The 115,343-nt window shown below is 47.0% G+C and carries 101 protein-coding genes (2 of these 101 only partly in view); 54 read left to right on the top strand and 47 right to left on the bottom strand.

Features of this window, described 5'->3' with window-relative positions; translation table 11 throughout:
- Together L4D79_RS10130 and malI are read right to left on the bottom strand one after the other, a co-directional pair.
- Positions 1 to 442, bottom strand: partial view of a MarR family winged helix-turn-helix transcriptional regulator gene (locus L4D79_RS10130; RefSeq protein ID WP_428650807.1) — the 5' portion only. The gene continues 14 nt to the left of window position 1, outside the view; 442 of the gene's 456 nt are visible here — the first part of the coding sequence; the start codon lies at positions 440 to 442; its stop codon lies off the left edge, out of view.
- Positions 443 to 878: 436 nt separating this feature from the next.
- Positions 879 to 1,901 (bottom strand): Mal regulon transcriptional regulator MalI, encoded by a 1,023-nt coding sequence (gene malI, locus L4D79_RS10125; RefSeq protein ID WP_428650805.1) that lies wholly within the window; start codon positions 1,899 to 1,901, stop codon positions 879 to 881.
- 298 nt (positions 1,902 to 2,199) lie between these two features.
- Here malI and malX point away from each other — a divergent pair, with 298 nt between their 5' ends.
- The 3 genes from malX (at position 2,200) to L4D79_RS10110 (ending at position 5,610) form a co-directional block, all read left to right on the top strand.
- Positions 2,200 to 3,771: a maltose/glucose-specific PTS transporter subunit IIBC gene (gene malX / locus L4D79_RS10120; protein ID WP_428650803.1), complete on the top strand. Its 1,572-nt coding sequence runs from the start codon at positions 2,200 to 2,202 to the stop codon at positions 3,769 to 3,771.
- Between the two features lie 98 nt (positions 3,772 to 3,869).
- Positions 3,870 to 5,042 carry a MalY/PatB family protein gene (locus tag L4D79_RS10115; RefSeq protein ID WP_428650800.1) on the top strand — a complete coding sequence of 391 codons (1,173 nt, stop codon included), beginning with the start codon at positions 3,870 to 3,872 and terminating at the stop codon, positions 5,040 to 5,042.
- A 166-nt stretch (positions 5,043 to 5,208) separates the two neighbouring features.
- Complete coding sequence (locus L4D79_RS10110; RefSeq protein ID WP_428650797.1) at positions 5,209 to 5,610, top strand: hypothetical protein; 402 nt, start codon at positions 5,209 to 5,211, stop codon at positions 5,608 to 5,610.
- On the opposite strand, the gene L4D79_RS10105 is transcribed toward L4D79_RS10110, so the two are convergent.
- A complete protein-coding gene (locus L4D79_RS10105) occupies positions 5,592 to 6,920 on the bottom strand; it encodes a 6-phospho-beta-glucosidase (RefSeq protein ID WP_428651759.1) in 1,329 nt (442 codons plus the stop codon). The genes L4D79_RS10110 and L4D79_RS10105 overlap by 19 nt on opposite strands.
- Before the next feature lie 111 nt (positions 6,921 to 7,031).
- On the opposite strand from L4D79_RS10105, the gene L4D79_RS10100 reads away from it, so the two are divergent.
- The 9 genes from L4D79_RS10100 to L4D79_RS10060 all read left to right on the top strand — a co-directional run bounded on the left by L4D79_RS10100 (position 7,032) and on the right by L4D79_RS10060 (position 17,585).
- Positions 7,032 to 7,955: a LysR substrate-binding domain-containing protein gene (locus L4D79_RS10100; protein ID WP_428650795.1), complete on the top strand. Its 924-nt coding sequence runs from the start codon at positions 7,032 to 7,034 to the stop codon at positions 7,953 to 7,955.
- A 403-nt stretch (positions 7,956 to 8,358) separates the two neighbouring features.
- Entirely contained in the window at positions 8,359 to 8,907 is a 549-nt protein-coding gene (locus L4D79_RS10095; RefSeq protein ID WP_428650792.1) for an outer membrane beta-barrel protein, read from the top strand.
- 611 nt (positions 8,908 to 9,518) lie between these two features.
- The gene (locus L4D79_RS10090; protein ID WP_428650789.1) at positions 9,519 to 11,519 is read left to right on the top strand and encodes an alkyl/aryl-sulfatase; all 2,001 of its coding nucleotides are present in this window, start codon (positions 9,519 to 9,521) and stop codon (positions 11,517 to 11,519) included.
- Positions 11,520 to 11,706: 187 nt separating this feature from the next.
- Complete coding sequence (locus tag L4D79_RS10085) at positions 11,707 to 12,561, top strand: hypothetical protein (RefSeq protein WP_428650786.1); 855 nt, start codon at positions 11,707 to 11,709, stop codon at positions 12,559 to 12,561.
- Positions 12,562 to 12,593: 32 nt separating this feature from the next.
- Positions 12,594 to 12,851, top strand: a complete 258-nt coding sequence (locus tag L4D79_RS10080) for a KH domain-containing protein (RefSeq protein ID WP_428650784.1) — start codon at positions 12,594 to 12,596, stop codon at positions 12,849 to 12,851.
- A gap of 63 nt (positions 12,852 to 12,914) precedes the next feature.
- Positions 12,915 to 14,123 carry an amidohydrolase gene (locus tag L4D79_RS10075; RefSeq protein WP_428650781.1) on the top strand — a complete coding sequence of 403 codons (1,209 nt, stop codon included), beginning with the start codon at positions 12,915 to 12,917 and terminating at the stop codon, positions 14,121 to 14,123.
- A gap of 164 nt (positions 14,124 to 14,287) precedes the next feature.
- Positions 14,288 to 15,580, top strand: a complete 1,293-nt coding sequence (locus tag L4D79_RS10070; protein WP_428651757.1) for an MATE family efflux transporter — start codon at positions 14,288 to 14,290, stop codon at positions 15,578 to 15,580.
- A 209-nt stretch (positions 15,581 to 15,789) separates the two neighbouring features.
- Complete coding sequence (locus tag L4D79_RS10065; protein WP_107301496.1) at positions 15,790 to 16,671, top strand: NAD(P)-dependent oxidoreductase; 882 nt, start codon at positions 15,790 to 15,792, stop codon at positions 16,669 to 16,671.
- 212 nt (positions 16,672 to 16,883) lie between these two features.
- Positions 16,884 to 17,585 carry a hypothetical protein gene (locus L4D79_RS10060; RefSeq protein ID WP_428650777.1) on the top strand — a complete coding sequence of 234 codons (702 nt, stop codon included), beginning with the start codon at positions 16,884 to 16,886 and terminating at the stop codon, positions 17,583 to 17,585.
- 87 nt (positions 17,586 to 17,672) lie between these two features.
- On the opposite strand, the gene L4D79_RS10055 is transcribed toward L4D79_RS10060, so the two are convergent.
- Both L4D79_RS10055 and nadS read right to left on the bottom strand, forming a co-directional pair.
- Entirely contained in the window at positions 17,673 to 19,163 is a 1,491-nt protein-coding gene (locus tag L4D79_RS10055) for a SulP family inorganic anion transporter (RefSeq protein WP_428650774.1), read from the bottom strand.
- A 337-nt stretch (positions 19,164 to 19,500) separates the two neighbouring features.
- A complete protein-coding gene (gene nadS, locus L4D79_RS10050; protein ID WP_428650772.1) occupies positions 19,501 to 19,716 on the bottom strand; it encodes a NadS family protein in 216 nt (71 codons plus the stop codon).
- A 387-nt stretch (positions 19,717 to 20,103) separates the two neighbouring features.
- Here nadS and L4D79_RS10045 point away from each other — a divergent pair, with 387 nt between their 5' ends.
- Positions 20,104 to 20,385 (top strand): helix-turn-helix domain-containing protein, encoded by a 282-nt coding sequence (locus L4D79_RS10045; protein WP_428650769.1) that lies wholly within the window; start codon positions 20,104 to 20,106, stop codon positions 20,383 to 20,385.
- A gap of 154 nt (positions 20,386 to 20,539) precedes the next feature.
- Here L4D79_RS10045 and L4D79_RS10040 read toward each other — a convergent pair whose 3' ends face one another.
- Positions 20,540 to 21,487, bottom strand: a complete 948-nt coding sequence (locus tag L4D79_RS10040) for a LysR family transcriptional regulator (protein WP_428650767.1) — start codon at positions 21,485 to 21,487, stop codon at positions 20,540 to 20,542.
- 135 nt (positions 21,488 to 21,622) lie between these two features.
- On the opposite strand from L4D79_RS10040, the gene L4D79_RS10035 reads away from it, so the two are divergent.
- The gene (locus tag L4D79_RS10035; RefSeq protein WP_428650764.1) at positions 21,623 to 22,435 is read left to right on the top strand and encodes an enoyl-CoA hydratase/isomerase family protein; all 813 of its coding nucleotides are present in this window, start codon (positions 21,623 to 21,625) and stop codon (positions 22,433 to 22,435) included.
- A gap of 67 nt (positions 22,436 to 22,502) precedes the next feature.
- Here L4D79_RS10035 and L4D79_RS10030 read toward each other — a convergent pair whose 3' ends face one another.
- The 9 genes from L4D79_RS10030 to L4D79_RS09990 all read right to left on the bottom strand — a co-directional run bounded on the left by L4D79_RS10030 (position 22,503) and on the right by L4D79_RS09990 (position 30,286).
- Complete coding sequence (locus L4D79_RS10030; protein ID WP_428650761.1) at positions 22,503 to 22,889, bottom strand: hypothetical protein; 387 nt, start codon at positions 22,887 to 22,889, stop codon at positions 22,503 to 22,505.
- Positions 22,890 to 23,052: 163 nt separating this feature from the next.
- The gene (locus L4D79_RS10025) at positions 23,053 to 23,337 is read right to left on the bottom strand and encodes a hypothetical protein (protein WP_428650759.1); all 285 of its coding nucleotides are present in this window, start codon (positions 23,335 to 23,337) and stop codon (positions 23,053 to 23,055) included.
- 314 nt (positions 23,338 to 23,651) lie between these two features.
- Complete coding sequence (locus tag L4D79_RS10020; RefSeq protein ID WP_428650756.1) at positions 23,652 to 23,996, bottom strand: hypothetical protein; 345 nt, start codon at positions 23,994 to 23,996, stop codon at positions 23,652 to 23,654.
- A gap of 226 nt (positions 23,997 to 24,222) precedes the next feature.
- Complete coding sequence (locus L4D79_RS10015; RefSeq protein WP_428650753.1) at positions 24,223 to 25,350, bottom strand: anhydro-N-acetylmuramic acid kinase; 1,128 nt, start codon at positions 25,348 to 25,350, stop codon at positions 24,223 to 24,225.
- 57 nt (positions 25,351 to 25,407) lie between these two features.
- A complete protein-coding gene (locus L4D79_RS10010; protein ID WP_428650750.1) occupies positions 25,408 to 26,400 on the bottom strand; it encodes a M23 family metallopeptidase in 993 nt (330 codons plus the stop codon).
- 9 nt (positions 26,401 to 26,409) lie between these two features.
- Positions 26,410 to 26,793: a PilZ domain-containing protein gene (locus tag L4D79_RS10005; protein WP_428650747.1), complete on the bottom strand. Its 384-nt coding sequence runs from the start codon at positions 26,791 to 26,793 to the stop codon at positions 26,410 to 26,412.
- A 268-nt stretch (positions 26,794 to 27,061) separates the two neighbouring features.
- Positions 27,062 to 28,273 carry an enoyl-ACP reductase FabV gene (fabV, locus tag L4D79_RS10000; RefSeq protein ID WP_428650745.1) on the bottom strand — a complete coding sequence of 404 codons (1,212 nt, stop codon included), beginning with the start codon at positions 28,271 to 28,273 and terminating at the stop codon, positions 27,062 to 27,064.
- A 133-nt stretch (positions 28,274 to 28,406) separates the two neighbouring features.
- Complete coding sequence (locus L4D79_RS09995; protein ID WP_428650742.1) at positions 28,407 to 28,868, bottom strand: methylated-DNA--[protein]-cysteine S-methyltransferase; 462 nt, start codon at positions 28,866 to 28,868, stop codon at positions 28,407 to 28,409.
- Positions 28,865 to 30,286 carry a DNA-3-methyladenine glycosylase 2 family protein gene (locus L4D79_RS09990; RefSeq protein WP_428650739.1) on the bottom strand — a complete coding sequence of 474 codons (1,422 nt, stop codon included), beginning with the start codon at positions 30,284 to 30,286 and terminating at the stop codon, positions 28,865 to 28,867. The genes L4D79_RS09995 and L4D79_RS09990 overlap by 4 nt, the downstream gene beginning before the upstream one ends.
- A gap of 333 nt (positions 30,287 to 30,619) precedes the next feature.
- Here L4D79_RS09990 and L4D79_RS09985 point away from each other — a divergent pair, with 333 nt between their 5' ends.
- A complete protein-coding gene (locus L4D79_RS09985) occupies positions 30,620 to 31,231 on the top strand; it encodes a LysE family translocator (RefSeq protein WP_428650736.1) in 612 nt (203 codons plus the stop codon).
- A gap of 68 nt (positions 31,232 to 31,299) precedes the next feature.
- Here L4D79_RS09985 and L4D79_RS09980 read toward each other — a convergent pair whose 3' ends face one another.
- Together L4D79_RS09980 and L4D79_RS09975 are read right to left on the bottom strand one after the other, a co-directional pair.
- On the bottom strand, positions 31,300 to 31,614 hold the full coding sequence (locus L4D79_RS09980) for a heavy metal-binding domain-containing protein (RefSeq protein ID WP_428650733.1): 315 nt from the start codon (positions 31,612 to 31,614) through the stop codon (positions 31,300 to 31,302).
- A gap of 76 nt (positions 31,615 to 31,690) precedes the next feature.
- A complete protein-coding gene (locus tag L4D79_RS09975; RefSeq protein WP_428650730.1) occupies positions 31,691 to 32,434 on the bottom strand; it encodes a dienelactone hydrolase family protein in 744 nt (247 codons plus the stop codon).
- A gap of 142 nt (positions 32,435 to 32,576) precedes the next feature.
- Between L4D79_RS09975 and L4D79_RS09970 the strand changes: the two genes are divergently transcribed.
- Together L4D79_RS09970 and L4D79_RS09965 are read left to right on the top strand one after the other, a co-directional pair.
- Entirely contained in the window at positions 32,577 to 33,578 is a 1,002-nt protein-coding gene (locus L4D79_RS09970) for a glycosyl transferase family protein (protein ID WP_428651755.1), read from the top strand.
- An 87-nt stretch (positions 33,579 to 33,665) separates the two neighbouring features.
- Positions 33,666 to 34,034, top strand: coding sequence for a hypothetical protein (locus tag L4D79_RS09965; protein WP_428650727.1), 369 nt, complete (start codon positions 33,666 to 33,668; stop codon positions 34,032 to 34,034).
- Between the two features lie 47 nt (positions 34,035 to 34,081).
- On the opposite strand, the gene L4D79_RS09960 is transcribed toward L4D79_RS09965, so the two are convergent.
- On the bottom strand, positions 34,082 to 36,088 hold the full coding sequence (locus L4D79_RS09960) for a methyl-accepting chemotaxis protein (protein ID WP_428650724.1): 2,007 nt from the start codon (positions 36,086 to 36,088) through the stop codon (positions 34,082 to 34,084).
- Positions 36,089 to 36,633: 545 nt separating this feature from the next.
- Between L4D79_RS09960 and L4D79_RS09955 the strand changes: the two genes are divergently transcribed.
- The 3 genes from L4D79_RS09955 to L4D79_RS09945 all read left to right on the top strand — a co-directional run bounded on the left by L4D79_RS09955 (position 36,634) and on the right by L4D79_RS09945 (position 41,470).
- A complete protein-coding gene (locus L4D79_RS09955) occupies positions 36,634 to 39,222 on the top strand; it encodes a beta-N-acetylhexosaminidase (protein WP_428650721.1) in 2,589 nt (862 codons plus the stop codon).
- Positions 39,223 to 39,913: 691 nt separating this feature from the next.
- A complete protein-coding gene (locus L4D79_RS09950) occupies positions 39,914 to 40,879 on the top strand; it encodes a TDT family transporter (protein ID WP_428650718.1) in 966 nt (321 codons plus the stop codon).
- Positions 40,880 to 41,083: 204 nt separating this feature from the next.
- Complete coding sequence (locus L4D79_RS09945) at positions 41,084 to 41,470, top strand: DUF2799 domain-containing protein (protein ID WP_428650716.1); 387 nt, start codon at positions 41,084 to 41,086, stop codon at positions 41,468 to 41,470.
- A gap of 92 nt (positions 41,471 to 41,562) precedes the next feature.
- On the opposite strand, the gene L4D79_RS09940 is transcribed toward L4D79_RS09945, so the two are convergent.
- Positions 41,563 to 43,185: a di-heme oxidoredictase family protein gene (locus L4D79_RS09940; RefSeq protein WP_428650713.1), complete on the bottom strand. Its 1,623-nt coding sequence runs from the start codon at positions 43,183 to 43,185 to the stop codon at positions 41,563 to 41,565.
- 761 nt (positions 43,186 to 43,946) lie between these two features.
- Here L4D79_RS09940 and L4D79_RS09935 point away from each other — a divergent pair.
- Positions 43,947 to 44,126 (top strand): hypothetical protein, encoded by a 180-nt coding sequence (locus L4D79_RS09935; RefSeq protein ID WP_428650710.1) that lies wholly within the window; start codon positions 43,947 to 43,949, stop codon positions 44,124 to 44,126.
- A 563-nt stretch (positions 44,127 to 44,689) separates the two neighbouring features.
- Here the strand turns inward: L4D79_RS09935 and L4D79_RS09930 are convergent.
- Positions 44,690 to 45,859 (bottom strand): p-hydroxyphenylacetate 3-hydroxylase oxygenase component, encoded by a 1,170-nt coding sequence (locus L4D79_RS09930; RefSeq protein WP_428650708.1) that lies wholly within the window; start codon positions 45,857 to 45,859, stop codon positions 44,690 to 44,692.
- Positions 45,860 to 46,042: 183 nt separating this feature from the next.
- On the opposite strand from L4D79_RS09930, the gene hpaA reads away from it, so the two are divergent.
- Positions 46,043 to 46,915, top strand: coding sequence for a 4-hydroxyphenylacetate catabolism regulatory protein HpaA (gene hpaA, locus L4D79_RS09925; RefSeq protein WP_428650705.1), 873 nt, complete (start codon positions 46,043 to 46,045; stop codon positions 46,913 to 46,915).
- A 73-nt stretch (positions 46,916 to 46,988) separates the two neighbouring features.
- Here hpaA and L4D79_RS09920 read toward each other — a convergent pair whose 3' ends face one another.
- Positions 46,989 to 47,939, bottom strand: coding sequence for a PI-PLC domain-containing protein (locus tag L4D79_RS09920; RefSeq protein WP_428650702.1), 951 nt, complete (start codon positions 47,937 to 47,939; stop codon positions 46,989 to 46,991).
- Between the two features lie 416 nt (positions 47,940 to 48,355).
- Complete coding sequence (locus L4D79_RS09915; protein ID WP_428650699.1) at positions 48,356 to 50,371, bottom strand: heparinase II/III domain-containing protein; 2,016 nt, start codon at positions 50,369 to 50,371, stop codon at positions 48,356 to 48,358.
- Positions 50,372 to 50,731: 360 nt separating this feature from the next.
- Between L4D79_RS09915 and L4D79_RS09910 the strand changes: the two genes are divergently transcribed.
- Positions 50,732 to 52,507: a sodium:solute symporter family protein gene (locus L4D79_RS09910; RefSeq protein WP_428650696.1), complete on the top strand. Its 1,776-nt coding sequence runs from the start codon at positions 50,732 to 50,734 to the stop codon at positions 52,505 to 52,507.
- Between the two features lie 106 nt (positions 52,508 to 52,613).
- A complete protein-coding gene (uxaC, locus tag L4D79_RS09905) occupies positions 52,614 to 54,020 on the top strand; it encodes a glucuronate isomerase (protein WP_428650693.1) in 1,407 nt (468 codons plus the stop codon).
- A 102-nt stretch (positions 54,021 to 54,122) separates the two neighbouring features.
- Here the strand turns inward: uxaC and L4D79_RS09900 are convergent, their stop codons facing one another.
- Together L4D79_RS09900 and L4D79_RS09895 are read right to left on the bottom strand one after the other, a co-directional pair.
- Complete coding sequence (locus tag L4D79_RS09900) at positions 54,123 to 56,384, bottom strand: right-handed parallel beta-helix repeat-containing protein (protein WP_428650690.1); 2,262 nt, start codon at positions 56,382 to 56,384, stop codon at positions 54,123 to 54,125.
- Positions 56,385 to 56,782: 398 nt separating this feature from the next.
- On the bottom strand, positions 56,783 to 57,949 hold the full coding sequence (locus tag L4D79_RS09895) for an oligogalacturonate lyase family protein (RefSeq protein ID WP_428650687.1): 1,167 nt from the start codon (positions 57,947 to 57,949) through the stop codon (positions 56,783 to 56,785).
- Between the two features lie 380 nt (positions 57,950 to 58,329).
- Between L4D79_RS09895 and kduD (L4D79_RS09890) the strand changes: the two genes are divergently transcribed.
- Complete coding sequence (kduD, locus tag L4D79_RS09890) at positions 58,330 to 59,091, top strand: 2-dehydro-3-deoxy-D-gluconate 5-dehydrogenase KduD (RefSeq protein ID WP_428650684.1); 762 nt, start codon at positions 58,330 to 58,332, stop codon at positions 59,089 to 59,091.
- A 96-nt stretch (positions 59,092 to 59,187) separates the two neighbouring features.
- Here kduD (L4D79_RS09890) and L4D79_RS09885 read toward each other — a convergent pair whose 3' ends face one another.
- Complete coding sequence (locus L4D79_RS09885) at positions 59,188 to 59,514, bottom strand: cupin domain-containing protein (protein ID WP_107349286.1); 327 nt, start codon at positions 59,512 to 59,514, stop codon at positions 59,188 to 59,190.
- A gap of 422 nt (positions 59,515 to 59,936) precedes the next feature.
- Here L4D79_RS09885 and L4D79_RS09880 point away from each other — a divergent pair, with 422 nt between their 5' ends.
- Positions 59,937 to 60,575, top strand: coding sequence for an RpiB/LacA/LacB family sugar-phosphate isomerase (locus tag L4D79_RS09880; protein ID WP_428650680.1), 639 nt, complete (start codon positions 59,937 to 59,939; stop codon positions 60,573 to 60,575).
- A 298-nt stretch (positions 60,576 to 60,873) separates the two neighbouring features.
- Entirely contained in the window at positions 60,874 to 61,284 is a 411-nt protein-coding gene (locus L4D79_RS09875) for a VF530 family protein (RefSeq protein ID WP_428651754.1), read from the top strand.
- A 167-nt stretch (positions 61,285 to 61,451) separates the two neighbouring features.
- Here L4D79_RS09875 and L4D79_RS09870 read toward each other — a convergent pair whose 3' ends face one another.
- The 4 genes from L4D79_RS09870 to kduD (L4D79_RS09855) all read right to left on the bottom strand — a co-directional run bounded on the left by L4D79_RS09870 (position 61,452) and on the right by kduD (L4D79_RS09855) (position 65,776).
- Positions 61,452 to 62,162, bottom strand: coding sequence for an HAD family hydrolase (locus L4D79_RS09870; protein ID WP_428650677.1), 711 nt, complete (start codon positions 62,160 to 62,162; stop codon positions 61,452 to 61,454).
- A 281-nt stretch (positions 62,163 to 62,443) separates the two neighbouring features.
- Positions 62,444 to 64,213, bottom strand: a complete 1,770-nt coding sequence (locus tag L4D79_RS09865) for a sodium:solute symporter family protein (protein WP_428650674.1) — start codon at positions 64,211 to 64,213, stop codon at positions 62,444 to 62,446.
- A gap of 149 nt (positions 64,214 to 64,362) precedes the next feature.
- Complete coding sequence (locus L4D79_RS09860; RefSeq protein ID WP_428650672.1) at positions 64,363 to 64,881, bottom strand: YgjV family protein; 519 nt, start codon at positions 64,879 to 64,881, stop codon at positions 64,363 to 64,365.
- A gap of 133 nt (positions 64,882 to 65,014) precedes the next feature.
- Positions 65,015 to 65,776, bottom strand: a complete 762-nt coding sequence (gene kduD / locus L4D79_RS09855; protein WP_428650670.1) for a 2-dehydro-3-deoxy-D-gluconate 5-dehydrogenase KduD — start codon at positions 65,774 to 65,776, stop codon at positions 65,015 to 65,017.
- Between the two features lie 275 nt (positions 65,777 to 66,051).
- Here kduD (L4D79_RS09855) and kdgR point away from each other — a divergent pair, with 275 nt between their 5' ends.
- The 8 genes from kdgR to L4D79_RS09815 all read left to right on the top strand — a co-directional run bounded on the left by kdgR (position 66,052) and on the right by L4D79_RS09815 (position 74,145).
- Positions 66,052 to 66,834: a DNA-binding transcriptional regulator KdgR gene (kdgR, locus tag L4D79_RS09850; RefSeq protein WP_428650667.1), complete on the top strand. Its 783-nt coding sequence runs from the start codon at positions 66,052 to 66,054 to the stop codon at positions 66,832 to 66,834.
- Positions 66,835 to 66,917: 83 nt separating this feature from the next.
- The gene (kdgK, locus tag L4D79_RS09845) at positions 66,918 to 67,856 is read left to right on the top strand and encodes a 2-dehydro-3-deoxygluconokinase (protein ID WP_428650664.1); all 939 of its coding nucleotides are present in this window, start codon (positions 66,918 to 66,920) and stop codon (positions 67,854 to 67,856) included.
- 10 nt (positions 67,857 to 67,866) lie between these two features.
- A complete protein-coding gene (locus tag L4D79_RS09840) occupies positions 67,867 to 68,490 on the top strand; it encodes a bifunctional 4-hydroxy-2-oxoglutarate aldolase/2-dehydro-3-deoxy-phosphogluconate aldolase (protein ID WP_428650662.1) in 624 nt (207 codons plus the stop codon).
- A gap of 168 nt (positions 68,491 to 68,658) precedes the next feature.
- On the top strand, positions 68,659 to 69,456 hold the full coding sequence (locus tag L4D79_RS09835; RefSeq protein WP_428650659.1) for a substrate-binding periplasmic protein: 798 nt from the start codon (positions 68,659 to 68,661) through the stop codon (positions 69,454 to 69,456).
- Positions 69,457 to 69,872: 416 nt separating this feature from the next.
- The gene (locus tag L4D79_RS09830; RefSeq protein WP_428650656.1) at positions 69,873 to 71,087 is read left to right on the top strand and encodes a ribokinase; all 1,215 of its coding nucleotides are present in this window, start codon (positions 69,873 to 69,875) and stop codon (positions 71,085 to 71,087) included.
- On the top strand, positions 71,087 to 72,058 hold the full coding sequence (locus L4D79_RS09825; RefSeq protein ID WP_428650654.1) for a nucleoside hydrolase: 972 nt from the start codon (positions 71,087 to 71,089) through the stop codon (positions 72,056 to 72,058). The genes L4D79_RS09830 and L4D79_RS09825 overlap by 1 nt, the downstream gene beginning before the upstream one ends.
- A gap of 8 nt (positions 72,059 to 72,066) precedes the next feature.
- The gene (locus L4D79_RS09820; RefSeq protein WP_428650650.1) at positions 72,067 to 73,287 is read left to right on the top strand and encodes a NupC/NupG family nucleoside CNT transporter; all 1,221 of its coding nucleotides are present in this window, start codon (positions 72,067 to 72,069) and stop codon (positions 73,285 to 73,287) included.
- A 117-nt stretch (positions 73,288 to 73,404) separates the two neighbouring features.
- Positions 73,405 to 74,145 (top strand): outer membrane protein OmpK, encoded by a 741-nt coding sequence (locus tag L4D79_RS09815; protein WP_428650647.1) that lies wholly within the window; start codon positions 73,405 to 73,407, stop codon positions 74,143 to 74,145.
- Between the two features lie 194 nt (positions 74,146 to 74,339).
- Here L4D79_RS09815 and L4D79_RS09810 read toward each other — a convergent pair whose 3' ends face one another.
- From L4D79_RS09810 to hpaH, 9 genes are all read right to left on the bottom strand, one after another.
- Positions 74,340 to 75,791, bottom strand: a complete 1,452-nt coding sequence (locus L4D79_RS09810; RefSeq protein WP_428650645.1) for an NAD-dependent succinate-semialdehyde dehydrogenase — start codon at positions 75,789 to 75,791, stop codon at positions 74,340 to 74,342.
- An 11-nt stretch (positions 75,792 to 75,802) separates the two neighbouring features.
- Positions 75,803 to 76,660 (bottom strand): 3,4-dihydroxyphenylacetate 2,3-dioxygenase, encoded by an 858-nt coding sequence (gene hpaD, locus L4D79_RS09805; protein WP_428650643.1) that lies wholly within the window; start codon positions 76,658 to 76,660, stop codon positions 75,803 to 75,805.
- A gap of 106 nt (positions 76,661 to 76,766) precedes the next feature.
- Positions 76,767 to 77,729 carry an AEC family transporter gene (locus tag L4D79_RS09800; RefSeq protein WP_428650641.1) on the bottom strand — a complete coding sequence of 321 codons (963 nt, stop codon included), beginning with the start codon at positions 77,727 to 77,729 and terminating at the stop codon, positions 76,767 to 76,769.
- A gap of 5 nt (positions 77,730 to 77,734) precedes the next feature.
- Positions 77,735 to 78,124, bottom strand: a complete 390-nt coding sequence (locus L4D79_RS09795; protein WP_428650638.1) for a 5-carboxymethyl-2-hydroxymuconate Delta-isomerase — start codon at positions 78,122 to 78,124, stop codon at positions 77,735 to 77,737.
- Positions 78,124 to 79,653 (bottom strand): 5-carboxymethyl-2-hydroxymuconate semialdehyde dehydrogenase, encoded by a 1,530-nt coding sequence (hpaE, locus tag L4D79_RS09790; protein WP_428650635.1) that lies wholly within the window; start codon positions 79,651 to 79,653, stop codon positions 78,124 to 78,126. The genes L4D79_RS09795 and hpaE overlap by 1 nt, the downstream gene beginning before the upstream one ends.
- 41 nt (positions 79,654 to 79,694) lie before the next feature.
- Complete coding sequence (locus L4D79_RS09785; protein ID WP_428650632.1) at positions 79,695 to 80,468, bottom strand: fumarylacetoacetate hydrolase family protein; 774 nt, start codon at positions 80,466 to 80,468, stop codon at positions 79,695 to 79,697.
- Positions 80,465 to 81,133, bottom strand: a complete 669-nt coding sequence (locus L4D79_RS09780) for a fumarylacetoacetate hydrolase family protein (protein WP_428650629.1) — start codon at positions 81,131 to 81,133, stop codon at positions 80,465 to 80,467. The genes L4D79_RS09785 and L4D79_RS09780 overlap by 4 nt, the downstream gene beginning before the upstream one ends.
- A gap of 26 nt (positions 81,134 to 81,159) precedes the next feature.
- Positions 81,160 to 81,987, bottom strand: coding sequence for a 4-hydroxy-2-oxoheptanedioate aldolase (hpaI, locus tag L4D79_RS09775; RefSeq protein WP_428650627.1), 828 nt, complete (start codon positions 81,985 to 81,987; stop codon positions 81,160 to 81,162).
- 10 nt (positions 81,988 to 81,997) lie between these two features.
- Positions 81,998 to 82,801: a 2-oxo-hept-4-ene-1,7-dioate hydratase gene (hpaH, locus tag L4D79_RS09770; RefSeq protein WP_428650624.1), complete on the bottom strand. Its 804-nt coding sequence runs from the start codon at positions 82,799 to 82,801 to the stop codon at positions 81,998 to 82,000.
- Between the two features lie 467 nt (positions 82,802 to 83,268).
- On the opposite strand from hpaH, the gene L4D79_RS09765 reads away from it, so the two are divergent.
- The 5 genes from L4D79_RS09765 to L4D79_RS09745 all read left to right on the top strand — a co-directional run bounded on the left by L4D79_RS09765 (position 83,269) and on the right by L4D79_RS09745 (position 87,610).
- Entirely contained in the window at positions 83,269 to 84,294 is a 1,026-nt protein-coding gene (locus tag L4D79_RS09765) for a TRAP transporter substrate-binding protein (RefSeq protein ID WP_428650621.1), read from the top strand.
- Positions 84,295 to 84,297: 3 nt separating this feature from the next.
- The gene (locus tag L4D79_RS09760) at positions 84,298 to 84,825 is read left to right on the top strand and encodes a TRAP transporter small permease (RefSeq protein WP_428650617.1); all 528 of its coding nucleotides are present in this window, start codon (positions 84,298 to 84,300) and stop codon (positions 84,823 to 84,825) included.
- Positions 84,826 to 86,127 carry a TRAP transporter large permease gene (locus L4D79_RS09755; protein ID WP_428650614.1) on the top strand — a complete coding sequence of 434 codons (1,302 nt, stop codon included), beginning with the start codon at positions 84,826 to 84,828 and terminating at the stop codon, positions 86,125 to 86,127.
- A 211-nt stretch (positions 86,128 to 86,338) separates the two neighbouring features.
- Entirely contained in the window at positions 86,339 to 86,764 is a 426-nt protein-coding gene (gene hpaR / locus L4D79_RS09750) for a homoprotocatechuate degradation operon regulator HpaR (RefSeq protein ID WP_428650611.1), read from the top strand.
- 282 nt (positions 86,765 to 87,046) lie between these two features.
- On the top strand, positions 87,047 to 87,610 hold the full coding sequence (locus L4D79_RS09745) for an outer membrane beta-barrel protein (RefSeq protein ID WP_428650608.1): 564 nt from the start codon (positions 87,047 to 87,049) through the stop codon (positions 87,608 to 87,610).
- Between the two features lie 143 nt (positions 87,611 to 87,753).
- Here the strand turns inward: L4D79_RS09745 and hpaC are convergent, their stop codons facing one another.
- The 3 genes from hpaC to L4D79_RS09730 form a co-directional block, all read right to left on the bottom strand.
- Complete coding sequence (gene hpaC, locus L4D79_RS09740; protein ID WP_428650606.1) at positions 87,754 to 88,260, bottom strand: 4-hydroxyphenylacetate 3-monooxygenase, reductase component; 507 nt, start codon at positions 88,258 to 88,260, stop codon at positions 87,754 to 87,756.
- 268 nt (positions 88,261 to 88,528) lie between these two features.
- Positions 88,529 to 90,166, bottom strand: a complete 1,638-nt coding sequence (locus L4D79_RS09735) for a polysaccharide lyase 6 family protein (RefSeq protein ID WP_428650603.1) — start codon at positions 90,164 to 90,166, stop codon at positions 88,529 to 88,531.
- A gap of 95 nt (positions 90,167 to 90,261) precedes the next feature.
- Positions 90,262 to 92,040, bottom strand: a complete 1,779-nt coding sequence (locus tag L4D79_RS09730) for a sodium:solute symporter family protein (protein ID WP_428650600.1) — start codon at positions 92,038 to 92,040, stop codon at positions 90,262 to 90,264.
- Between the two features lie 436 nt (positions 92,041 to 92,476).
- On the opposite strand from L4D79_RS09730, the gene L4D79_RS09725 reads away from it, so the two are divergent.
- The 8 genes from L4D79_RS09725 (at position 92,477) to ribD (ending at position 98,267) form a co-directional block, all read left to right on the top strand.
- Positions 92,477 to 93,169 carry an oligogalacturonate-specific porin KdgM family protein gene (locus L4D79_RS09725; RefSeq protein WP_428650597.1) on the top strand — a complete coding sequence of 231 codons (693 nt, stop codon included), beginning with the start codon at positions 92,477 to 92,479 and terminating at the stop codon, positions 93,167 to 93,169.
- Between the two features lie 297 nt (positions 93,170 to 93,466).
- Entirely contained in the window at positions 93,467 to 94,183 is a 717-nt protein-coding gene (locus tag L4D79_RS09720) for a FadR/GntR family transcriptional regulator (protein WP_428650594.1), read from the top strand.
- A 161-nt stretch (positions 94,184 to 94,344) separates the two neighbouring features.
- Positions 94,345 to 94,752 carry a GNAT family N-acetyltransferase gene (locus tag L4D79_RS09715; RefSeq protein WP_428650592.1) on the top strand — a complete coding sequence of 136 codons (408 nt, stop codon included), beginning with the start codon at positions 94,345 to 94,347 and terminating at the stop codon, positions 94,750 to 94,752.
- A gap of 165 nt (positions 94,753 to 94,917) precedes the next feature.
- The gene (fabG, locus tag L4D79_RS09710; RefSeq protein ID WP_428650589.1) at positions 94,918 to 95,697 is read left to right on the top strand and encodes a 3-oxoacyl-ACP reductase FabG; all 780 of its coding nucleotides are present in this window, start codon (positions 94,918 to 94,920) and stop codon (positions 95,695 to 95,697) included.
- 347 nt (positions 95,698 to 96,044) lie between these two features.
- Complete coding sequence (locus L4D79_RS09705) at positions 96,045 to 96,452, top strand: DUF1330 domain-containing protein (RefSeq protein ID WP_428650587.1); 408 nt, start codon at positions 96,045 to 96,047, stop codon at positions 96,450 to 96,452.
- Positions 96,453 to 96,469: 17 nt separating this feature from the next.
- Positions 96,470 to 97,081: a LysE family translocator gene (locus L4D79_RS09700; RefSeq protein ID WP_428650585.1), complete on the top strand. Its 612-nt coding sequence runs from the start codon at positions 96,470 to 96,472 to the stop codon at positions 97,079 to 97,081.
- A 23-nt stretch (positions 97,082 to 97,104) separates the two neighbouring features.
- Positions 97,105 to 97,743 (top strand): glutathione S-transferase family protein, encoded by a 639-nt coding sequence (locus L4D79_RS09695; RefSeq protein WP_428650582.1) that lies wholly within the window; start codon positions 97,105 to 97,107, stop codon positions 97,741 to 97,743.
- A gap of 98 nt (positions 97,744 to 97,841) precedes the next feature.
- The gene (ribD, locus tag L4D79_RS09690) at positions 97,842 to 98,267 is read left to right on the top strand and encodes a bifunctional diaminohydroxyphosphoribosylaminopyrimidine deaminase/5-amino-6-(5-phosphoribosylamino)uracil reductase RibD (RefSeq protein ID WP_428650580.1); all 426 of its coding nucleotides are present in this window, start codon (positions 97,842 to 97,844) and stop codon (positions 98,265 to 98,267) included.
- Positions 98,268 to 98,276: 9 nt separating this feature from the next.
- On the opposite strand, the gene L4D79_RS09685 is transcribed toward ribD, so the two are convergent.
- Complete coding sequence (locus L4D79_RS09685; protein WP_428650577.1) at positions 98,277 to 99,215, bottom strand: glycyl-radical enzyme activating protein; 939 nt, start codon at positions 99,213 to 99,215, stop codon at positions 98,277 to 98,279.
- Positions 99,216 to 99,281: 66 nt separating this feature from the next.
- On the bottom strand, positions 99,282 to 101,573 hold the full coding sequence (locus L4D79_RS09680) for a pyruvate formate lyase family protein (RefSeq protein ID WP_428650574.1): 2,292 nt from the start codon (positions 101,571 to 101,573) through the stop codon (positions 99,282 to 99,284).
- 260 nt (positions 101,574 to 101,833) lie between these two features.
- Here L4D79_RS09680 and L4D79_RS09675 point away from each other — a divergent pair, with 260 nt between their 5' ends.
- The gene (locus tag L4D79_RS09675) at positions 101,834 to 102,520 is read left to right on the top strand and encodes a GntR family transcriptional regulator (RefSeq protein WP_428650571.1); all 687 of its coding nucleotides are present in this window, start codon (positions 101,834 to 101,836) and stop codon (positions 102,518 to 102,520) included.
- 65 nt (positions 102,521 to 102,585) lie between these two features.
- On the opposite strand, the gene L4D79_RS09670 is transcribed toward L4D79_RS09675, so the two are convergent.
- Complete coding sequence (locus L4D79_RS09670) at positions 102,586 to 103,371, bottom strand: phytanoyl-CoA dioxygenase family protein (RefSeq protein ID WP_428650568.1); 786 nt, start codon at positions 103,369 to 103,371, stop codon at positions 102,586 to 102,588.
- Positions 103,372 to 103,554: 183 nt separating this feature from the next.
- Between L4D79_RS09670 and L4D79_RS09665 the strand changes: the two genes are divergently transcribed.
- Both L4D79_RS09665 and L4D79_RS09660 read left to right on the top strand, forming a co-directional pair.
- Positions 103,555 to 104,586 (top strand): NHL repeat-containing protein, encoded by a 1,032-nt coding sequence (locus L4D79_RS09665; RefSeq protein ID WP_428650566.1) that lies wholly within the window; start codon positions 103,555 to 103,557, stop codon positions 104,584 to 104,586.
- A 209-nt stretch (positions 104,587 to 104,795) separates the two neighbouring features.
- Positions 104,796 to 106,727, top strand: a complete 1,932-nt coding sequence (locus L4D79_RS09660; RefSeq protein ID WP_428650563.1) for a PTS fructose transporter subunit IIABC — start codon at positions 104,796 to 104,798, stop codon at positions 106,725 to 106,727.
- A gap of 171 nt (positions 106,728 to 106,898) precedes the next feature.
- Here the strand turns inward: L4D79_RS09660 and L4D79_RS09655 are convergent, their stop codons facing one another.
- From L4D79_RS09655 to L4D79_RS09645, 3 genes are all read right to left on the bottom strand, one after another.
- On the bottom strand, positions 106,899 to 107,396 hold the full coding sequence (locus L4D79_RS09655; RefSeq protein WP_428650560.1) for a hypothetical protein: 498 nt from the start codon (positions 107,394 to 107,396) through the stop codon (positions 106,899 to 106,901).
- Positions 107,397 to 107,795: 399 nt separating this feature from the next.
- Positions 107,796 to 109,946, bottom strand: coding sequence for a heparinase II/III domain-containing protein (locus L4D79_RS09650; protein ID WP_428650558.1), 2,151 nt, complete (start codon positions 109,944 to 109,946; stop codon positions 107,796 to 107,798).
- Positions 109,946 to 112,087, bottom strand: a complete 2,142-nt coding sequence (locus tag L4D79_RS09645) for a heparinase II/III domain-containing protein (RefSeq protein ID WP_428650555.1) — start codon at positions 112,085 to 112,087, stop codon at positions 109,946 to 109,948. The genes L4D79_RS09650 and L4D79_RS09645 overlap by 1 nt, the downstream gene beginning before the upstream one ends.
- A 310-nt stretch (positions 112,088 to 112,397) precedes the next feature.
- Between L4D79_RS09645 and L4D79_RS09640 the strand changes: the two genes are divergently transcribed.
- The 3 genes from L4D79_RS09640 to kdgK (L4D79_RS09630) all read left to right on the top strand — a co-directional run.
- Positions 112,398 to 114,164 carry a sodium:solute symporter family protein gene (locus tag L4D79_RS09640; RefSeq protein WP_428650552.1) on the top strand — a complete coding sequence of 589 codons (1,767 nt, stop codon included), beginning with the start codon at positions 112,398 to 112,400 and terminating at the stop codon, positions 114,162 to 114,164.
- A gap of 85 nt (positions 114,165 to 114,249) precedes the next feature.
- A complete protein-coding gene (locus tag L4D79_RS09635) occupies positions 114,250 to 114,579 on the top strand; it encodes a cupin domain-containing protein (RefSeq protein ID WP_428650550.1) in 330 nt (109 codons plus the stop codon).
- A gap of 59 nt (positions 114,580 to 114,638) precedes the next feature.
- A protein-coding gene (gene kdgK, locus L4D79_RS09630; protein WP_428650547.1) for a 2-dehydro-3-deoxygluconokinase crosses the window boundary here: on the top strand, positions 114,639 to 115,343 show its 5' portion. It continues 222 nt past the right edge of the window; 705 of the gene's 927 nt are visible here — the first part of the coding sequence; it begins with the start codon at positions 114,639 to 114,641; its stop codon lies beyond the right edge, outside the window.

Genomic DNA, 115,343 nt, shown 5'->3' with positions numbered 1-115,343 from the left:
ACTCTGGGTACTCGGTTTTAATGATTTTCGTCATCACACGCTGGGTCGCTTCCAGATCTGCGGGGTCAATACCTTCGGTAGAGCCAATCAAGATGTTCATCAGTACCGGCATCAACTCATCGTGCATTTCTTTGCCCTTTATCGTCAAATGGATGCGCTTAGCATTCTTGTTCGTCGGATCTGGGGCTGTAGCAATCAGGCCATTTTTGGTCGCATGACGGATCAGGCTGGAGATAGTCCCTTTGCTACGGGTCATACGCTTGGCCAAGGTGGTAGGCCTAATCCCATCCTCGTAGGCCAGCTCCATCAACATGGTTAGCTGCTCAGTATTGATATCGCTGTGACGCTCAGAGATTGCAAGTTGAATCTTATTGTTAATAAGTCGTGCTGCAATCCACGCAAGACCGCTTGTAGTCTCGTGTGCCTTGGTTTCATTTGACATGGTTTGACCCTTAATCATTATACCTAATGGATCATATAGTTCGATTAAAAAAAAAGCCACTCTAAATCATAGGGCGGCTGAACAGTCAAAGACATATCTAGGAAATACACAATATATCTAGCCTTGAGCTTTAAGCCGGTGGCTAGGAACCGGCTACTTTTTATGACTATCCACCAAGCCTAGCGAGCTTAGTGTGATGCTTTTTACCAGGCATCAGCTGGCAAGTGTCGAGAGCACTTAACAGTAACGAGTCATGCCATGACTAAATTACGGCTAAAGGCTCTGTATTTATTTGACATCAAACCTTTAATTACGGAAGGAGATTATAGACACCACTTGATTTGACGTCAAACCTTATTTGTAGAGAGTGTCCATAAACACAACAGCCAGCCTTTATTGGCTGAGGGCTGGCTATAGGGAAGCCGAATCCGCGACCTTACGCCGAACCGCGGATGATCAGCTCAGGGGACAATACGACTTTCTCAACGGCTTGCTCGGCTGCTTTCATCTTCTGCACCAAGCGTTTACCGGCTTGTTCGCCAATGTCTTTGGCTGTCGATGACATAAAAGTCAGTGGAGGATGGGTTAATTCTGCCTCTGCGACATCATCAAAACCGATTAAGGCGACTTGCTGGCCAATATAGTTATCCCGTCCGACAGTACGGTTGGCCCGCTCTACACCGTATACAGCCCCCAGCGCGGTAGCAGGTCGATGGCACAAAATAGCGGTAATCTTAGGGTGTTGGGTCAACAGCTCTTGAACAGTGTTGGCTGCAGCCTTTTGGCTCCCCTCGCATTCGACAATCCATTCGCTTTTAAACGGCAGGCCATACTGGATCAAGGTTGTGCAATAGCCACCAATACGTTCCGCGCGGGTAAGGGAGTCTCCTTGCCCACCAACATAGGCGATATGCCTGTGGCCCTGCTCAACCAAATGCTGGGTAGCCCGCTTAGCGGCCAAGGTATTATCGGGGACGACATAATCGATATCGTCATTGACAGTTGCCCGCGCGACACAAACGGCAGGCACTTCAGACTGTGCCAGCATATCAATCACACTTTGGCTTGCCCCTCGCAGTGGACTGAATGCCACGCCGGCAACACCTTGCTGGATCATTGACTGCACACATGATGCTAACCGCTCCGGTGAGCCACCGCACTGCGCAAGGAAAAGCATGAAGCCATGCTTTTCTAGGATCTGGCTAAAACCTGCCGTGATCTCGGTATAAAAGGGATCGGTAATATCTTTGAGTATCAAGCCAACCAAGTTGGACTGGTTAGAACGCAAGTTAGCGGCAGCCTTGTTGCGCACATACCCCAAAGTTTTGATGGCATCATTGACCTTGTTGATCGTCGCCTCTGAGATCCGCCCCTTATTACCAAGTACCAGCGAGACGGTTGATACCGAAACCCCTGCATATTCAGCAACATCTGTAATTTTTACTTTTCTTTGGCTCATTAGCACAGCCGTATCCGTCTTAGAGACACCAAGGATATTACATGGAAGTAAAACGTTCTATCGAGCTTTTCACACTTTTACCTCGATCACAGTTTAAATCACTCACGAAAAACCGATCAGATTTCGTGATCAAACCAGCGAAATCAACTGATAAAACGTTTTATCCTATTTACGTGAACACATTCAACACGCTGATGCATGAACAAAAGCGTCTCTGCATCAGCGTTTTTTTACAAAAGTTTGATAAAACGTTTTATCAACTCTACCTACACAATAATAAGGTTAGGGGTTACCCACTATGTCCAACACATCAAAGAAAACAACCTTATGGGAGTTTTTCCAGAGCCTTGGAAAAACCTTCATGCTGCCGGTCGCCCTTCTGGCGTTCTCCGGTATTTTGCTCGGTGTCGGCAGTTCGCTGTCGAGCAGCGCGGTAAAAGAAAGCATTCCGTTCTTGGATTTCATGCCACTGCAATTGCTGTTTATGTGGATGACCAAAATCGGTCTGGTTGCCTTTATTTACCTGCCGATCATGTTCGCCGTTGCCATTCCGCTTGGTCTGGCGCGTGAAGAAAAAGGCGTCGCCGCCTTTGCCGGTTTCGTTGGCTATGCGGCATTGAACCTATCCATCAACTTCTACCTCACTGTTGCCGGTGTACTTGGCAATGCCGAGCAAGAAGCCGCTTACGGCGTGAAGTCGATCATTGGTGTCGACTCTATCGACACGGGTATCTTGGGTGCGGTGATTGTCGGTATTATCGTGGCGAAACTGCATGCCCGCTTCTACACCTACAAAATGCCTGATGCGCTTGCTTTCTTCGGTGGCGCCCGCTTTGTGCCGATCATCACCACGGTCGTACTGGGTGTGGTTGGCCTTATCGTCCCGTTGATTTGGCCTTACTTTGCCGCTGGCATCAACGGCGTCGGTACCGCAATTTCTCACGCAGGTCCATTTGGCCCATTCTTGTTTGGTGCCGGTGAACGTCTACTTCTTCCTTTTGGCCTACACCATATTCTGGTTGCCCTGATCCGCTTTACCGAAGCCGGTGGCACCATGGACGTGTGTGGTAACACTGTTAGCGGCGCACTGAATATCTTCTACTCTGAGCTTTCTTGTTCAACCACTGACAGCTTCTCATCTTCAGCAACAGCCTTCCTGTCTCAGGGTAAGATGCCTGCCTTCCTTGGCGGCCTTCCGGGTGCAGCACTGGCTATGTACCACTGCTCACGCCCAGAGAACCGCGGCAAGGTAAAAGCACTACTGCTATCTGGCGTAGTGGCCTGTGTGGTCGGTGGTATCACCGAACCGCTTGAGTTCCTGTTCCTGTTTGTTGCACCGGCGCTTTACCTGATCCACGCGGTACTAACTGGCCTTGGCTTCATGGTCATGGGACTGCTAGATGTCACTATCGGTAACACCGACGGTAACATCATCGACTTCTTCATCTTCGGTATTCTGCAAGGTACCGCAACCAAGTGGTACCTAGTACCTGTTGTGGCCGGGATCTGGTTTGCGGTCTACTACTCGGTGTTCCGTTTTGCCATCACCCGCTTCAACCTGAAAACACCAGGGCGTGAAGTGGAAAGTGCCGAGCAAATCGCAGCAGCAGTAACCGGTGAGAAAACCACTAGCTACAAAGGCGATATCATCCTTGAAGCCCTGGGCGGTGCCGATAACATCGAGGCACTGGACAACTGCATCACCCGCCTACGCCTGTCAGTCAAAGACATGTCGTTGGTGAACGATGCGGTATTAAAGGCCAACGGCGCACTGGGTGTCGTCAAACTCGATGCCCATAACCTGCAAGTGGTGATTGGCCCTCAGGTCCATCTGGTGAAAAATGAAATCCAGAGCCTGATGCCGGCTTAATCAATCATATATACCGGCGGGGAGCCAGATCCCCGCATGGTATAAGACTGTGCTTTGTACCCAGAGTGCAGTCTTATACGTTGTTCTTCGAGGCACTTATGTTTGATTTCTCAACTCCCGTTAATCGTTACGGCACTTACTGTACCCAGTGGGACTATGTCCAAGACCGCTTTGGTGAAGCCGATTTACTGCCGTTTACCATCTCCGATATGGATTTCGAAACAGCTCCCTGTATCCAACAGGCCTTGCAGCAGCGCCTAACGCATGGCGTATTGGGTTACAGCCGCTGGAACCATGACGACTTCAAGCAAGCCGTTACGGATTGGTTTGCCAAACGCTACCAAGCACACCTGGACCAAGAAGCCCTCGCCTACGGTCCTTCGGTGATCTACATCATTTCCCAGCTCATTACGCAATGGAGCAAAGCAGGTGAAGGAGTCCTCGTCCACACGCCGGCCTACGATGCCTTTGGCAATATGCTTGAAGCCAACCAGCGGACGCTACTGGCAAGCCCGCTAATCAAAACCGCTCAAGGATACGAAATCGACTGGAAGCAATTTGAACAACAAGCAACACGGGAAGAATGTAAAGTCCTGTTGCTTTGCAGCCCACATAACCCGACAGGCAGAGTATGGCGCAGAAATGAACTAGAACGGATGGCAGACATTTGTCAGCGCCATAGCGTGAAGGTGATCTCCGATGATATTCATATGGACATGGCCTACTCCCGTTATCTTCCGTGGTCAGAAGTGGCCACTAACAAGGATTGGGCCTTAGTGAGCTCAGGCTCGAAGTCATTCAATATCCCGGCCCTGACCGGCGCGTATGCCTTTATCCCCAACCCAGAAGTACGTGAGCAATACCTCAAGCAACTCAAGGCAGCACACGGGCTCTCCTCTCCTTCGATTCTCGGGGTTATCGCCCATATCGCCGCCTATCAGCAGGGAGATGAATGGCTGGATGAACTCAAGGGTTATTTACAGCAGAACTTATTAACGGTGGCTGAACGCCTTAACAGCGCATTTCCTGAAATTAACTACCATGTGCCAGAAGGGACATATTTGGCTTGGATCGACCTCAATCCACTCAACATTGATATGGATGCCTTGCAGCGGGTACTTATTCATAATCACAAAGTCGCCATCATGCGAGGGGACACTTATGGTGAAGAAGGAAAAGGCTACATCCGCTTGAATGTCGGTTGCCCGAAAAGCAAAGTGGATGCCGGGCTGGATGCACTCATCACAGCAATCGAGCAAATACAGGCGTAAACAAAGATGATAGCGGTAGCACATTTATAAGCATCGCTATTTCATCATTTGCATTCAGTAACAGAACTTCCGCATAGCCATGCAACTTCAGGCGTTTTTGTATAGTGAATAACCATTCCTTTTGATAACATACTCACTAACAGTAAGCGATTGAGGTAACAAGGGAATGGTACTCATACTGCTATGCATAGTTTGTGGTTTGTTTACCCTATTGGCGATCAAAGAACGTGGGCAGTTTCGCAAATTATTTGGCGTCTGCGCACTCATCACATCTTTCGTCGTCAGCTTATTTCTGTTCGAGCACTTGCAGGAAGAAAGGCGCCTTCGAGCCTTGGCACCTTCCGCCCCCCAGTTTGAGATTAAGACCTATGATCCCGAAGCGTTCCTCAACACCGAGGGGGATAAGTTTAGTTTTGAAGAGCTTGAAGCTATCGCTTTCGAGCTGGTCCGCCAGTTAAAAGCGTCCGAAGACGATAACCAATCCCTTCAACAACGGCTTGATAGCAAACGTCAATTTATCTTGGAAAACTGGGACGGTGATGAGCAACCTTACTTTTCTGAGCCCTGACGGAATTGAGGCATAAAATCCAAGTTTGCTTCAATCGTTTCTGCTAACGCTTGCTCTAAAACCGTTCCTGTCGTCACCAGTGGATTAAGTATTAACGCGCGATGGGCAGCATTGCGATCACCGGTAACCGCCGCTTCAACAGTCAGGGTTTCAAACTCTTTCATTAACTGAATTAAACGCAATGTGTCTGACGGGAACGGGGCAACGTTAAGTGGCAATGGCCCTGATTTGGTGATCATACAACTGACTTCAACAGTACAGTCATCCGGCAAGCCATCAATCGCACCATCATTACGGGTATTCACATGCATGATTGTTCGCTTGTCGTTGTATATTGAACTAATCAGTTCACATGCTGCTTCCGAATAATATTGACCGCCGCGCTTTTCCAGCTCTTTCGGCTTTTTATCTAGTTCCGGATCACGGTAGATATCAAATAGCCGTTTTTCCATCGCCTTCACGACTTCTCCACGTGTACCCTCACCATTCGCTTCTTCCAGCTCCTGCCCCATAATGTCTTGGCTGGTGTAGTAGTAACGAAGATAGGCGCAAGGGATCATCCCCATATTGCGCAGCAACTCAGCAGGCCATTCAAATGGTGGAATGTTTTGCGGTACCAGAGGATCGTTACCCGACAAAATCTCTTCGACGACATCCTGTAGCTTATCTTGGCCGTTGTGCAGGATCTGTCGTGCCCAGATGAAATGATTCAGACCGGCGACCTGTAAAATAAAATCCTGCTCGTCAGCTTTCAGCATCTTCGCGATACCTTTTTGCATAATGACCGGCACATTACACAGCCCCACGGCTTTTACCTTGGTGTGTTTTAGTATTGCCTCCGTCACCATACCTGATGGATTGGTAAAATTCAGGAGCCAGGCATCCGGGCACAGCGCTTCCATCTCTTTAGCGATTTCCAAAGCAATCGGTATGGTACGACAGGCATTGGCAAACCCTCCAAGGCCATTCGTTTCTTGGCCAATCATGCCGTATTTCAAGGAAATACGCTCATCACGGATCCGACCTTCCAGGCAACCAGCCCGGAACTGGGAGCAGACAAAATCTGCATCTTTTAGCGCAGCTCGGCGATCCAGCGTTACATGAACATCAATATGTGTCATGTTGTTTTTGGCTAGCATCCGGCGGGTCAGATCCCCGATAATATTGACCTTCTCTTCACCGTCCTCGATATCCACAAGCCAAAGTTCACGTATCGATAGTTCGTGGTTACGCTTGATTAGTCCTTCTATCAGCTCTGGCGTGTAACTTGAACCTGCGCCAATAATAGTAATTTTCAGATCTTGTTTCATCATGATGCCCTCGCTATAAATAAGTTATGTTGATTAAAAAGCATCACTAGCCACTGCACAAACCAATAAAAACTCACCATGCATTAGGCAAGCTAATTTATAGGATGAAACATGAATCAAAAACAACAGATGGTGGCCAACATGTACACCTTCAGTGTGGCAGCCAAATTCCTCAGTTTTACCAAGGCGGCAGAAGAGCTATTTATCACACAGGGAGCGGTAAGCCAGCGCATCAAGCTACTTGAAGAACAGCTTGGCTTTAACCTGTTTATTCGTATGACCCGGCGCTTGGAACTGACCAAAGAGGGGGAGCGGTTGTTACTGGCACTTAACCAATCTTTCGATGTGATTTTCTCTGAACTCGAAGATATCAAATTCAACGAATTGCGGGGGGAGCTCTACATCGGTGCAGCACCCACTTTTGCACAAAACTGGTTGCTGCCAAAGCTGCCAGACTTCCAGCGCATGTACCCTAATCTCAGTGTGAAGCTCAGAGTAAAAGCCAGCCGACTCGATTTTCAACACGAACCTGTTGATGTCGCGATTTACTACAGTGATAGCGATCATTCTGGGTTTTATCATCGCAGGTTGTTTGATGAAAAAATTATGCCGGTCTGCAGCCCTGATTATTTCAATACACAGCTCCAGGAAGGCAGATCTGTACTAAGCAAGCTCGATCGTGCGACCTTCATTCACTGCACCGAGTCGCTGGAAGCTAGCGAGCCCAATCAAGAATGGAAGATATGGCTAGAAAATCAAAAAGATGAAGAGATTATGTCGCTTAATGTGATGGAGCGAACCTACATCTTTAACCATTCAGACATGGCGATGATCGCTGCTAAAAACAACATGGGTATATGCATCGCCCGCGAATCATTAGTCCGCCAGAGTCTAGAGAGCGGTGAATTGATTGCTCCTTTCGATGGGGTTAACTCTGGCCGTGGCTATGATCTCATTTGCTTAAACGGGCAACAGCATAGGCCGAGAAACGCCGCATTTATCGAATGGCTACAAACTCAACTTCCTGTTAAGTGAGTATTTCCATTCTCCTATTAGCTCAATTACCCAACTTTAGAAATTGCCAGTGGTTGAGCATAGGATGAATTATCCTAGAACAGGAACCATTGTAATCAAATGTAATAAAACACTTCAACTTGAAAAAATAGAAATATATCAAACACAATAAAACAAATTTAAAACTTTTAAACATTTACCTATTCGCAATCAAATTCACCCACAAATAAAATGAAGGATATTCATTAGAGGGTTATTGTCTGACAAAATTACAATACACATGTAGGAGCCATTTTAACTTTCAATTTTAAACGGCTCCATAGGTTTATAGAAATCATATAGCTGGCATATAACACAATAAATTGACCTTTCCCTTAATGGAGTCTTAATGGTAATTTTTCTAACAATTTAACTTAGTGGTTTTATGAAAAAATCAAATGGGTCTGTTTTATTTTTGTTTACTAGTTTCTTGTTAACCTCTGGTGCAGCTTTTGCGGGTGATTATCGTATTGGCTTTGGTGTGAGTCAATTCGAGGCACTAGGAAATGTAAATACAGAAAAAGGTTTTACTCTTGAATATGAATACGATTGGAATGATATTGTTGGGCTTCATTCTTCATTTTCACAAGGTGATTATAAGATAAATGAGGACGGCAATTCTGCTAATGAAAAGTTCAAAACCTTCAAGGTTGGAATCGATGTTGGTTGGACATTATATGCTAATGATATGGGATTGAAACCCTATGTATCGGCAGGTGTACATACCACAAAATGGCGAGGGGCCAGCTGTGACATCACTAGTGTCTGTCTCGCATCAAGCGATAGGGATACCAATATCTATCATGGTGTTGGTATAAGAACATCCAGTGAATATGTGTATATGCAGCTTGCTAAAAACACGCTTCACTACAACATAGGAGGAGCAAACATTGACTTAGACCAAGTTAGGTTAACCGTTGGTATAACCTTTTAACTCATAACGTTGTTATGAGCATACGATATTCTTGATTATGATATAGCTAAACGATTCCTAGCAATGCCAATTGGCACCCCCGCTATTACTGCGGGGGTACTTTTTATCGCCATCAAAACCGTATTCATACGACAAGAGCCATATAAATTAATTTGTTTCAACAAGGCTTTTATTAACCTGACCATCTAGAATAAATATGCATTTAATAAATAACAAAAAAGAGAAACATCATGTGCAGAGCAATTTTTACATTGCAACCTAGTCGGTTCTTAAAATTACAATTGGTTATAACCAATATAACCATATTGATAAGTTCACTTGTATTTATGCTTGGCCTAGGAACACCTGTAGGAAGTTTAGCCGGCCTTATATTATTCATTGCGACCATCTACAGAGTAATTATTGGTTTTTATAAACACCTTAAGTATGAAAAAAGAAGGTTATAGCTAGATTAATAACCCGCACCTAGAAATCAGAAAAATTGAATTATAAAAGCGGAATATTTCTTCCTGTAGATATAAGTCGCTTTTTACCATTAGGGGTATACCAGCCAATAACTTTGACGACGGTAATCCCGAAGAGTTAATGATACAACATAAGAGACGACTAAAATGAAAAGAACACTATTATCTGTAACAATCGCTTTAACCTCGTACGCCGCAACGGCTGATTATGATTCATTAGATTACATAGGTAAGCCCGCCACAAAGCATACTATCGAAGCCAACAGTGCTTTAGACAAAACACTCCCCTGGCATGACTCCTCAGCCTTCGAACGCTCCGAGCGCGGTTTGATTGCGGCTTTTGGCGAACATGATGCAGCAGAACTGCGTAATTCACGCGGGTACCTGGAAGTAGACGACATCCGTCGTGATCGCCCTGATACTGTCAATCCGTCAATCTGGCGACAAGGGGTAATGAACTATGCCTCTGGAGGCTTGTATGAGGTAACCGACGGTATTTACCAAATCCGAGGTGCCGACCTTTCTAACATGACCATTTACCGCTCTGATAACGGTTACATCATCCATGATCCACTGCTCACCAGAGAAGCCGCCTCTGCCGCGTGGGATTTTGCGAAAAAGCACCTACCGGAAATCAATGGTGAACACAAAATCACCGGGATAATTTACTCCCATACCCACCAAGATCACTTCGGTGGTGTCCGCGGATTATTTGACGATGGCCAACTGCCTGAAGGCGTTGAAATCTTTGCCCCAAAAGATTTCATGGAAGAGCTGCTTAGCGAAGGGCTATTGGCTGGAAACGCAATGGGCCGCCGTGCGCAATATCAGTATGGAAACACCCTGACCGACTCTGCTTATGGCGTTGTCGACAATGCCCTTGGGATGGGCACCTCCAAAGGTGAAATCACATTGATCCCGCCGACCGTGATCATTGAAGACCGTGAAGAAACAGTCACCATTGATGGTTTGGAAATGTTATTCATCAATATGCCTAATGCTGAAGCGCCAACGGAGATGATCAACTTTGTTCCAGCCTACAACGCATTGAACACTGCAGAGCTCACCTACGACGGTCAACATAACATTTACACATTCCGTGGGGCACAAACCCGTGACTCGCTTGCTTGGACCAAATACCTCTCGGAGATAAAGCATCGCTTTGCCGATCGTGTCGATAACATACACGCAGCCCACTCAGCGCCCGTTTGGAATAACCCCGACACAGACAAAAACGAGATCGCTGAATACCTAACCATGCAGAGAGATAATTATGGCTTCATCCATAACCAGACATTACGACTTGCCAACCAAGGTGTGAAAATCAATGACATTGGTCGAGCAATTGAACAAATTGTCCCTGATTCACAGCAGCAAACCTGGGCGAGCCGCGGCTATCATGGTTCATACTCCCACAATGCGCGTGGTGTGATTAACCTGTATTTAGGTTACCACGACATGAACCCGACCAACATCAACCCTTTGACCAACGTTGATCGCTCATGTTTGTATGTACAAACAGCAGGTACGAACACTATGTACAAGCAAGCTCAGAATCACTTTGAGCAAGGTGCCTACCAAGAAGCCTCTACGTTATTAAATGATATCGTCAACTGTGATCCTTCACATGCCAAGGCGCGTGACCTGCTGGCCGATAGCTGGGAGCAGCAAGGATACCAATCTGAGACCATGGCATGGCGTAACTCCTACTTACAAGGAGCATCAGAGTTGCGGACCAATCATATTCCAGAAGCATTAAAAATGGTTTCGCCTGACATTATGTCACAGATGACAACAGCCGGATTCTTGGATTTCATGGCCATTTCTGTCGATGCCAGCAAGGTTCCTGCAGATATGGCATTCAACTTCAATATTATCCACCCAGAGATAAATGAAGTTTATTACGTTGAATTCAGCAATGCGAACCTCGCACCGCTGCAAGTTGAAAAAGCAATCAGCGATGTTGACCTAACACTTTCCATTGAACGTGATGACTTCATTGCAATTGTCACGGGGCAGACTTCACTCGAACAGCTCATTAAGGAAAAGAAAGCCAAAGTGAACGGTGACGCTTCTGTACTTAATAAACTGAAAAGTGTATCTGTACATTTTTCCCAAAATTTCGAAATCGTCCCAATCATGAAGTAATCGCTTCTGGGGGAGTGCTATCGCAAATCTCGCTAGGCTCCCCCTTAATTTCAAGATGGTAATACCTTTATGGTCAAATATATAAACCGTAACACGCTTGAGTTTATTCGTGAAACAAACATTTTAAGTCAACGACATAAGCATGCATTTATCAATATATACCTAGTCCGTGCAAAATGTTTCAACTGTGAAAAAATTCATTCAATCCCTAGTTGCGATTTTTATTATGCTACTTGTGATAATGGCTGTAAAAAAGCCCAGAGTAAATAAAATGACATTGAATCCAATAAAATTACTTTTTATATCAATAATTGTACTACCAAGTTATCCTGCATTAGCTTCACAGAATTCAGATACCTTACAAGATATGTCAGATCCCATGGCCGTTTTTTCGCAATTTGGTGCGGGTTATGGCGACAAAGGGATTAATCTGATGCTAGGTCATGCCTATGACCCAGGAGTTAAGAACAGAAAAGCCATGCACATTTTTGAGATAAAAGGCATAGCGGGAGATGCCGTAGGATGGCGTGGGGATAACAATAATTCGGTAAGTGAATTTCGCTACCGCCACTTCGAAGCAAGCATGAAAACAGGGACAGGCACGAATATAGACTTGAATTACAACCTTGATTCAGGCCTAGGTACTGGTACATATGGGATCATTCAAGCATTACCCAAATTTGGAAATTTTCAGGCTTATCCAATGCTAGCCGTTGGTGCCACCGTGATTGATTTAAATAAAACCAATGATCGCATTGAGACTGAAAATGGTTCAATTGGCGGCCACCACTTATTAGGGTTTTATGGGCTAGCTGGAATGTATAGCCGATATAATATCACGGACAACCTTTGGCTCAACTATAACCCAATGTCTCTAATAGGTGCCACAGGAGAACTGTCCGGAGAAACTCTGTTTATGCACGAGGGAGCGATCTCATACCAACTAACCTCTCGCTCTAACATTCGATATTTTGCTAACTGGTCTGACAATGTCAACTATAGAAATGGTGACCACCGGATAATGTACACCTATCAAATTTAATTATTTTAACCGAAGTGGCTATGAGGGACAAAATGAATAGCATCAACACTACATCACAATTGACTATTATCAGTTATCTCATGCTTTTTATTGGAATAAGTTTAGGTTTCTTTGGACTAGCTTTACCAATACTGCTTACTGCATCTTATATTTCGATTGGACTGTCAATTCCATTTTACCTTATCGGAAAAGTCATCGAAGCAATAAAGGAAAACACCAACACCAGAATTGATATATATAATGAGAGCAAAGACGATATGCCTGTAATTATTAGGAAGCATGTCATTTAAATTGTGACCAACAAGATACCTGCGATAACTATCACATTTACCCTAAAAAAATCGGCGTAAGCTATGCAACTTAATACTATAGCTGTACAGAAAACTATGATTACGCCGATTGATTCTTTTGACCCTATCAACTTTCGCCGCTTCCTCCATCAATACCCTGAGCTTTCACACCATGAACATCAAACCGCAGAGCTGATCAGCCAACAGCTGTGCCAATTTGGCCTATCCCCGAAAACTGGCCTCGGTGGTCACGGTATAGTGGTGGAATTCGACAGCGGTAAACCGGGTGAAACCAGCCTTTTCCGCGCCGATTTCGATGCCCTGCCGATCCATGAACAGGCGTGCCACCATTATGCCTCATGTTATTCCGGTATCATGCACGCTTGCGGCCATGACGGGCATACCGCTTCCTTGATGATGGTAGCCAAGTACCTCTGCGCCCATCCCCCTGCCTCTGGCAAGATCCTTTTGCTATTCCAACCAGCAGAAGAAACCGGAGCCGGCGCAGCAGCTATGCTGCAAGAGCCTTGGCTTGCCCAGCAGCATATTGATAATGTCTTTGCTTATCATAACCTACCCGGTTATCCACTCAATACGGTAGTCATCAAACCCGCGACCTTTGCCTGCGCCTCCACCGGCGTCACGATCGAACTGTTTGGCAAAACGTCCCATGCCGCCAAACCAGAGGACGGGTTACCACCAACCCGAGCAATGACTGAAACGATCAAGCTACTCCAGTCTCTTCCACAGCAGTTCCCCGAGGTATTCACACTGACCACCGTGGTCCACGCATCGCTAGGAGCAACGGCTCAGGGCGAGGCTGCGTTTGGCACCGCTCCGGGGTATGCCAAGGTGCTGGCTACGCTACGCAGCGATAATAGCCAAACCTTGCTCGCCATGAGATCCCTTATCGAACAGCAAGTCGCCAAGCTGTGCGAACAAGAGCGGCTCAGTGTCGAAATTTCGTGGCAAGAGTGGTTCAATGCCGCCGTCAATTCCTATCCGCACTGCCAGCAGGTTATCGCCAAAGCCGGATCTCTTGGCCTACCGGTCAATATTATTGAAGATCCGATGCGATGGTCGGAAGATGTGGCGGAGTTTCTCGCTAAGTGGCCCGGCGCACTGTTCTGCCTTGGTAGCGGTGAAGACCATCCTCAGCTGCATAATCCCAACTACGACTTTCCCGACGCTCTTATCGCAACAGCCAGTCAATTATTCTGTGCATTAATTGAAGAAAAGCATGACAACGTGAGGGATATGATAGGCGATTAACAAATCGGAACGATTAAACGGTAAGAAGGCTCTGGAACTCAGACGAATGATTGAAATATAATAATACAATTCGTGACGTCTGATAACTATAAATGCCACAAGGAGCCCTCTTGCAACTCTCTCCATTTGTTAAGAAAAACCTCACAACCGCATGGCCGCTCGCCATGAATGCCTTGCTGATGCAGTCGATGTTACTTATCGACACACTACTGATCTCACCACTTGGAGAAGTCCCTGTTGCGGCCATTGGTATTGCCACTGCCATTGTTGCCTTCCTACTCGGCTTTCAAAATGCACTCGCAAACGGCACCCAACTGGTGATCAGTCGGGCCTATGGCTCAGGTCGCTCCGAGACATTGAGCGACTCGATCCTGAGCGGAATGGCAATTAACTTTGGCGTTGCCATACTCTTTTCGGGATTGCTGTTTGTGTTCGGAGATCAGCTGGTCGGCTACATCACCCAAGACCCTGAACTGCTTGAACTAACCGTGGGCTACCTACAAATATCTACATTAACCTTGCTGTTCAGCGCCATCACCCAGGTGATTATCGCCAGTTTCAATGGGCTGGGGAAAACCAAGATCCCTTTCAAGGGCTACCTCCTTGAATTACCGGTAAACACTGTAGCCACTTATCTGCTAATCCACCAGTTGGGTTATGGCGTATTGGGCGCAGCATTGGGCAGTTTAGTGGCGATTCTGGTACGTACCTGTTTCCTTGTTTATTGCGTCCATTTGGATGGCATGATCACCCTACGCAAGCCAGAAAAAGCCAGCAATTTCAATCAATTAACCAAAAGTCATTTTAATGAAATTTTTCCGATAGCCGCCAACATGGCGATGCTGGCAGTCGGTGCTACTATCTATCAATTGCTTTACTCGCAACTGACCCTTTACGCCTATGTGGCTATTACCTTGGTCATGCCGTGGATCCGGATGGGAACCCAAATGACCACAGCTGCGGCCCATTCAACGGCTATTCTAATTAGCCAAGCCATTGGGGCAAACAAGCTCGATGACCTAAGGGAAAAAGTCGATACCAGCATTCGCATTGCAGTCGTACTGTCTACCATTACATGCGGCTTTTTCTTTGTGCTTAGTCTATGCCTGCCGTTTATTTATCCAGAAATGGGGCAAGAAACCTTCCAAGCACTGGCGGTTATCGCCCCGCTATATATCTTCCTACCCTTGGTGCGAGGCTATAACACCGTACACGGCCACGCTTTGCGGGCATTAGGTAAAACTAAAGCGGTATTCGCCATCAACTTTTCAGGGCAATGGCTGGTGTCTTTGCCCTTGCTCGCTATCCTCGTCCATTTCTTCGACGCGCCGCTGTTCTGGGCATTCGCCATTATGCCGTTCGAAGAATGTATCAAAGCGCTCCCATTCCGCTACTTGGCCCGTAAAACACTCAATGAGTTCGATCAGGACAAAGCAGCAGCGTTGAATTACCACTAAAACAAAAATAAAAACACTTAGTTAGATGTCATTTTCAGGCTTAAGCACTGGCTTTTTGCATCACAGTTTAAATAAAGCCCGGATCTGGCTTAGATCAAAAAACTGTGAACTGGCGAATATTTCAGAACATTCTACGATTGCTTTGAGACGCACAGATGTATATCCTTAAGCCATATAGTCATACAATAGTATTTTAGTAGGAGTCTTAAATGACTAAACCAGTAATTGGTTTCATCGGTCTTGGCCTTATGGGCGGCAACATGGTTGAGAATCTTCAAAACCGTGGTTACGAAGTTAACGTAATGGATCTTAACAAAGATGCAGTTGCAGCAGTTCTAGCTCGTGGCAATGCATCTGAAGCAGCTTCTGGTAAAGAACTCGCTGAGAAAAGTGACATCGTTATGCTTTGCCTAACAACGTCTGAAGTTGTTGAGAAAGTCGTTTACGGCGAAACGGGTATCCTAGCGGGTATGTCTGAAGGTAAAACACTCATCGACTTCGGTACGTCTATCCCAGCTTCTACTAAGAAGATCGGTGCTGACCTTGCTGAGAAAGGCGCAGGTATGATCGACGCTCCTCTAGGTCGTACTCCAGCTCACGCTAAAGATGGTCTTCTAAACATCATGGCTGCTGGCGACATGGAAACGTTCAATAAAGTTAAGCCCGTTCTTGACGAGCAAGGCGAAAACGTATTCCACCTAGGTGCTCTAGGTTCAGGTCACGTGACTAAGCTTGTGAACAACTTCATGGGTATGACGACTGTTGCAACTATGTCTCAAGCATTTGCTGTCGCTAAGCTAGCAGGTGTTGACGGTCAACAGCTTTTCGACATCATGTCAGCGGGCCCATCTAACTCGCCATTCATGCAGTTCTGTAAGTTCTACGCTGTCGACGGTGAAGAAAAACTAGGCTTCTCTGTTGCTAACGCAAACAAAGACCTTGGCTACTTTCTTGCGCTTTGTGAAGAGCTAGGTACTGAGTCCCTAATCGCTCAGGGTACTTCTACTAGCCTACAAGCTGCAGTTGATGCCGGTATGGGTAACAACGACGTACCAGTTATCTTCGACTACTTCACTAACCTTAAGAAGTAATTCGAACATAATGTGACTGCGGTGCTGTGGCTGTAATGGCGACAGCACCGCTGTTTATTTAGGCCCAATATCCCCTGCTCCCAACCACTCAACCACTCAATCACTCAACCACTCAACCTTCTCTAATTTGTTGACCGGATTAAGAAATTTTGTCACTGCTTTTTCCTTTTATATACTTATAACCTAATCGTACCGACCAAAGAGCAAGAGAAATGTTCAACCGCGAATTAGGAAAGATATGCCTGTTCAGCTCACTTCTTCTCATCGGATGCAGCGCAACCAAGAGTGTCGATAGCAATAGCCGTGCCTCAGCTAACCAGACGGTTAACGCCAGTATTATTGCCCAATGGGTTGATGACAGCATCTTAGCACCCGAAGGGCTTTCGCTTGAGCAAGACAATATCCGTTACCTTACCGGCAGTGCGGATCTTAACAACGATGGCGTTGCCGAGCATTTTGTCTTGATACAAGACAGCTACTTTTGCGGTAGTGGCGGGTGTACTGCAGCTATCTTCGACCAAACAGGCAACATCATTAGCCAGATGTCAGTGGTAAAACCCCCAGTCCTTTTAACGGATAGCACCAGCAACGGTTGGCAAGATTTCATGGTGTGGAGCAATGGTGCGTTTCGCTTAATGAAATATAACGGGAGTTCATACCCAACTAATCCTTCACTCGCGCCAGAAGTAGACAGAAACGCCAGCCAACAAGCAGCCTTGGCGAAAGTAATGGAGACGGAGCTATACCAGCAAGATGGATATGACATAACGGCGTCTGAAATATCAGAAATATGGGCGTCAGCGAACGTTTATGAATTTACTTTCAAGCATTACGGTGACCCGCATGCTGTGTATCACGCAAAGGTAGATTTGAAAAATAGAACCGTCGATATCAATCCAATGACATCGCAGTAACACTCAAACTAAAGATAGGGTTTCGTTGCTCATAAAAGTTCAAATGGCTTGACGCCATTTGAACTTAAACCATTTAACTTTCTAACATCAGTGACCGATAGCCTGATTCGCCAATTTTTCTGGCTTATCGAAGATGGCAAATTTGGTAATAATCTGCTCAGATTCTGCATTCATTCCCACGACATCGACTACTGAGCCAGCCTCCATAAACTTGATGATCACCTTATCAAGCGCCCCAACGGCGGTGATATCCCAGAAATGGGCATCAGACAAGTCTATCGTGATGTACTTCGTTGGGTGATTGAAGTTAAACATATCGATGAAGTTATAGGCAGAAGCAAAAAAGATCTGACCATGTACCTTATGTATTGTGTGCGCATTGTGAACCACAACATCATCCGTCACTTTCATTATCTTGCGGCTATGGTTAGCGTAAAACACGGTCGAAACAACTACACCTACGGCAACACCAATGGCAAGGTTATGGGTTAGGACGACAGATACCACCGTCGAGATCATCACTGCGTTCGCGTTGAGTGGGTGATGCTTGATATCAATGATCGATGTCCAAGAGAAAGTACTGATAGAAACCATGATCATGACTGCCACCAATGCTGCCATCGGAATTTGCTTGAGGTAGTCTCCGAGGAACACAACCATGATCAGCAAGAAAACCCCGGCTGCCAAGGTAGAAAGCCGCGTCCTACCACCTGAACTCATGTTGATCATCGACTGACCTATCATTGCACATCCAGCCATACCACCGAGCATGGCAGAGATCATATTCGCAATACCCTGACCTTTACACTCAGCATTGTTGTCGCTTGGTGTATCGGTAATATCATCAATGATTTTTGCTGTCATCATCGACTCAAGCACGCCGACTACCGCCAATGCAAATGAATAAGGGAAGATAATGTGTAGCGTTTCGAGTGAAAGCGGCACATTTGGCAGCAAGAACACAGGGAGAGAATCAGGCAATGACCCCATATCACCCACAGTACGAACATCAATCTTAAACATGACGGTACACACGGTGATCGCAATGATGCACACCAATGGAGAAGGCAATAACTTGCCAATTTTAGGTATGTATGGAAACAGATAGATGATCCCCAGCCCAGCCCCTGTTAGCGCATAGACATGCCAAGTGACACCGGTAAGCTCAGGCAACTGCGCCATGAATATCAGGATAGCCAATGCATTAACAAAACCAGTCACAATGGAGCGCGAGACGAACCGCATTAAATCACCCAGCTTGAGCAGTCCGATGATGTATTGAAGGATCCCGGCCAAAAAGGAAGCAGCTAATAAGTATTCCAGGCCATGCTCTTTCACTAATGTCGTCATTAGCAAAGCCATTGCACCTGTCGAAGCGGAGATCATACCTGAACGTGATCCCGTGAAAGCAATGACGACACAGATTGAAAAGGATGCGTAGAGACCAACCTTTGGGTCTAAGCCTGCGATGATTGAGAATGCGATAGCTTCTGGTATGAGGGCTAATGCCACCACGATTCCCGACAATAAATCTCCTTTGATGTTGTTGAACCACTTTTCTTTGTAAAAACTCAGCATAATATCTCTTTTATATTTCATGTATTTAAAGCGAAAAAAAGTAGAGATATTAAGGTTATGGCGGCGTGATAATACGCTTACCCTCCAATTAAATAAGTAATAAAAAAACAGCTAATATTATGACGAAAAGTATGACTACATTGAGGTATTTAAAGTTAAGAAAATCGTCACTGATAACAAAATCAATTCCGTCAATGGATTTATTTATTTCTTCAATATTTTCAAAGTATAAGTCAAGTTCATATTCATCATGTTTCAATATTTGATCCTTATATTTGGCTAAAGAAATGACCAATAGCACCTTATAGGAAGGAGTGAGATGCTATCAGTCATTTGTTCAGTTGAACTTAAACCTATAATAAAGCTCGAGATCTTTTTCCATAAGCTTGAGAGCTTTCTTAGCTAAACCGGTAGGGTTACGTCGCCCTTGCTCCCAGCTTTTGATCGTTTCCTGGCTTAGTCCAAGCGCTTCGGCGAATTCATACTGACTAACCTTTAGTCGCATTCTTATAGATTTGATATCAATATTTTCATTATGACACTCATTATCCATAATTCACCTCCAGCCAGTACAGGAGGTACATTGTACTCAGGCTTTTTTTTATTACAACAGATAACTTTAAAATAAACTGACCATCTAACTTTGCTAAAATTAAGTATTGAAATAATTACAATTTGGAGCGATCATATATTCAGCATTAAACGCTCACTTAATAAAATGATATTTTTAAAGAGTTTAAATATCATTAGATATATACTAAATAACTTCATGCTACTGAATTTAATGAACTTAGCGAGGTAACCCAACGATCAGATACTTAATAACAAGGATTGCAACGTACCACCAGTCAAGCTGGACTCAACGGCATGCGCTGCATTCAAAGCAGCAAAAAGATACTAATTTTCAAATAGATAACAATATTAATGGTGACTAAAATTGATGAGTGTTAGCGGTTTTAAAATCAGAGCACTAAGGCTTCACCAGAAAATGAAAAGTGAAGAATGCGCCAGCCATCTTGATATCACGCCGACATACCTTTCTCTTATCGAAAATGGTAAGCATACCCCCTCAAGAAAAGTGATCGGCAAAGCGGTTCGCTTGTTTGATGTACCACCGGGCTACTTTTTAGAGCTATCTGAACCACTTCGCGAAGCCATTACGGTTGCGAAAAACCTCAGTGATGTAGAAAAGTTGTACTTAAGCTCGATGCTGCTGAAATAAGCATCGTACCTTAGCTCATTGACCCCTCATGGTATATGAAGAACACATAGAGGGATCCCGTGGCTTTACAGACACACATGACTTGTTAATTTTTCCGTTGGGCTAATAAAAGCCTGACATCCTCGCCCTCCGGCGAGGATCAGTGTTGAAGCGGCTATTGGCGGCCATACATCTGTTCAAAATGAGGGATCTGTTTCTCCCATACCGGTATCTCTGTACCGATTATGGATTTGAGCGTCTCGATAAACAGTTTCGTTTTGATGGGAGCATCCCGGTGTGGATATACAGCATAGAACGTGCCAAAGTCATCGAGATCTAAATGGGTCATGATCGGAATAAGCTTACCTTCCAAGATTTCATCTTCAATCATCTGCGCGGTTACAACAGCCAATGTGTTTCCAGCCACCGCACTCTTTGTCACCATTTCAACATCATTCACTCTATAAGCGACCTTTAGCTTAAATTCCTGATGTTCTTTGTTGTCGTCAACATATCTGAATGTATCGAGCAACAGTCCCGGGCCTGAATACACTGTCGCGGGTAATGATTCCAGCTGCTCAACCGTGTTGATATCGCCATGCTTTTGAATAAAGGCAGGAGAAGCAACAATCAACAGCCTATTACGAGCAATTTTTCTAGCGATTAAGCTAGAGGCTTTCGGCTTGCCGATACGAAAACCGATATCAAACCCTTCGCTGACCATATCAACGACACGATCTTCTAAGCGTAATTCAATGTCTACGCCAGAGTATTGCTGCTGGAAAGCCAGCACAGCTTGCTGAACGTATTGGCGACCAAATAAGGTTGAGCTGGTAATACGTAATACACCTTTAGGCTCGGCATGGTAATTCTGTGCCAGACGATGGGTATTACTCAACAGAGTCCGCAGTGACTTAGCTTGGTTCACCATTTCGTTTCCAGCGGCAGTTAAAGAAAGTGAACGTGTAGTACGGTTTAGCAGTCGTACACCCAACTCCTCTTCTAACCGGCTTATATGTTTAGAGATCACCGACCTATCAACATTTCTTTGCTCAGAAACTTTGGTAAATGAGCCGAGCTCTACCACTTCAAGTAACAACAGCAGTCGACTTGGAAAATCCATACACCCTCTTTGTTGCATTTACAGCACCAATTACTTGCCAATTTGAGCATTTTTCACCTTCTATGACAAATATATAGTAACCACACATTGAGGGCATACACTTAACAAGCCCATTAGGCTGAGTAAGGAAAATCCATGAACAAGTTATCGATTACCCACGACAAAGGCGTTGCGACCGTTACTATCAACAACCCACCGGTAAATGTATTAACCATTGATTTAATCAATGAAATCAATGCATTTTTGTTATCACTAAAAGATGATCGCGAAACCAAGGTCGTTGTTTTCAAATCACTGCATACGCAGTTCTTCTTGGCGCACTTAGATTTGAATGTGATTAACGGTACTCAGGGTGGCCAAGCTGCATCGATTGAATTCAATCATATGATTGCCAACATCAAAGCAATGAAGCAGGTATCGGTAGCCGTAGTCGACGGTGTAGCCCGAGGGGGTGGTAATGAATTCGTTATGGCGTGTGATTTGGCCTATGGTACGGAATCCGCAGCATTTGCTCAGCCAGAAATTCACGTAAATATCCCGACCGGTGGCCAGGGTGCCGTGCAATTTGCCAGAAGAATGGGAAAAAACAAGGCACTACAAGCACTACTCGTCGGTAATGATTTTACGGCCCAACAAGCAGAAGCGCTGAACATTATTACCCAGTATGTACCAAAAGCGGAAATGGATGGTTTCCTCGCCCAAGTAATTGGCGTCATCAGCCAATTAGAAATTCGCGATATCGTGATGTACAAAGAGATCATCGAGGCGTCAATTAAAGATGAAAATGTAGGGACAGAGCTAGAGCTGCGCTACTTCCTAGAGCGAGCAAAAGAAGAAAAGACCCAAGCGATTATCTCAGCCTTTCTAAAACACGGAGGCCAAACGGAGCGAGAAGCCAAAGACATCCAAGGCATCTTTGTCGATACGGCAGCCGAGTTGGCAAAATAATATCACACCAAACAAAAGCAGCCATGGCGTAGTGTTATGGCTGCTTTACAAAAAGTGGTTACGACACTTAGAAATAAACGCGAAAGCCCGCCCTTGCTTCCAGTTCAATATCAAGTTCATCCAAGTATACCGCTGGGGTCAGATCCACATAGAACCCCATAGGGCGTACGCGAAACTCCGCACCGATCCCCGGAGTGATAGCAACATAGTGTTTGTTTCTGTCTACGTATTGCCCACCAATAAACAGGTACAAAGGGGTGCCTTGCACGCCGTAAGTTTTGTTCACACCAAAACCGAACTGATCATCAAGGCTAACGTTCACTCTGAATCCATTGTGTTTCATATCGACGCCCCAGAACGGGTCGCCAACCGAGAGGCCGATACCGGTCTCGGCCTTAACGGCCATTGACGTACACATGCCCATGGCCAGAATGAGGGACATTATCTTTTTCATGTTATTTCCACTGCGATAAAAGGCAGGATCTTAAAACGACGAAAACGATTAAATGTTAAGAGGAAAGAGAATTAACCGACATTTTACAGTGTCGGTTAATATTTCAACGTTGCCGGTCAATGACCAATCAAATTGAAAGTAATTAGATACTTAGGAGCAGCAATTAACTGTTTTTTCCACGCATCGCTTTAAACACTTCGAACACAAAAGTCGCAACACCACCAGCAGGATCTGAATTCACATAATCCTCCAGAGGGGCAACAAAGTTTGACTTGAATTTCTCGACCGCCTCTTGCGGGGAGTCGGCATAAATCACATCACCCTCAACCTCGAACCCCATTTCCAAGAGCTGCTGTTTCTCGGTAGAAAAGCTTTCACTTGCCATCTCAATATACGTAAACGCTTTACGGTTTGAATCTGGCTTACAAAAGAACTGATATTTTGCCATTCGTGCTTCCTTGTTGGCTAATCGCCACGGGTTATAAGTTGCTGATTATAGTTAGAAGGTTATTACCTTACTCCAACGCTGAGAGGTCGTTTTCATACAACTATTATTCCATAGGGAAGAATGCAAAAGGGTGCAACAAAAGCAATTAATTGCGACTCATTAGAGATATCAGCCATTTTCCGCCACCAGCCACCAAAACGAAAAAGGCCCACCGAAGTGAGCCTGTTCATGAATAGGTACTTGCCTACCATCAAATCAATGCATGGCGGCAGCGGGCTGAGGTCCATTCAGATGCCGAAGCCGTCACACAGCCATTAATAACTGAGTTCAAATTTGACCGCGCCGCTATCGATATCAACCGTGCTGTCATCGACCACCGCGCCACCAGCCTCGACAGAGATACTAAAATCATTTGTCGCATTGAATTTCAAGCCAGCACCGAACTCGGTAGGATCTTCAATATTTTTATTTTGATAAATACTAAAATTATCTCGGCCAGTATTATCGACAGGACGACTCCCCTGCCCAACAAACTCTAGCGGCTGCTTTGATTGTGATTCTTCGATAAAGATCTCACCCAACTCTCGCTCTTTGACCGCATGCGCACTACCAGCAACTAATAACAATACCAACAGTCCATGTCGCCACTGACCCATCATGTGTAACCTCACTACTTACCACATACATCTTGGTTTTACTCACGGGGTTATCCCCCTTACCTCAAGATACTCGATACTAAGGGCGTACTTTCTAGGCTGGAGAGCTCTCTTGAGACAATTGAACTATATATGGTTGTAAACCATCGCTTTGTGAAAAACAAGCTTGAAAGGCAAACAGCCCCTAACCATTTTTGACAAAAATACGCTTAACATCATTAAGTACAGTTTAGACCGGATAAATAACGCCTAATGAAGCAAGTCCCTCCGCCCCGGTGACTTCCGGTACGTTGCTCGGTTGCCCATGAATGCGCTGGCGGGCAAGCCAGGCAAAGGCCATCGCTTCCATATAGTCCGGATCAATTCCAACATCACGGGTATTGCCCACAGACCAAGCCGGTAATAACTCCGCAAGGCGAGACATCAGAAGCGGGTTATTCACCCCGCCCCCACATACAAGCAAACGTGGTTGCTCACCGTGAGCAAAACCTGTCACCTGATCGGCTATCGTCTGTGCCGTAAATTGCAACAAGGTTGCCTGCACATCTTGCTCTGGCACCACTTCCGCTAAGCCGGCCAATTGCTCTTGCAACCACGGCAGGTTGTAGTGCTCGCGTCCGGTACTTTTCGGGTAGAGGCGGCCAAGGTATGGATCGGCCATCAACTGGGCAAGCAAAGACTGATTGGCCTTACCTGACGCGGCAAAGGCACCGCTTTTGTCATATTTCTGCCCGAGGTGAAGGTAAACCCAAGCATCCATCAACATATTACCCGGGCCGGTATCATAGCCAATAACAGGCTGGTTAGGGCGCAGCACCGAGATATTGGCAATACCGCCAATATTCAATACCACCGTTGTCGAGCTTTGTTCAGAAAACAAGCCTTTATGAAATGCCGGTACCAAAGGGGCACCTTGCCCGCCCAGTGCCATGTCTTTACGGCGAAAGTCGGCGACGGTGGTGATGCCGGTTTTGGCCGCGACGATATTGGCATCTCCCAATTGCATGGTAAACGGGTAGTCACCATCCGGTTGGTGGTATACCGTCTGCCCGTGATTACCCACGGCCGTTACCGCGGAGGCATCGACCTCCACTTTATCCAGTAGTTGGTTAACCGCATCGGCAAACAAATGCCCCAATTGATGATCCAGCTGACCAATTTGCTTTAGGTTTGTCGCCTGCCCCATACACACATCAAGCAATGCCGATTTTAATATATCAGGCATCGGGTAGGCATCGGTTGCCAGCAGTTCAGGTATTGCAGCGGACTTAGCCTCGCTGTCAAATGCCACCAACGCAGTATCCACGCCATCGAGGCTGGTACCTGACATTACACCAATATAAAGCTCACGGGTCATAGCGCTTCCTTTACAGACACGGCAAATTGCAAGACATAGTTAAGGTAAGCCGATGACTTAGCCTTCTTCCCCTGCCAGACCTTTTTCATTGCTTGCCGTTTGGATCGGCCGGGCAATATGAGGCGACTGGGTGAGCTGTACCTGCATCGACACCACATTATTGATCATATTGAGCAAAGACGCCCATTGAACGGTTTTTTCTTTTTCAAACAGGCTATCGAAATTATCCGGTGTCCACTCAACAAATGGTCGAGGATTCAAGGCCCGTCCCAAAAAGCGGATCTCATAGTGCAAATGCGGGCCCGTCGACAAGCCCGTATTGCCCGTCCAACCAATCAGCTCACCTTTGCGGACAAACTCACCACGCTTTACATTGAATTTTTTCATATGAGAATACGTAGAGGTGAAGCCCATGGTGTGATCCAGTTTGAGGAAATTGCCTGAGCCCTTGTTGCTTGGGCGGATCACCTCTATCACGCCATCTGCTGGCGCGTAGATCTCGGTGCCGGTATTGGCGGCAAAGTCCAAGCCTAGGTGACGCTTGCGTTTGCCCGTTACCGGATGGACTCGGGTACCGAATTGCGATGACATCCTGATCCCCGGCGTCGGATTGCCATTGGGAATCATCCGGAACAAGGTGCCCCGGACCGCCGAGCTGATCGCCGCGCTGTCTACCCGTTCCTCAAGAGTAACCACTTCACCATCTTCGGATGTCTGCAGACCAAGGATGGTTTCTACATCATCAATCCGTAGCGAAAGCGCATCGAGTTCCGCTTTTTTTTCATTGAGTTCTGCAATCAATTCACGATTGCTGGCACTTTCCTCAGACAAGGAAGCTGTGAGCTGCTGCGCCTGCACATTGAGCTGACTAAGCTGCAGATTAGAATGAAGCTTCTCCTGGTATAGGGTATAGACACTGTAACCGCCTGCAGCAGCGGCAGACAAAATAACTGTTGTCGCTAAAGCGATATAACGTTTCTTGAAGCGGTTAATAAGATAATGAGAGGTGCCACGATGATCGGACACCGAAATACAAATATTTTCTGACATGATGACTATTCACGACTCGTCGAGATGTTGCTGCAAATCAGTTAGCTGTTCCAGCTCACGATGTAATAGTTCATCAGTGCCAACATTTAATTCGACCAAACGCCGGAGGTGCCCGGCACTTTCTAAATCAATATGGAAGATATGCATACGTAAATAAGCAGCATCATGATGAACCAACTGGGTTTCCATCCGCAGCTCGATGTCACAGTCGTGCAGACAAAACGATAAAAAATATTTATCGTCAGCATCTTGCGCAGACCAGCTCTCCGGCTTGGTCAGCAAGACCCCCTGCAGGGACAGATCTCGTACTTCCGCCTGCCATTCACCATTGGCATTCATTAGCGTTGCTGGAGCCTGATATAAAATACGACTAAAGTGACGACGTTCAACCATAATCACTGCATTCTTTGTTGTTTTATTAAACTAATTGTAATGATTATTGGCTGATTAGACCAGATTTATCCTAATACAGAATTAACTATATTGAGGTTTTATGATCTCAATGCTGATAAGGCGACGACAAAAGGAGGAGTTTCTGAGCTAGGAGTGTTTCATTAATGAGAAAATAAAAATAGCCATTACTGTCGCCTATATTTAGGCGACAATATAATGACGACCTTATCAGTAGGGTTGCTTATTGCAATGGTAACAGCCCCAGCAGTTACGGCTGTAATGCTTTGAGGCTATCCAGAGAGATGTCCTGCTGGTAATCAACACCGGCAAAACCAAAGCCGTTGAGCTCCATGAAATCCTGTTTATAGCCCGTATAGTCGCCCACCTCAGTGAAGTTATCAGCGTTCATCTCGGCCATTAGCTCACTGACCCTCTGCTGTACATCAGGCGCCAATTCCCAATCGTCCATCCGGATCAATCGCTGGCCATCGGTTAAAACGCCTTGCTGGGTGCCTTTCTGGGGATAAAACCGCGCACTGAACAGTCTCTGCATCTGCTCAATACAGCCTTCATGGGTCCCGATCTCTTTCATCACCTTGAACAAGGCGAGGATATAAGGCGTGAAAGCCGGAATGAACACACTGGCTTTAGTCACCAAGGCTTTACACACTGCGACATGGGCTTGCCCGCCAATCGCTGCAAGTTGCGTATTAAGCACCTCTGCAGTGTTGTGCATATGCTCTTTGGCCCGTCCGAGGGTGCCGTGGTGATAGATAGGATACGTCACGGCTGGGCCAATGTAGGAATAAGCCACGGTACGGCAACCTTGAGCCAGAACGCCTGCGTCAGACAAGCACTGTATCCAGCTGGCCCAGTCTTCTCCCCCCATGACTTTCACGGTCTCGGCAATCTCGTGATCGGTTGCAGTTTCAACGGTCATTTCCGCTAGGCTATCGGTTTCCAGGTTCAAGGTCGGGCCCACCACCGGCTTGCCTGTGGTTTTGATCACCGAACGCCACATGTCACCGGTTTCAGGGTTCGGGCGAACGCCTGTTGCTAGACTGTACACCACCAGATCAACTTGGCCGCCAAGATCGTTTCTGATCGACTCGATCACCTGCTGACGAACCTGCTGTGAAAACGCATCACCGACAATATTGGTCGCAACCCGTCCTAACTTCTCAGCTTCTTGCTTAAAAAAGATATTGTTATACCAGCCCGCGCTACCGACACCTTTGTCACTCGGGCCACGCTCAAATGACACCCCAACGGTGTCGGCCTCTGCACCACCAAATGTATGGGAAATGCGCGATGCCAAACCAAAACCTGAGGAGGCCCCCAGCACCAGTACCCGCTTCGCACCTTGCTCAATAGGCTTGGCCTGTTTTACATATTCAATTTGCTTACGCACCGCTTGCTGGCAGCCATAAGGGTGGGCCGAGCGGGCAACAACACCTTTAATCACTGGCTCGATAATCATTGTTTGCTCCAAAACGCATCACGAAATACACCACTGATGTCACCCTATCGGAATTTCGTGGTTAGCAATAGTATGGAAATCAATAAATGTTGATACCGATGTGCCTTCGAAAAGTAGACCGAGAGATGCGCCGTTATTTCACGAAATGCTGCTTTTCATGCTCAAGTAGCCATACCTTGATATCCAGCCCACCAGCATATCCAGTCAACTTACCAGAGCTACCGATCACCCGGTGACAAGGGACAATAATGGGAACGGGATTTTTGCCGTTGGCCGCACCGACAGCACGCACCGCTTTTGGGTTACCGATATCATTGGCGATATCACCGTAAGAGCATGTATCCCCGTACCCAATGCCATTCAACGCCTGCCAAACTGTTTTTTGAAATGCCGTGCCGGCCATATCCAGTTCCACATCAAAATGCTCCCGCTGGCCGTTAAAGTATTCTGCCAGTTGCTGGCAGCACTGCTCTGTTGTCTCTGAGGGATGCTGTTGTTGCTCAGGATCAGCGGCAAACTCAATCGCAGTAATCGCACTAACGCTCGCCATGACATTCAGCCAGCCGATGGGGGTATTGATAAGCTGGTTACTCATAATGTTTTCCATAAATATAAGGTTAAATAACTCTGCCAAGGGGCGGCCAATTCTGGCTGGAAAGGCTGCATACTGGTTTTGTCTTGGCGCTGCTCTTGCTGCACTTGTCGTTGCTGCAACGCTTTCTTCACTCCCAAGTCACCGACAAGGAAAATATTGGGGTCGCTCAGACCACGCATCTTCAGATAATCCACCGTCCACGGGCCAATCCCCGGTAATGCCAGCAAGGCATCCGGATCATCGATGTCCTGCTCAGCAGCATAACGGCCGAAGACCCGCAAGGTTTCCCGGCGGCGCTCAGGCATACCAAGCTGGTTCAAGTCATAATCAACGAAAGCCTCAGGCTCAGGGAAAAACAGTCGTTCTGGAAGGTTATCCGGATTCATTAAAATCAGCTTCTCTGCCAGATTACGTGCTGCTTTTACCGATACCTGCTGGCCCAAGATAGCCCGTATACCAGCCTCAAACGGGCTCCAAGTCCCCGGCAGGCGTAGACCCGTTTGAGTCAAGGGCTGCCCCATTGCCGCTTCAATCGCACTATCAATCAAGCCTGAATCCGCATCCAAATCCAAACAACGGCGAATATTAGCAATCGCTCTTGGTAGGCACTGCAAGTCAGAAAGATGCAGTTCAACCCGAAATCGCGTTTTGTCTGCCTCATGATAAGCGGTGAACCAGCCCTGTCCGTATGCTTTACCGAACGTTCGGCCATAGCTGTTTTCGTCCAGCCACTCCAGCCCTTCAATCAAACGAGAGGCAAAGAACGCTTGTACTGACTCCCAATCATAAGGCGGACGATACGACAGGTTGACCGTCACGGTCTGAGTTTGGTTTTCCGTATGGCTACTCAGCTCAGCTTCATTAAGCTGCTTACGCACTTGCGACGGCGTCAGTGAAAAGTGTTGGTGGAAGCAATCATTGAAGCGGCGGATGCTGTTAAAGCCACTCGCCAACGCAATATCGGTAATGGGCAATTGGCTTTCGTGCAGCAACTTTTTAGCCAACAGGCATTGCTGGTAAAGGCTATAAGCTTTGGGCGACAGCCCCATTTCTTCATTGAATAGTTTTCGCAGGTAGCGATCGGTTACACCTAGTCGCTCCGCCAGCTGTGCCAAGCCACTTTCAATCAGCGCCCCTTCGTCAATCAAGCGCTGCGCCCGCACAAAAGTCGTGCTTTTCCCCCGCCATGCCGGCGAGCCCGGCGCACTGTCTGGTCGGCAGCGTAAACAAGGGCGATAGCCTGCTTGCGCTGCCGCAACGGCAGAAGGGAAATACTCCACATTTTTTTCCAGTGGTGGCGGGGCCGGACATATCGAGCGGCAGAAGATACCGGTCGTCTTCACTGCGGTGAAGAACAGGCCATCATAGCGTCTGTCTCGCGCCAAGCGGGCTTGCTGGCATTGGGCGGGGGTCATCATGGTAGTGTGTCCTTCAGCTCGCGTTTGTTTTCAGGGTTGCTAATTCTTCTTTTAGTCTACCCTGCCGCCTCGACAATACTAGCCATTTTCGGAACTGACCCATCGCCATCAGTTAGTCATAAAAATTGAGCCTAAAACCGAATAAAAATCTACCGCGAGCTCTTTTACAGTTATTTGCTTTTATGTATCATCGCACCTATGAGCAGTTTCAAAACATCAGTAGCTCACGCAGCTACGCACAATAATCTACTAAACGTACCTTGGTAACCACCCCATCAAAGACCAAGTTGTATCTAAAAATTACATTTATACGTTTAATATTAAGAGGTTATTGTGACTCTAACTGTATTCATTTCTTTATTTGTCGTCACGTTACTGGGAACCATGACACCGGGACAATCCGTCATCATGGTGTCAAGGAATACACTTGCTGGCGGTAGACGCCACGGTATTATCACCGCCCTTTCCCACGCCGTTGGTGTTGGCATCTATGCCGCACTGTCATTAGCGGGCTTGGCCGTTGCCCTGAAAAACTCCCCGATCTTTTTTCATACGATTGCCTACGCTGGGGCTGCATACTTGGCTTATCTAGGAGTGTGCTCTTTACGCTCTAAGGGCGGGCTTTCCGACAAAATCACCAAGGGTAAAGAGAATACCCTTCTGCAGTCAGCCCGTGACGGCTTTATGATTTCCCTACTCAACCCGAAAATTATCATCTTCTTCCTCGCTCTATTCAGCCAGTTTGTAGCTGATGGGAATGACTTCACTAGCCGCCTGATCATCGTGCTGACACCTGTTGTCCTTGATGCATTATGGTATTCGTTCATTGCTTGTGTTTTATCACGGCCAAATACCATGACTCGCCTACGCAACCATGCATTGCTTATCGACCGCTTATCAGGTGCCGTCTTGCTTGGCCTCGCGGTGAAAGTCATCATGGTATAAAGAAGAAATAAACAAACAGCCCCGCAATATTGCGGGGCTGTTTTGTATATGAAATAGCACATCCTCGCCTAACGCAACTTCACTGCCGTGCCATAAACCAGAATTTCAGACGCCCCTTGCATGATGGCGCTCGTAGTAAAACGTACGTTCACAATCGCATCGGCACCTAACGCTTCAGCTTCAGCAATTGCTCGTTGGGTGGCTTCCTGCCTGGCTTCGGTCAGCATCTCAGTATAGCCACGGATTTCACCGCCGAAGATAGTCTTAAACCCTGCCATAATATCGCGGCCGACGTGCTTGGATTGCACCACATTGCCAGTAACGGTGCCTAAAACGTCCTTAATTTCGCGGCCATACACCTCAGGGGTGGTCACATAGAGCATATTGTCATCCTTATATTTATTTGCTGGCTTTCAATATATCCATACCGCTTCATATTTTGCGAGGGAAAACGTCTGACTACCATTCAACATCATCAAGAAAAGTCATAAAGCGCTGCCAAGACTTATAATCAGCATCCTGACGGTAGTTATCAGAACCATACACCGTGAAGGCATGTGGCGCACCGCTGTACACAATCATTTCATTGCTCACGCCGGCTTTTTCGAGTTCACCCGATAATACGGCAAAATCAGACATAGGGATCGCCGTATCCGCCGCGCCATGAAGGACTAGGATATTCCCTTTTGCTTTTGAATAATCTTGCCCTTGTGGGGTTTGTAAACCGCCATGGAAAGTAGCGAAGCCTTTCATGTCGGAACCGGAACGGGCCAATTCCAAAACTGCCGCACCACCAAAACAATACCCCATTGCAACGGATTTATCGGTATTGGCACCGAGCGAGTCCGCCATTTGCAACGCACCATTCATCAAATCACGCATTTTCTGCCGGTCTTTGTAGAGCTCGCCAGTATGCTGTCGTTTGTCTTTCACTTCGGTCGGCCGTACCCCGGCACCAAACAAGTCAGCAGCAAACACCGCGTAGCCTTGCTCTGCCAGCATCTCAGCACGCTTGACTTCATAGTCAGTCAAGCCATCCCAGTCGTGGATAAGCAGCACTAAAGGCGCATCCTCTGAGGGCGAAATATAGTACCCTTCATAGGCTTCATCATTTACCTTGTACTCAATCACCCGACCTTCGGTTGCACTTGTCCCAAAAGACATCGCTGCCAGCAACGCACCAAGCATTACATGTGTTCTCATAACAGGCTCCGATCATCCTTATTGATTACGTTATAACTTAGTTTCCAGAAATAAGTGTAGGCAAGCACCGACAAAAGTGTAGAAATGACCGGACGACAATCCTGTTTCATTATGTGAATAAATTTATTAGCTTAGTGCTAATATACTTGAGCACATTGACACGGAAGACACCATGACTGCTTTTTCAGAATTTATTAAACATGTTGGCCGCGGCGAGAAGGGCCGACGCCCGCTCACCCAAGATGAAGCGCGTGAAGCGCTGGATATGTACCTCGACGGCAAGGCCGATTTATTGCAACTTGCCACCCTACTGATGTTGCAACGTGTCCGTTGTGAGACCAGCGAAGAGGCCGCCGGATATATCCAGTCATTACGCGGCCGTATTTCACCTGAGTGGCGTGATTTGGACGTCGATGTCGACTGGCCTTGTTTTGCGGGTAAACGCCGCCAGCCGCCTTGGTTATTACTGGCAGCCAAACTACTAGCCCAAAATGGTATTCGGGTAATATTGAGCGGTCATATGGCGGTCGACGCGATCAAATATCAGGTTGAAAGTGCCTGCCCTGCACTGGAGATTCCGCAAGCCGCAACGCCTGATGAAGCCAGACGTATCCTTGCCAAGGATAATATTTGCTACATCCCCCTCTCCAGCTATTGCGAACCACTCATCGACTTACTGGCACTGCGCAATTTAGTGGGGCTGAGAACGCCGCTTAACACGGTAGCCCGGGCACTCAACCCGACTGCCGCCCCTTACTCCATCCATGGCATATTCCACCAAGGCTATGAGCAGCTCCACGCCGAAGCCGCCCAATTGGTTGGAGACAAAAACATGGTCGCCTTCAAAGGAGAAGGCGGTGAGAGTGAGCGCAGTCCACGTACCGCCTGCCGTTTATCTGGCGTCACTCAGGGCCAGCTATTTACTGAAGAATGGCCGACTTACTTGGAGGGCGCATCGGGTAAACACGGCGAGATCAGTGGTGAATTCTTACAGCAAATCTGGCTCGGTGAGGCAGAAAACCATTACGGTGAATACGCGGTGATTTCAACCTTAGCGATTGTGCTGAAGATGATGGGAATTTGCAGCGATCAAGAACAAGCACTCACGATGGCCCGAGAGTGGTGGGAAAAGCGGTTGAGCTAACTCGCTGAATAACTGAAAACCACATTTGGTAGTCGGAAATGGGTAAATTATCTGCATTCCCAACCTCTTTGCCACGAGATTGAATGTATGAAAAGCCAAAGACTACCAAGTGTCGTCCTCGCCCTAACGTTAAGTGCGATATCAACCACAAACGCCTCCGCAAACTCTCTGACAACTGTCACCTCGGCCGGACAACTGCATGGTGTGCTGGACTCATGCCAATTCTTTGAAGCGCTGCCTGAGATGACGATTCAGCGTGTCAGCGATTACCTGATCCAAACGACACTCAAGGCAGACAATACTGATCATCACATCGCATGGGTTGAAGCACGCGTTGAAGGGCGGCAATACGCTGATAAGCTTCATCTTGCCAATGACAACCTGCATCACGCCAAATGCAGCGGTATTGTAGAGTCATTCTGGAGTGGGACCTTACCAGCAATAAACAGGGGCTAAACCGCCCCTTGATACCATCAAACCTAAGGATGGACTTCACAACTCCACTAGCCAACAGTACGGATGTGGAACTTATCAACTTCCGAAGAAAGCTCCATCATGCGCTGTTTAATCATATTCATCTCGTCATGGATATCCGCTATCGCCTTCATGGTATTTCCGGCAAGTTCCAGCAAACCATCTACATCGGCATCCACACTGCGGGCAGTTTGAGATTGCTGGCTCGCTGCCGTCGCTATACCAATATTGAACTCGGCAATTTCATTGACGTTGCCAATCAGCCCTTCGACCAATAGTTTGGCTCCAGAGACGACCTCCTGGGTTTCCATCGTGGCTTCACGGCTCTGCTGCATGTTGGTATATGACGCTTTCGCATTCTGGGTAATGCCATCGAGTAACTGGCGAATATCTTCGGTGGACGTTTTGCTGCGCTGGGCCAAGGTTCTCACTTCATCAGCGACGACTGCAAATCCCCGCCCTTGCTCACCCGCCCTTGCGGCTTCAATCGCGGCATTCAGTGCCAATAAATTGGTTTGCTCAGAAATGGCGTTAATCGTATCAAGAATAACGGTCACCCCTTCCATTTGCTGCTCAAGCGCCTCAATGCACTGATACGTTTCATTGACACTGTTGAGCAATCGCGAGGTTGTCTGTTGAGATTGCTCACTCTGGACATAACTCGACTCCGCACTTCCACGAGCCAATTCGGTACTGTGCTGCGCATCGTTGGTAATACCGGCAACCTGTTCGCTGGTTTGCGCCATTTCAGTCATTGCGGTGGCGATACTGTCACAACGGGTATGGGTTTGCTGGCTGTCAGTACTTGCCAATGCAATAAGCTTCACCATCTCCGCCATCTCTTGCTGAGTTTGGCTCGCGACACAGTGGGCCTTATAAAGCGTATCGCTTACGCTATCCGATAATCTATCCAGTTTGGTACCGATCTCCCCAATTTCATCATCACGGTTATCAGCAAGACGAATAGTCAGATCTTTCGTTGTCGCCATCGTTGATAGCTTGTCTGAAAATGCAGTAACACGCTGAGTTAACCGCTTGAGAGACACAATGGTGAACAGGATCAAAGGAAGAATAACCAGCGCAACGAGACCTGAAAAAAACCACAGCTGATTCGTCACACCTTGCTTTTCAGCCAGCACGTTGGCCGTTAGTTCAGCCGCCATCTGATCACGCAGGCCCTTGACGGCAGAAATTCTTTCTGTGGCTAATCCAAACCAGCTCGGTGCATCAGATCCTTTCACTGCAGCCAACTCTGCTTTCTGGGCAAGATACTGCTGCTGAATACTCATCACTTGCTGCCAAGTCGATGAACGAACAATGGCTTCAAGCTGCTGTAAATTTTGCCCACTTAGCAGTAACCGGGCCTGGCGGATAGCATAAGCTTCGTCATTGATATAGCCCTGGATTTGCGCATAACGATCAAGGCTTGATTGCTGGCTGGCGAATACACCATTAAGCGCCCCGCGAGCCATTCCAGCCTGCTCTTTGGTGATCAGCAACTGCAGTAAGCCCTGCATCTCCTGCTTGAGTTCAGCATTACTAATTTGAGCCAGCAATATCGCAAGGTTATCCAACGCCAATCGATTGATATTAGAGTAATAGGCAAACGGGGAGTCCACCAACTGCAAACTATCGACTTGCTGTCGGATTATATGGCGATCATCCAATTGCGAGCGAACAGCTTCCAACAACGGCTCAACAACTTGGCTGTCCAAGTGCTCAGGAGAAAATGCCAACAATGACTGGTATGCGTTGTCCGAAAGAGTCCTTTGATTTCTTAAGGTTTGCACCTGAGGCCCCAGCCCTTTGCTGCCGAGTACCCCCGCCGTTAACCCACGTTCAACCGCAAACTGGTGGGCTACCTCATCATAAAGGTGGAATAATGCAACTGTTTCTTGGGCAACATCGGCTTGGGAGCGTTTATCCATTAACTGATAGGTTTGCCAACCAATCACAGACAGCAACAGCAATGTTGGAATAATGAAAGTGACGAGCAAAGTCTGGCGTATAGTCAGATTTTTTACTGGGCTAGTCATAATTAACCTCTTATAAATGCAATTCCTTTTACGTATTTAACATAGCAAATTGCCGTTACAATATCCGATGGTTTAATCACCAATTGAGAAAAGAATGCGCTATTTCAAAAAAGCGTTGTTCCTTGTACAGCCCCTTTTTTGAGCCTGTTTGCACCAAGTGCTGGCATCGCCATCAACCCACTCAATGATTTACCATAAAGTTACTCACTTTTTTTGTGGATAACCAATTCAAAACCATTAAAAACAACAATTTAACTTTTTCAACCTTCATTTTCATATCGAACGGAAACAGCTTACTCCCCCTGGGAATACTGATAAACCTAACGACAATAACCAGCAAAAAACAAATTACCCATAGGTATAGCGTTTGTGCTGTGCCTCGAAAAAAATAGTCAACTTAGTCACAAGCCATAAGTAGATTCTCGAGGCGATTAATAAATATAAAAATAAAAAACCACCATAACCGCTAATGACTATTGCTTATTCTGTTTTTTATTTAGCCTTTCATGGTTCGAAATAAATCTTAACGGAACTAAGGAATAGAGATGATAAGGCAAACACTTTTATCAGCCGCTCTTGCTGCTGCCTGCAGTACCCCAGCTTATGCCATCAGCGTTGATGACATCAATCAACTGGGTAATGGGCTCGATGTTACTTATGGCGTCTTGGACAATACCCAAGATGACTGGCGTACCTTCCGTGGTGAAATCGCTATTGCCAACAGCAGCAATACTGAACTGCCGGCTTCCGGATGGGCGATTTATTTCAGCCATATCCGAATGGTGAAAAGCCTTGCCACCAATGCCTTTAAAGTGACCCATGTTAATGGTGATATATTCAAGCTTGAACCGACCGAATCTTTTACTCCTCTAAAACCAGGAGAAACATTCCGCTTTGAGTTTGATGGTGGTGACTGGCAAATAGCAAAAACCGATGTAATGCCTAACTGGTATATTGTATCGGAAGACAACGGTCAGGAAGTCAAGGCCTTGCTCACCAGTACCAGCAATACAATCAACGGTAAAGTCCCCGTGAAACCCAGCGATGAGCTCCCCTTTGTGGCTGAGTTTGATACGCCTAAGAAGTGGAAGCGTTACGGCAGTGATTTGATCACCGATTTCTACGATCCCTTCACCGCCCAAGACCGTTATCAGCGCAATGCCGACCTTTCGGTTATCAACAACATTCAAGGTGTGATCCCGACCCCGGCATCTATCACTCTGGGGACAGATCAACTGCTTCTTGACGACAGCTGGGTCGTGGTATTTGACAATGGTTATGAAGAGCAAGGCCAGTATCTTGCCAACCAGCTCGGTCTGCCGGCTTCTGCATGGTCACCGCAAACAAGCAAAGTGATCCATATCGGCTGGGGACAGGTGAGCATTGACGGCCAAAACAAATGGGCTGAAGCCTACCAGCTAGCTGTCGACACTGCAGCAGAAAAGATTTCTATCAAAGCGGTTGATCAAGCCGGTGCATTCTATGCTGCACAGACGTTACTTCAGCTAAAAGACGCACAAGCCATTCCGGCAGCCACTGTTGCCGATGCGCCTCGATTTGCCTACCGCGGGCTATCGGTGGATTCCAGCCGTAACTTCCGCAGCAAAGAATCGGTGTTGCAGCTCCTAGACCAAATGGCCACATTCAAGCTCAATAAGCTTCACCTGCGCCTTGCTGACGATGAAGGCTGGCGTATCGAGGTTGCAGATTTACCCGAGTTGACGGAAGTGGGCGCCAACCGCTGTCATGATCTTTCCGGGACACAGTGTATTTTACCGTTCTTGGGAGCCGGCCCAGACGGTACCACCGAATCCAATGGCTATTACACTGCTGATGACTATAAAGCGATCCTTCATCATGCCAAGAGCCTGAATATCGAAGTCATCCCTGAACTCGACATGCCGGGCCACGCCCATGCAGCCATCAAGGCCATGGAAGCACGTTATGCCAAGCTTATGGAACAAGGTGACACGGCTGGTGCCGAACAATACCTACTCACGGATTTTGATGACAAAACAGAGTACCTCTCTGTCCAGATGTTCAAAGATAACGCCATGAACGTCTGTATGGAATCAACCTATCGCTTTGTCGATACCGTCGTGGCCAATTTAGTCTCGTTGCACCAAGATATCCAACCGCTTAAAAAATTCCACTTTGGTGGGGATGAAATTGCTGGAGCATGGAAAGACTCGCCTATCTGCCAGGACTTTCTGGCCAACAATAGCCATGGGATCACCAACATTTCTGATCTCAGCCGCTATTTCGTCGAACGTATTGCCACCATCACAGCTAACTACGATCTTAATCTTGGCGGGTGGGAAGACGGCCTAATGAATGAAGGCAAGGTTTACCCCCGTGCCCAGCTGGCTAATACGAAGGTATCCGGCAACGCATGGCAGAATATTTGGGAGTGGGGTGTGGCTGACCGTGCCTATAACCTCGCAAACAACGGCTATGATGTGGTGTATAACCAAGCGACCCACATGTACTTCGACCACCCTTACGAGCCCGATCCAAACGAGCGAGGCTATTATTGGGCGCCTCGTTTTACCGATACCCGCAAGACGTTTGGCTTTATGCCGGACGACCTTTATGCCAATGCCGATTTCACCCGTGCTGGTGCACCTATCACCAAAGAGCAAGTCATTGCTGCCGCAGGCGTTAAGTCACTAGAGCGACCAGAAAAAGTATTAGGATTACAGGGCTCCTTATGGGCTGAAACCGTACGTACCGAAGAGCAATTCGAAGGGATGGTATTCCCAAGACTGCTTGGTGTGGCTGAACGTGCTTGGCACCGCGCCCCATGGGAAGCCAATGACATCAATCAAGTCGTTGTTGATGAAGCGGGAAGAAATGCGGACTACAACCACTTCGCTAATCTGGCTGCACAAAAAGTATTCCCGAAAATGGAAGCGGCAGGGATTGCATTTAACCTTCCGGTTCCTGGAGCCACTATTACATCTGGTTTGCTGCAAGTAAATTCACCCTTCCCGGGTCTGGACATTGAATATTCAACAGACAACGGGAACAGCTGGACAGTGGTCGATGTTCAAGATCCGCCAGCTGTCACCTCAGGAGTGAAAGTTCGTTCTGTCTCCGGTGAACGTACAAGCCGAGTCGCCACTGTACTGTAACGACAGCCCCTAATTGCCCGTCCGGAGTCGATCAGGGGCGGGCAATTCCACTCGACATGTATATTGGGCCAAGTTACCCACTGTTTTTGTGGATAACATCAAACGAATGTTTAAAAACAACAGGTTAGTATTTTCAAGAAAATGGCGATATTTTTTTAGCTGCAAAATAAAAGCCGCACCATTGCAGTGCGGCTTAGTTTTTATATCTATTCTGTTGCTCCAGTCTACTTACACAGCACACATAGAGCGTTGATTGAAATACAACTTGAGGCTTCGCCACTCATTACGTTGAGTATGCCGTATCCGATATAGTCACAAATTTAAATCGGACATCATTTGTCTTTGACGAAGAAGTACTTTAGTTTTTTGTCACTTAACCAAATTGTAAACTAAGCAATACCGACGCTTAGTGTGGTTGATTCACATCAACCGGCTCCCTGTACCCTTGAGCCACATGTACGAAAACAGCTCATTCCTCCGTAAGCTAAATATAAATCAGCTCATTTACAGGTCACAAATTAAATATGGTACTAAATTCCACTTTTAGCAAACCTGATTTGCCAAATCTTCCACTAAAATGTGACCGACCCCAAACTGTGTTTTGATCCATCCCCCGAAACCTCATTGCCAAACTGGTGTAGAATGCCTTTCTCAAGTCAGTTTTATGCTCAACGAAGGTTTTTATAGCTCAATGGCAGCATTTACCAATGCTTTGATACATATTCCAACGGCCCAAGCCGCGCTTGCTTTGGCTTCAATGGGGACTGGCCTTGCCTGGTCGCTGTACTTCCCTGAACATGCTGATTGGTACCGCGGGATAGGCGCGCTGATCGGCGCAATCCTGTTAATCCCTGTTGTTCTGAAATACCTGATAAACCCCAAGCGATTCATTCAGGATCTCCGCCATCCACTTTATGGCAGCTTGATGGCCCCAATGTCGATGACCATGCTGGTATTGTCTGATTACCTGTCTTCAATCCATGTGGAAATCGCTCGCTGGCTTTGGTACCCCGCTCTAGCCCTGCATATGTTTATGATGGGGTTCTTCTTTTTCTGCCAAATCAAAAATTTTCGATTAACCAACATGTACCCGAGCTGGTTTCTCTACCCGGTTGGCGCCATCAGTGGCACCTTGGCTGGCCCACAGCTTGGTCACCACGATTTCGCTTTAGCCATGACTGATGCGTGTATTGCCATTTACTTCCTGATGCTTCCAGTTGTGCTCTACCGCTTGTGTTTTGCCGGGCGGTTACCAAGGCCTGCCAGACCGACACTCGCGATCATGGCCGCTCCAGTCAATCTATCACTGACCGCTTACCTGTTGAATGTCAGCGAGCCGGACCCAGTATTGACAGGGGCCTTGGCGGGTGTCGGGATCACCATGACCATCCTCGTCTACCTATGCTACTTCAATCTGCTCAAGCAACGCTTCCAGCCGTCATTAGCCGCGGTCACCTTCCCATCAGTGATCAGCGCCGTTGCCCTTGAACGCCTCACTGATTGGTTTGCCATCTATTACCCCCATTGGTCATGGCTCGAAAGGTTGGGTATTTTTGAAATGGTCGTTGCAACCGGTCTCGTGCTTTGGGTTGGCTGGAACTACCTCGGCTATTACTGGCCTCGCACTGCACCGGCCCGGTTGCTTTCTAGCCGATAGACATAAACCACATTAAAAAAGCGGGCTTTTATGCCCGTTTTTTCATGAGGGTTTATATACTTGTTTATAAGCTTATAAATTCTCGCTGAACCTGCATATTGAGGTAGTTTGGGTATACTTGAAGTGTAAGACCTGTCCAACAGCCAGATAGACACCTATTTGCGCTAACGGAGATTAATTCACATTTGCTTGCGGAGGTAGACGATGAAACACCTAGTTTTACTTGTAGCTGTCCTCAGCTTAGCGGCCTGTACCGGTCAGTCCTATGACACAGAACTGGCTCAGGAAAACCAATGGAGAATGCTTGGAGTCAAAGACGGTGAGAATGGCCGTTTGGTTCGCACAGAGACCGAACTCAATAGACTGAGTGAGATGCCAGAAGGCGCGATCAACGATTACCGCCTTGGCTACCAGCAAGGTATTGCAGATTACTGCCTGCCTTACAAAACCTATAAACACGGTAAACAAGGGCAGCAATATACTGGCCAGTGTCTCAATACCGAGCATGAAAACCTTGCTATCCAAGGCTGGGAAGCGGGTTACAAAGAGTATGTTTCCGAACAAGATTTACTCTGGCTAAACAGTGAATAGTCCTTGTTCGTCTCTAAAAAGCGAGCGGCTCATACTCATGAGCCGCTTCTCTATTCTATTCCCGTTTATGTCCCAATTACTTGGAAAATGAATTAAAAACCAAAAAGATCTTCTTTCTCTTTTGATAAATCAAACAGACCTGAATGTCCCCCTTCAGCCTCTTCACCTTCCTCTTCTTCAGCAAGTAATAAGATATTATTCTCTACATAGGCAATCAGTGCTTGCTGGTCTTGGGCTGACAAGCGCTTGAAGGCTCGACGAGAGTTGGCAGCATCACCACCATGCCACATGATGGCATCGGCAATCGTTGGCGAGCGCCCGTCATGCATATATGGTGCTGTAGAGCCCGCACCCCACAGTGGCTGGGTAATAAATACCGAATGACCTGTGTCTTTCTCGTCAACGGACTCAGCGATTCCCGGACCAAGATCATGACGTTTTAGATCAGAGAAAATATTAACGATGGTCTTTCCATACCGGTCCTTCTGGAAGTTCCCCAAATGCACCTGCCGGCCATCTGCCAGGGTCATCAAGTTATCAGGCATGTCTTTGGTTAAATCAAACGTGATGGCCTTCTCTGGACTCAGCCCCATCAGAACCGGGTTATCGCCACTCGGGAACATTGCATCACGGTGGGTTTCACGTTGGCTAGGTTCGCTAAAGACAGGATCATCGAGGTACAAGGTAGGTTTATGGCAGGTATCACATTTTGCTTGGTGGAATAATGACTCCCCACTCAGGATTGCCATCTTATCTGCTCGGCTTAAATCCATCAGGCCATAGCTTGCCAATTCGATTTTAGTTACCGGCCGCGGCTGACCTGCCTGGTAAATTGCCAGCGCGGTAATATCCCCCACACCCAATTCATCAACAACACCATCAAAATCATTGTCGTTACCCGCACCAACCAATTCTTTAGCCTGCAGCCCTATCTCATTATTCTCGGCGCCACGTACAAAACTTCGGATTGTCGGCTCAACCCCTTTCCACTGCAGTGGTTTAACGATCAAGTCTTCGTCAATACCATCAATCATTGAAAAATCGAAATCACCATTTGGCAACGCCTTAATCTTACCGAACTTCACCCCTTTGGTGGTCAACGTTCTAACAATCACCTTATTTCGGCTTTGGGCCCGGTCTGATGCTGCATCTCGAATGGCATGCAGATCAGCCGTCATTTCTTCAGCAAGTAGCTGCTTTGCGCCAATACCAAAAACATGGGGTGGCTGCCGGGTAATAAAATCAGAAATATCCCCGGTGCGCAGAGGGTCACGCACATTGTTACCTGCAATAGGACCTGCCCCATCAGCAAACGGCTTTAAGTGGCATTCGGTACACGCTTGGCCATTGGGTCCGGTATCTCGTGCCGGTATATGGCTTGCCCACTCTTCAGAACCATCGAGATCCATCCTTGGTACTTTTGAAAAGCGCTCACCATTACCAACATTCGCCCCGACACCATCTAGCTCATTGGCTTCAATCTCAAATATCTCATCACCAACTTCAAAGGCGGTAATAAAGGCTTCATGGGGATCACTATCGACCAACGCATTGAGCTCAGCTTGTGTGATGTGCTCTAGCTGCGGTTGCTGGCTTTTGCTGCTCACAGTAAGATCTGTCGCGTTAACAGAAAGTGCCACCAATGCTGAGACACCCAGTATTGAAGCGATGGGGTTAAGCCGATAAGGCAAGATTCGACGCTTATTGTACTGCATAAGTTCACCCTTAATTGTTCGAGCTGCAATCAGATTGCAATGCTTGTTATTGTTATCGGAAGGTGGTTACACCTCGCAGAACAAGCGTAACGTTATAAAAGGTGTCGCTTTTATTAGGAGCGAGAATATGCCACTGAGAATCGCAGATATTTCATTTTGTCTTACGAGATTCTCAGGCGAGATACAGACGCTAATCGCTAAAAAAAGAGAAAAGGGTTACTCGGGTATAAGGTAGGAGGGAAAAGCAAGTGTTTACGTAGATCTGGCAGGCAACCAGATCTACAACTACGAAATAGACCTATATCACAAGCAACTATTGGCTATCTTTTTGCTGTTTGGCTTTCTGCTCTTGTGCTTTTAGACGAGCCAGGAGGATTTGGGGCAGCGCTAACATCTCAATCATTTTTCCACCACTCTGTGTGATTTACCATCTAGGACGGCGTTGATAATACCCAAAAGTGTGACACACATCAAACTAACGCGCTGTTTTCATGTAATAAAACGACAATAAATGGTGACTTGGATGATAGGAGATATTTTCCTCCAAACAGAAAGCTTCCAGTAAAGACAATACAAAATATTTTACTCTTGCTTGAAAAATCCTTTTCCAGCGCTCAATGCGCCAGCCATTCGACATACATCACACAAATCAACAAAGGGACATATTTCTCCAATCAAATGCAACCAATTGAGCATCTACGTCAACTTATATTCAGGTAAGACCACTATGCTGGTACTAGTATCTGTTTAAGGAGAGAACGATGAAATTAGCTGATATCAAGAGCCTCCGGCAGCTTAGCAGCCACTACCAAAAGAATACGCAGGGCAGTCTTCATCGCCGGAGAAGAAGCCGGGTGAGGGAAGAAAACCCGATTGAAGATTTGGCAGACACGACGATTTGGTCAGGACGGAACCGCCGTTACAATACCGCCAGCACTTAGGCCACATCCACGCCTTGCCCTGTCATTTTGCCAGACAAGAAAAAACGGCCCTGAGCTTATGCTCAGGGCCGTTTCCCGTTCCTAATATCCTGGGTTCCAAGCAGGATATCTACTGGGCTTCCCCAGTCGGTCTCAATCACGCAAGTGCATTAACAGACCTTTAAACCACCCTCCCCCGTTCTAAGGAGAGTGATCTTTTTATTCGCAATTTGATGCTCTCAAATCTTGAAAGCAATTTATCACATAATTTTATTAATGCAAAAATTATTTGAGTGATTACTGGTTTTTTTGATTATAATCATCAGATATTTCATTACCTGTTGATTATGTTGAAAGCACGCTTATAACAAACTGTTTCATAAAATCCTCGTTAAAACCACTCACCATCACAACCAGAAAAGATAAAAATAAATTACAAACAACAACTTACGCAAACCAAGAACAAGTAACGGCTAGAGTAAAGGATATCTGTGACACTGGAACCCGATGTAATCTGGAATGTAACGTCAGCTTTAACTCAACAAAAGTTGAATCTGATTACCCTAAAATGATCAAAGCGGTTATCAGACCATGCTTGGGTCCGGCTCCAAGCCCATTAGCTGGCGACCGAGGATCTGGGCACAGACATCGTAATCGGTATACGCATGAGCGGCAGTCATATGGGAATCACGGAACAGACGCTGACCTTCATTGTCGTTAAACCATGACATCCCCCCCATGGCTTCAAACAAGCGATCTACCGCTTGGATACACATTTTGACTGCGTAAGCCTGATTAGTTCGCCAAAAAGCCAACGTATCCGCAGATGGGTATTCTTTGCGCTCTCCATGCTCCTTATGCTCTTCCCACGTTTTTTCAAGGAAGGCGCGGGCGGCTGCAACTTGGTGGGTTGATTCGGCAAGGCGCATAAGTGCAGGTGTTGCCGCCCCTACTTTAGCCCCCGTATAGGCACGCACACGGTTTTTGGTTTTTTCCTTGTAGACTTCCAGCATACGCTCGGCAATACCCAAACTGATCGCTGCGAAGCCGCAGGCAAAATATGGACGGTAAGGGGTATAGAAAATATCACTGTCTGGATAAAGCCCAAATCCCGCAGAGTATCCTTCCATCATGCCTTTTGCTGTTTCAATACGGTGCTCTGGAATAAACACGTCTTTTAACACTAACGTTTTGGTACCGCTAGAGCGCATACCTGCCGCATACCAATCATCAATAATGCTGTATTCATGGCGTGGCACCACGCCAAAACAGTAGACTTTATTGCCACTGACATCTGTACGGAGAAAGCCCAAAATAGCCCAATCGCCATGATCGCTCCCGCTACTCCAGCGCATATCACCGTTGAAAATCACCCCGCCTTCGGTTTCTTCTGTTTTTCCAAATGGGGCAATACTGCTGCTGGCGGTCGCTTCTGGATTATCGCCCCAAAATTCATCTTGGGCCTGCTTGGAAAACATCGCCATTTGGTGACTGTGTGTGGCTAACAGACTGGCCCCCCATGCAGTACCACCGCATGCTCCTGCCAATGCCGCCACACAATCAGTAAACTCAGGCAGTGAAATTTCCGAACCACCGTATGCCTTCGGTTGTAAAGCGCGGAAAAAGCCCACTTCTCGCAATAGGCGAATATTCTCTTCTGGTGGTGTGCGGTCAAGTTCAGCCTGCCCGGCATTAGCAGCAATAGTCGGAAGAATAGCTTGCATCTTTTCTAACAGGGGATTAGGTCGCTTCATGTCCAGTTCCTTTTGATTGTGAGCATTGCCGTTTCTTTTCAGCGGCTTCTTTACACTCATTATGGGAAATCACCGCCCCTTGTTAAATGGATGTTACGAGTATTTAATTGTACTTTTCGACGTTTTAGATAACATGTTAACTATCACGACTATAATAAAAACAAAAATACGGAAGGCCACGCCATGGAAGCACTGACAATCCCTAACCTGAACATCGGAAAAGTTTACGATTCTCGCTACAACGATAACGAGTTTCATCTTGAAAGGCTGAACAGTCTTGCCCTGTTTTTTGGTCGTAACATGCCGACGCACTATCACGATCGCTATTACCAGATACACTGCATTCTGGAAGGGAGCACTCATGTCCTGCTCGATCAATCCCACTACTCGATGCAGGGAAAAACCCTGTTTTTCACGCCACCTACCGTGCCCCACTCGTTTGTTACCGACGACCATGCCCATGGATTCGTTATCACCGCCAGCCAACAACTGGTTTGGCGGCTACTCGATATAGAAATAGGCCGTAATGATATTGCTTCAACGGCCATGCAGCCTTTTTGTATCCCCCTACCGGAGTCCTCGCCGCTACTTACCTTATTCGAAATGCTTGAGAAAGAGTCGGCACAACAACAATTTATGGCTGAAACGGCCAGCCAGTCCTGGCTTCAATTGATCTTGATAGAAATAATGCGGTACGCCAACAACCAACCCGTGACAACCAGCTACCGCAGTAGTGATGTTAGTGTTTTCAACCAGTTCAGCTTACTGATTGAAGAGCACTACCGATCCCATTGGACCCTACCGCAATATGCCGAGAATATCGGGCTGACCACTTCCAGGCTTAATGATATTTGCCGCCGGATAAGTGGGCTCTCTTCAAAACGGTTGATCACAGACAGGATCATGCAGGAAGCTCGCCGATTGTTACTGCTGACAGCAATGTCAATTTCTGAAGTGGGTTACGAACTCGGTTTTACTGATCCGGCCTATTTCGCCCGCTTCTTTCGTAAAAATGCCGGGATAACAGCGTCAGCTTTTAGGGGCAAAGTAAAATAATAAAAAGCACACTGCGAAAAGGCAGTGTGCTCAGTATTACTTTGACTTTATCAGTGGTCCGCGACTAATGAAATTAAGGGTACATCGGGTCCCAGAATGGGTCGTCTAACCAATTAACCGATGGCTCTGATGGATGCGGATCGTTCTCTAGCAACCAGTCATGTAATTGTTGCTGGTGATCGGTATTAATAAAGTCGACATCGGCTTTAACCAACTCACTCCAAATATGGTTATTGATATAATCATTGCCTTCTGGAGTCGCCCAAAAACGAATTTTTTGGTTGTTAGCATGGGCTTCGGTAACAATTCTATCCAGCTCATCCAAAGCTTCTTGTGGCCATTCGCCTTTACCAAAGAAATTTCCGAATTGCGGTTGGTTAAAATAGCTAAAGTTATTGCTGATAAGTGGCATCAAGCTTGGGTCGGTTTCATTGCCCAAATCTCCCAAACGACCATCAACAAACGAGTATCGCTTAGTGGCAGAGCGCATTTCTTCTATCGGACGGTAACCTGAGATAATCGCGGTGACCGGGCCTTGCTTCACGACACCATTTTCATAGGTTGTAAAAATATCTGGGTACTGACTCAATACCTCTTCTACCGCTAGCCAAGTTTCATATCCGCTATCGTTGCTGTCGATTTGTGTTTTAATATCAATCAGTAAAACAGCAGAGTGCGACCAGTTGTTATAAAAACGGTATTCGTTGTCCCTGACATACTGGACCAATGGCTGGATGTACATATCATCAAACGACCATTCAAATACTGTTTCCCACTCATCGTGGGCCACCAGCACTTCTTCATAGCCTTCGCGGTAGAACACATCCGCTTCAAAACTACCAAAACCTAAATTTACCGCACCAAAGAATGGCTCATCACGATAGTAATCGTTATGAGAGTGAGAACGGACGGTCGGTGTGACTTCCAACCCTTTACCATCATCAGAATCAGAACTACTTGAATTACAGGCAGACAGCAAAATCACAGCAGCCAACACGCCAACTAACTTCATTATATTTTTCACAAATGCTTCCCTAAAAGTGTATTTAACCTATGAACACCTATTCACAGGCGGAAACCATCTTTAATAGTAAGCATGTCACTTTGATGAAGGTAAAATGATGAAAAACATATAAAAGTATAAATTTATCCTTTTATAAAAAATTCAGCCAGGAAAGCGTGTCGCCTTATTTTAATATTCCTGTTAAAAGGCTCGTTATGTGTGAATCAAGATCATACTATTCATGTATTCAAAATTACATTTAGCCGGTGATATTGATACCGATACAAATTAAATATCATGTCATGAAAATTACACACCCAGTACTTAATACAACACCCACCGGCGATCTTTTATATTTTTTCAGGGATCCCAGTACGCGATATAAAAAAAGCCAGCAAATTATTGCTGGCTCTCAATACACTCACTCCCGCTATTGACTAGGAGGCGTCAGGTAATAAGTGGTATTCAATGCCATTCGCGGAGAAGGCTACTTTTATTGACTGCAAGTGCCCACCGCGGTTCAAGCTGATGTAAGCGCTGTCACCTACCCATTGAACATCGGCGTTATCAAGAGGTTGCTGGCTGTCCAAATCATGGATCACTGCCGCTTTATAACTGCACTCCTGGCTTCTCAGCAACATATAGGACAAATTGCTGGTCGCGGGGTTATCCGGTGCTTGCCCGGTCAGCAACTCCCCAGTCGCTGCGACAAAGCATTGATACGGTGCTTCCTCATTCATATTAAACTGCTGCGCTGTAACACCGGAGACTGATTGACTCTTACAATCGGTCATGCGCGCAAGCGGACCGTCTAGTGGATTAACGCACTCAACGGCCAGTGGACTCACCTGATGTTGGCCACGAACATGCCAGATTAAATCCAGTTGCTGAGCATGGGGATTTTCGACCTGATTGATTTCTATAGCAGCATTGCCAAGCCAAATGACACTACGTCTGAAAAGGACATCCCGATAGGCGTCCTCATCCCAATGCACCAAGGTATGGCTATCCAAGCCTGGATGCGCTTTGGACCAATCAACTACGGTATCAAGGCAAGTAACGCCATCTTTCTGCTCAAAGCTAAGCACTTCGGGAATAGCCGGTGGCTGGTTTTGCTGGTTTACCGCCAAAGTATTATGGGTCGCGGTATTTTTATAATACCCATAATGGAGCTCTGCGCCGTACCCGGTGGTACCGAGATCAGGCAAAATTTCCTTACCATCACGGCAGAGGATCAGCCCCAACCGATCATAGTGATCATGCTCGCCACCATAAGGGGTGTGCTTCAATAGCAGCATGTTATTTCGGGTGTCGTCTTTGCAAAGCGTCAATCCAACACCAGGAGCATGAATTGGCTGGGTGATCAATGGTTCGGCATCTGCAGGTAATTCATCAACACCATAAAGCAAGGCATCAATATTATCGCGGCTTTTATTCTGATAAATACTCTTCAGTACCGAAGCAAATAACGGATGATTAAATTCACTGTAAGCATATTCAAAGAGATGTGAGTGAGTAAGTACTTCCTGGCCTGCAATGCAGTCATTCAAGCGCGGGAAACGGCCATCGATTTGAACCAGTTTCAATGGGAATGCCAGCATTTGGAAGAAGCTAGGGTGATCTTTTAATGAGTATTCACTACCTCGCGCCATCATTTCATACCCCATCAACGCCTGAAGCGCATAGTAGTGGTAATGGATGGAGCCTTCGAACCACAGTCCTTCGCCGATAATGCCGTGTTCCAACTGATAGCGAAGACCGTATGGGCTATTGACAGCAAAATCGATAAATCGTTGCTCATCCAACAATAAACCAATTACCCCAATGGTCGAGCTGATTTTCATTTCATGGTTATGTAGCTGATCGCTGCGGTGCAGCATCATAAACTCAGCCCCCTCGCGCAAGAGGTTCTGCTCAATATGAGTCCGCTCTTCAGCTGTAAGCGCTTCACGCACAAAATCATAACCGCGAGCAAAGTCCATATGGCAGTTTGCTTCGCACAATGTCTGGGCATTGGCCTTACCTGGCCCATTATAAGGAATGCCACCGTGCTCTTCGTAATCTGGGTAATGATCGGCATAGCCCATCAAGATCTCGCGGACTTTATCTAAATATTTCTGCTCGCCAGTAAGATGCCATAGCAATCCCAACTCATTACAGGCCTTTGAGTTAAGACCATTGAGCCAGCGCCACCACGCCCCATCATACGGTTCTCCGGTAAATACCTTGCCATCTACCGGACAGCGGTGTGCACAAGGGCTGTTTCTTTGCCACTCTAAGCGCACCCCATGTTCAGGACAGAAGTAATACAAATTCCATGTTGCACGTGAGTCTGGTGGAACCAGTGTGTCCGAAGTCAGAATTGTATGATTATTTAAAATCAGGTTGTCGATGATCTTTGTGCAATCTTTGCCCTTAATTATCGCCATCTCATCAATTGAAAACTGAAGCATGAAACCACTCACTTTTTATGAACCACTGTTTTAATTATACACAAAGTGCAAGACTTCATCGCCTAAAATGAGTAAATACCCAACCAGATCACAGTTTCGACAACAGCTTACACGTTTGTCATCACTAACAAACATCACCTCTAATCTGCTAACTTGCTGTTATGAGGACACTAAATAAAACTCGTTTTAACCATAACCACAAAATTAAAACGAAATTGCGTTTCAATTTTTCACGAAACTGATTTCGATCACAGTTTTAGTGATAAATAATACATAAAATCCCCCTCATAAAGTTTTGAACTATAAATCGCAACAGACCAATCATCATATGTGATGAATGGCATAAGCAAAGAGAGCACTATGAATACAGAGATTATGGTAATAGGCGGGTACTTCATGCTGATGATTTTCATCAGCCTCGCCTTTAAAAAAATGGCCAGTAACTCTTCCAGCGACTACTTCAGGGGGGGAGGCCGCATGCTGTGGTGGATGGTGGGGGCAACAGCCTTTATGACCCAGTTCAGTGCATGGACCTTCACCGGTGCTGCAGGTAAAGGCTTTAACGATGGCTTTATGGCGGCAGCGGTATTCTTTGGTAATACTCTTGCTTACGGTGTTTCCTACCTTTATTTTGCCAAGCGCTTCCGCCAAACTCGTGTTGATACCCCAACACAAGCAGTGCGCAACCGCTTTGGTAGCACCAACGAACAGTTCTTCACCTGGGCGATTATTCCCCTCAGTGTATTAAATGCAGGTGTATGGCTAAACGGTTTATCTATCTTCGTCGGTGCAGTATTCGGCTTTGATATGACAACCACTATCTGGATCACAGGTATTGCCGTACTAGCCATCTCTCTTCTGAGCGGGGCATGGGGCGTCGTCGCATCCGACTTCGTACAAACACTTGTTGTTGCAATCATCTCTATCGCTTGTGCCGTTGTCGCGCTAATCAAAGTTGGTGGACCGGGTGAAATTGTCGCCAATTTCCCGTCTGACTTCATCATGGGCCCAGATATGAATTACGGTCTGATTGTCGTTGGTACTTTCTTATTCTTCGTTGTTAAGCAGCTACAAAGTATCAATAACATGCAGGACTCTTACCGTTTCCTGAATGCCAAAGACTCAAAAAATGCCAGCAAAGCAGCGCTTATGGCAATGGGCCTAATGGCTGTTGGTAGTATCATTTGGTTTATCCCACCATGGGCATCTGCCATTCTTTACCCTGAGGCAGCAACTCAATATGCTTCACTTGGCAACAAAGCATCTGATGCGGTTTATCTGGTGTTCGCTGAAAATGCGATGCCAATCGGTACTGTCGGCCTTCTCGTTGCTGGCCTATTCGCTGCAACCATGTCTTCTATGGACTCAGCCCTGAACCGTAACTCGGGTATCTTTGTTCGCAGCTTCTGGACACCAATCGTCTGCAAGAACAAACCTAGCAGTGAAAAATCACAGCTTCGTGTAGGCCAAATCGTATGTGTAATTAATGGCATCATCGTCATCTTGATGGCCCAGCTATTTAGCAGCCTGAAAGAGCTGAGCCTATTTGACCTAATGATGACCGTTGCAACACTGGCACAGTCACCAATTCTTGTACCACTGTTTATGGGCATGTTCATCAAGAAGACGCCTAAGTGGGCAGCATGGGCGACAGTCGTCTTCGGTATGTTTGTTTCTTTCCTATGTATTAAGGTATTTACCCCTCAAGCGCTTGGTCAGCTAATCGGTATTGAATTCACAGGTCGTGAAATTGGTGAGCTACGCACAATGATCACTATTGCTGCGCACCTGTTCCTGACAGCGAGCTTCTTCTGGGCAACAACTCTGTTCTACAAAGAAGAATCTTTCAGTGCAGAAGAGAAGAAAGAAATCGATACCTTCTTCGAGAACATCGAAACTGAGTGTGTTGCTGACGACTCACAAGATGAATTCGACAAAATGCAGCGTGAGAAGCTGGGTAGCATCACCATGATGATGGGGGTTGGTCTGCTCGCCATGGTTCTACTGCCAAACCCATTATGGGGACGTGCATTGTTCCTAGGTTGCTCAGGTATCATTTTGCTAACGGGTTATATGCTTAAGAAAAGTGCTCAAAGTAAACCAGAGTCAGCTGGGGAACTAGCCTCACAAAGTTAATCCCAAGACATCCCTTATCAATGCCGCCTCATTCAACTGAGGCGGCATTTTATTTTCAACAGCGTTCCAGGCCAGCTAGGCTAAATCGTTCATTGAAGAGCATGTTATGAAGAAGACTTTTCTCGATCAGCACTTTCTGCTACGCACCCCAACAGCGCAGCACCTATACCACAGCTATGCCAAAGAACTTCCCGTTATTGACTATCACAACCACCTAAGCGCCCAGGATATCTATCACGATATCCACTATCGCTCCATTGCCGATGCTTGGCTATCTCATGATCATTATGTTTGGCGGGCAATGCGCAGTAACGGTATAGACGAGCACTATATAACCGGGGATGCCAGCGACTTTGAGAAATTCCAAAAGTGGTGTGAAACCGTCCCATACCTGGTTGGCAACCCTTTCTATCATTGGGCTCATATGGAGCTACAACGGTACTTTGGCGTCACTGACCTAATCTGTCCTGAAAATTGCGATAAGATTTGGCTGCAGTGCAATGATCAAATTGACGGTGACGGCTTCTCGGCAAGACAGTTACTAGAGCGAATGAATGTCGAATCGCTCTGTACCACCGATGATCCACTGAGTGATCTTCGTTACCACCGTCACTTAGCAGAAACCGACTTCGCCGTTAAGGTACTGCCTACCTTCCGGGCCGACGATATTTTCAATATAGAAAACAGCAAAAAGTTTGTCACATGGGTGGCCAAACTCAGCTCACTGACAGAGTTAAGAATCAACAATTTTGAAAATCTGTGCCGAGCATTGGATCTGCGATTTGACTTTTTCCATGAACATGGCTGCCGCCTATCGGATCTCGGGCTTAAAACGGTTCCTTACAGCGACTCTACGCTCGAAGATGCCGACCGTGCCTTGGACAAGGCCCTGGCCGGCCAGCCCTTGTCAGACAGAGAAATCAATCAATTCAAAACCCAGCTATTCCAGTATCTGGGGCAAAAAAACTACGATCTTGGCTGGGTGATGCAGATCCATATCGGTGTACTGCAAGACACCAACCAACGCCGCTTTGAACAGCTTGGCGGCGCTACTGGATTCAGCGCGATAGACGATACCTGCATTGCACAAAATCTAGGAAAGCTGCTCAGTTTGCTGGATTATCATCGTGCAATGCCCAAAACCATCCTTTATTGCCTGAACCCTAAGGATAACTATGTGCTCGGGGCGATGGTTGGCGCATTTCAAGACAGTGACTTTGGTCCGGGTAAAGTGCAGCTCGGTGCCGCTTGGTGGTTCAACGATCAAAAAGACGGCATTGTTAACCAATTAAAAACACTGGGCAATCTAGGTGCACTCGGGCGATTTGTCGGCATGCTCACAGACTCAAGAAGCTTCCTCTCCTACCCCCGCCATGAGTATTTCCGCCGAATTTTATGTAACTTGATCGGCGAGTGGGTTGAGCAGGGCGAACTACCCGATGATGAAGCATTGCTCAAGCGCCTGATTAGCGACATTTGTTACTACAACGCAAAGAACTACTTCAGCTTGTAAGTATTCACTTAGGCACTGTTATCGTTACAGCCTGTTTATACCTAAAAAAGCCAAGTCGTATTACGACTTGGCTTAATCTCAATATAACACTAGCTGTGAAAGCTATTCCTTACGCGCATCAACAATGCTCTTCAACGCCTTCGCGGCTTGATGCATACCATCCTGACTGCCATCATTGATTGCAACGGCAGCTTCAATATCCGCGATTAGCTGAGGATCTAAAGTCCCCCCTTCAGGATTCACTGATTCACCACCAACCATGAACCAGTTGTTTGTACCTGTTTCGTAATTAACAACATCATCATACTGGCTATTTACAGCAAAGCGCATTGACAGTATGTCGATAAAATCACCCTGCTTTAAGTCATCACCATACGGGTTTTTACGGATTAATAAGTTGTAGCGCGCATTATCAACGGCCAACACATTATCAACTTCCAATGCACCGGGGTTAAAGTTGTCAGTAATACCGTCCATATTGTTATTATACGAAACACTGTCTTTTAATATATGAGGTACTGCGATTCCTTCCCCCCCCAGTTTGAAACCATTTCCGATAGACCCTTTGGGGCGATCTGAAGTATTAAAAGTCCGCCCATTGTTGTAAGCAATAGAGTCGATGATTGTCACAACACCGTTTGCGCCTTTCTCTGTCTTGTTAAACAAATCCCAACCATCATCAATGTTACTGTGGGCGATACAGTTAATGAAAACATTACCGTCGCCTACACCCAGTTTGGCTGCGAAGCCATCAGCATCAATCTGCCCCTGATCTTCATTGTTATAACTCAGGGCATTTTCTACGATGTTATGAGATGGCCACAACGCTCGACCAATATCACCCGATGAGATCTGAAAACCTGTGTCTGGGGCACTATGAGTTACTATATCCTTGAAATGGTTATAGCTGCCACTGACTTGGGTACGAGCCCCTTCAACAGTAATATTTTCAATATTCCAGTAATTGGCATCGTGGGTGAATGGCGCATTTTTGAAGACGACACCGTCTTCACCACGCAATGTTTTCGGCAAATCCGGCGAACCACTGACAGACACAGGAATAGTAATTGCACTGTACTCGCCAGCTTTTAAAGTCACTACCCCTCCCGGAGCAACCAGTTCAATGGCCGTTTCAATATCGAGTGGGGTTAGCTCACTTCCATCACCCTCTGATGAACCATCGGCACTGGCGATAATTGAAAGTACATTCTCCACCGCCACTTTGCTCACAGTAAATCGCTTGGTCTGACGCTCAAGATCTGGCCCTTCTGCCGCTTGATAAGCAATTTCAAATTCACTGCTGCTAACGCTAATCGTTGCTGGCATAACCAACATCTCACCAGCTGCAACGGTTTTACTCCCTAGCGAGTTTCCATCCTGAAAGACCTGATAAGTTCCGGAGTAACTGGCACGGGCTTGGACAATATAGTTTTCACTGGCTGTCTTCGGGCTTGAGGCAACATCCCATTTCAATGCCTTTTCTTCAGCTTTGAATAAAGGGGCATCTTCCGTCTCAGCGTCAGACAATGACAAATTAATATTACTGACGACAATTTTTGCATTACGAGCCGCAACAAACCCAACGTACTGATAATCGGAGTCCATAACTTCAACAATATTTGCATTGGCCCCAGTTACGGTTTCCGAATAGCTGAATCCCTCACCTTCAGCGGTCATCTCAAAGCCTGAATCTGTTCTTGAGACACTTAATGTGTATGTATGCTCCTCGCCCCATGGAATGGCAACTTGGTATTCGTCCCGGGTCATTCGCGTACCAGCCGTGCCCCAAGGCTCATAAACTCCCTCGCGGAACGTCGCAGCTAACGTAATGTTTTCTCTATCACTGGATTTATGTCGACGAATTTCATTCAGCACCATATTAGAGGCTGCAGGAAACTCCTCATGGCCTTCGGGTTGAGGGTTTGATCGAGGCGTTCCAATGATGTCACGGATCATAATCCCCGCACCATCTTGGTTATTCGGATTTGCATCCGTTTCAGGGCCGAATTGTTCGACAACAATATCGGCACTTAAGATAAAGTTCTGATCGGTTGGGATTTGCGTGTAGTAATAAGTCAGGCCATCGTGTCCACCTGTAATTTTACCACCCCGGCTTTCGATGGTAACAACATCTTCAAGGGGGCCAGGTTCGACGGGTTTGCCGTTCACTGTCACTTCGTTCAAACCGATTTTATCTGGCAAGACATTGGAACTGAAGTTTAAGTCTGTTGATTGCCCAAACGTAATGGCTTGCCAAATAGGCTCTTGAGGCTCTCCTGTCTTGCCATCATTACTGCTGTTACAACCAACCATTGCTAATACTGAACAACAAACAAAAGTCAGCCTTGTAAGATTATAATGCACTACATACTCCTGAATTTCGAACGATACGAAAACTGGTCACAAGTGGCGTTACTTAGATATTTGGTCGAATCTCCCCGTCCAATGCAAAGCCATCACACTCACTAAAATACAGTTTTATTTTAATCGATCACTCGTTTCATTTTGGTGATCAATGGCATGTAGAATTACATTGCGTCTAGTTATCACCGATAAATCATCAACTTAGGAAACAAGATCACAACCAACTTATTCTGTTTCAGTTGACCAACATTATTTTTTCCACATTAAAGGGAATATAGCGTCAGCCAAGCAGGGGAAATGGACAGGTGGGCGCTTTATTGAACGGGCATTAGAAGAGGCAAGTAAAAAACCCGCCGAAGCGGGTTTAAATAGAGGCATATTCGCAAAAGTTGATACGTTTACGCTTTAAATTGCTCTGGGATATCAGCAATATACAGGCTTGGTACACCTTCAAAGTCACTGGTAAACAGTACACCGTTATCATTTGGAGTAAATGAAGGGTGTGGGTGGGTGATCTGACGGTCACCGTCTAGTACTTCCCATGACGTTGAGTGCTTCGCCAAACGAACCGACGTCTTGTTCTTGGTGTTTAGAATATACAAGAACGGGTCATTCTCGATGTTGTAACCATCACTGTCAGCCACATCAACCGGCGCATCACAACCATCACCCACCATCAGCGAGCCATCAAAGTTGCTCATTAGGTGTGAACATGGCGGCATCACCATCACTTTTTCATTCTCGAGCGTCACAGGATCAGCTTTATAGATCACTCGCTCAGTCTGGCCTTTGAAATAAGAAACATACGCCATTGCCGAGCCATCTGGAATCCAGAACTCATGAGTGCAAGACTCACCTTCCTCATGCTCTTTGATCTTGCGAACGTTTGAGCCGTCCTCGTTAACCAGCCACATGCGCGCATCAACCAAATCATGCGGCCCTTCATGACAGAAGCCAACCGTTGAGTCATCGAAAGGACGATAGATAGGGTGTCCTAGCCATGCATCGTCTTGGTGTACCACTTCCAGCTCACCCGTTTCAATGTCCACTTTAATTAAGCGGCAGGTTGGGTTGGTATGATAGAAATCTTGGAATTTCTGCCAATCCGTCAATGGCTTCCAGCATGATTTCAGAATCTCAATACCCACTAGTTTTGTACAGTCCGAGTTTGCCACCCACGTACCGTAGCCTTTCCACTCGCTATCAACGGTATAAACCACAGTCTCTTCTAATGTTTCAAGATCCACCTTCATCAAGTGAAGCTCGTTTTTCACATAGAAAAAGTGCTTTTCATCAGTAGAAATGAAACCGCCAAAGGTATTATCCCCTGTGCCTTCAGTCAGCTGTGTCGCCTGCTGCGTTTCTAAATTAAGTAGGTAATAGTTACGGCTACCGTCGAAATCACCAGCAAACAGCAACTTACTGCCGTCATTGGTAAAACACTTTTGGTAGAAGTAATTTCGGTGACAAGTGATGCCTTTCGGCGTCAAGCGAGTTACCTTCACCCCAGTATCACTGTCTTCAAAAGACTCGAAGCTCAGATCAATTTTACTACCTTTGGCCATTCTATTTCTCCGATTCATGTTCCAAGTGACTAGCTAGCAAAGAGTTAATACACCAAACATAAAAAATTTAACGATTAAAAAATCAAAACATAGTTTCAATACCATTCATTATACGTCGACTTGAGCACCGACACACGAAGGAAATCAAAACAGCGGTTCATTTTACCCGCTAAGATACAGTAAATGTGATACTGATCACCTTACAAGGCAGACAGGAGGTTGTTGTTGATAACAAATCCTATCGCAAGATACCGCTTGGCATTATGAACACCTCATCATCAAATGGCAAAAATGAAACGTTATTTCTTTTTTGTTGAAATGAAGCACAGAGATGATATCCTTTCGTCAAGCTCAACCAGCCACTATCACGAGGAATAGGCATGATACTCAACGCATTTAATCTTGAAGGCAAAATTGCCATCGTTACTGGCTGTAACCGTGGACTGGGGCAAGGTATCGCACTAGGGCTTGCCCAAGCAGGTTGCAACGTTGTAGGGGTAAGTTCATCTGGCAGTGAAGAGACAAAAGCCAAAGTCGAAGCGCTGGGCCGCAAGTTTATCGATGTCCGCGCCAATTTGATGAAGCTTGATGACATTCCTAACATTATAGAATCAACGCTAGCCCAGTTCGGAGTAATCGATATTCTCGTCAACAACGCAGGAATTATTCGACGCGAAGATGCAATCAACTTCAGTGAGCAAGATTGGGATGATGTCATGGACATCAACCTCAAGACCACCTTCTTCATAAGCCAAGCCGTTGCCAAGCAGTTCATAGCCCAAGGTAAGGGCGGCAAAATCATCAACGTGGCTTCAATGTTATCTTTCCAGGGTGGCATCCGTGTCCCTTCCTACACCGCGTCGAAAAGTGGCGTGATGGGTGTCACGCGTTTGATGGCCAACGAATGGGCGAAGCACAACATCAATGTCAACGCTATCGCACCAGGCTATATGGCAACCGATAATACCGCGCAACTACGTGCTGACGAGCAGCGTAATGCAGAAATCCTAGACCGAATTCCAGCTGAGCGTTGGGGTGAGCCCGCAGATCTCGCCGGCCCTGCGGTGTTCCTTGCTTCAGAGGCTGCCAATTATGTTAACGGATTCACAATGGCAGTGGATGGTGGCTGGTTAGCACGATAAGCCATTTTCAAATAAAAAAGCCAGTCAAACAAAAAGGCCAGAGCAATGATAGATGCTCTGGCCTTTTGTATCTAAAGTGAAGATGATGGGTAAGGGTTATGCCTCTACGAAGTCCTTACGCATTGGCGTAAAAGTATCAATCAAAATACCGGCCTTCAGGCAGCGGCAACCGTGCAAGATTTCTGGCTCTTTGTACATGGTATCGCCCGCTTTGACGATTTTCGTATCATTACCAATGGTAAATTCAAACTCACCAGACAAAACATAGGTCAATTGCTCGTGCGGATGAGTATGCAGCGCACCGATTGCACCATCTTCGAAGTGCACTTCTACTGACATCATGTTGTCGTTGTGAGCTAGGATTTTACGGCTGATGCCTTCACCCAAATCTTCTAGTACGACATCGTTATTAAATACAAACATTTGAACACCTTTTCTATGGTTCTGAGTATCAGTTGCTTGGCTACATCTTACATCAAACACCAAAGAAGTAAAATAACTGAAACCGCGTTTCACTAAATGGTAATTACAAGATATCAACGTTTCCGTCTTACTCCAAAGTAAAAACAAGGCAGAGAGACACTGCTAAAAAACACCAACAACGATGACACAAGCAAATATAAAACAACAACTTAAACTCAAAACCAAACAAGAATAATCAACAGAATCAGTACAACCCAACCTGAAATTCAGTGTGTTAGTTCAGTTGCAGCCAACAACTTACCCAGGTAAAGCAGCTTAAAATCACACTTTAAAAATAATTTAATTTTTATTTTTTTGAAAAGCCTTTTCATTTTTAGATCTCTATCTTATACTTACCGCATCAACGACAGAGAGATATTGTTATGAAAATCGCACTAATGATGGAAAACAGCCAAGCGCCAAAGAACGCTATGGTTTCAGCTGAACTAAACAACGTTGCTGGTGGCCTAGGTCACGACGTTTTCAACGTTGGTATGAAAGATGAGAACGACCACCACCTAACGTACATTCACCTAGGTATCATGGCGAGCATTCTTCTCAACTCTAAGGCTGTAGATTTCGTTGTAACCGGTTGTGGTACAGGTCAAGGCGCAATGATGGCAAGTAACCTGCACCCAGGTGTTGTTTGTGGTTACGCGCTTGAGCCATCTGATGCTTTCCTTTTCAACCAAATCAACAACGGTAACGCTATCTCTCTAGCATTCGCTAAAGGTTTTGGCTGGGCTGGTGAGCTAAACGTTCGTTATATCTTCGAAAAAGCGTTTACTGGCAAACGTGGCGAAGGTTACCCGATTGAGCGTGCTGCACCTCAGCAAGCTAACGCCGCAATCCTAAACGACGTGAAAGCCGCGGTATCAAAAGATGTCGTTGAAGGCCTACGCGCAATCGATCAAGAGCTAGTTAAAGCCGCAGTTGGTAGCGCACACTTCCAAGAGTGCTTCTTCGCAAACTGCCAAGTTGAAGAAATTAAAGAATACGTACTGGCTGTACTTGAGAAATAATTTGGTTAGAAACCAATAATTAGGTTTCTATATTAGAAATGATAAAAGCCCTGAGCATGCTCAGGGCTTTTTGTTTATCAGTACCATTTAACCGCTGGTAAACTAATAAGAGCTTAGTCAGCATGCTCCTTGGCTATTTATTGCAATAATCATAGGGAAGGTCGTCATACTCTGTTAGACTCCCATGCCCTCTTTACTTCTGGGTTCAATAGCCTGTAACACTGCCGTGTTTGATTGAAGACTAGAGCGAAAATCCCCAACTTGCCTTGGTTAACTAGATACTTAGGAACTCATTATGATGACTGATGAAGAAAGAATTGAATTACAACAAAATAACCCATTACACGGTCTTAAGTTAGAAACCTTACTGCAAGAGCTGGTGGATTTTTACGGGTGGGACATTCTTGATACTGCAATGCGTTTCAACTGCTTTAACACCAAGCCATCGATTGCCAGTAGTGTGAAGTATTTAAAGAAAACAGACTGGGCCAGAGAGAAACTGGAGAATTTTTACCTTTACCGCTTTAAGCGCATGCCTCGCGCATCGAGCGAAGAGTTTGAAATGCCACCACGCGCCCGTACTTTCCCACACGGCCTTGAGCCAAAAGAGCCAATGGCACTGACTGTTGATTCAATTTTGAAGTCTCAAGCGAAGGCTGCCTCTGCCCACAAAGAGCGTTCATCACGTGGTCGTCACTCGCGCCGATAGTTGAAACGGCTTCGCTCTATGTAAGCCGTAACCCTTGCTTACATAGCAAAGCGTGAGTTAGGCCAGAATCACCGATTGTTCCAAACTCGGCCCATCCGATTTGGAACAATAAGATCGGCCCCCAAAAACGCCTCTACGGAAGTGAGTAGCCACTCACTACAACTTGATTATAAATATTGCTCACAAATGAGCACGAGCTCACTCGGCGTTCGGATAATAAAATCGGGCTGGACATCCCAGCTCCCCGGTACTGCACCACTGTACGCTGCAGCAACAGAGATAACCGTAGACTGCAGGCCTAATGCAGATTGCAGGTTTCGGGCAAACTGTACATCCGCTTCATGATCACCCACATACATAATTACCTTCTTGCCTGGGTTATCGAAAAGCCTCTCTACACACATTACCCCACCCTCAGGTGACGGTTTCTGGCTACTTTTCGAAACATCGTCATAGCCTATTACCGCTTTAAAATAGGTATCGACCTGCGCCTCAGATAATACATTCAAGATGTTCTTTGACGAGTTCTGCGAGCAGATACCATGTGGGACAGCAGACAAATTTCGCACCGTATCATCCATCCCCGCAAACAAGGTTACAGGGGTGGTATTGCTCAACTGGTGCTCTGCCCATAAGGATCCGGCAGTCAACATTTCAGACTCGGTCATGCCATAGTATTTTACGTAGAGCTCTTGCCAGTTTTTTGCCGCGTGATTGACTTGATGGTACGCCGCTTCACTTCGCAGGCATTGAGGAAGGTTATCTCCCGTCAAATGCGGTGCGACAATAGATAGAATAGATTTAGTAATATCGATATTTTTGGGCACTGAGTTAACAATTGTGCCGTCATAGTCCCATAAAATCGCATCTAGCTTCATAGCTCCCTCATGCTCGTATATCGAAAGAGCCTAAAATATATCTGATTAATAACGCGCAGACTCGTAAAAAGCGTCCACACAGAGAAACGATGCGTTGACGCTATTATCAGCGGTAATTCAATATCATGGTGATGTAAGCTATAACTGCCAGGGTGGCTATTCAAAACGGATACTTAATAACGACTGACGTATCTATGTGGGAGGTAATTAGGCTGCGGGTATTGGCAAGGTGTATCAAAAAAGGCTGTTAGTCTCCTAACAGCCTTATAAGTTAAAATCGATTAGTTACTTGAGACGGTGGCCTGCTGAGAGGATTCATCAAGTTGCGCACTTTTCTTCAAACCATATCCCACAGCAAATATCACTACAGCACATCCTAAGAAGAGCAATCGCCCCCAAAGCGGGTTTGGAATCAACACCATTAGGGTCAAGCCCGCAGCCATGTATGTGACCAATGTACCAAGTTTTGCACGTTGCATACGGTCAACAATATCTTGGCCTTCTTCAGAAACACACTCGGTGTCTACGTCCTCAAAGAACTCTTTCGTAGTCTCAATGTATGGGTCATTTTCTTCTTTGTAGAACAGGGTTGTTAGGCAGAAGAAACCAGCAGTAAGAATAAGGTGGGCAGCAATAGTGATCATAGTGCGCATCTCACCAACTTCACGGCCTGTTAGTTCTTCAATACCAAACCAACCAGCGACGAAATGCGGAGTAAAGATTTTCACTACAGACCAAGATACCAGCATACCAAATACTACCGTTGCCCATGGTGCCCACTTAGGTGTCTTACGAATGATGATACCTAGGAACAGAGGAACCAAGATTGGAGACTGTAGCAGCGTTGCAACTTGCATCATTAAGTCGAACAAACTTAGGTGCTTCAGTGAGTTAAAGAACTGAGCCATAAGGATGACCAAGATACCATTCACTAGACACGCTACCTGGCCTGCACGCAATAGCTCTTTATCGCTCGCCTGACCTTTGCGAACAATGTTTGAATAGAAGCTACGGACAAAGATACCTGAGTTACGGTTTAGTGCAGAATCCATCGAGGACATCGTGGCAGCGAATAGACCCGCCATTAGCAACCCAACCGTACCGATAGGCATGGTTTCACGAGCAAAGACGAGATAAACCGCATCACTTGCTTTGGCGCCAAGCTCTGGATAAGCCGAAGCGGCTTCTGGATACATAATTGCTGATGCCCACGGTGGAATGAACCAAATAATCGCACCGAATACCATCATAATTAGCGCCATTGCAGCCGCTTTAGTTGCATTATTAGAGTCTTTAGCGTTCAAGAAGCGGTAAGACTCTTGCATGTTATTGATACTTTGTAGCTGCTTAACCACAAAGAAAATAAACGTACATACAAGCAGCAGCGGATAGTTCATATCCGGTCCCATAATAAATCCACCAGGGAACTCATTAATGATCTCACTTGGACCGCCAACGAAGTAAAGCGCCACACCAGCACAAGCGATAGAAATTACCGCAACAACTAATGTTTGGATGAAATCCGAAGCCACTACACCCCATGCACCACTGAGAAGGGAAATCACAAGCACTGCGGCACCCGTGACATAGATAGTAGTGATGATATCGGCATCAAATACCGCAGAAGCAAACACGCCTAGGCCATTTAGCCATACACCCGCGTTAATGACACTAAGAGGAATGATAACCCAAGTGAAGAACTGTTCATTAACCGAGCCAAAACGACGCTTAACACCTTCTGTTGGGGTATCCACACGCATCTGACGGAAGCGGCGTGCAAAGTAGAGGATGGCAAATACATACGCCACCATGTTACCGATAAATACCGCCAGAACCGCGAAGCCATCGTTAAATGCTTTACCTGCAGCACCGGTGAACGTCCATGCAGAAAACTGTGTCATAAACGCGGTAGCACCAACCATCCACCAGAGCATTTTACCGCCCCCGCGGAAGTAATCACTGGTACTATTGCTTGCCATTTTTTTGAATAACAAGCTAATTGCCACCATTAGGGAAAAATAGCCTGCTATCACAAGATAATCATATTGCATAATCAACCTCGAAACGCCGTTTTAGTTTGAATAAATTATAATTTCAAAGTGGCGACTCTTCCGTGACAAAAATCGAAACAGCGGTTCATTTTCTGACTTTTATGTGAGGGTGTGATCCCCATCACTGATCTCAGTATTGCTCTATTTGTTTATCGACACTCAACAGAAGCAACCTTCTGCTGATGATATAACCTTAGCATTGTCACCACATTCACACTCAATAAGGTCGCTTCTAGCAACGTGCCGCCAATAGATCCCACCACAATATTATTACTCAGCCAGCACAGGGCCCCAACGAAGAATGCCAAGCGCAGCTTGATCCCTTCCAAGCAAAACAGCGCATAGGTGCCAATACATGCACCGGCAATCGGTAATAAATCCAGCCAGCGATCAGCTAAGTAGAAACCGACAATCAAATTGCAGGCAATAAAAAAATAGGCGAGATACTTCGATTGAAACTTCACTGACAAGGCGGTACGAAAAGCAGAAAGCAATGCACTAAAGCCAGCGGTTACTGCACCGAGCAAAAAGAAATGCATCATATGGTTGATATTGAAGATCACCATCACCACTTTTAGCTTCTTATCGTCCTTTTGGTAAAACGCTGCAATCCCCAAAACAAAACTGACAAAGCCTAGCGCTTGGGCAAGTGATAATTCACTGAACATAGCCTATTTCTCTCACCGCTACCAAGCTGAGCTTGCATCAATACAGGGCTTTCACCGCAAGTTCGCTTGGACATAAAAACGAAAAAGCGGCTGCCCCCATTACAGGTGCAGCCGCCATACAAATCTTTTGCGATTAACGTGCTAACCAGCCGCCATCAACAGCTAGTGTATAGCCGTTAACATAAGAGCCAGCATCAGACGCTAGGAATACACATGGACCCGCCAAGTCTTCAGGGTTACCCCAGCGATCAGCAGGAATACGCTCAAGGATTTCTGCATTGCGCTGCTCGTCTGCACGCAACTGTGCGGTATTATTTGTCGCCATGTAACCAGGTGCAATCGCGTTAACATTGATGTTGTGTTTCGCCCACTCATTAGCCATCAGACGGGTAACACCCATTACGCCACTTTTTGATGCAGTGTAAGAAGGCACACGAATACCGCCCTGGTATGACAGCATAGACGCGATATTAACAATCTTACCGCCATGGCCCTGAGAGATGAACTGCTTTGCAACAGCCTGAGACATAAAGAACACTGACTTGATATTGATGTTCATTACGTCATCCCAGTCTTGCTCGCTAAAATCAATCGCATCATTACGACGGATGATACCAGCGTTGTTAACCAGAATATCAATCTTACCGAATTTCGTCACAGCCTGATCAACGATAGCGTCAATATCATCTGTTTTCATCAGGTTAGCGCGGATATCAAGGAACTCACGGCCAGTTTCTTTGATTTTTTCAATCGTTTCAGTCGGCTCAACAATGTTAACGCCAACAATGTTACAACCAGCCTGTGCAAGACCAAGTGCCATACCTTGGCCAAGGCCTGTATCACAACCGGTTACGATGGCCACTTTACCTTCAAGGTTGAATGTATTAAGAATCATGTCGTTTCCTCAATGCATGTTCACGGCCCTACAACCATGAACAAGATGTTTGTGTTCCCGTTAATGTGGTTGCAATATAGCAACCACGAAAAACCACATCAAGTTTTTTGAAAAGCCGTTTTAATTTTATTCCTGCACATTTGATCGATGTCACACTAATGGCCGTAATTCGTGTTGATTCATATTTTCTGAAAAAGGCTTTCATAAAAATAGATACGTGCAGGGTTAGAACGTATAATGCTGGCTACAAAGACGATAAAGATAGGAATTTTTCGATGGAATCCGCAAAACAGCCTGAAGCCGTCTCCTCTGTAATGAAGGTGTTTGGCATCCTTCAGGCGCTGGGGGAACAAAAAGAGATTGGTGTTACCGAACTTTCGCAACGCTTGATGATGTCAAAAAGCACCGTATACCGCTTTTTGCAAACAATGAAGATGCTAGGTTATGTCTCTCAAGAAGGTGAAACAGATAAGTATGCACTTACTTTGAAGTTATTTGAGCTTGGAGCAACCTCGCTAGAGCATGTGGATCTGATTGATCTTTGTGACAAGGAAATGCAGCTGATCTCCCAACAAACCAATGAAGCCCTTCACCTTGGTGCGCTGGATGAGAATGCCATTATCTACATCCACAAAATTGATTCCGGCTACAACCTTCGCATGCAATCGCGCATCGGCCGCCGCAATCCGCTCTACAGTACTGCGATTGGTAAAGTACTGCTGGCTTACCGAAACGAAGAATTCACTCGTAACGCTTTGACTAACATCGACTTTATCAAACATACCGATAAAACCCTGGAAAATATCGACCAGTTGCTGAGCGAGCTAAAAGCCGTTAAAGAACAAGCATTCGCAGAAGACAACGAAGAGCAGGAACCCGGCCTACGCTGTCTAGCCGCACCGGTATTCGACCGTTTCGGTAATGTTATCGCTGGTCTATCAATCTCGCTGCCGACTATTCGCTTCGACGAAAAACGTAAATCCTACTATGTAGAACTACTGCAAACAGCCAGCCGTAACGTCTCGGAACAACTTGGGTTTCACAATTACCCACAATAAATAGGAACGCAATTTCATTTTTATTGACTTGCGAGCGCTTATTGTTGAAAATACCCTCAATGACCAATATTGAGGGTTTTTTTATGGCTTTAAATCGTGTTGCTGTGATCGGTGAATGTATGGTCGAACTGCAACGTAAGGGCGAGCTCATCAAACAGAGTTTTGGTGGTGACACGCTGAATACTGCACTTTACCTTTCCCGTTTGACCCACCAGCATGGCGTCGAAACTAGCTATATTACTGGATTGGGTACTGACAGCTTTAGTCGCGATATGCTTGCCCAATGGCAACAAGAGCAAATCAATACCGAATTGGTCTTTCAATCCGAAGAAAAGAACCCTGGCTTGTATCTGATCGAAACTGACGATACCGGCGAACGCACCTTCCACTACTGGCGCAATGACGCAGCAGCCCGCTACTGGCTTGATAACATCGACAGCCAGACACTGGTCGAAAAGCTAAGCGGCTTTGAAATGATTTACCTGAGCGGGATCAGCTTGGCAATTTTGCCAACAGCTGCCCTGGATAAGCTTTTCCAAGTTCTCCAGGCTTGCAAGGCGCAAGGCAGCAAAATTGTTTTCGACAATAACTACCGCCCTCGCTTATGGCAAAGTGCCGATATCGCCGCCAAACGTTACCAGACAATGCTGTCACTAACCGATATCGCCCTGCTGACATTCGATGATGAAGTCATGCTTTACGGTGAGCACACGGTGGAAGACTGTATTGCCCGTACCCAACAATGCGGCGTTAGTGAAATTGTTATCAAACGCGGTGCCGAAGACTGCCTTGTTATCACATCCGAAGGTTGCATCTCTGTGGCGGCAACCAAAGTCGACAACGTTATCGACACGACCGCTGCTGGCGACTCATTCAGCGCAGGATACCTTGCGACACGCCTGACAGGCGGCAATACCGAACAAGCAGCAAACAATGCCCACTTATTAGCTGGCACCGTGATCCAACATCAGGGCGCCATTATTCCAGCCACAGCAATGCCTGTGTTATTCAATTCGAATTAAGGAAGACATCATGACTACGCTAAATGCTCGTATGGCCGAGCTGAAAGTTATCCCTGTAATTGCTATCAAAGATGCTGATAAAGCAGTAAAACTGGCTCAGGTATTATCTGAGAACGGCCTGCCTTGCGCCGAGGTGACTTTCCGTACCGAAGCGGCTGCGCAAGCTATCCGCAACATGCGTGATGCCTACCCTGATATGCTGATCGGTGCAGGTACTGTACTTACTGCCGAGCAAGTAGACCAAGCTATCAACGCGGGCGTGGACTTTATTGTCAGCCCGGGTTTCAACCCAACCACAGTGAAATACTGCCAGCAACGTGAAATGCCAATCATCCCGGGTGTTAACAACCCAAGCATGGTTGAGCAGGCGATGGAACTGGGCCTAAACACGCTGAAGTTCTTCCCGGCAGAGCCTTCTGGCGGTGTGAACATGCTAAAAGCAATGACCGCGGTTTACCCGGTTAGCTTTATGCCAACAGGTGGCGTAAGCCCATCCAACGTTAAAGACTACCTAGCCGTTAAATCTGTGTTTGCTTGTGGTGGTACTTGGATGGTACCAGGTAACCTAATCGACGAAGAACGTTGGGACGAGCTAGCAGAACTAGTGAAAGAAGTCGCTAACGTTGTTGCTTAATCGCTAAGGGTTAGCGAGGCAATATATCCAAAGGCAGCGGCAAAACCGCTGCCTTTTTAGATCTCACGGTCTTATTTTCAGCTCTCTACAGCTAACTGCCTGCAAACTTCCATCTCGCTGTTACACTTGAAAGACACTTTTCGGTTTTGCTGCCAGAGGTCTTTTTAAATGAAAAAAGCCAACTCAAAGCCTCGCTATCTGATCCCTTTGAGACTCGCTATTTATAGCTCTGCACTGTTCGCAGTCGTTCATCTCCATGCAGAGCAAAGCAAGCTGACTGTTGCTATCTCTACCGATATGCCACCTTATGTGATGGACAGTGGTAATGAAGGGCTTGAAGTGGATATCGTCAGGCAAGCATTGGAAGGGTATGAGCTCAAGTTTATCCAAATGCCGCTCAGTGATGTGCAAAATGCGGTACAGGACAAAAAAGCCGATGTGGCTATCGGAGTATTGGTTGATGGCGGCGAGATTTACTATTCCGATCACCTCGTCACCTTTGTCAATTTTGCCATCAGTAAGAAAAGCGATGAGCTAGCGATTGATTCTATCGATGACCTCAAAACCCATCCGGTACTAACTTGGCAGAACGCCTACCTAGAGTTGGGGGATGAGTTCCAGACATTGTTTTCTCCGGGTGCTGAATACCGCTCCAACTACCATGAATTTGGCGACCAAGCCAAGCAGGTCGCTCAATTCTGGAAAGCCGACAAACAAGTTATCGTTATCGATCGTAGTATCTTTGAATTCTTCACTAAGGCCATGAAACAGCCTCTCGATAGTGTTGACTACCACAGCCTATTCCCCCCCGTCACGGAATTCAAAGCCAGTTTCAAAGACAAAGCGGTCAAAGATGCTTTTAATAAAAAGCTCAAGGAAATGTGCCAAAGCGGCGAATACGTCAAACTGTTAGAAATGTATGACGTCGAGCTGGAAGTCACGGTGTGTGACAAGCTCACGCAATGACAGACACCTCGCACTGAATACATAACACCTAGCAAAACACCACGAGCATGCTTATGTTCGTGGTGTTTTTCTCATTCTAGCGGCGGTGATCACAGCAAGATCAGCTCACCATCTTCTAGCAAAATGTAATACATCGCGGCTCATTCCCTGACGCATATTCTGAGGGGCTATTATGCTCTTAACTTGCCCAAGAATGACATGGCAAAACCCAAGAATGAGTTGGACTTTTCATCATTAATCAAGCTGAAGTTATTTAATTACTCCCCCTCTTCTGATGACTGCAGTACAAAAATAGAGATTAAAAAATATCCTAGAGAAAATCGGACAGAGTATGTCCGAATTCGCTTTATAATTGGGCGTAGACAATCAGATCTAATTCAGCTCTCCCCTTATTATTTAACACACAAGGAGGATCTATGCTCAAGCATCAACGTATCAACACTATTCGCTCTTTGTTACTAAAAGATAAACAGGTGTCAGTTGCTGAGCTAGCAAGATTGTTAGAGGTAACTGATAGAACTATCCGCAGAGACTTAAAACAATTAGAAGAATCAGGTGTCGCAGAACTATTCTTTGGCGGAGCAAGGCTCGTAACTATAGAAAATAACGTTTTATTCAAACAGATGGGTATTAACAATATAATGAATGCACTCTCTGGTAAGTATGTTTCCGGACAAAATGAAAAAGCACTGAGCTCAAATCAAATGTTAGGGGTGTACATCCTAGGCTCTTTCAATATTGATATTGTTTCTGAAGTCCCTGACTTTCCAAGGGAGGGAGAAACTATCCATTCCCTTTCCACTGGATTTTATGCAGGGGGAAAAGGCTCTAATCAAGCTACTGCAGCCGCAAAAGTTAATGGCCTAGTACATTTAGCCGTAAAAATCGGTGACGATGAATTTGGCAGCAAAGCACGACAGTACTTTTCAACTACCGATATCCACTCATTCTCTATTCTAGAAGACAAAAAAACACACACGGGTAATGCATCTATATTTGTTTCCCAGAAGTCAGGTGAAAACTTTATTGCGATTGATTTAGGGGCCAATAAAACTATTACCGCCATGGAGCTTCATCAAGAATATGATCTTATTGAAAAAAGTAAGGTATTTCTGACCCAGCTGGAAAACAACTTTACTGCCACAAAACAAGCGATAGAGTGTGCAAGTACCACAGGATCATTGGTAATGTTAAATCCCGCTCCTTATATCGACGAATGCAAAACGATATTACACTTGGTCGATATTATCACCCCCAATGAAACCGAAGCTCAAGATTTGACCGGTATCAAGGTCATAGACCTTGATACTGCCCAGCAAGCTGCACAAGCAATTCATGACATGGGTGCCAAAAATATTGTCATGACTCTGGGAAGCAAAGGCGCATTGATGTTCGATGGTAAACAATATCGACATTACCCACCATATAAAGCAGTTGTCACTGATACATCAGGTGCTGGTGATTCTTTTAATGGTGCCCTCGCGGCCTGCTTGGCTAATGACCAACCACTTGACTACGCAATTAAATTTGCCTCGTCCTATGCGTCTCTCGCTGTAGAGCGAAAAGGTGCCTCTAACATGCCTGAAGCATCACTGGCCGAAGCTCGATTAAAAGAACAGGAAAAAATGTAATGGCTAACCACGAACTCTTTTTAACCCAAATGAAAACCGAATTTGCTTCAATGACACTCACTGAGCGGATGGCAAAAATGGATGTCCCAGCTACAGGCAAAATTGCCACTGTTATTGATAGTGATACCTTCAATGAAATTGATGACCAGTTTGCCATTGCATGGGCAATGCTCAGAAGTGATCGTATTGACCTGCAAGCAATATATGCAGCACCATTCACCAACTCGATGTTTACTGACAGCCATGAAGCCGTTTCAGATCCTATTGTTGGTATGACACTGAGCTATAAGGAAATTGAACGAGTAATCAATCGGGTTAAGGTTGATAAGAAACCAGCCATGTTCAAAGGTTCAACCCATTACGTTTATCAATGCGCGGAACCTGAACACTCTGCTGCTGTCAGAGACTTAATTGCTAGGGCTCATGCCTGTGAAAGCATACTTCAGGTGATCAGTATTGGTGCACCAACTAACATTGCCCACGCCCTTATTGCAGACCCATCAATTGTCGACAAGATCCACGTATTATGGTTAGGTGGTCACAGTTTTGACTGGCATAACACCGAAGAATTTAATCTACGACAAGACATTGACGCGAGTCGAGTATTATTAAACTCTGGCGTCTCCCTCACATTATTCCCTTGCATGGGGGTCACCAACACACTTGCCACCTCTGTACCAGAGCTTCAGTACTACCTCGCAGGTACCAGTGAAATAGGTGATTACCTCGCGCAAGAGGCACCAAAGTGCCCTTGGATTGGTTTTGCTAACCGAAAAGTGATCTGGGATATCGCACCGGTTGGTTACCTTATTGACGCTAGCTGGTACACCGAAACATTTGTAGCCTCACCAGTGCTAAATGACAACTTAACCTGGAGTTTTGATAATCGACGCCATCCAATACGCGTTATCAAGTTTATCGAACGCGATAATCTGTTTATCGATTTATTCAAACGGTTAATTAAAGGGTAATAGCTAAGATGCAAACATTAACTCCTCTCTTAGGTATGGCAGTTTTACTCTTTATCGGTTGGGTATTTTCATGCAACCGAAAAGCGATTAAATTACGCACCGTCAGCATTGCCCTTATTCTCCAGGCTTCAATAGCAGCTTTTATTTTGTTTGTACCAGCAGGCCAGATCATATTAATTGGTATTTCAAGTGCTGTAAGTTCAATCATGGACTATTCAGGCGAAGGGATCCGATTTTTATTTGGAGAGTTAGGGGCTTACGGTTCTGGCTTTATTTTTGCCATCCACGTGCTACCTATCATCATCTTCTTTAGTGCATTCATGTCGGTGCTGTATTACCTGGGCATCATGCAACGCTTGGTAAAATATATTGGCATGGGCGTTCAGAAAATTTTGGGGACTTCACAGGCAGAATCGACCGCTGCCGCTGCAAATATCTTTATCGGCAACACCGATGTCTTTGTCATGATGAAACCGTATGCCCCGAAAATGACCAAGTCAGAGCTCTTTGCTTTGATGACAGGTGGTTTTGCCTCTATTGCTGGCTCGGTGTTGGTTGGTTTTGCGGGTATGGGAATCGAAATTAAGTACTTGGTATCTGCAGCCTTTATGTCTGCCCCAGCCGGACTGCTATTTGCAAAAATCATTTATCCAGAAACCGATGAGCCAGTAGAGGTCGATTTCGATATTTATAACGATGAAGATAAGCCAATCAACATCATTGAAGCAGCAACCAGCGGCGCATTCAGTGGCTTGAAAATGGCGTCAGCCATCGGTGTCATGTTGCTGGCTCTTATCGCATTGATCGCGATGTTCAACGGCATGCTGGGGAGTCTGTTCGAACTGGTCGGTATTAACGGTGTAACCCTACAGGCAATCTTTGGCTATCTGTTTGCACCTATCGCCTTCCTACTCGGCGTTCCTAGCAATGAAGTCCTCATTGCCGGTAACTTCCTTGGCCAAAAACTTGTACTGAATGAGTTTGTCGCCTTTATGAGCTTTTCTGAAGTGCGTGAAACATTGAGTCATGAGACTCAGGCCATTATCACCATGGCACTGGCTGGCTTTGCCAACCTCTCAGCACCTGCCGCGATGATCGGTGTTCTAGGAACCATCGTACCCAAGATGAAGCCTTTTATTGCCTCCATGGGAGTCAGGGTCATTCTCGCAGCAACCCTTGCCAACTTGATGAGCGCAGCCATCACCGGTTTATTCATCTCTTTCGTATAAATTAAAGTTGGGAGTCATTGTGACTCCCTCCTATTTCAAATATCTCACATTAACTCGGCAATAAATAGCTGAGGGCTTTGTGATGCCTAAATCCAAAACAATACGGTGAAATAAAAAATGAAAAAAGTTATTGGTTCATGCCTACTATGCTGCGCTCTAGCAACAAGCACAGCCGTTGCCGATGAATATTCAGGTTGGGGAAACCTTCACTTTGATTACCAAGCATGGGGACATGGTGTATCTGACAGTGAATTTGACCAAGCATTAATCGGTATTGAAGGTGGTTTTAATTTCGAATGGGGCGAACTGTTTGGTTTTTATGACTTCGAAGGACTTGATCGAGATTCAGGTGAGCAAACAGCAACTTATAATTTGCAAGCCCATACTTATCTCGGTGATTCTGGCGCCAGTATTTTTTCCAAGGTTTACAGCTCCCACGGTACTGAAATTAAAGAAACAAACAGTTTCCTCGGCTTTGGCTATACCGATATCAGCGGTGACGGATGGTGGTTTACACCTTGGGTAGCCGCTAACTATACAACGGTTTACAACGAGTTTGCTGATATTACTAACGTTAACGGGTTCAATGGCGCAACATTAGGTTGGAGTGCAGGGTATGTCTTTGAGGCTTTTGGTCAATCTTTCTTATTAAGTAACTGGACTGAAATTGAAATGTTCAGAAATGATGAATATGCGCATAATAATTATGGAGACACAGGGGTAAATGGTGGACTTAATTTAGGTATGGATATTACTAAAAATATTAATGCAACTGTAATGTATCGATATTACTATAATAAATTGGGCGCTGATGGTTATGGTGATATTATGATTTATCGATTAGCGTATAAATTTTAACCGAAGTTTGTTTCACTAATACATTATTAACTCCTTCAATGATATGTGCACACTCCTATTGCATTTATAAAAGAGTAATTTTGTTATCAGCTTATAGTCACACCATTTTAATTTATTAGTCCTTCTTTTATTTTATGCGCTACTTAAAATTAAGCAGCGCATATATTTTGAATAACTTTGGACTTTGAGTCCTCTTAGCTGAGCCCGCCCATAAACAGGTACTTCATCTCCAGATAGTCTTCCATGCCATGGCGGGAGCCTTCACGGCCAAGGCCGGACTCCTTGACCCCGCCAAACGGCGCAGCAGCCGTCGATATCAAACCTTCATTGATCCCGACCATGCCGCTCTCTAGCGCATCACCAACCCGCCATGCCCGGCCCAGTGAACGGGTATAAAGGTAAGCAGCCAAGCCCGAATCGGTGTTATTGGCACGCTCAACCACCTCCTCTTCCGAGCTGAAACGGAACAAGGGCGCCAGTGGGCCAAACGTTTCTTCACTTGCCACCAGCATCTCATCAGTAACATCAATCACCACATGCGGTTGGACAAACAACCCTTTTTGCCCTGCGAGGTTGCCGCACAGTACCTTCGCCCCTTTGGTAAGGGCATCATCAATATGGGTACGGACTTTTTCAACGGCACCCGCATTGATCATCGGGCCAATTTCGGCTCCTTCAGAAAAACCGTCGCCAACCTTGAGGTTCGCCACTCGGGCAGCCAGCTTTTCAGCAAACTCATCATAGACCGCGTCATGGACAAAGATCCGGTTAGCACAAACGCAAGTTTGACCCGCGTTGCGGAACTTGGCAATCATGGCACCGTCGACCGCCGCATCGATATCAGCATCATCAAAGACAATAAATGGAGCATTGCCACCCAGCTCCAGTCCCATCTTCTTGATCGTCGCCGCCGATTGGTTCATTAAAATCTTGCCGACATTGGTCGAGCCGGTGAACGAGACTTTGCGGACCTTCTTGTGGCCTGTAAGCACACCACCAATGGCAACAGCATCACCGGTGATCACATTAAGCAGACCGGTAGGCAAGCCGGCCTGTTCTCCCAGCTCAGCCAACGCCAACGCGGTAAAAGGGGTTTCAGGTGCTGGTTTCAATATCACAGCACACCCGGCTGCGAAAGCAGGGGCACACTTGCGGGTGATCATCGCCGCGGGGAAGTTCCACGGCGTGATGGCTGCGACCACGCCAATCGGCTCCTTGGTCACCACGATTTTTCCATCGGTTTTATGGCTTGGGATCACCTCTCCGTATGCTCGCTTGGCTTCTTCGCTATACCAAAGGACAAAGCTGGCCGCATACGCAATTTCCCCTTTCGCCTCGGCAAACGGCTTGCCCTGTTCAGTGGTGAGGATCCTTGCTAAATCGTCGGTATTTTCGACTATCAAGTCATACCAACGACGAAGCACAACAGAGCGGTGCTCAGCTGTCGTTTGTTTCCACTGCACAAACGCCTGCTGGGCAATGTCGACACATTGCGCGGCTTCTTTCTCGCCCATTTGCGGTACATGGCCGATTACCGCTTGTGTCGATGGGTTCATGATAGCAGTCGTCTGGCCATCCAAGGCGTCTGCCCACTCCCCACCAATGTATCCTTGCTGTTTGAACAGCGCCGTTTTTTTCAAATCCATCTTCGCTCCCATTATTCCGTTACTTCGAACAATACGTTGACCTGCCCGGTGCCAGAGCTTGGGAAGTACTCGGTCACAATCTCCGCTTTGCCTTCGTACTTATCCCAGCCCAATGCGCCAAACAGCATGGCGGTGTCATGCATGCCGCCTTCACCCGAGCACAGCGCCGCATAGTCAGGTAGCATTTCCAGGAAAGTCTTATATTCACGGTTCTGCCATAAGTCCAGCACCCGCAGGTCTACTTGGCGGTTGAACTCTTTCGAGATAGTGAAGGTGCCGTTGTTCGCCGCGTAATCATCGTTATCCCAGATACGGTGGGACAATGATCCCGAGGCCAGCAGCATCACCCGGCTATCACTTTCTTCGATCGCCTCACGGATCGCCTCACCGAGCTGGCGGGAGGCTTCGATGCTGTGCACCGAGCACCACGCCGCCACAGAAACTACCTTGAAGTGGCTGTCTTCGTTCATATAGCGCATCGGCACCAAAGTACCATATTCCAAATCCAGCGATTCAACTTCGTGAGAGAGAGTAAATACCCCTTTATCTGTCGCTTTATCGGCAATACGTTTACCGAGTTCTGCGTTGCCGTAGTATTGGTATTCCAAATTTTGGATAAAATGCGGGAATTCATGGCTGGTGTAGTTGCCTTTGAACTGCTGGTTGGCATTGACGTGGTATCCCGCATTGACCAACCAGTGGGTATCAAGGACCACAATGGTATCGACATCCAAGTCTTTGGCTAACTGGGCAAGCTGTTTGTGGCCATCGATGGCCGCCTTACGACAACCGTGCAGCTTTCCCGGCTGCTCAGACATTATCATGGTCGGTACGTGGGTAATTTTTGCTGCAACACAGAGTTTGCCCATAGTAAATCCCTTCTCTCAATCACATCCTGTATGTAGCGGACGTTGGTTTCAGTTATTGGTATTTGCTCTACGACCTAAAGAGCAATGAAATACAGTAAAAAGTTGGTTAAAACAGCAATAGCGTTAATGTGGTAAAGGCACTGACGGTCAACATGCCAAGCAAGGTTGTTGGTAACAGCACTGCCGAACATAACCCGCCCATCTGGTAGCGTTGACCAATGACGGCATAGACACCGAACATCGGGACACTGGCTAAAATCACGCCCACGGAGCTCATCATCGGATCCAGCTGGAACACCAACATCAACATAACCAAAATAGCGAGCGGATGTATGAACAGCTTGGCAAGCATCACGGTGCCGATCTCTCTTTTCATACCCGCGACACTCACACCGACAAGGCCACCACCAATAGTAAATAGCGCCACGCCAGTTACCGTACTGGCAAGCATGTCAATGATACGCTCAGCCGCTTGCGGCGGGTGAAGCTCTATCGCCGAGCACATCAACCCCAATACAATCGACAGCACGATCGGGTTCTTTGACAGGTTCAGTGCGGTCTCCTTCACCTTCGCCCCGAAGTCGGCACCCGCTTGGTTATCGGCCATATCGGCCAGCCCAAGCAACAGCGGCAACATGATCAAGTTCTCGACAATCAGGGTCAGGGAGAACGGGATCAGTGCCGGGGTATCAAACAAGAAAAAGATGATCGGAAAGCCAATCAGCAAGCTATTAGAGAAGCTGCCACCCAGCCCCAGCACCACACTCTCGACGGGGGTTCTCCGCAACATCCAAATGGCATAAATAAAGACCAAGCCAAAAGCCACCAGCGATCCCAAGGTGTAGGCCAGGATATAGTCAGTATGCCAGACCTCCCCAAGTGACTTGGTGCTCAACGCACTGAATATCGCAGCCGGTAAGCCGAAGTTGAACACAAAAGCGGCCAACGCCTTGTGGCCATTTTCCGGTAGGATCCGGCGCCGAAAGGCGAGATACCCCAGCCCAATCACCAGAAATACTGGCATGATGGTTGAGAAGACATATTGGAAGTGCGCCCAAGCCTGTCCCATGGCGACTACCCTTGTTCCGCCAATTTCTGGTGAATATTGTTTTTACGATAGTTAAGCACCGGATGAAGTTCGGTCATCTCGAAACCAACGCTCAAGTAACGTTTTTCAAATGTTGGCGCTAAGTATTGGGTGAAAACCTCAAACACCCTGTCGGCCGCCGCCTTTAACGTTTCCATATCACGCCCGACACCTACCTTTGCCGTCAAATGGATAAAGCTATTTTCCGGATCCTCATCGGCAATCAACACATGATCGCAGCGTATCGCCCGGGTTCGTATCCCCCCTTTTGGGAAGACACCTGTATCAATAGCCTCGCGATGGATCACCCGCATCAGCGCGGGAATATCAACGTCTTGCTCCAAATTCGGTGAATATTCCATAATAAAGTGAGGCACTATCCTTCTCCTTTACCCAACGAAGGCACGTTATGGGTATCGTGGGCAATACAGATATTTTTGGTTTCCATATAGAAATCAAAGCTCCAGTCACCGCCATCACGGCCGACACCCGACATTTTCACCCCACCAAACGGCGATGGCAGGTTACGGTTGTTTTCCGAGTTCACCCAGATCATGCCGGCTTCAACATGGGTAGCCATACGCATTGCACGGCCAGTATCGCGGGTCCAGATATAGCCAGACAGGCCATACTCGGTATCATTGGCAATCTGTAGCGCCTGCTCTTCCGTTTCAAACTCCACACAGGTCAGCACCGGGCCAAAAATTTCCTCTTTGGCAACACGCATGGTGTTATCAGCATCGGTAAACAGGGTTGGCGTCAGGTAGTTGCCATTACCCATTTCAGGCAGGGCACGGCCACCGACCGCAATAGTCGCCCCGTCTTGCTCGGCAAAGTCCATATAACTCAAGACCTTGTTGTAATGGGACTGGTGCACCAGAGGACCAACTTCAGTTTGCGGATCGAGAGGGTGCCCGACACGGAGGTTTTCTACCCGTTGCTTCAGGGCTTCGATAAATTTCGGCTTGATCCCCGATTGGATCAGCAAGCGGCTCGAACTGGTGCAACGCTGGCCGTTAAGGCTATAAATCATAAAGACCACTGCATCCAAAGCGCGCTCAAAATCGGCATCATCAAATACAATCACCGGGTTCTTGCCGCCAAGTTCAAAGTGAACACGCTTAAGGGTGGGTGCCCCTTGGGCCTGGATCATCGAGCCAGTCACAGTTTCCCCGACAAAAGCAACCGCCTTAATCGCTTTGTGTTCCGTCAGCGCTTTGCCTGCTACCTCACCAAAGCCGTTAACCATATTCCAGACGCCTGCTGGCAAACCGGCTTCTTCTGCACATTCAGCCAGAATCGCTGCGGTTAATGGGCTAAATTCAGCAGGTTTGTGTACTACAGTACACCCCGCTGCCAACGCTGGCGCAATCTTCCAAGTCGACAGCATGAAAGGTGTATTCCAAGGCGTGATCACCCCCACCGAACCAATTGGTGTACGGATGGTGTAGTTGGTATGGTTGTCCTGATGCAATGACAGGCCATTTTTGGCTTCTGGGGATTTATCGGCGAAAAAGCGGAAGTTGGCGGCACCGCGCACCGCAGCTTGGCGCATAAAGCGAAGGGGCTGGCCGCAGTCCATGGACTCTACCAACGCAATTTCCTCGGCGCGCTGTTCGATTTTATCGGCCAGCCTGTGCAGGATCTTGCGGCGCTCAGCACCAGAGATCGCCGCCCACTCGGCAAACGCTTTCTCGGCAGCCAAACATGCTTGGTTTACATCTTCTGCCGAGCCTTTGACCACTTTACCCAACGAGGTATTGTCTGTTGGAGTCAGGTTATCAAACGTCTCCCCTTCCGAGCCCAGTGTCCATTCGCCATTGATATAGTGGCCCAGGGTTTGATTCTGAAAACGAGCCAAATAGCTATTGGCTTTGTTAATGTTGGTATCGAGTTGCTGAGTCATAGTTTTCTTCCCTAAATCTTTTAATTGGAACGGGTAACAGGCTAGTCAGTCAGTTCGCCATAGAAGGCCTTTTCTGAGAGCACCGGATTTTCCAGCGTGCCGATCCCCTCAATTGAGCAGCTCACCACATCACCCGGCTGAATATCTTTCAGCCCCTTCGGTGTACCTGTGGCAATCAAGTCCCCTTCGTTCAAGGTCATAAAGCTGCTGAGGTACTCAATCAAAAAGGGAATATCAAAAATCATATCGGCCGTGGTGCCTTGTTGGGTCAGCTCACCATTGACCCGGGTTTCCAGCGCCAAGTTATTTACATCGGCAACATCTTCCTTATCAACCATCCACGGGCCGATTGGGCAGAGGGAGTCACGGCTCTTCACCCTTAGATTAGGGCGGTAGTAGTTTTCAAGGTAATCGCGGATCGCATAGTCATTGCAGATGGTATAACCCGCAACATAGTCCAGCGCCTCTTCCCGCTTGATGTTCTTGCCAGTTTTGCCGATGACTGCCACCAGCTCACACTCGTAATGCATAAATTCGATATCATCAGGACGGTATGATGGCTGCAGGTGGCCCGTTAGAGTATTGCTGCCCTTGAGGAAAACGAGCGGCTCTTTCGGCGGCTCAAATGCCAGCTCTGAAGCATGATCAGCATAGTTCAGGCCAAGGGCAAAAATCGTCCCGGGGTTTTCGACCGGACAAAGCCATTTCACCGCCTGTGGGGCAAGTACCTCACCGCTTGCCGTCACCAACTCACCTTCAAAATTGACAATGACATCCAACACTTTTCCATTATGTTCTACTCTGGCGCGCTTCATGCGTACTGCCCTCCCACCGTATTTTGTAAACTGACTAACTGTCCAGTTGTTGATGACTCTCCAGCTGTTGACGACACCTTGTCATAAGGCTGTAGCGCAATACGCTCACCCGCAAAACCGACAGCAACAATATCACCGGCTTCCAAGGTCATAATGTGGGAAATACGCTCCAATAGCGCCGGCACATCCCAGTAAAGGCGGGAAAGCGGTAATTGCTGTACCTGCTGGCCATTGACCATGGTAGATACAACTAACGAAGAAAGATCGCCCGCATCAGAGATCGTGACGGGTGATGACAAGGTGGCCGAGCCATCTAAGCACTTGCCCTTGATATCTGGCCGGTAATAACTGGCTTCTGGCAGAGAAAAGTCATGTAGCAGCGCCACTCCTTCGACATAATCCAGCGCTTGCTGTGACGGCACGCGGCAGCAAGTCTGGCCGATGATCACCGCCAGGCTAGCACCCACGACAAACTCGTCACTGTGTGCAGGCCATGCCACTGCCTCCGACTCATTGTTCCAGGTATTTCTTGGTTTGAAATACAATACCGGTTGTGTCGGTGGTGCCTTGTAAGGCGGCTCATTAAACTGTTCGGCCATTGACTGGCGTTGCTCACTATCATTGAGCGCAACACACACCACTTTGCCCTTAAACATCTTTTCCATAATCTTCCTTTTCAACCCCGCGTTTCTTAATACACGTTATCAACGGCAGCCGCTTCGGTGCCTGTGTCGCTGTCTTTATCTTTCAAATTCTTTGCCAATGCTTGTGCGCTTTGGCGCAGCAACAGAGTATCGACACCCGCACCGATGAACTTCACCCCTTGCTGAACATAGCTTTGCGCTTGAGTTGGGTTCAATGACAAAATCCCCACCGCCTTGCCCGCTTGGTTAATCACTTTGATGGCATGGTCGATAGCAGCAACCACCTCAGGATGGCTTGGGTTACCGATATGCCCCATAGAACCACTGAGATCTGACGGCCCGATGAATATCCCATCAATGCCTTCGACGGCTGCGATCGCTTCGATGTTTTCGATAGCCTCAACGGTTTCCACTTGTACCAACAAGCAGACTTCCTCATTAGCCTGATGGAGGTAATTGGGGATACGGTTCCATTGCGATGCCCTTGCCAAGGCACTGCCGATCCCACGTTGCCCCATCGGCGGGTAATAGACAGATTGAACCACCTGCTTCGCTTGTTCGGCGTTATTGACCATAGGGACCAATACCGACTGCGCACCGATATCCAGCAAACGTTTTAGCAGCGTCGGATTGCCATCTTCGGCACGAACAATAGCCGATGTCGGATGCGGTGCCAGCGCCTGTAAGTGATATTTGATACCGGTGAGATCGAACGAAGCATGTTCGCCATCGATCAGTACCCAGTCAAAACCGCTGCCGCCGCAGATCTCTGCGCAGCTGGTATCTGGCAGGCCGAGCCAAAGCCCCCATAATGGCGCCTCTTCTTTAAGGGCATGCTTGAATACATTCGTCGGTAAACTGTTGTTCGGTTGCATGATGGCCCCCTTATACGAACTTAACCGAGATGCCACCGAGCGGACCGAAGTCAGCATGGACACTGTCTCCCGCCTTTACCGCTACCGGGCGAGTAAAAGATCCCGCCAATATCACCTGTCCCGGCTCCAGTGAAACACCGTGGGGAGCAAAGCGTTTACATACCCAACAAATTCCATTGGCAGGATGGCTAAGAACGCCTGCAGCCAAACCTGTTTCTTCAATTTGACCGTTTAGGTAGAGCATCGCGCCGGCCCAGCGAAGATCGAGCTCGGTAGGTTTGATTGGGCGACCACCCAGAATGATCCCGGCATTCGCGGCATTGTCTGCAATGGTGTCGTACACCTTGCGGGTGTAGCCGGTTTGCGGATCGGTGCGGTGGCAGCGTGCTGCGATTAACTCAAGGGCAGGCACAACATAATCAGTGGCATTAAGCACATCAAAAATGGTGATGTTCTCGCCTTCAAGCTTGTCCTTCAGAACAAAGGCCAACTCCACTTCAATCCGCGGGTCGAGAAAATCATCGGCAGGGATCTGAGCGCCATCAGGGAAGAACATATTATCCAGTAACACCCCATAATCAGGCTGGTCGATATTCACCGCCATCTGCATAGCCCGCGACGTCAGGCCAATTTTGTAACCTTTTACTTCCGCCCCTTCGCGGATTTTCCGCTCAACCCAGCGGCTCTGGATGCGATAGGCATCATCCATAGTCATATCCGGGTAATCAAGGGTAAGCGCTGGGATCTGTTCACGCCCTGTTTCTGCTTTATACAGTCTCTCAGCCGCCACATGGATTTGATCTTCCGTTAACATTTCGCATTCCTTTTTTCTGGCTGACTGATTGCCAACGCCCCTTATCCAGAGTCATGCTGTCAGGGAAAGCAATCAGAATTAATTAACATGTTAAATATATTAGTTAACATGTTAATTAATGTCCAACGAAATATAAAACCACAATAAAACATTAAAAAACAGATAGTTAAAACAAAAAACATTAAAACATCATTACCCCTAAAATTTCCGTTACATGAAAAATGCAGGTTAGATCACATTTGTGGGAGGTATTTACAGACTGGTCATTAGGTAAGCAACAAAGAAAATAATCTCGGGAGTGATTTTGTTTTCGAATCATTGATCCAGTTAACAAAGAAACAGGAAAGCAACACATTTTATTAACAACCCCTTTGCTTTCTGGCTAATTAGTTAATATGTTAACTAAAGTCCAATAACGACTCACCCAGTGAGCATCAATCATCATCCATAACTAAAGGAATCCTGTTATGCGTGTAACCAAAGTTGCCTCCATGACCACCGCTGCGCTACTGATGTTTTCAACTTATACCGTCCATGCAGCGCCAGAAAAAACGATAAAAATCAGTACTTGGGGTTCGCCAAACCACGGCATCAACAAAGTGGTATGGCCGACATGGGGAGAGTGGGTTGAAGAGGCCACCGAGGGCCGTGTAACGGTAAAAGTTGAATACGATCTTGCCCCACCACAAACCCAGATTGATGTTGTTACAGACGGGATCGGGGAAGTGACATGGATTTACCATGGCCATAAGGCTGGTCGTTTTAAGCTAACCCAGCTACCTGAAATTCCAACCTTTTCAGATTACGCCAGCTCAGAGCTGATTTCTCAGGCCTATTGGCGTACCTATGAGGCCTACCTCAAAAAAGGCCGTGAACACCGAGGTGTTGAAGTACTGGCACTGAGTGTTAATGGGCCGGGCCAGCTGATCACCAAAGGACCGGTTGGATCGCTTGACGATATCAAAGGCAAAAAGCTGCGCGTCGGTGGCGGTGTTATTTCAGATATTGCCAAAGACATGAAAGTCACACCGGTATTTACCCCGACGACCAAAGTCTATGAGTCCATTTCACAAGGCGTGGTCGATGGCACCTACCTACCGTACGAATCACTAGCTTCTTTCCGTCTGGCGGAAGTCGCCGACAATACCACGGTTTACCCAGGCGGGATCTTCCGCGGCAGCTTTGCCATTGTAATGAACCGCGACACGCTATCTGGCCTTTCTAAAGCAGATCAAGAGGCTATTCGTAACGTGTCTGGCGAAAAACTCTCCCGCCTGTTTGGCAAGATGTGGGATGACATGGACAACGTTGGCTACGAAGCAGGCATTGCCAATGGCCACACCTTCACCCCAGCCTCACCCGAGATGATTGAAGAGCTGAAAAAGTCTACCGAGCCATTGGTCAACAAATGGTACAAATCGGCCAAGCAACGCAAGATCGATGGTGAAGCGGCCTACAACTATTTCTACCAAGAGCTAGAACAAGGACTGTAAGTTATGAGTTGCTCAAGACTTTCCAAGGCGATTCGGCGAGGGTTGGAGGCCCTTGCCGCTCTCAGCCTGATGCTAATGATGGTGATCACCTTTGTCGATGTCGTCGGCCGCTTTTTCTTCAGCAGCCCCCTTGTCGGCTCAACCGAGATGATCGAGGTACTGCTGGCTGTCATGGTCTTCATGGCATTTCCATTGGTGTCGTGGCAGGAAGAGAATATCTGTGTCGATTTACTCGACAACATCTTCCCCCAGCGCTGGATTGGCCTGCGTCAGGTAGTGATCAACCTAATCTGCTCCTGCTCATTGATATTGGTTGCCATGATGAACTGGAAACTGGCTGGCCGCTCCATGGAGTATGAAGAGGTCACGGAAATTCTTGAGCTGCCTCTTGGCTATGTCACTTACCTGATTTCCGTTACCGGGTTTGCTGGCGGCTTCCTGACTTTCATCAACGCCCTGAGCTACGGCAAGACTTTATTCTCGCCGGCACCGTCTTCCCAACCACTGAATACCGAAAGCAAGGGGGTTTAAATGATTGAGTCCATAATTGGTTTTGCCGTTCTAATCGCCTTGGTGTTCCTACGTTTACCCCTCGCCTTTGCCATGGGTGTGGTTGGTTTCCTCGGTTTCTGGTACATCAACGACTACAACTGGACTGCTGCGATGTCGATGGCTGCCCGCCGCATCATTGACACCGGCCAAGATTACAGCCTATCGGTGATCCCGTTGTTCATCTTGATGGGTAACCTAGTCACCCGGGCAGGCTTATCCAACGAACTCTACCGGGCCTGTAATGCCTTTGTTGGTCACCGTAAAGGTGGATTGTCGATGTCGACTATCTTGGCTTGTGGTGGATTCTCGGCAATTTGTGGCTCAAGCTTGGCAACATCGGCCACGATGTCCAAGGTCGCCATGCCGCCGATGCGCAAGTTCGGCTATTCAGATGGTCTAGCCGCCGCTTCTATTGCTGCCGGTGGCACACTGGGAATATTGATCCCACCAAGCGTCATGCTGGTAATTTACGGCCTACTTACAGAGAGCAGTATCCGCGAGCTGTTTGCTGCCGGTTTTATTCCTGGCCTGCTAGGTATCGTTCTCTACCTGATGGCAGTGCAATGGGTGGTGTTCCGCAACCCTGACAGCGCACCACCAGGTGAAAAGGTTGGCTGGCGTGATCGTTTTATCGCACTAAAAGGCATCATGTCGACCCTCTCATTATTTGTCTTGGTCATGGGCGGGATTTATATCGGGGCCTTCACCCCAACAGAAGCCGCAGGGATTGGTGCTACAGGGGCATTTGCCTTGGCCGCTTACCGACGTCAGCTCAACTATGCCATTTTACGCGATATTCTAGTGGATACCGCCAAGACCTCGGCCTCACTGTTTGCCGTAGTGATCAGCGCTTTGATCCTCTCGAACTTCATCAACCGCGCCGGTTTGCCGACCGCGCTGATTGAGATGATCCAAGCCGTCAATGTTTCACCGATGATGGCGCTGGGCCTGATCATTTTGGTCTATATCATCCTTGGCTGCGTATTCGAAAGTATGTCGATGATGCTGCTGACCGTGCCGATCTTTTTCCCGGTCGTGGTTGAGCTTGGCTTTGATCCTATCTGGTTCGGTATCGTTGTAGTGGTGGTCACGGAAATCAGCCTGATCACCCCACCGGTTGGCCTCAATGTATTCGTGTTATCCGGCATTATCAAAGACATCAAAACCGCTACCATCTTCAAAGGGGTTTTCCCTTTCTGGGTGGCAGATATGGTACGACTCGCCATCATTGTATTGATGCCAGCGATCGTGCTGTTCCTACCGAGCATCTTGTACGCCTAGCGGGTGCATTCACTGCGGGCTCGCAGCACAATCGCAAGCCCGCATTTTTAGTCAACTCTGCTATACCCAAAGAAATACAGAACTAACTTGAGAATGACAGATAAGATCAAAATACAGCTATAGCTTTTCGGCACTTTGATTTATATTGTCAATATGTGTCTGAAACAAATGATAATTTTCGACAATACGGTAACGGCTAGAAGGTTATATTGTGACGAAATATGAAGACTCGCTCCCCCTGCAACTGATAAGGGCAAGGGATGTATCAATGGATTACTTCCGCCCCATCTTGGCGGATAACGAAATCACCGAGCAGCAATGGCGGGTGATGCGGGTACTCGATACCCTGGGAGAAATTGATTTCTCTACCTTGTCACGCGAGTGCTGCATCCTTGGCCCAAGCCTGACAGGCATCGTTAATCGCCTAGAGAAAATGGGCTACGTGCAACGCAAGAAGTCAGCCAACGATGGTCGCAAGTATTACATCCACCTCACCCACAAAGCAAAAGTCCTGGTTGATGATCTGCGCCCCCTCATCGAAGCGCAATATGTTCAGCTCAAGGCAAAGCTTGGCGAAGAAAAATACCACCAACTGTCTTCACTGCTCAATGCGCTGATTGATATTAAAGAGCCCTAGCAGTACGCACTCACGGTCAATGGGGTGTATTTGTTTGTAACATTCCGCGCTTCGAGTTCTAGGACCAAGCGCGCTTTAAAGCTCGGTAAAGGGGCGTAATATCATGCTCGACAGCTTTTAAAAAACAAACAAAACGCTGACATTCAACGTTAATTAGCAGCTAAATGCTTCGAAAACACCTCACTTTGTCATCTTTTTGTTATTTCACTATCCCATCTAATTACAAATCGTACCTTGGCCGACATAATCCCCTCGCTTTCAATCACTACAGTCAGGCCAAAGATGCAAAAACTACTCGCAACCGCTTTTTTTTCTGTGCTGATAACAGCACCAATGATGGCCAATGCTCATCATAGCGCTAGCTACCACAGCCACAATAACTATGCAGGACCTCGCGTTGGATTGGGTATTTCTTATCTGTCTGACGACTACATGGATACCGATACTGGCTTCAAGCTCGAAGGTGGCTTTGATTTTAACCGTATTGTCGGGGTAAACCTCTCTTATGAGGATTCGGGTTACGATTACAAATATGGCTCACTGGATTACAGTACCATCAAGCTTGGAACGGATTTGGGTTATGCATTTCCACTAAGCCAGAGTGTGTCATTAAAGCCCTATGTATCGCTGGGCTTCCACCGTACAACAGAAGACCATAACTGGTGTGAAAGGAAACACTGCTATCACTCAAGCTATACCGACACCAATACCTACTACGGCATCGGCATGCGCCTAACGGCAGACATGTTCTACATCAATGTCTCCAACGAAGTGCTGAAACTGGATGTTGGTAACTACCGCTATGAGCCAGACCAAATCGCAGTGACTGTCGGCTTGAAGATTTAGCACTGGAAGGCGAGATATACCCAAGTAACTTCAAGGTACTTGATTCTGAGAGAAAGAATATAAAACAGGCCGACACCCCTTAATGATTAAAAAGAGTTGGCGGCCTGTTTGGTAACAAATACGTTTTCGGGACAATGGTACTTTTAAGCCACTTCCGAGATCTTCATCGGTGCCTCTACCGCTTTAAACTCACGGGCAAAATAAACCAACGCATCACTGTCAGTCGTCGTGATTGACTGCACTTCCACAAAAAACACGCTGTGAGTACCCACTTCGCTCACTGAGGCGATTTTTCCTTCCAGTGTGGCCAACGCATCAGTGAGAACAGGCACACCATATTGGTTGAACTCCCACCCTGGCAACTGAAACCTGTCTTCCATCGCCATCCCCGTCATTCCGGCAAAATGCATCGACATTTCTTTATGCTCGGCAGCGCAAACATTGATACAGATACGGCCATTGTCTTTGAATATTTGGTTGGAAGCGCTGTTGCGGTTCACGCATACCAGAATCGTAGCTGGGCTATCTGTCACCGAACAAACGGCTGTTGCGGTCAGGCCCACGGTGCCCGCTTCGCCCCCCGAGGTCACGACATTGACGGCTGCGGCAAGATTAGACATGGCATCGCGAAACTGTTGTTGAATTGGCATAGTTCGTTCCTTCCTAGAGCTGATTGTTTTTTTCACTGTGCTACCTGTTACGACCAAGCAGTAGCTGTTGTTGATTTTTGAATATTTGTTTTGGTGTTGCTGAGCATGACTTCATTGTTACCCAGCTCTTGCCAAAGCGACATAGACAGAAAATCCAATCACTTGTACTTTTCGGCTATGGGAGCATAAAAAAGCCCGGGCACAACCTTGGAAAGTGCCCGGGCAAATTACGACAATTAACAAAACGTCAAACTAGCAAAATGTGAAACTAGCTCTTCGGTGCAACCTGCAAACGGTAGCTAGGGCCGATTTCATCAGCGGTCAGTACGTGCAGTTTCGACACATCGGCACCGCCTTCTGCGAACTGGTAAAAATCACCCACTTTGGTATAGGTTGGTTTTTGTTGGGAAACACCTGCTGGAACCCCATCAATACCGTGAACCTGACCAAAGTAACGCTCATCGCTGTAGGTAGGGCCCGTTAGTGGTGTGGCCGGATCGGCACGCAATGCCTGCAGGGTTTCATCGAGGTTGAACACCACATTCCTACTGAAGGTGATGTTATCGCCAGTGAAGATAGCTTCTACCTGGCTGTTATCGAATAGGCTGACACGGTGGCCCTGATTGCCGTGCACCATACCGAATTCAACATCCACCATGGTGTTGTTTTCAACCGTGACGTTTTTCGGTGTCCACTGCTTGTTCAGCTCTTTGCCTTTAACTTCCTGGTCAAGCTGCTCGTTGTTCTTCACATCGATGATACCTGTGTTGATCACCACACCCCCGCGTACATCAGCGTTACCCGCGATTTGGCCACCCGAGCCACGTAGGCCGACTAGGTAATTATTGCGGACAACATGATCTTCATCGTAGATACGAATACCACCAGTATCTTGCTTGTTGTTCCCGATGATCACGTTGTTCTCAACCATATTCGCCTTGCCATGACGCAGGGAGATCATCGACGCGCTCTCAAAGATAGTGTTACCCGCTATGCGGTTCTCACCTGATTTTACCGAGATCAATTCACGCTCGCCGTCGGAGTCCACCAGCAAATTGTTCACGAACTGAGTACGCGATGGCCACTGGCTGCTCTTCGAGTCACCGATGCGGATCGCTTCCCAACTGTTACCGTTGTATCGCACGGCCTCTTCAATCGCCAACTCGTTGTAGCGGTTCTTCTTCTGGGAATAGAATATATTGCCTTCGATAAGATGGTTATCCGCCTTATCGTCAATGTTCTTCTGGATACCGATCAAGGTGCCGCGCTTATGCTTGCCCTCGAAGCGATTGTTGATGACCTTGCCATCTTTGCCCCATAGCGACACCCACAAATAACGTGGGTACTCACTACGCCTTTCGTCCGGCTCATACTCGTAGTCATCATTAAAGTAGTAGAAAGTCGAGTTCTGCAGCGTATTGCGCATTCCTTCCAGACGCACACCACCAAAACGCTCTGCCGGACCACCTTCGGTAAACACTATGCTATCGAGGGTAATGTCATCCCCTTTCACCACCAGCTGCACCAAACCGGTCAGCAATACCGTACCCGGCTGCTCAGCTTTCACAGTAATATCATCGGCTGTCAGTTCAACCACACCCAAATTGGCATAGCGACCCGGCGCAATACTGATCACCTCACCCGGCTTGGCATTTTCAAGCTGCAGCTTCAAAACTTCTACAGCAGCTTCGCTAGCAACGTCCACCTTGGTCGTATTAACAACTTCACGGCTTGCTGCTTCAACAAGCTGCTCGGCCGTCAAAGATTGCAGTGACACTTCAGCAATGGATGGCCAAGTGGCAACCTCGGGCAACTGTACCGGTACTGGTGTATCTTGGGTCGAAGCATGGACGTTAAAAGACAACGCAGCCAGCAATGCCAGCGCGATAGGCGTGTGTTTTTTCATTCTATTTTCCTTATACCGGGAGGCGAAATCGCCACCCGGGAGTTTCACGGAGAAGGGTTACTGTTTTGGATACAGCAGGTATGCGCCCCTATCGATTAATCTTGCTCAGATGCCAGCTCGGCATTTTCAACTTTTCCATCAACGGCTTTAACCAGCAGTAATCCGACGCCAAGAACAATCGCACCACACAGAACGAAAATCATACGTCCCCAGAATGGGTTAGGTAGGACAAACATAGCCATCACCCCCACACCTGCTGTCGCAATGAGCGAGCCCAGCATACGGCGCTGTTTGTTATCCAGTTTCTTCTGCTCGGTAGATTCAGCGACCAATGGCGTTGCAAGGTTGTTGAAGAAGCGGTCAACGTCTTTCTGGCGCTCCTCAGTTAGCGGCTTGTAGAAGACAGTCGATAGGATGAAGAAACCAGCAGTGAAGATCAGGTGACCAATCAGACCGATAGCAACTTTCAAGTCAGACCACTCACGGCCCGTTAGCGGCTCAAGATCGAACCAGTTTTGAACCATGTCTGCGGTGATGACAAAACCAACGAAGTAAGACACGATACCACCGACAACCAACGTCCCCCAGCCAGCCCAGTCAGGCGTCTTCTTGATAAAGAAGCCACAGAATGCAGGGATAGTCATTGGGAAGCCGATCAGGGCACCAACATACATCATGGTATCGAACAAGCTCAGGCCCTTCAGCGAGTTGATGAACAGGGCAACCAAGATGATCGCAATACCGAAGAAAGTAGACGTCAGCTTAGATACAACCACCAACTCTTTCTCTGGTGCGTTAGGACGTAGGATTGGCTGGTAGAAGTTCTTAACGAAGATACCCGAGTTACGGTTCAGGCCTGAGTCCATTGAAGACATGGTCGCTGCAAACATCGCAGAGATCAGAAGACCTACCATACCCGCAGGCATGTACTCTTGTACGAAAAATAGGTAAGCAAAGTCACCGGCTTTAGAACCTGCATCAGGATATTGCGCGGCAAGATCGACACCTTGACCAGCAATGAACCAAGAAGGCATAAACCAAATGAGTGGACCCATGGTCATCAGGATACATGCAAGCAATGCTGCTTTTTTCGCGTTCTTAGAGTCTTTGGCCGCCAGGTAACGATATGAGTTCAGCATGTTGTTGGTAATACTGAACTGTTTGAAGAAAAGGAAGAATGCCCAGATACCAAAGATGCTTAGGTAATTAAGGTTGTTGCCCGATATAAACGAAGCGCCTTCTTCTAGAGGGAAGTTATTAACTATTTCGCCAACACCACCACCATGAACAATCGCAACAATCGTACAAGTCACGGTAACGGCCATGATGATAACCATCTGCATGAAATCAGAGGCAATAACCGCCCAAGAACCACCGGTTACCGACATGACCAATACAACCAAACCGGTAAGGACAATTGTCATGGTCATATCAAAGCCGAAAATTCCCGACGCAATGATCGCAAGACCATTCAACCAGATACCCGCAGTGATCACACTGTTTGGCATGCCTGACCAAGTAAATACCTGCTCATTGTGCTTACCAAAGCGCAAACGAATCGCTTCAATAACCGTAACTACCCTCATTTGGCGAAACTTCGGCGCGAAGTATAGGTAGTTCATCAAGTAACCGAAGGCGTTAGCCAAGAAGATAATCGCAACAGCAAAGCCGTCGTCATAGGCTTTACCGGCAGCGCCCGTAAATGTCCAAGCACTGAATTGGGTCATAAATGCCGACGCCCCCACCATCCACCAGAGCATGCTGCCTCCCCCCCGGAAGTAGTCACTGGTGGTATTGGTAAATGTTCGGAACATCCACCCTATAGCAATCAGAAATAGAAAGTAAATACCGACGATCAGTATATTCAGATCCATCGTTGAAGTCCTTTTGAGTATTAATTTGCTAACACTATAAAAACTCCGCACAAATTCTTGTACTACAATATTCTTTATTCGAGATAACGATCACGAATAAATCATGACAAAAATAACACAAACCAATTAAACGAATTAAAATCATAGACTTACATAAGAGATATGCATTTTACAAACAAACCACACAAATTGACAAAAATCAAAATGTAATACTTTTTATGATCAATTTCACGTTTACTGCCATTCATTCAAAAGTAAAAAAACCTCCAAATTAACAATTAAACAATTGAATTAAATCAATTTAAATGAAATAGCGTGATGATAATCACTATAGATCCCGATCACGATTAGAACTAAACCCTGATTGACGGCAAAAAACAAAACAATACTATTGTATTACTTTATTGGGAACACCCTACAATTCAGGATAAAAACTATGTTCAAACATTCTCCCCTGATGCTACTTATTGGTTCAGCACTTATTGCAGGCCAGGTCAGCGCTGCTTCTATCGACTTCCGTCACGAGTACCGCGGTAAATCAGAGCAACACTCAAGCCGTGTAAAGATCAACGAAAGCATCGGTGATTTATATTTCAGTGGTGAACTGAAATTCAAAGGTGCAGATGGCAAATTCATGGAAGATTTACAAAACAATGGCTGGGAGTTTGATTGGGGATATCGCTTCCGCAATGGTAACTGGACCCTTCAGCCAGGAATGCCAATTGAAGGCCGCAGCAGCGGTATGACCTATAAGCCGCAAGTTCGTTTAACTTATGCCTTTGAGCAAGTAGAAGGTCTGACACTGAGCGGCCGCTATCGTCACGACTTCAAAACCTACAGCAACGGTGACAGCACAGACAAGCGCCACCGGGTGACAGGTAACGTGGGTTACCGCATGAACGATTGGCAGTTCGGTCTAGAAATGAACTACTACAAAGCGGAAGGTTATGAGCTTTACGATGGTAAAGACACCAACTACGAAAACAACATCAGCATCCGCTACCGCCCAGGCGCTTGGAGCCCATACGTTGAGTTCGGTGACGTTAACTACAACAGAACAGATGCAAGCGGCAACAACAACGATACCCGCGAACTACGTAGCCGTGTCGGTATTACTTACAGCTTCTAATGAGTCGCGCATACATTATCGGCTATCGGTAAACGATATACTTGTCCCAAAAGGTCTAGCAACGATGTTTAATGGCTACGTCTAGAGCAGATAACATGCTTATAGTCAGTCGCATAGACAAAAGCCATAACATTTTTCCGCTAAAAATTGCCCCGAAAGGCAAAGTTTATTACGATTAAAAGCCGACGAAAGTCGGCTTTTTTGCCTGAAAAAATCGAAACTTCTCAAGCAACAAGCCGAAATCCAGTATACTGTAGTCATATAGTCATACATATTGTTATTGAACCAAGGATTTACATGTCTTCTAGTTTTACCGCGATTGCGGGATCCAAACGCAGCCTGCATGTGCAGGTAGCCCGCGAAATCGCCCGTCGCATTCTCTCTGGCCAGCTCGCGCAAGGCCAAGTGATCCCTGGAGAAATGACGCTCTGTGAACAATTCGGCATTAGTCGTACCGCTCTGCGTGAAGCGGTGAAGCTTCTTACTTCAAAAGGCCTTCTTGAGTCCAAGCCAAAGATCGGGACCAAAGTTGTTGACCGCCTGAACTGGAATTTCCTAGATCCACAACTGTTAGAATGGATGGATGGGCTAGAAAATGCCGAAGTTTTCTACCACCAGTTTCTAGGCTTGCGTAAAGCTATCGAGCCAGAAGCCTGTGCACTCGCGGCACGTCATGCTACGGCTGAGCAGCGTATCGAACTATCGGAAACATTTCAGCAGATGTGCGAGATTGCCGCTGACTTTGATCAAGCTCGCTGGGCTGAAGTGGATATGAACTTCCACCGCTTGATCTTCTTCTCGACAGGCAACGACTTCTACTTGCCGTTTGGTAATGTCATGGCAACTATTTTCATGAGCTTCATTCACCATTCGTCCAAAGATGGTGGCGTGTGTATCAATGAGCACCGTGCCATTTACGATGCAATCATGGCTGGAAATGCCGATAAGGCCCGTGCTGCTTCTCAGTTCCTACTTAAGGAAGAGAAACACCGCCTACCAAGCGAAGTTGCTTAATTCGCACGCCCCAATACTGTATATACCCAAGAGGCTCCCTAAGTCGCTTGGATATATACAGTATTTATCCCTTTGACAACCTCTCTGATTATTTTCTAACTCCACAAACTTGTCATATCTAGCTGCTAGGCTTGGATTGAATCGTTTAGTTTGGAGTAAGCATGATCCGTCACGCCACCATGGAAGATGGCCCAGCCATTTGTGCATTGCTGTCACAACTCGGCTATCAAGCCACACTCGCCTCTATTGAAGCCATGCTAAACGGCAATAGGCAACCAACGTTGGTCTTCGACGACGAAGGTACCCTTTTCGGGCTAATGACCCTGGTCACTTTCCTCTATTTTCCAACCGGCGAACAAATCTGCCGGATCACCTCCCTGGTTACTGACAAAGATAAACGTGGCAAAGGGATCGGCTCTACCTTGATTGAAGCCGCTAAGAACTATGCCAAACAGCATAACTGCCAGCGATTGGAAGTCACGACTTCGTTAAGCCGCTACCAAGCCCAGCAGTTTTACGCTAAACAGGGGTTCGAGAAGCGCTCTTTGCGCTATATTCTTGAAATTTAAACTTGTCGTGCATTACCACCAAGCCATTTTTGCAGCTCTATTACAAATACTTTGAAGCAATATCGCTGTATAAATAAATTTACAATTAAGCCCAACAAGTTATACCAACCACGAATTATCATGAACGATTTAGCGTACACAATAGATAATTGGAGAAGGTATATCATGCTCAGCTCAATCGAAGGACAAACGGTTATTGTCACTGGCGGAAGCAAAGGGATAGGTAAAGGGATTGCCCGTGTTTTCGCCCGCCAAGGTGCCAATGTGGTTGTCGTTGCCCGTGGTGAAGAAGCCGCGCAGCAAGCGATTTCTGAACTCCACGAACAAGGGTTCAGTGCCGAATACATCTTGGCTGATGTCAGCAACTGGCAAGAAATGCAGCGCATGGCGGAATACGTCAGGGAGACATATGGCCGCATTGATGTGTTATGTGCCAATGCCGGGATCTTTCCGCAAGCGAGCCTGAGCGATATGGAGCCGGAGAATTGGGACCACGTCATGGACACCAACCTCAAGAGCCTGTTCCTGAGCGTCAAAGCGGTTACCCCATTTATGAAAGAGCAGGGCAAGGGCCGGATCATCGTTACTTCATCCATTACCGGACCTATAACAGGCTTTCCGGGCTGGTCCCACTACGGTGCCTCAAAAGCAGGTCAGCTGGGTTTTGTCAAAACCGCAGCAATCGAACTTGCCCGCTCCGGTATCACCATCAATGCTGTCATGCCGGGCAATATCTATACCGAAGGACTACAGGATCTCGGCAAGGATTATCTGGCTACCATGGCCGCATCCATTCCGCTCAATCGCTTAGGTGATGTCGAAGATATCGGCAATACTGCGCTTTTCTTTGCCTCCGATGAAGCAGGTTATATTACCGGGCAAACTCTGGTGGTCGACGGCGGCCAAATCCTACCTGAATCGTTGGAAGCACTAGAAGGGCTGTAACATGCCCAAAGCGCCCGGCTTTATAGGGCGCTATTTACTCAGACGGTGTTGCTTCTTCCATACGACTCACTGTATTAAATAGCCATTAGGGCTGGTGACTTCCTAACCTGGGATATTAAACACGTTACATTTAAAACCCACCGTCAATTAATACAGAAAACAAGGTCGATTTTTATATTAACCGCAAAAAATCACTTTAATTTGATATTAGCCTTTACCTTTTATCAACTTCTCTTCATATTAGGAAAGCAGCGAGCAGTAATATAACCAAGGGCCCCACATTGCAGGCTTATATCCCGCATCAATGGCGCATTATAATCGTCTCAACACGATAACTTGGAGAGAATATGGAAGTTCTTAATCAGCTTTACCCATCAGATATACAATTTGAAAGACTCAATAGCGAACCTGACTCCGGAGAAATTCATCTACTTAATTTATTTAAATTTCGCGAAAAAGCCCGATATGCCGATGGCCGTATTACTGAACTAACAGGCAAGCAAGCTTATGAGCTTTATGGTAAACCGATGCTTGATGTTCTTGATAAATTTGGCGCTGAAGTCGTGTTTTTCTCCGAAATAACTGGCCTTATTATCGGTGAGGTTGACGAGTTGTGGGACGCTTTCGTCATCGTGAAATACCCCTCAAGGCAAGCACTGCTGGATATGACTTCCTCTGACGAATTTAAATCGTTAAGTATCCACCGGGAAGCTGGGCTAGAAGGACAATTAAATATAGAAACCAGCATACCCTAAGGGGATATAGGAAAGTAATGGACTACTTATTATCATTGATTCTGTTTGCGGTTGTATCGTCTGCAACGCCTGGCCCTAATAATATTTTAGTCATGACATCTGGACTAAATTTTGGCATCAAGAAAAGCCTACCCGTTTTGTGTGGTATATGTATCGGTTTTGCTTTTATGTTGCTGCTCGTTGGGTTGGGGTTTGGACAGGTATTTGAACTCTTTCCCCGCTTACACACCATTATCAAAGTATCCGGTGTGCTGTATTTACTGTATTTGGCATGGTTAATTTCAAGTTCAAGTGACGGTTTGGGAACAAAGGAACAACCAGAACCCTTGACGTTCTTCAACGGGGCTTTATTCCAATGGGTCAACGCCAAAGCGTGGGTCGTGGCAACTGGTGCTATAGCCGCTTTCACGGCATCCGGCAGTGCGTTTACGACTCAGACCCTCACTCTCGCGGGCACATTTTTAATCGTCTCTTTTCCTTGCGTGGGGATCTGGCTATATTTCGGCTCATGGCTGAAGCGATATTTAAACCATGAACACCATCGTAAATGGTTCAATTTCTTAATGTCTGGTTTATTGGTATTCTCTGTTTTGCCCGTTATTGGAGAACTGGTTAAGCAATTTGCTTAGGGCCGTTATTTAAGGAGAACGTTGTGTACCAATTGTATTACTACCCCAATAATGCAAGTCTCGCCCCTCACTTCCTGTTACACCATATTGGGCTAGAGTATGAACTACTTTTGGTAGACAAGAAGTCCAATTCACAAAAGTCGCCTGACTACTTGAAGCTCAACCCAGCAGGCCGGATCCCCACCTTGATCGACAGCGGCATGGCACTTTTTGAAAGCCCGGCCATCTGTATCCACTTATGCGAACAACACCCGGAATATGGCTTGATACCGGCGTTAGGCAACAAAACGCGCCCGCTCTTTTTCCAATGGCTAACCTATCTCAACAACACCCTGCAGGCAGAGTTGATGGTACGCTATTACCCGCATCGCCACACCAATGACGCTAGTACTATCCCCAATGTTATCGCCGCACAAGATGAACGTATCGCCGATGCCTTGGCAGTAATAGATAACCAGCTGGCAGGCAACACCTACTTATTAGGTGATAGCCTCACCGCCTGTGACTTCTTCCTGTTCATGCTGGCCGAGTGGTCACTGCCCATCAAAAGGTCCCCCCTGCACTTTTCCCATCTGGCCGCCTACCTCAAACGGCTGTCACAACACCCAACCATCCAAGCGGTCAGTGCAATAGAAAGCATCGATCTCTCGCCGTTTCATTAACATGCCTATAGATTAAAACTGTTTTGATAACCACTGGTATAATTGCAGAACACAAATACTTACCAGATTTAATCAGTGCTCGGGAGAACACAGGATCCATGCCAGAAAAATTCATGCTGCGTGCCCTTGAAGTATCACAGCAAGCGTTGCCAGACTGCCAGCCAAACCCTCCGGTCGGCTGTGTACTGGTCAAGAACAACCAGATTGTGGCTGAGGGACATACGCAGAAGATTGGCGGTAACCATGCCGAAGTCGAAGCGCTTAATGCATATACGGGCAATATGGAAGGTGTCACCGCTTATGTCACCTTGGAGCCCTGCTCTTTCGAGGGCCGGACGCCAGCCTGTGCCAAAACACTGGTGAAATCAGGGGTTAAACATGTCGTTGTTGCCATGCTCGACCCCGACCCAAGGAACAGCGGTAAGGGAATTAAGATCCTCGAACAAGCCGGGGCAGCTGTCGAAGTCGGTCTATGCCAAGAACAAGTCAGCCACTTTCTAGGCCCTTACCTGGGTAAATCCTAATAAAGAGACTTAGCTCAGTGTGACGTTGATCTCACCGTAGCTGCGGACCTTGGCCAGCCAGCCTTGTACGTCTTCATCGGTAGGGAGCTCAGCATCAACATCATACTCGCGCCCTATCTCGACCGCCTTACCTTTACCGAAGTTATGGTAGGGCAGTAACTCCACTTTCTGGATATTGGCCATAGACTCCCCCAAACGCGCAATCGCTTCCAGGTGTGCATCCGACAAGTTATAACCGGGAATAATAGGGCAGCGAAGGATCACCTGTGCATCGATTTGCGCCAACAACTGCAAGTTTTCATCAACCACCCGCTTTGACAGCCCAGTTAAGGACTTATGAGTCTTCTCGCCGGTCGCCTTGTAGTCGAACAAGAACAAGTCAACATATGGCGCTATCGCCCGGTAATGCTCGGGCTTTGACGCACCGTTGGTTTCGATACAAACATGCAGGCCGTTTTCCTTGCACTTCTTGGCAAGCGCCAAAGAAAAATCAAATTGCTTGAGCGCTTCACCACCAGATAGAGTCAGACCACCTCCCGACTTATCGAAGTAGACCTTGTCTTTAATCACTTCAGCAAAAACCTCATCGACCATCATCTCTTTGCCGTAGATTTTCAGCGCATCCTGCATACAGGCATCCACGCACAAACCACAGGCATCACAATCATCGAAATTGACCTGATGGCTTCTTTCATGATCAAAGCGATGAACTCCTTTTGGGCAGGCCTTCTCACAAGCCCGGCAGCCAATGCATTTCTGTACCGAAAAAGACAGCTGCTTCTTGATGCTCAATGACTCCGGATTATGGCACCAGACGCATTTCATCTGGCATCCTTTGAGAAAGACCGCAGTACGTACGCCCGGACCGTCATTGACACTGAACTTCTGAATGTCAAAAACGATACCTTGAGCCGGACTCCGGCCTTGAGTTTGATCTGAACCTTGCATACCTGTACCTGCAGTGCCTGAATAGGAAGGAAAGTGGGCTGCCGTGATTAGCAGCCCAATTGGCCCTTAGTCGTTTAGGGTTCGGTTGAGAATTTCCAACTGAACGTCCCGGTCAAGGTTAACGAAGCGGGCACTGAAGCCGCCCACGCGCACCACAAGGTTCGGGTACTTCTCAGGGTTGTGGTAAGCATCTTCCAGCTCCCCCTTACCCACCACGCTGACCATGATCTGCGGACCGCCTTGCTCGAAATAACCATCCAGCAGGGCTTCGACAATCATTCGCTTATCTTGGTACATGTTCTTGCTGAACTTCATGTTCTGCACCGAGCCGGCATGGACATCCGCCTTTAGCTTGACCAGCGAGTTGAGCATCGCTGTCGGGCCATTGTTATCAGCGCCGCTTTGCGGGTTATTGGCGTTGCTCATATAAACCCCACGATGACGGCCGTCGGCTGAAGCACCCGTTGCCCTTCCCCATTCGGTATTGACCTGATTGTTGATGATCACCACCAAGTAACTGTCCATCCCCACTTTAACTGCCGAGTCCTTGATGCCGTTGCAGATATATTCATGCATCTCGACCGCAATCTCGTCGACATAACTGTCGTCATTGCCAAATTTCGGTGCATGGATAAGGTCATACTTCATCCGATCGTAACCGTCGAAGTCGACTTTCAGGGCTTCGATCAGTTCGGTATAAGTGTATTTCTTATCCTCGAAAATCACTTTTTTGATAGCGGCCAGTGAGTCGTAAGCATTGGTATTACCGTAGGTTTCATTGGTCCCGCCGAGCTTGTAGACACCACCATCGAGTAGGGCTTTGCTGCGTCCGATACAGTCATCAGTCAACATGCTGGTAAACAAGAAGCCCACCTGCTGGTTCATCACCTCATAAGAGAAAGACTGGGCCTTGGCTGTCAGGTCAATGTAGAAATCCAGCAGTTCCTTGTAGTTCTTCACCACATCATCGAAACTCTCAATTTGCTCTGGTTTGAGTAACACGGTACCACCGCTCTTTTCCTGCCCGTCCCAGAAGTCCGTCCCGCCGGTCAGCGAAATGTTCAGAATTTTAAGAATGTTAATACAGGTATTCGGCGTACCGACACCCTTGCCAGACAGGACAAATTCACCACAGCCAAACGGTACATAATGCTGCGCGTCATGCTCGGAGATCTGCATTGATTTCATTACCGCCGGCACATTGACATCATCGTTGTACAAGATGGGATAAGTAAGACCTTCACCGATAGCATCCAGCGCATCATTGTAGACATCTTGACTCATACCTTTATAGATACGCAGGGTAAACTGGGGCTCAGTATCTTTATTTTCACGCACCGCCTGAATCGACAGTTTGCAGTACACATCAGCGGTTTCCGGGTTACGGCGGCCCAAGCCACCGATCACCACACGGCCATTGACGGTTGTTTTACGTGCTTCGATCAAACGGTAATGGGATCGGATATAGTTAATCGCCTGACGCTCAGTAATACGTTTGGCCTCAAGATCAGCCACCAATAAATCACCAAGGTAGTCATCCATACGGCCATAATTCACCACTCCAGCGCAGAGGCTATAGAGCCAGGTAAGCTGAATACCCTGCAAAAATGTCTGTGGCTTCTCACTGCGAATCGCCGTCAGAGCGTCAATCAAGTCGCTCATCTGATGCTTACGGGTAAGGTCAGTCGTGGCGTCAAGCGCTTGGGCGCACAGATCAATATGTCTGTCGATCACCCTTTCCACAATATCAAGACAGCCAAGGAAGGATTGATGCAGCGACACCGCTTTGCTGTCACCCTGTTGGCTGGCTGATTCCAGCTTGTCACCCACCAAGGCACGCATGCCGTTGATCCCCAAATCCACCAGCTTGTTGTAGTCAAGATACATGCCGCTGAGGCGGGCTGTCGCAATAGCAGGGTAATTCACGTCAACAAACTGACCTAACGTGGTATCAGTCAAGGTCTGGCGATAATAGATAGAACGGGTATCATACTGGCGCCAATAATCGAGCAGGTCATCAACACGGCGATGTGCCGATGGCGGTAACTCGCTCTTCAGCGCCTCAAGCTTGTCAAAATTGCAGTAGTGCCCCACCCCACCTACCGACGTCACGCTACCAAAGCCAATAGGCAGTGCATCAATACGCCCAACAACACAATCTTCAGAGCCAATTTGTCTGAACAAAACGGGATATAACTCAGATAAACAATCTACCTCACGCTTATAAATATCCTGTTCGTTCTGATGTGCCTGAGTATAGGCTTCCATAATTTCCAGTTGGGTCAATACTGGCTTTTCACAAGGGATCTTCTTGTTGACATCAACTTGGCTTGGGTTGTTTTCGATTTTGGATGACATGGTAGGGTTCCTCTTGGCTGTATTGCTCAACCATAAACCCACATTTAAAATATGTAAATACAAATACAGCACCCCCAATCAAAAGGATGATCTTGATCATGCCGCAAGAAATATTGACCACATCTATGTGGTTAGAGGGGCTTTTCTGGTAATATTTGAGTAATAGTTATCCGCTTATTACGCCAAGCCCTCCGAATATGTGTTAACAGGTTTCGGTTATGTAGGTAAAAAGGCACTACTCAAAAAGAAGTCGCTCATAGATGAAGTACATTGAAGTTTACCAAGCCATCAAGGCAGACATCGTTCAGGGGAACTACCCGGCATGGTCCCAGCTGGACGGTGAGCATGCGCTTTCTAGCCAATTCGGTGTCAGCAGACCCACGTTGCGCAAGGCGATTGAAAAACTAAAACAAGAGTCGTTTGTGCACTCTCGACAGGGTTCGGGCATTTTCGTCAACCCACCTGAGTTTTATCAGGACAATAACCTGACCAGTATTTCTGAGCGGATCAACAAAGACACAGATCTAAAGAACATCGTCTTAGAGTTCGGCCAGACGAAAGCCAGTGAGCTGTTGGCACAGAAATTTCGCCTTAAGGAAGGTGCCCCGCTATACCATTTCAAGCGAATGCGCATTATCAACAACGAGCCATCAATCCTTGAAGAAACCTGGATGCCCGTCGCCCTATTCCCGACTTTCACAGAAGCCCACTGCGAACAATCGGTACTGCATTTTGTCGAGCACAGTGCAGGACATAATATCAGCCATGATGCCAAAACTATTTCGGGTAAGTCACTCAACGAAAAAGAAGCTTTTTTACTTAGGGCGGAGCCTGGTCATATCAGCCTTTCTATCCACCACCATGTCTACCTGCTTCACTCTGTACTGGCGCAATACACGGTAGAAACCCTGGTATCCAACGAGCTCACAACTGTATCCATCCGCTGAAAAAAAACGTCGGTTTACCCAGTAAACCGACGCCTCTCCTTTATACCTTATAGAACAACATACAACTAGAAATCAGGTAGTTGGCAGACTTTATTGTTGGCAACATTCTCACCCCTAACGTGGTAAAGGCGGTGGGTCTCATTATCCGGGTGTGAATCATTCACTTTACAATCGAGTGATACATAACGCATGGTGTAGCCACAACGCCGTAGCGGGCTGGCATTGGCGAGTGCGCCATGGAAAATACGGCCATCATGGATAGAACACTCATTCGGATTCAGCTCGAAATACACAGCCTCCTGTTCATCAAAATAACGGTGGTGCAGCTCTGTCGAGAAGGTATGGGTTGCCTTATCAACATCAACATATTCGAACTTATCCTCCAGGACATGGGTTCCCGGGATCACCCTCATACACCCATTTTCCTTGCTCGAAGGATCGATCGCCAGCCAGATAGTCGCCAGCTTATCCATACGGTCAATCCGCCCTTCCCAGTATTTAGAATCTTCATGCCACGGGGTAATGCGGCCGGTAAAGGCCTCCTTGCAAATAAAATGGCTACTCCACAATCCGATGTTTGGGCCAATCAATGACTCAACGAGATCCAGCACAGGTTTGGCCGTCAAAAACTTGAATAGCCGAGGATCCGCGTAATGTGGACGGTTCAATTCGTCAGCACGCATATCACCTTTTGACGACAGCAAGGATTCAAAAATCTGCTGCAATTCAGCGAATTGCTGAGGATCAAGCAAAGGTTGCTTGTGCAATATAAATCCATCTTTTTGATATTGCTGTTGCAGTGAGGACACTTCAGGATGAACGGTTTGCTTTGTCGGCGTTAGCAGGGCCATGGCATTACTTCCTTATAGGCATAGAAGACAGGACTTTATTTTTGTATTTACAAATTATCGGCATTTGATATGTTGTGCAAGCGCTAATTTTGTTAATAAACATCGCACCATTCGAAACCAGCGCAGATAAACAGAATTTATCCAAATAAATACAACAACTTAAACAACAGGACGTTTGTTACCATGCCTCAAACTTCACCAAGCCATCACATTAACACCCCTTTTCGGCTCAACCAGCAATGGACACAGGTCCCCAAACACATCAAGATCGAAAACTGCCACGAGCTGGCGAGAAGCCAAGATGGCAGAATATTTCTATCGGTCGATCACCCGGACAACAACATCCTCATCTTTTCCGATTCAGGGGTTTTCCTTGAAAGCTGGACACTAGGCTATGATGGTTGCCATGGCCTGACCCTGTATGAAGTAGACGGGTGTGAATACTTGCTGATCACTCAAACGGGTGTGTTGGAGATAGACGGGATTGTCAGTAAAGGGTTAGGCGAAGTGGTGCAAACAACCCTTGATGGCAGGGTCGTTCGTCAGTTTTCCAACCCGTTTGAGCTGGGGATCTATCACGATGGGTTAACTTACAATCCGACCGAAACGTGCGTGGCTCCCAATGGCGATATCTATATTGCCGACGGTTATGGTGCCAGCTTCATTCATTGTTTCGCCTCTGATGGCAGCTACAAATTTTCCTTCGGCGGCACCGAAGGTGTACCAACCGACCACTCGCTTATCAACCCCCATGGCATCGCAATAGATCACAGGCCGACTGTCAATGGGGGCGATCCGCTACTGGTTATTTCATCCAGAAAGCAATCCTGCTTTAAGTTTTTCACCCTCGCCGGCGAGTTTGTCAAATCCATCCACCTGCCGGGCGTATACCCATGCCGAGCAGTGATCCATGAATCATTACTATACTGTGGAGTATGCTGGTCCGGCCCTGTAGTCAGCGACATTGATCTGGAAAACTATGCCAACCGGCGAGACAACAGCGGGTTCGTTCTCGCCATCGATGAACAGGGGCTAGTCAAACATGCTATCGGCGCCAAACCTCCCGTTTACATTGCTGGAGAACTGCAACCCATAGAGGCTATAGAAAGCTCTCCTTTCCACCATGTGCACGATGTTTTGCCATTGAGCTCCAACACATTATTAATTAGCCAATGGCGAGGAAAACAAACGCTCCCTTACGCAATATCGATTTAATCCGGATTTGACATGACAAATATACCAGCAATCAACTGTGACCTTTGTCATGTCACATCCGTTACTCAAGTCACATTTACTGAAACAGGCGGGCAGCCATTCGATAAATTTGATCTCTATCAATTTTAACCGGTAAGAGTATCACTAAGATGAATCTTAATTTGTAAATACATAAATCTTACCCCCTACTTTAAAAAGAGATCTGCACTATGATGAAAGAGATCCTGAATGCGCAGCTGATCAAGCTTGATTTAGCTGCCACTGACAAAGAAGCGGTATTCAACGAGCTTGCTGACGTGCTGGTCAACGCAGGCAAAGTATCTAATAAAGAAACCTTTGTTAAAGGCCTATGGGAGCGTGAAGAAACCGGCAACACCGGTTTCGAAGATGGTGTCGCCCTCCCTCATGCCAAAAGCAGTGCCGTGATATCCCCTGCTATTGCGGTCGGGGTAAGCAAAACCGGTATCGATTACGGTGCTGAGGATGGTGAGCCATCGAAAGTCTTCTTCATGATCGCTTCACCGGAAAAAGCCAGCGACTTCCACGTCGAGGTACTGGCTAGCCTATCATCGAAAATTATCGAACCTTCTTTCCTCGAAGATCTGCAAAATGCAACGTCAAGTGAAGAAGCACTGGCTCTGTTCACTACTGATGAAACAGCACAAGTCGCTGAACCTACTGGCAGGCAGGTCCCGTCCAAAGGCTTTATCATTGGTGTTACGGGCTGTCCGGTGGGGGTGGCTCACACTTATCTTGCTGCCGAGGCCATTGAAACTGCAGCCAGGGAGATGGGCTTCGACTATAAAGTGGAAACCAATGGCTCTGTCGGGGTGAAAAACGCACCAACCGCCGAAGAGATTGCCCGCGCCGACGCTATTGTGGTGGCCTGTGACAAGCAGGTTGACATGAACCGCTTTGCCGGCAAGAAAGTCGTTGTTACCGGCGTAAAAAAAGCCATCAAGAATGCTGAAACGCTTATCGAGCAAGCTTTAGTCGCACCGCCATTTGCTGGAGATGATAAAGCAAGCCAGGGCACCACCGCGGCTGCAGGCCCGGGTGGATCAGGCCGAGATCTCTACAAATACTTGATGAATGGTGTGTCTCACATGATCCCATTCGTCGTCGTCGGCGGTATTTTGATTGCGATTTCACTGGCGTTTGGCGGTGAAGCAACCCCAGGCGGCCTCGTCATCCCTGATGGCAGTTTGTGGAACAAAATTCTCGATGTCGGTGTCGTTGGCTTTACCCTGATGATCCCTATTCTTGCCGGTTATATTGCCTATGCTATTGCTGACAGACCGGGGCTTGCTCCGGGCATGATCGGAGGCTGGATTGCCAATAACGGCTCTTTTTACGATGCCGATGCAGGAACCGGCTTTATCGGTGCCATCATCGCAGGTCTGTTGGTGGGTTACTTCGTTAAATGGATTGTCAGCTTTAACTACAACAAGATGATCCAGCCGCTCGTGCCTATCATGATCGCTCCGATCACCGGCTCGCTGTTTATCGCCGCGGTATTTATCTTCATTATCGGTGCGCCTATTGCTGGCATTATGGAAACCATGAACACCGTACTTGCCAACCTGTCTACCGGTAACATCATCCTGATTGGCCTTGTGATTGGTTTGATGCAGGGGTTTGATATGGGTGGGCCATTCGGCAAGGTCGCCTTCCTATTCAGTGTTGGACTGATTGCCGAAGGCCAAACCCAGTTCATGGGAGCACAAGCTGCCGCCATTCCTGTTGCACCACTGGGCATGGCACTGGCCGCCTTCGTCGGCAGCCGCATGAAGCTGTTCGAAGGTGAAGAAGTCGAAAACGCCAAAGCCGCTACCGCGATGGGTCTGGTCGGTATCTCCGAGGGTGCCATCCCGTTTGCAGCCCGCGACCCGTTTGCCGTGATCCCTGCCAATATGATTGGTTCGGCGGTAGCTTGTATCCTCGGCTTTAGCTTTGGCCTAACCAGCAGCGTCGCTCACGGTGGACCGATTGTTGTCCTGCTGGGTGCCTTCAACAAACCGGTTCTGGCCCTTCTCGCAATGGCTATTGGTGCTGTCACTACTGCAGCTGTCGCCATTGCCCTTAAGAAGATGCGTTTTAACAAAGTAAAAAAGCAGCAAGCGGCGCTAGCTGCTAGCTAACTGTTAACCTAGCAAACGAAAGAGCGCCTTTCACGGCGCTCTTTTTTGTATAGATTCATCCCCTTTGCTATGCAACTTGAACCAAATCTAGCAACTCGAGTACTTTATTTTTCACTTGTTTCTTACCGAAAGATGGCGTTAACGGTCATCACAAATCCTTGCGGTTTTAAATTAATTATAGAGTAGTGAACCACCCGGCTGTGTTCCGCCCAGAGTGTGAAGGTGCGAGAACTTTTGGTGGGCGTGAGTAACATGGCTAAATTCCAGCATCCACTGTGCATTACGCTGCGCACTGCAAAACGCCGCCATGTGTGAATATAACTCCTCAACCTGCGCGCTGAGTATGCGTCTCACGCAGTCAATCAAGCCATGATTTTCTAACTGCAGGAATTGTAGTAGGGCATAGGTTTGATTGAGGATATGAAATGCCTCCTGATGCGAGCCGAGCTTATTGAGGATCTCGGAATAAGCAATACACGCATCACGCAATCCGCCAAGCAGGCAGGCGAACTGGCAGGGTTTGGTGCCTTCATGCTCAAGTGCAACATGAATATGGCCTGGCAAATAATTCAATACATCGTCATATAGCCGATGGGCTTCGGGCCAGTGCCCCTGCGCCATCAACTCTTCCGCTTTCAAATAACGTACCCAGCACTGTTCAAGATTCACAATACACACCCACAAAATCCCATTTGCTTAGAATATTAAATGCAATTGATTATCAATTGCAAGTGAGTGTTGAACAAAAAACAGGTAAAAAAAAGCGCTCCATCCTAGAGCGCTATTTAACAAGGCAAAGCTTAAGTTAGGAAGTAGATTGTTATAATAAGTCAGTCTCAGGGTAGCCACTTGAGGAACGGCTATCTCGATTGATGGACTTATTATAAAACCGGCCAGCTTGTAATACAATACCACAAGAGTACTGATATGCTAAAATCAGGAGTATCATCGCCACAATGTGATCCAGTTCCTATTTGTAACCCGCCCATCTATTCCACATAAGCATTCATAAAAGAGAGCCCTGATACATCACGGTATCAGGGCTTTTATCTGCTGATTTAATATTTGTTATAGTTGTGCGTATGAGCCTTCCCAACTGAAGGTCTCACCGGCAAAGCTCACTTCATGCTTGCCATCTTGTCGGCCGCCAGTTTGGTTTGATACGGCATACGTCAGCACCTGACCCTCAACAAGGTGCAGGCGAACAACAGAAGCCACATCATCCATACCCACCACTTCAACACGGGCTACCTTACCGCGGGCATCAACCGATGCTTCTACCGCTTCGTTGAAGTAACCGTGCGTTTCCAGCACGTTGACGAAAAGGTGAGATTTCGCTTTCTGGCGCAATACGAACATTGGCTCAGAGCGTAGGTTGAAATCAGGATCATTCGCACCAAGGCGGCCGAAGATCACTTCACCCTTATCACCCGCCGAGCTCACTAAACTGTAGTAGCTGTTGTCATGCAACCAGCTAACTAGCGTACTACCTGATACTTCGCCTTGAGCAACTTGCCAGATATGCTGGTAACCATCGCTTTCACCCATTGGCTTCAAGCTAGCATTTGCCTGGTAGTCGAAGTCGGTACGGATGATCTGACCTGTGTGGTGTACAGGGAAGTCATACTCGTGCTCGTCTTCAGAGATCAGACGGTATAGATCGATAACCAATGGGTTCTCGATACCATCCACTTTTGCCAGCAATACGCTACGCTGCATATCAACACCAGCGTAGTATTCGCGTACGATGCCGCTCATGCCTTGGAAGTCTTCATTGTCAGTCTTGAAGAAGTGCAGTTCACCGTTACGCGATTCAGCCATTGCCGTGTTGAATTCGTTCTGGGTCTTGCGATCAACAACAACGGTGTTGTGGGCGATAGTTTGCTTACAGTAGCTCTTGTTCTCTGGAATGTAGCGGCCACCGAATTTAGGCTCAACATTTACCCAGCGACCGAAACCGTAGTCATGCAGGGTTTCGTGACCTTTATTGAATATACTGAGGTGCAAGCCATCATAGTGGCCGTGATCCAGCGCCGAGTGATACTGGTGATCAGAGCCGTGCTGACCGAACCATAGCAACGCCATGGTGTCTTGGTCTTTGCTGTCACGGTGACGCATGATAGTCAGGCCACCCTTGTCGCCTTTAGGGCCATCAGTGACAAACAGGCTACCCCAGTTAAATGCAGGGATATTTTCTTCTTTCGCGACCGCGTCAGACAGTTTCTTACCAGAGATATGTACCCACACATCTTTCTGGTGAGCAGCCATGGCCAATAGGTTGGCGTCTTCTTCGTAACGACCGAAACAAGCACTTGTCGTGATCAGAACACCTTCGTCATTGATGTCGATGGTCTTAGACGAGTCGTTCAAAGCTGGTAGCGTGCCGTCAGGGAAGGCCGTTGACATTACTGCATAGCTGGTCGTTTTAATTACACCGTCTTTGTGAGCGAAAATACCCACTTCTGGCTGACGACGCTCAATCGCTTCAGCAAACAGTTGAATTGGACGCAATGAGAAGCGGTGGTAATAAGGGCCTTCCATGTAGTAGCCGTCTGGCGAGAACAGCTGGGAAAGCTGAGCCAGGAAACCACCGCTTACGCTATCGCCTTTCAGGCCGTAAAGCGCCTTATCAACGATGTCTTGGTTCTGGATGGCATAACCACAGATACCCACGCCGGCAACCGCCCAAAGGCCGTGGTTATGGATGATGTCGAAGTCGTGGGCGTAAGTATCAACAAACATATCAGCCATGATCTGGAACAGATCGTTTTCGATCAGGCGACGCTCGTCGTCAGACAGCGTGTGGTGGATGCAGCTGTACGCACAAGACGCATACAGCATCCACATGTTCTCGTTCAGTGTCTGGTGGAAGATACGGCCAGGGTGGTTACTGTCGAGGCTGACGTTCAGCTCCAGCTTAGGGTAAACGTCTGCATACGCTACCAGCAGGTTGCGGATGTAATCGCGGTACGCTTCGTTCTCGGTGATCAAGTACAAACGGCCAGCAATGTCCATATGGATGTAGTTTTGCTTATGGCGGTTATGCTCATAACCCCCTCCCTCGCCGTGGCCAGGTACTTCAACACCAACCGTTGCGATGTAGTCTTCCAGTTTTGCAATGTCACGGGCCAGTGCATTGCCCATCAGGGTATCTTTACCCAGATCTTCACGAAGGATAGCGGCTTCGTCGAAGCTCATCAGTAGTGGTTGATACGTCATTATTTCGTCTCCTGCTCAACAGCAAGGAATCCTTTCCAGCTATAAGTCTTGTCATTAATGATAATTCGATGTTCGGTCGTGTCGGTCACATTCGGCTGGTTGCTCACCATGACGGTGAAGCGGATACCTTCCCCTTCAATCGCAACCACCGAGCCTGTCTCGTTGTGAGCCAGAACGTCAATCTTGTTTAGTGCGCCACGGGCATCTACCGAGGCTTCTATCGCTTCATTGAAGTAACCATGGGTCTCCAATGCAGAGGCGAACAGCAAATCTTTGCCCGTGGTTCGCATAATAAAACTGGTTTCGTGGCGCAGGTTAAACTGCGGGTCATTGGCCCCGGTCTGGGTAAAAATCACCTCATTGTCAGTGCTTGAGCTGGTGCCAAGCCAGGTGTAGTAACTGTTGCCCTGCAACCAACTGACCAAGGCACTGTCACCCGCTTCGCCACGGGCAAGGTTCCACAGGTGCTGGTACCCATAATCATCACCCAACGGATGTAACTCGGCATTGGTCTTGTATTCAAAGTCAGTACGGATGATCTGGCCTTGATACTGGTGTGCATAGTCGTACTGGTGCGGTTTGTCGCTGGTCAGGCGGTACAGATCAATCAACAATGGGCTTTCCAGCTGATCCGATTTCAGCAGCATTACAGTGCGCTGCATCCCCACCTCAGGGTAATGCTCATCAGCAAAGGCACTCATCGCCTGGAGCTCAGTCCCTTCGCCCATGAAGAAATGCGGTTTACCGTGAACGCAATCAGCACGTTCAATATCAAATTGGTTCTGACAGCCTTCATCCACCGTCACGCCATTATGGTTAATCGTCTGGCGGGCGTAACTCTTGTTCTCATCGAGGTAACGGCCACCAAACTTCGGCTCGATATTCACCCAACGGGCAAAACCGTATTCGCGCAGAACTTCTTGGCCACGGCTATAAAACGCAATACCCAAACTATCAAAATGGCCATGCCCCATACCGTGCTGGCCATAATTCATCGAAAGCTGACAAATGTCTTGGTCATTGCCCTGCATACGAAGGAAGCCTTGCGCACCACATGTTCCGTCAGGGCCTTCGTTCAACTCTACGCTTGGCCAGAAAGGCGGGGCAATATTGGCTTCAGCATCACATGCTTCAGATAACGCCTGACCACATGGATGCATCCAAACCTGTTCTTGGATTTTAGCCATGCCAAGCAGGTTCTGATCAAAGCCGTAACGCTTGAAGACCATGCTCACCGCAACCACAACGCCCATATCGGTAATGCCCATGGATTTGGATGCATCATTCAATGCGGGGAATAAGCCGTTCGGGTAAGCGGTCGCCAGCAACGCTTGCGTCGTCTGTTTGATCACTTGCCCTTTGTAGTTGTAGATATCCAACTCAGGCATATGGCGGTGCAGTACCTCAGCAAAAACCGCCAGTGGACGAATGGCAAAGCGGTGATAATACGGCCCTTCAATATAGTAGCCCGATGGCGAAAATAGACCCGAAAGTTGAGCCAGGAAGCCACCGGTCTTGCCGTCACCTTCTAACCCATGCACAGCCATCTCAAGATATTTTCGCTCGCCGATGGCAAGCCCGCAGATCCCCGCGGCGGCAACAGCCCAAATGCCATGGTTATGAATGCGGTCAAAATCAAAGTCATACGTCTCAGTGGCAACGTGCAGCATCGGCTTGAACAAATTCTCAACAATGTGCCCACGCTGCGAGTCAGAAAGCCAAGCACTGATACATGAATAGCCTAAACTTGCATACATAAGCCACATGTGCTCATTGAGCATTTGGTGAAACAGGCGACCAGGAGGATTAGTGTTGCGTTGAATATGGAAATCGAGCTGTAAGTATTTGTCAGCATATTGGGTTAACAATTGCCCCGCATACTCTGCATAGCGCTCATCTTTAGTGATCAGGAACAAACGGCCCGCGAGATTAATGTATTGGTAGTTTTGCCTATGCTTATTATGTTCATAACCACCGGCTTCACTTTGCCCAGGCACATCCATGGGCAACGCCATATATTGCTCAAGCTCAGCCTGCAGCTTGGCAATCGTTTTGCCCATTAACGATGAACTGCCGATTTCTTTATGCAAATCAGCAACTTCATCACGAGTGAATAACACTGGCAGTGTTGTTGTGTTCATATTGACCTCTAGGTAAGAGCGTATACCGCACCTCTTCAACACACATAAAATAATACAATTGAGTTTTTGTTTCACTACCATTTTGAAAAAACACGACAGCAGTCACATTTCAACCGCCTTGTTGACCCGTGTCGATAGCAACAACTAAGTGATTGTTTTTATTTAAATTTAATATTTCCACAAGGGTTCTAAACAATGAGGCACGTAAAAATAAATATGATGACGGTCACGAAAATAACCAACTTGTATTACAATATAACTTTTCAGTTATTACACTAGCGCCAATTCGATAAACTTAAGGCTGAAAAAGATGACCATTGATACTTTCGTAGTTCTGGCCTATTTCCTATTTCTCATTGCTATTGGGTGGATGTTTAGAAAATTCACCACCTCTACCAGTGATTACTTCAGGGGGGGAGGCAAGATGTTATGGTGGATGGTAGGTGCTACCGCCTTCATGACTCAATTTTCAGCATGGACGTTCACTGGTGCAGCAGGGAAAGCATTTACAGATGGATTCGCCGTAGTTATTTTGTTCTTAGCAAATGCTTTCGGTTATTTCCTCAACTATCTGTATTTCGCACCAAAATTCCGTCAGCTACGCGTGGTGACAGCGATTGATGCCATCCGTATGCGTTTTGGTAAAACCACAGAGCAATTCTTCACTTGGGGGAGCATGCCTGACAGCCTGATTTCAGCAGGTGTTTGGTTAAACGGCCTGGCAATATTCGTTGCCGCTGTATTCAATATCCCAATGGAAGCAACCATTGTCTTCACGGGTATCGTCCTGATGGCGATGGCGGTAACAGGTGGCTCTTGGGCGGTTATCGCCTCTGACTTCATGCAGATGCTGGTGATCATGGCGGTAACAATCACCTGTGCGATTGCAGCGTACTTCCACGGTGGTGGTATTGGTAACATTGTTGACAACTTCCAGGGTAACTTCCTGATTGGTAACAACCTAAACTACATCAGTATCTTTATCCTTTGGGTAGTATTCATCTTTGTTAAGCAGTTCGGTGTGATGAACAACGGCATCAATGCTTACCGCTACCTTGCAGCGAAAGACAGTGAAAATGCGCGTAAGGCGGCCGGTCTTGCTTGTATCCTGATGGTTGTAGGCCCAATTATCTGGTTCCTTCCACCATGGTACGTAAGTGCATTCATGCCTGACTTTGCAGCACAGTACGCATCAATGGGTGACAAAGCCGGTGATGCCGCTTACCTTGCTTTTGTACAGAATGTAATGCCTGCAGGTATGGTTGGTCTACTCATGTCTGCCATGTTCGCTGCAACCATGTCTTCAATGGATTCAGGCCTGAACCGTAACGCGGGTATTTTTGTTTGTAACTTCTACCAACCAATCTTCCGACCGCATGCAAACCAGAAAGAACTAATCATCGTTAGTAAGCTGACAACCATTATGATGGGCTTCATCATCATTGCGATTGGTTTGTTCATTAACTCGCTACGCCACCTGAGCCTGTTCGACATTGTACTGAACATTGGTGCGCTAATTGGCTTCCCAATGCTTATCCCTGTCCTGCTGGGTATGTGGATTCGCAAGACCCCTGACTGGGCGGGTTGGTCGACGCTAATCGTTGGTGGTGTTGTTTCTTTCATCTTCGGTATTGCACTGAAAGCACACCACGTCGAAAGCCTATTCGGTCTAGAACAACCGCTAACGGGCCGTGAGTGGAGTGACCTAGTGGTTGGCCTAAGCCTAGCAGCACACGTTGTGTTCACCGGTGGTTGGTTCATCATGAGCAAATTCTTCTACAAGGGTCTAACCGTTGAGCGTGAGAAAGAAGTCGAGAAACTATTTGAAAACTGGAATACCCCACTTGTTTCTGGTGGTGACGAGCAGCAATCACTAGATACTGCGCAGCGTTCAATGCTGGGTAACCTAATCAGTGTTGCTGGCTTTGGTATTCTGGCAATGGCCCTGATTCCAAATGACCCATCAGGCCGTGGACTGTTTATTTTGTGTGGCTCTATCGTACTAACGGTCGGTATCCTGCTGGTGAGTGCTTCTCGAAAAAAGCCTGACGCCGCAGCCGAGACGAGTGCGGCTTAACCAATAACAACAGCAAAGGCTGAGCCTTTGTGCCCTATTTTAAATTGTCATATTTTAATACATTATTTTTCGGGAGAATCACACAATGTTTTTCGAGATCAACAACAACGAATGGGAAGACCTAGGCGATGGCATCAAGCGTAAAATCGTTGGCCACACTGAAGATCTAATGGCAGTACACCTAGAGTTCGCAAAAGGTGCTATCGGCCACCCTCACGCTCACGATATCCATGACCAGATTGGCTATGTGGTTGAAGGTAGCTTCGAAGCAGAAGTTGACGGTGAGAAACGCGTACTGAAAAAAGGCGACGCGTACATCGCTGCGAAACTCGCGGTTCACGGTGCAGTCGCACTGGAAGAAGGCAGCATCCTTCTAGACATGTTCTCACCTGTTCGTCAGGACTTTTTGCAGTAATTACCTTGATGTGAAGGGCTGCCCAATACGCCCTTCACATCCCTTTTTCCGGAGTATGTATGGCTACAATGAACATTGCCATTCTTGGCGAGTGCATGATTGAACTGCAGCAAGCCAATGACCAACTAACCCGTAACTTTGGTGGCGATACCCTAAACACTGCGGTATACCTGTCTCGTCTGACCCAGGACAAGGACATCAACACCACCTACGTAACTGCCCTAGGTAACGACAGCTTCAGTGATGAAATGTTGGCAGCTTGGAACAAGGAAGGGATCAATACTGATTTGGTGCTACGCCTAGAAGGAAAACTGCCTGGTCTTTACTACATCGAAACCGACAGCACTGGCGAGCGAAGCTTCCACTACTGGCGTAACGATGCGGCAGCAAAATACTTGCTTGAGCAGCAGCAAAGCACCGAACTGCTGAACAACCTGATGGCTTTTGACGCGATTTACCTCAGTGGTATCAGCCTAGCTATCCTGACGGCAGCAAGCCGCGAACAGCTATTTACTTTCTTGGAAGATTTCAAAGGCAAAGGTGGCAAGGTGTTGTTCGACAACAACTACCGTCCAAAGCTTTGGGCTTGTGTAAAAGAAGCACAGGATGCCTACCTTCGCATGCTATCCCTAACCGACATAGCACTGCTAACTTTCGAAGACGACCAGCTACTGTTCGGCGATGAGACGCTAGAAGAGTGCATCGAACGTACTCAAGGTGCCGGCGTTACCGAAATCGCTATCAAGCGCGGTAAAGATGCCTGC

The sequence above is a fragment of the Photobacterium satsumensis genome (assembly GCF_050336935.1).
GTDB classification, from domain to species: Bacteria; Pseudomonadota; Gammaproteobacteria; order Enterobacterales; family Vibrionaceae; genus Photobacterium; species Photobacterium satsumensis.
This window is presented reverse-complemented; position numbering and strand designations above follow the sequence as displayed.

Coding starts and splice junctions, on each gene's coding strand:
- L4D79_RS09980 (WP_428650733.1), bottom strand. CDS start 31,614: ATGCTCTATGTGACCACCCCTGAGGTGTATGGCCGCGAAATTAAGGAC.
- L4D79_RS09960 (WP_428650724.1), bottom strand. CDS start 36,088: ATGACTAGCCCAGTAAAAAATCTGACTATACGCCAGACTTTGCTCGTC.
- L4D79_RS09895 (WP_428650687.1), bottom strand. CDS start 57,949: ATGGCCAAAGGTAGTAAAATTGATCTGAGCTTCGAGTCTTTTGAAGAC.
- L4D79_RS09705 (WP_428650587.1), top strand. CDS start 96,045: ATGGAAGTTCTTAATCAGCTTTACCCATCAGATATACAATTTGAAAGA.
- L4D79_RS09755 (WP_428650614.1), top strand. CDS start 84,826: ATGATTGAGTCCATAATTGGTTTTGCCGTTCTAATCGCCTTGGTGTTC.
- L4D79_RS10080 (WP_428650784.1), top strand. CDS start 12,594: ATGAATAGCATCAACACTACATCACAATTGACTATTATCAGTTATCTC.
- L4D79_RS09835 (WP_428650659.1), top strand. CDS start 68,659: ATGAAAAAAGCCAACTCAAAGCCTCGCTATCTGATCCCTTTGAGACTC.
- L4D79_RS10115 (WP_428650800.1), top strand. CDS start 3,870: ATGTTTGATTTCTCAACTCCCGTTAATCGTTACGGCACTTACTGTACC.
- L4D79_RS09965 (WP_428650727.1), top strand. CDS start 33,666: ATGAAAAGCCAAAGACTACCAAGTGTCGTCCTCGCCCTAACGTTAAGT.
- L4D79_RS10100 (WP_428650795.1), top strand. CDS start 7,032: ATGAATCAAAAACAACAGATGGTGGCCAACATGTACACCTTCAGTGTG.
- L4D79_RS10095 (WP_428650792.1), top strand. CDS start 8,359: ATGAAAAAATCAAATGGGTCTGTTTTATTTTTGTTTACTAGTTTCTTG.
- L4D79_RS09700 (WP_428650585.1), top strand. CDS start 96,470: ATGGACTACTTATTATCATTGATTCTGTTTGCGGTTGTATCGTCTGCA.
- L4D79_RS10035 (WP_428650764.1), top strand. CDS start 21,623: ATGAACAAGTTATCGATTACCCACGACAAAGGCGTTGCGACCGTTACT.
- L4D79_RS09800 (WP_428650641.1), bottom strand. CDS start 77,729: ATGGGACAGGCTTGGGCGCACTTCCAATATGTCTTCTCAACCATCATG.
- L4D79_RS09725 (WP_428650597.1), top strand. CDS start 92,477: ATGTTCAAACATTCTCCCCTGATGCTACTTATTGGTTCAGCACTTATT.
- L4D79_RS09735 (WP_428650603.1), bottom strand. CDS start 90,166: ATGAAAAAACACACGCCTATCGCGCTGGCATTGCTGGCTGCGTTGTCT.
- L4D79_RS09715 (WP_428650592.1), top strand. CDS start 94,345: ATGATCCGTCACGCCACCATGGAAGATGGCCCAGCCATTTGTGCATTG.
- L4D79_RS10055 (WP_428650774.1), bottom strand. CDS start 19,163: ATGCTGAGTTTTTACAAAGAAAAGTGGTTCAACAACATCAAAGGAGAT.
- nadS (WP_428650772.1), bottom strand. CDS start 19,716: ATGGATAATGAGTGTCATAATGAAAATATTGATATCAAATCTATAAGA.
- L4D79_RS10075 (WP_428650781.1), top strand. CDS start 12,915: ATGCAACTTAATACTATAGCTGTACAGAAAACTATGATTACGCCGATT.
- L4D79_RS09680 (WP_428650574.1), bottom strand. CDS start 101,573: ATGTCATCCAAAATCGAAAACAACCCAAGCCAAGTTGATGTCAACAAG.
- L4D79_RS10030 (WP_428650761.1), bottom strand. CDS start 22,889: ATGAAAAAGATAATGTCCCTCATTCTGGCCATGGGCATGTGTACGTCA.
- kduD (WP_428650670.1), bottom strand. CDS start 65,776: ATGATTCTTAATACATTCAACCTTGAAGGTAAAGTGGCCATCGTAACC.
- L4D79_RS09865 (WP_428650674.1), bottom strand. CDS start 64,213: ATGCAATATGATTATCTTGTGATAGCAGGCTATTTTTCCCTAATGGTG.
- kdgK (WP_428650664.1), top strand. CDS start 66,918: ATGGCTTTAAATCGTGTTGCTGTGATCGGTGAATGTATGGTCGAACTG.
- L4D79_RS10070 (WP_428651757.1), top strand. CDS start 14,288: ATGAATGCCTTGCTGATGCAGTCGATGTTACTTATCGACACACTACTG.
- L4D79_RS09825 (WP_428650654.1), top strand. CDS start 71,087: ATGGCTAACCACGAACTCTTTTTAACCCAAATGAAAACCGAATTTGCT.
- hpaH (WP_428650624.1), bottom strand. CDS start 82,801: ATGTTAACGGAAGATCAAATCCATGTGGCGGCTGAGAGACTGTATAAA.
- L4D79_RS09910 (WP_428650696.1), top strand. CDS start 50,732: ATGAATACAGAGATTATGGTAATAGGCGGGTACTTCATGCTGATGATT.
- L4D79_RS09765 (WP_428650621.1), top strand. CDS start 83,269: ATGCGTGTAACCAAAGTTGCCTCCATGACCACCGCTGCGCTACTGATG.
- L4D79_RS09955 (WP_428650721.1), top strand. CDS start 36,634: ATGATAAGGCAAACACTTTTATCAGCCGCTCTTGCTGCTGCCTGCAGT.
- L4D79_RS09730 (WP_428650600.1), bottom strand. CDS start 92,040: ATGGATCTGAATATACTGATCGTCGGTATTTACTTTCTATTTCTGATT.
- hpaA (WP_428650705.1), top strand. CDS start 46,043: ATGGAAGCACTGACAATCCCTAACCTGAACATCGGAAAAGTTTACGAT.
- L4D79_RS09820 (WP_428650650.1), top strand. CDS start 72,067: ATGCAAACATTAACTCCTCTCTTAGGTATGGCAGTTTTACTCTTTATC.
- L4D79_RS09945 (WP_428650716.1), top strand. CDS start 41,084: ATGAAACACCTAGTTTTACTTGTAGCTGTCCTCAGCTTAGCGGCCTGT.
- fabV (WP_428650745.1), bottom strand. CDS start 28,273: ATGATTATCGAGCCAGTGATTAAAGGTGTTGTTGCCCGCTCGGCCCAC.
- L4D79_RS09830 (WP_428650656.1), top strand. CDS start 69,873: ATGCTCAAGCATCAACGTATCAACACTATTCGCTCTTTGTTACTAAAA.
- L4D79_RS09720 (WP_428650594.1), top strand. CDS start 93,467: ATGTCTTCTAGTTTTACCGCGATTGCGGGATCCAAACGCAGCCTGCAT.
- L4D79_RS09880 (WP_428650680.1), top strand. CDS start 59,937: ATGAAAATCGCACTAATGATGGAAAACAGCCAAGCGCCAAAGAACGCT.
- L4D79_RS10005 (WP_428650747.1), bottom strand. CDS start 26,793: ATGGTTGAACGTCGTCACTTTAGTCGTATTTTATATCAGGCTCCAGCA.
- L4D79_RS10110 (WP_428650797.1), top strand. CDS start 5,209: ATGGTACTCATACTGCTATGCATAGTTTGTGGTTTGTTTACCCTATTG.
- L4D79_RS09885 (WP_107349286.1), bottom strand. CDS start 59,514: ATGTTTGTATTTAATAACGATGTCGTACTAGAAGATTTGGGTGAAGGC.
- L4D79_RS10040 (WP_428650767.1), bottom strand. CDS start 21,487: ATGGATTTTCCAAGTCGACTGCTGTTGTTACTTGAAGTGGTAGAGCTC.
- L4D79_RS09660 (WP_428650563.1), top strand. CDS start 104,796: ATGATGAAAGAGATCCTGAATGCGCAGCTGATCAAGCTTGATTTAGCT.
- kduD (WP_428650684.1), top strand. CDS start 58,330: ATGATACTCAACGCATTTAATCTTGAAGGCAAAATTGCCATCGTTACT.
- L4D79_RS09940 (WP_428650713.1), bottom strand. CDS start 43,185: ATGCAGTACAATAAGCGTCGAATCTTGCCTTATCGGCTTAACCCCATC.
- L4D79_RS09990 (WP_428650739.1), bottom strand. CDS start 30,286: ATGATGACCCCCGCCCAATGCCAGCAAGCCCGCTTGGCGCGAGACAGA.
- L4D79_RS10090 (WP_428650789.1), top strand. CDS start 9,519: ATGAAAAGAACACTATTATCTGTAACAATCGCTTTAACCTCGTACGCC.
- L4D79_RS09685 (WP_428650577.1), bottom strand. CDS start 99,215: ATGCAAGGTTCAGATCAAACTCAAGGCCGGAGTCCGGCTCAAGGTATC.
- L4D79_RS09780 (WP_428650629.1), bottom strand. CDS start 81,133: ATGGAAAAGATGTTTAAGGGCAAAGTGGTGTGTGTTGCGCTCAATGAT.
- L4D79_RS09935 (WP_428650710.1), top strand. CDS start 43,947: ATGAAATTAGCTGATATCAAGAGCCTCCGGCAGCTTAGCAGCCACTAC.
- hpaE (WP_428650635.1), bottom strand. CDS start 79,653: ATGACTCAGCAACTCGATACCAACATTAACAAAGCCAATAGCTATTTG.
- uxaC (WP_428650693.1), top strand. CDS start 52,614: ATGAAGAAGACTTTTCTCGATCAGCACTTTCTGCTACGCACCCCAACA.
- malI (WP_428650805.1), bottom strand. CDS start 1,901: ATGAGCCAAAGAAAAGTAAAAATTACAGATGTTGCTGAATATGCAGGG.
- L4D79_RS09875 (WP_428651754.1), top strand. CDS start 60,874: ATGACTGATGAAGAAAGAATTGAATTACAACAAAATAACCCATTACAC.
- L4D79_RS09840 (WP_428650662.1), top strand. CDS start 67,867: ATGACTACGCTAAATGCTCGTATGGCCGAGCTGAAAGTTATCCCTGTA.
- L4D79_RS10025 (WP_428650759.1), bottom strand. CDS start 23,337: ATGGCAAAATATCAGTTCTTTTGTAAGCCAGATTCAAACCGTAAAGCG.
- L4D79_RS09675 (WP_428650571.1), top strand. CDS start 101,834: ATGAAGTACATTGAAGTTTACCAAGCCATCAAGGCAGACATCGTTCAG.
- L4D79_RS09815 (WP_428650647.1), top strand. CDS start 73,405: ATGAAAAAAGTTATTGGTTCATGCCTACTATGCTGCGCTCTAGCAACA.
- L4D79_RS10015 (WP_428650753.1), bottom strand. CDS start 25,350: ATGACCCGTGAGCTTTATATTGGTGTAATGTCAGGTACCAGCCTCGAT.
- fabG (WP_428650589.1), top strand. CDS start 94,918: ATGCTCAGCTCAATCGAAGGACAAACGGTTATTGTCACTGGCGGAAGC.
- L4D79_RS09670 (WP_428650568.1), bottom strand. CDS start 103,371: ATGGCCCTGCTAACGCCGACAAAGCAAACCGTTCATCCTGAAGTGTCC.
- L4D79_RS09640 (WP_428650552.1), top strand. CDS start 112,398: ATGACCATTGATACTTTCGTAGTTCTGGCCTATTTCCTATTTCTCATT.
- L4D79_RS09860 (WP_428650672.1), bottom strand. CDS start 64,881: ATGTTCAGTGAATTATCACTTGCCCAAGCGCTAGGCTTTGTCAGTTTT.
- L4D79_RS09635 (WP_428650550.1), top strand. CDS start 114,250: ATGTTTTTCGAGATCAACAACAACGAATGGGAAGACCTAGGCGATGGC.
- L4D79_RS10065 (WP_107301496.1), top strand. CDS start 15,790: ATGACTAAACCAGTAATTGGTTTCATCGGTCTTGGCCTTATGGGCGGC.
- L4D79_RS10020 (WP_428650756.1), bottom strand. CDS start 23,996: ATGATGGGTCAGTGGCGACATGGACTGTTGGTATTGTTATTAGTTGCT.
- ribD (WP_428650580.1), top strand. CDS start 97,842: ATGCCAGAAAAATTCATGCTGCGTGCCCTTGAAGTATCACAGCAAGCG.
- L4D79_RS09870 (WP_428650677.1), bottom strand. CDS start 62,162: ATGAAGCTAGATGCGATTTTATGGGACTATGACGGCACAATTGTTAAC.
- L4D79_RS09760 (WP_428650617.1), top strand. CDS start 84,298: ATGAGTTGCTCAAGACTTTCCAAGGCGATTCGGCGAGGGTTGGAGGCC.
- L4D79_RS10060 (WP_428650777.1), top strand. CDS start 16,884: ATGTTCAACCGCGAATTAGGAAAGATATGCCTGTTCAGCTCACTTCTT.
- L4D79_RS09995 (WP_428650742.1), bottom strand. CDS start 28,868: ATGAGTAACCAGCTTATCAATACCCCCATCGGCTGGCTGAATGTCATG.
- L4D79_RS09785 (WP_428650632.1), bottom strand. CDS start 80,468: ATGAAGCGCGCCAGAGTAGAACATAATGGAAAAGTGTTGGATGTCATT.
- L4D79_RS10105 (WP_428651759.1), bottom strand. CDS start 6,920: ATGAAACAAGATCTGAAAATTACTATTATTGGCGCAGGTTCAAGTTAC.
- malX (WP_428650803.1), top strand. CDS start 2,200: ATGTCCAACACATCAAAGAAAACAACCTTATGGGAGTTTTTCCAGAGC.
- L4D79_RS10010 (WP_428650750.1), bottom strand. CDS start 26,400: ATGTCAGAAAATATTTGTATTTCGGTGTCCGATCATCGTGGCACCTCT.
- L4D79_RS09975 (WP_428650730.1), bottom strand. CDS start 32,434: ATGAGAACACATGTAATGCTTGGTGCGTTGCTGGCAGCGATGTCTTTT.
- kdgR (WP_428650667.1), top strand. CDS start 66,052: ATGGAATCCGCAAAACAGCCTGAAGCCGTCTCCTCTGTAATGAAGGTG.
- L4D79_RS10045 (WP_428650769.1), top strand. CDS start 20,104: ATGAGTGTTAGCGGTTTTAAAATCAGAGCACTAAGGCTTCACCAGAAA.
- L4D79_RS09915 (WP_428650699.1), bottom strand. CDS start 50,371: ATGCTTCAGTTTTCAATTGATGAGATGGCGATAATTAAGGGCAAAGAT.
- L4D79_RS09930 (WP_428650708.1), bottom strand. CDS start 45,859: ATGAAGCGACCTAATCCCCTGTTAGAAAAGATGCAAGCTATTCTTCCG.
- L4D79_RS09650 (WP_428650558.1), bottom strand. CDS start 109,946: ATGACGTATCAACCACTACTGATGAGCTTCGACGAAGCCGCTATCCTT.
- L4D79_RS09665 (WP_428650566.1), top strand. CDS start 103,555: ATGCCTCAAACTTCACCAAGCCATCACATTAACACCCCTTTTCGGCTC.
- L4D79_RS09745 (WP_428650608.1), top strand. CDS start 87,047: ATGCAAAAACTACTCGCAACCGCTTTTTTTTCTGTGCTGATAACAGCA.
- L4D79_RS09810 (WP_428650645.1), bottom strand. CDS start 75,791: ATGGATTTGAAAAAAACGGCGCTGTTCAAACAGCAAGGATACATTGGT.
- L4D79_RS09950 (WP_428650718.1), top strand. CDS start 39,914: ATGGCAGCATTTACCAATGCTTTGATACATATTCCAACGGCCCAAGCC.
- L4D79_RS09645 (WP_428650555.1), bottom strand. CDS start 112,087: ATGAACACAACAACACTGCCAGTGTTATTCACTCGTGATGAAGTTGCT.
- hpaI (WP_428650627.1), bottom strand. CDS start 81,987: ATGCAACCGAACAACAGTTTACCGACGAATGTATTCAAGCATGCCCTT.
- hpaC (WP_428650606.1), bottom strand. CDS start 88,260: ATGCCAATTCAACAACAGTTTCGCGATGCCATGTCTAATCTTGCCGCA.
- hpaD (WP_428650643.1), bottom strand. CDS start 76,660: ATGGGCAAACTCTGTGTTGCAGCAAAAATTACCCACGTACCGACCATG.